Below are 109,610 nucleotides of genomic sequence, written 5' to 3'. Positions count from 1 at the left end.
CCGGAGCGAGCTGTCATAAAGCGAGGGATCGCCCCAGATCAGCAGTGCCACCTTCCGGGGCGCGGGGTGCGTCGCCGCGACGGTCTCGGTCCAGACCCCGGCAATGGCGTCGTGCCAGTCCAGCACGCCCGCGCGATAGTCGCCCGAGGCGTCGCGGACGGGCAGGTCGAACTCGGCGATCCGGCCGCTTGCGTCCTCGCCCAGGACGCGTGCACAGATCTGGCGGCGCAGATCGGCAAGATCGGCCTTGTCCGCCCCCTTGCGCGGGATCAGGATCAGATCGGCGTCCCGGATCGCCTCGGCGGCCTGGAAGGTGACATGGTCGGGATTGCCGGTGCCGATGCCGATCAGGACAAGCTCATGCATCGCGGGCCTCCTCGACCAGCGGCCCGAACAGGATCAGCCCCGGCGCGGCCGAGCCATGGCTTTCGGCCAGGAGCGCCGCCAGCCCCGCGACCGTGGTCCGGGTCAGCGCCTGATCCGGCGTGCCCACGCCCTCGGCCAGCAGCGCCGGCGTGGTTTCCGGCAGGCCTCGCGCGATCAGCGTCGCGGCCAGATCCGGGAAGGTGCGCTTGCCCATGTAGACGACCGTCGTCGCATGTTCGTCGGCCAGTGCGGCGATGTCGATGTCGCGCGGCAGGTGGCCGGTCACGTCATGGCCGGTCACGAACTGCACCCGCCGGGCGGTCAGCCGCCGGGTCAGCGGAATGCCCGCCGCCGCCGCCGCCGCGCAGGCCGAGGTGACGCCGGGGATGACCTCGTAACCGATGCCCGCCGCCCGCAGCGCGGTGATTTCCTCTTCGAGCCGTCCGAACAGCCCCGAATCGCCCGATTTGAGCCGCACCACGCGCTGCCCCGAGGCGGCGTAATCGACCAGCAGGCGGCTGACATGGTCCTGCTTGGGCGAGGCCCGGCCCGCGCGCTTGCCGACGCCGACCAGATCGGCGCCCGGCCGCACGTGGCCCAGGATCGGCCCCGAGGACAGATCGTCGAACAGGACCGCATCGGCCTTTGCCAGCCGGTCGACCGCCTTCAGGGTCAGAAGCTCGGGATCGCCGGGGCCGGAACTCACGAAGCTCACGAAACCGCTCATCTTGGGTCCTCCGCGATCAGGTGAAAGAAGCTGCCCGTGACCGGGCCGCGCCGCGATCCTGTCTCGGCCACATCCGCGCCACTGGCATCGGTGACGCAGGCGAGTGCTGCGTCGGGCTGGGAAAGGATTGTCGAATAATGGAATTCATGGCCCCGCAGCCTTGTGCCGGGGGCGTGGCCGGGCATCGCCGCCAGCAGCTCGGCCCGGCGATAGCCCAGATGCAGGCGGCGCGTCTCGAAGCTGGTGACAAGGCCCAGAAGCCCGGCCATTGCGTGCCGGGTACCGTCCTTGTCGATCAGCGCCTCGCCCAGCACCATGTAGCCGCCGCATTCGCCATGGACGGGGCGGGTTCTGGCATGGGCGCGGAGGCCCTTCAGAAACCGCGCGGCCCCGGCGATCCGGCCGGCATGCAGTTCGGGATAGCCGCCGGGCAGCCAGACCAGATCGGCGTCCTCGTCAGGCGCCTCGTCGGCCAGCGGCGAGAAGGGCAGGATCTCGGCCCCCGCGCGGTGCCAGCCTTCCAGCAGATGCGGATAGGCGAAGGAAAACGCCGCATCCCGCGCAAGCGCGATGCGCTGGGCCGGGGGGACGGGCCAGTTGCCCATGGCGCCCGAGACCCCGGGCCGGGCGGCGGCGCGGAGCGCGTCTAGCTCGACATGCTCGGCGACGAACTGGCCGATGGCGTCGATCCGCGCCTCCAGATCGGCCTGCTCGCCCGCCTGCACGAGGCCCAGATGGCGCTCGGGCAGGGTCAGGTCGGGGCGGCGGGGCAGGGCGCCCAGGACCGCGATGCCGAGCCGGGCCATTTCGGGGCGGATCATCGCCTCGTGCCGCGCGCCCGCGACGCGGTTCAGGATCACGCCCGCGACGGGCGGCGCGTCGGGATGGCAGGCAAAGCCATGGGCGACCGCCGCCGCCGATTGCGCCTGCCCCGAGACGTCGATCACCAGCACCACCGGCCAGCCGAAACGCCGCGCCAGTTCGGCGCTGGTGCCATGACCCGAGATGCCGGGCGCGAGGGTGCCGTCGTAAAGCCCCATCGCGCCCTCGGCGATCACCAGATCGGCGCCCCGGGCCTCGGCCGCCAGCGTCGCCAGCAGGTCCTCGCCCATCGCCCAGGGGTCGAGATTGTAGGAGGCCCGTCCCGAGGCGCGGGCATGGAAGGCCGGGTCGATGTAATCGGGGCCGTTCTTGAAGGGCTGCACGGCAATACCCGCCGCGCGGAAGGCCCGAAGAAGCCCCAGCGTGACGGTGGTCTTGCCGCTGCCCGAGGCGGGCGCCGCGATCACCAGACCCGGCGGCCTTTCAGCCATCGCTGCCCGCCCGGGCCGAGCGCGGCCGGAACCGGCGATCGTATCCGGCGTCATAGAGGCAGCTTTCATCGAAGCCCTCGGCGCCGAGGCTGCGGCCGACAAGGATCAGCGCGGTGCGCTCGATGTCCTCGGGCAGCGCCGCTTCCAGCGTGCCGAGCGTGCCGCGCAGGATCTGCTGGTCGGGCCAGCTGGCGCGGTAGACGATCGCCGCCGGGCAGTCGGTGCCGTAATGGGGCACGAGATCCGCGACCACCTTCGCGAGATTGTGGATCGAGAGATGGATTGCGAGCGTTGCGCCGGTCGCGGCGAAATTGGCAAGGCTCTCGCCCTCGGGCATCGACGAGGCGCGGCCGGGCGTCCGGGTCAGCACTACCGACTGGGCAAGGCCGGGCAGGGTCAGCTCGGTGCCGAGGGCCGCGGCCGCTGCGGCAAAGGAGGGCACGCCGGGGGTCACGCTGACCGGAATGCCCAGGGCCTTCAGCCGCCGGATCTGCTCGCCCATGGCCGACCAGACCGAAAGATCGCCCGAATGCAGCCGCGCCACGTCCTGCCCGGCCTCATGGGTGCGCTTGCACTCGGCGATGATGGCATCGAGATCCATCGGCGCGGTGTTCACGATCCGCGCGCCCTCGGGGCAATGGCCGAGGATCTCTTCGGGGACCAGCGATCCGGCATAGAGACAGACCGGGCAGGCGGCGATCAGGTCGCGGCCGCGCAGGGTCAGAAGATCGGGGGCGCCGGGCCCGGCGCCGATGAAATGGACGGTCATGGCAGGTCTTTCATTGCGATGGCGCAGGTGGACATCCGGTCGTTCGATACCCTGCGCGGGGTCAGAAGGCGAGCCCCCTCGCCACAGGCCGCAAGGGCCGCGGCCTCGGCGACCGATCCGGTGCCGCGATGGGCGAGGCTCTGCGCCGATCGGGTCGGCGTGGCGGGGCGGTGCAGCGCGTCCGCGGTGACCGGGCAGACCGGCAGGGCCAGCCGCGCGGCCAGTGCCGCAAGGCCGGGGGCGGCGGCCTTGTCGGTGGGGGCGGCCAGCGCCGTCAGCCCGTCGGGCCCGCCCGCGCGCGCGAGCGCATCGGCAAGGCTTGCCTCGGTCGCGGCGGCGCGAAAGCCGAAGCCCGCGACCCTCACCGCCGGACGCTCCATTGCACCACCGGGAAGGCGGCGCGCCAGCCGCGCCTGCGGCCCAGCGGGCGGGCCTCGGCCAGCTCGATCCTCAAAAGCTCGCCGCCATGGGCGGCCTGCCACAGGGCCAGCAGCGTTTCCGATTCGAGCGTGACTGCATTGGCGACGATCCGGGAGCCGGGGGCAACGCGCGCCCAGAGCGTTTCCAGCAGCTCTTGCGATAGCCCGCCGCCGACAAAGACCGCATCGGGGGGGGCAAGCCCGTCCAGCGCCTCCGGCGCGTGGCCGGCGACGATGCGGAGACGCTCGACGCCAAGCGCCGCCGCATTGGCCGCGATCCGTTCGGCGCGGACGGGATCGGCCTCGATCACGCTGGCCTGCATTCCCGGATGACGTGCCAGCCATTCGATCGAGATCGAGCCCGAGCCGCCGCCGATATCCCACAGATGCTCGCCCGGCAGCGGCGCCAGGGCCGAAAGCGTCAGCGCGCGGACGGGGCGCTTGGTGATCTGCCCGTCATTCTCGAAGAGGCTGTCGGGCCAGCCCGAGGCGGCGGGGATCGCGGGGCCCTCGCCTGCGGCCTCCAGCGCCACGGCGACGGGATGGGCGATGCCCTCCAGATCCATCGCGCGGGCGGTTGTGACGCGGATGCGCTCGCGCGGCCCGCCAAGGGCCTCGAGCACGTGCAGGCGGCTCTCGCCGAAGCCTGCCCCGGTCAGGAAGGTCGCGAAATCCGCGACCGCCGCGCCGTCCCGCAGGGTGACGAGGGCGGTGAAGCCCGGCGCCAGCAGGGGGCGCAGCCGGGCGAAGGGTGCGGCATGAAGCCCCGCGCAATGGGTGGCCTCCAGCGGCCAGCCAAGCCGCGCGGCCGCCAGCGAAAAGACCGAAGGGCCGGGCAGGGCGCGCCATTCATGGGGCGCGAAGCGCCGCGCGATCACGCTGCCCGCGCCGAACCAGAACGGATCGCCAGAGGCCAGCACCGCGACCCGGCGTCCGCGCAAGCCCTGCAGGATCGGCAGCCCGTCGGCGAAGGGCACCGGCCAGTCGAGGCGCTCGGCCGCGAGACCCGGCAGAAGCGCCAGATGCCGCGCCGGGCCCATGACGATTTCGGCCCGTTCAAGGGCATCGCGGCTTGCAGGCGGCAGCCCCTCCGGGCCATCTTCGCCCAGGCCCACGATGGTCAGCCACGGAGTCTCAGCCATGCGTCCCACCCTTCTGATCCTTGGCGGCACCACCGAGGCGACCGCGCTGGCCGCCCGGCTGGCGGAAACCGGCCTCACCGCGACCCTGTCGCTGGCAGGCCGGGTCGAGACGCCGAAGGCCCAGCCCATTCCGATGCGGGTGGGCGGCTTTGGCGGCGTGCCGGGCCTGATCGCCTATCTGCGCGCCGAGGGCGTGACCCATGTGATCGACGCCACCCATCCCTTTGCCGCCCAGATGAGCCGGAACGCGGCCGAGGCCTGCACGGCCCTCGGCCTGCCGCTGGTCGCGCTGACCCGTCCGGCCTGGGCACCGCAGCCCGGCGACACCTGGCGCCATGTGCCCGATATTGCAGGCGCGGTCGCGGCGCTGTCCGGGCCGCCCCGGCGGGTGTTCCTGGCCGTGGGGCGGATGCATCTTGAGGCCTTCGCGGCCCGGCCCCAGCACCGCTACCTGCTGCGTCTGGTCGATGCGCCCAGGGGACCGCTGCCCCTGCCGCAGGCCGATGTCATCGTCTCGCGCGGGCCGTTCACCGAAGCGGACGACCGGGCGCTGATGGAGGGGCATGGCACCGAGCTCGTGGTGTCGAAGAACGCGGGCGGCACTGGGGCCTGCGCCAAGATCCTCGCGGCCCGGGCGCTGGAGCTGCCGGTTCTGATGATCGACCGGCCCGTCCTGCCCGCGCGGCGGGAACTGGCGCATCCCGACGAGGTTCTGGACTGGCTCGCTCATTCCGGGGCGGATCTGGGGGTGTAGACCAGCGGCCGGTCGCCCGCGCGCAGCACCCGGGTCAGCGAGGAGCCGACCAGCACGACGGTGCGCATGTCTGCCATCTCGGGCCGGGCCTTTGTCAGCGGCACCACGCTCAGCTTTTCCCCGGGGGTCGAGACCGCACGGGCGAAGATCACCGGGCGGTCGTCGCCGCAGACCTCGCGCAGCAGCTCGAGCACCCGGGCAAAGCCCTCGGGGCGCGCCTTCGAGCGCGGGTTGTAGAAGGCCATGGCGAAATCGGCCTCGGCCGCCAGCCTGAGACGCTTCTCGATCAGGGCCCAGGGCTTGAGATTGTCCGACAGGTTGATCGCACAGAAATCATGGCCCAGGGGCGCACCCGCGCGCGCGGCGGCGGCCAGCATCGCGGTGATCCCGGGCAGCACCCGGATGTCGAGATCGCGCCATTCGGGCGCGCCCGCCTCGAGCGCCTCGAAAACGGCGGCCGCCATGGCGAAGACGCCCGGATCGCCCGAGGAGACCACGACGACACGGCGGCCCTCGGCGGCCATCTGCAATGCATGGCGGGCGCGGTCCACCTCGACCCGGTTATCCGAGGCATGCAGCGTCAGCCCCGGACGCTCCGCGATCCGGGCGACATAGGGAATGTAGCCCACGACATCGGTGGCCTCGGCGAGGCTGGCCGAGACCTCGGGCGTGACCAGAGCCTCGGCGCCCGGGCCAAGGCCTGCAATGGCAAGCCAGCCGCTCATGGCCGCCGTCCCTGGCCATGAACGAGGACGATCGAGAAATAGGGGGCGGTCCGGCCGGGATAATCGGCAAGCCGGGTCACGGTCTGGCCCGGCATCGCGGCATATTCGACGATCCAGGCCTCCTCGGCCCGGCCCGCCAGCAAGAGCGCGCGCCTGAGCTTGCCGAGATGACGGCCCATCTTCATCACCACCACCGCATCGGCTGCCTTGATGCCCCGCACCAGCGTTTCCTCGGGCAGGGTGCCGGGCAGCACCGACATCACGTCATCGCCCCAGGTGATCGGCGCGCCGGTGGCGGTCCAGGCCGCCGACATGCCGGTGATTCCGGGCACGACCTCGACCGGGACATCGTCCTTGAGGCGGGTATAGAGATGCATGAACGAGCCGTAGAAGAACGGGTCGCCCTCGCACAGCACGACCACGTCCTCGCCCGCCTCGGCCAGCGCCCTCAGCCGCGCGGTGCTGTCGGCATAGAACTCGGCGAGGATCGTGTTATAGCGCGGATCGTCGAAGGGGATCTCGGTCGTGACCGGGTATTCCATCGCGTGCTCGATCGCGCCCGGGGGGATCAGCTCGGCCACGATCGAGCGGGCCTTCCCTTCGCAGCCGGCCTTGCGGAAGAAGGCCACGTGGCGCGCGCCCCGCAACAGCCGGTCGGCGCGGACGGTCATCAGATCGGGGTCGCCGGGGCCGAGCCCCAGGCCGTAGACGGTGCCCATGGTCACTCCTTGCGGCTTGCGATGGCGTTGATGGCGGCGACGGTGATGGCGCTGCCGCCCAGGCGCCCCTCGACGATGCAGCAGGGCACCGGCTGTTCGGCCCAGAGCGCCTCCTTCGACTCGGCCGCGCCGACAAAGCCCACCGGGCAGCCGATGATGGCGGCGGGCCGCGGGCAGGTGGGGTCCTCGAGCATGTTCAGCAGATGGAAAAGCGCGGTCGGCGCATTGCCGATGGCCACCAGAGCGCCTGCGAGATGCGGCCGCCAGAGTTCCAGCGCGGCGGCCGAGCGGGTATTGCGCATGGCGGCGGCGCGCTCGGCGATGCCCTCGGCCTGCAGGGTGCACAGGACCTCGTTCCCGGCGGGCAGGCGCTTGCGGGTGATCCCTTCGGACACCATCCGCGCATCGCAGAGGATCGGCGCGCCGGCCTCGAGGGCCGCGCGGGCGGTGGCGACCATGCCGGGCGAGAACCGGATATGGGGCGCCAGCTCGACCATGCCCGCGGCGTGGATCATCCTGACGGCCACCTGCTCCTCATCGGCGTCGAACCCCGCCAGATCGGCCTCGGCCCGGATCGTGGCGAAGGATTGCAGGTAGATCGCCGCGCCGTCCTTTTCGTAGTCATGGGGCATTCGGGGTCTCCAGATCTGTCAGCGCGGCCGCGATCGAGTTCCGGCGGGTCTGCCAGAGCCCGTCCCGCGCCAGCGCCGCGAATTCGGCCCGCATCGCCGCGAGCGCCTGCGGGTTGGCCTCTTCGAGGAAGGCCGTCAAGCCCGGATCGGCCAGCGTGGCCTCGAAATAGAGATCGAAAAGGTGGTCGGGCACGACCCCCGCCAGACGGGCGAAGGCCGCCATGTGGTCGAGCGTCGCAGCGATCTCGGCCGCGCCGCGAAAGCCGTGACGCTGCATGCCGGCAAGCCAGGCCGGGTGGGTGGCCCGGGCGCGGACGACGCGGGCGATCTCTTCGCTCAGGGTCCGGGTGCGGGGCCGTGCGGGATCGGTATTGTCCAGATGGTAGAGCGCGGCGCGGCCCCCGGTGACACCCTGCGCCGCGGCAAAGCCCGCCTCGTGCCGGGCATAATCGGCCGCCAGCAGAAGGTCGGTCTCGGGCAGGTCCTGGGCATGGACGAAGGCCTCGGCCCCGGCGACCCGGTCGCGGATGCCCTCGGCGTCGCGTCGCGCCTCGGCCCCGTCCAGCGCCCAGGCACTGGCGGCGAGCCAGGCGGCCCCCGCCGCCTGCCGCCCGGCCTCGGTGGGTTCTGGCGTCTCCATGCCGAGCCCGTAGATCCCCGGCGCGGGGCCGTAGACGCGCGGGGTCTCGGGGCGGCCTGCATATGGGTTCCAGTCGGGGGCCTCGTCGCGCCGGGACAGCGCGCGGATGGCCTGCTGGTACAGGGCCGAGAGCGCGGGGAAGACATCGCGGAACAGCCCCGAGACACGCAAGGTCACGTCGAGCCGCGGCCGCTCGAGCATGGCGACGGGCAGCACCTCGATGCCCGAGACGCGCTCGGTGCCCTCGTCCCAGACCGGCTTCACGCCCAGCAGGTGCAGCGCCATGGCGAAATCCTCGCCCGCCGTGCGCATGGTGGCCGAGCCCCAGAGATCGACGACCAGCTGCCGGGGCCAGTCGCCATGATCCTGCAGGTGGCGGCGCACCAGATCCTCGGCGAGCCGCACGCCCTGGGCATGGGCCGAGCGCGTCGGCACCGCGCGCGGATCGGTGGTGAAGAGGTTGCGCCCCGTCGGCAGCACGTCGCGCCGCCCCCGCCAGGGCGAGCCCGAGGGGCCGGGGGCGACCGGGGCGCCCTGCAGCGCGCCGAGAAGGGCGGCGCTCTCGGCCGCGACAGAGGCGCCGGTGTCGAAGCCGGAGGCGGCCTCGGGCTGTGTTTCCGGCTGTATTTCCGGCGGGCGGCCGAAGACATGCAGCCCGTCGCCGAACTGGCTTTCCTTGACGTCGCAGACGAAGCGGTCGATGCGGGTGATGGCCTCGGCGGGTGAGAGCCCCGGTTCCAGTCCCAGATCGGCCTCGACGCCGAGGGCCTGTGCCTCGGCGCGGATATCGGCCATCAGCCGGTCGCGGCGGCGCGGGTCGAGCCCGTCGGCATTGGAGAACTCGTCGAGCAGCGTCTCGAGCCGGGCCAGCCGTTCGGAACTGCCGGCCTGGCGCTGCGGCGGCGGCAGATGGCCCAGCGTCACCGCGCCGATCCGGCGCTTGGCCTGCGCCGCCTCGCCGGGATCGTTGACGATGAAGGGATAGATCACCGGCAGATCGCCGATCAGCGCCTCGGGCCAGCAGGCCTCGGACAGCGCGACCGCCTTGCCGGGCAGCCATTCCAGCGTGCCATGCGCGCCGATATGGATCAGCGCGTCGCAGCCCATGGCCCGGCGCAGCCAGAGATAGAAGGCGACATAGCCATGGCGGGGTACCCGCGACAGGTCGTGATAATCGCCCTCGCGGCTCTCGGGCGTGCCGCGCTCGGGCTGGAGCGCGACCAGCGCCGCGCCGCGCCGGGTGGCCGCGAAATGAAAGGCGCCGTCGCGGCAGGCCGGATCGGCCCCGGGCGCGCCCCAGGCGTCCGACAGGGCGTCGCGCAAGGCGGCGGGCAGGGCGGCCAACGCGGTCTGGTAATCTGCAAGCGGCCAGCTCAGGGTCTCGCGGCCGAGGGCCCCCGCCAGGTTTTCAGCCAGATCTTTCGCCGGATCGCCCGCAAGATCCCCGGCCGGGGCGCCCGGCAGACCGGCGCGGGTCAGATCCTCCAGCACCGCCTCGGCCGAGGCCAGCGCATCGAGCCCGACGGCATGGGCCATCTGCCAGGGCCGTCCGGGATAGGTCGAGAGAACCAGCGCCGGGCGGCGGTTCGCCAGCGATGTGCGGGCAAGGCCGGTCCAGGCCAAGACGCGGTCGGCGATGGCCGCGATCCGGCCCGGATGGGCGCGGTGGGCGATGCGGGCGAACTGCAGGCCGGGGTCGCGCGTGCCCGCCTCCTTGAAGGACGCAACGCCCGCGAAAATCCGGCCATCGACCTCGGGCAGGACCACATGCATGGCAAGATCGGCCGGAGACAGCCCGCGCTCGGCCTCGGCCCAGGCGGTTTCGGGGGCGGAAGACAGCGCCACCTGAAAGACCGGCACGCCCGGGGCATCGAGCGGCGAGGTCCCGTCCTCGCCCTTGCCGGAAAAGGCGGTGGCATTGACGATGGCGGCGGGGTTCAGCGCGCGCAGATGGTCCGCCAGCCAGCGCGCCGCCTCGGGCGCCTTCAGGGACGGCACGAAGAGGCCGGTGACGGCGCAGCCGCGCGCCCGGAACGCATCGAAAAGCGCCTCGACGGGACCGAGATCGGCGGCGGTGACATAGGCGCGGTAGAAGGTCAGGACGATCCGGGGGGCATCCACCGGCGACAGGTCGGGCGCGGGCACGGCGCCGCCCTCGGGGCTCCAGGCGCCCATTTCGGGCACGGTCTTGGTGCCGATCACGGGCGCGGCGTAAAGCCCCGCGGCCAGAGCCAGTTGCGCCAGCGCCGCCTGCGCCGCGACCGCACCGCCCTCGTCGCAGAGCTCGGACAGGCGCCTGAGTGTCGAGACCGGCAGGGTCGAGGCCGCGTCGAGCCGCGGATCGGGGCGCCCGTCGGCGGGCAGCACGGCCAGCGCGATGCCATGCGCGCGGGCCAGCGCGCCGATCTGGGTCAGCCCGTACTCCCAATAGGCGCGCCCGCCGATCAGCCGGATCAGGATGCCCTTCGCCCCCGAAAGCGTGCGCTCGGCATAGGTATCGACCGAGAGCGGATGGATCAGGGCCGCGAGATTGGCCAGCCTGAGGGTGGGCATCCGGCCTTCGGGGCCGCCGCCGCGATGCCAGCCCGCCGCGAAGGCCCCGAGATCGCTGTCGGAAAAGGACAGCACCGCCAGATCGGCCGGGTCCTGACCCAGATCCGTCGGAACGGCGGTTTCCTCGAGCCCGTGGCTTTCGCGGAAAACGACATGCATGGGGGCGGCCTCAGGCGCTCAGAGCCGCGCGGATCGCGCCTTCGTCGATATCGTCATGCTCGGCGATCACGACAAGCCGGGTGGCGCGGGTCTCGTCCGGCCCCCAGGGCCGGTCGAACTGATGGCGCACCCGCGCGCCCACCGCCTGCACCAGAAGCCGCATCGGCTTGCCCGCGACCGCGACATGGCCCTTGACCCGCAGGATGTTCTGCGTGCGCGCCAGCGCCTCGATCCGGGCCGAGAGCGCCTCGGGGTCGTCCTGTTCGGGCAGATCGATCACCACGCTTTCGAATTCGTCATGGTCATGCTCGGCGCCGCTGTCATGATGGCTGGGCCGGGCGTCGAGATCGTCCTCGGCGGCCGCGCCAAGTCCCAGGATCACGCGCGGATCGACCGCGCCCTCGGTCACCTCGACCACGGGCAGCTTGCGCGGCGCCTCGGCCTCGATCACGGCGCGGGCGGCGGCCAGCCCCTCGGGGCCGGCGAGATCGGGCTTGGTCAGCAGCACGATATCGGCGCAGGCGATCTGGTCCTCGAAGACCTCGGACAGCGGCGTCTCGTGATCGAGGCTGTCATCGGCGGCGCGCTGGGCATCGACGGCGGCGACATTCGGCGCGAAGCGGCCCGCGGCCACGGCCTCGGCATCGGCCACCGCGATCACCCCGTCGACGGTGATGCGCGAGCGGATCGCGGGCCAGTCGAACGCCTTCAGCAGAGGTTTCGGCAGGGCCAGCCCCGAGGTCTCGATCAGGATATGGTCGGGGCGCGGCTCGAGCTGCAAAAGCGCCTCCATCGTCGGGATGAACTCGTCGGCGACGGTGCAGCAGATGCAGCCATTGGCAAGCTCGACCACGTTCTCGGCCGGGCAGTCGGGCAGGGCGCAGCCCTTCAGGATCTCGCCATCGACGCCGACATCGCCGAATTCATTGACCAGGACGGCCAGGCGGCGGCCGCCCGCATTCTGCATCAGGTGGCGGATCAGCGTGGTCTTGCCCGAGCCGAGAAAGCCGGTGACGACGGTGACGGGAAGTTTGGCGAGATCGGTCATTTCAGGGCCTCCATGGGCGGGATACGGGCAATGCAGTTCTTGCGGAAATGCTCGGGGCGCTCGCGCCAGGGCACGAGCCCGTCGGCGGCGTCGCGATAGGCGCGGGCGCCCTCGGCGATGATGGGCGCGCCGGTCGTCTCGTCGAAATTGCCATAGACATATGTCCAGCGGCCCGGTCCCCGCAGCGCGACGGTGCAACCCGAGGCACAGGCCGAGAGGCATTCGACGGGCACAAGGCGCACGCCTTCGGGCAGGCCATGAGCCCGGACGGCCTCGTGAAGCAGGCTGCCCGGGCGGGGGGCATCGGGATCGGCGGGCTGGCGGCGCTTGCAGGTGGTGCAGACCAGAAGCTCGACCGCAGGGGCCTCGGGCGCGCTCATGCCGGGCGGCTCCGGTCGCGGAAGGAGCGGCGGAAGGAAACGGAAACACTCATCGTCGGGCCCCACGGGTCGGAGGACAAGGGCGGGAGCGGGCAGAGCCGAAGCCGGACCCGACACCGGAACACCCCGTCCGGTTCACGTCGTCTGCGCTGGCAGGTCTCCCGGCTTGCGGATCTCGAAGGCAGGGGCCTTCGGCGGCGGCCCTGCCTTCCCGGCCCGTTCGGGTCAGTGGCATGCGGGCGGCCTCTCCGGTCACGGTCGCGGGGGCGGCTGCGCTTGAAGGCCCGATGCATCGAACCCGGCCTCTGGCGCATTCCCTTTTCACCCGTCCGATGACGGGCACCAGCGCGGCGGTTCATGCCCTTCCGGGAGCGCGCTTGTCAAGCGCGATGCTTGGGGACGATGCCTGGGGGGCAGGGTTCGGTAACGGGTCTCAGCGACGGGGCCTTGGCCGGGCCGCGCGTTCGGCGTCATGGCGGATCAGGGCGAGGCCGCGATAGGCCCCGTGCGAGAGCTTGCCGAAGGGCAGCGCCAGCGCGAGCCCCAGGACCGACCCGAGATGGAGCGCCAGCATCAGCCCCATCGCCGGCCCGTCGCGCAGGGCCAGCAGCGCGAGGCCCGAGCCCGCGACAATGCCCAGGGCGCGTCTCAGGTCGCGGTCGGCGGTCTCCATCCGGGCCGAGGCAGGGCGGCGGTCGGCCCGGATGCGCCGATGCGACAGTCCCGCAAGCCCGGCAAGCCCGGCAAGCATGGCGAGACCGCCCAGCGTGCCCAGCCCGACCGGGGCCGAGGCCAGCGGATAGGGCGCGATCTCGCCCCGGGCGTGAAGCAGGGCCCCGGCCAGCGTCGCCAGCCCGGTCAGCACGAAGCCGCCCGCCAGCAGGTGATGGAAGATCCGCCGCGCCGGGCCGGTCGGGCCCCGCGGCCCGTCGCAGCCGCGATCCGCGCCGAGATTGGTAAGCCGCAGCGCCGCGCCAAGCCCCCGGGCCAAAGGGCGGATGCCCGGCCGCGCGGCGGGGCCTCTGGTCTGATGCCAGAACCGTCCGAGCCGGATCGCCAGCACCAGCGCCGCGCCGCCGAAAGCCAGCCCCGCGCCTCCGGCCATGAGCCAATGCGGGATCACCTCGTAAAAGGCGCCGGGCGCGGTGCCGGTGGCAAAGAGCCTCTCGGGCGGGATCGCCAGAAGGGCCAGCAGCGGCAGGCCGAGAAGGCAGAGCAGGAAGATCGCCCCGGGCAGGCGCGCGGGCAGGCCGGCGGCGTAATCGGCTGCGCGCGCCTCGGCCAGGGCCGCGGGCAGGTTCACCGCCAGCGCATGGGGCGGGGCATATTGGCAGTCGTAATGGCAGGAGCGGCAGTCATGGCAAAGATGCGCCAGGTGGCGCAGATCGCCTGCCGCGAGGGCCGGACGGAGCTGGGCCGCCGGAAAGACCGCGCAAAGCCCGGTGCAGAAACCGCAGCTATTGCAGATGTTCAGCGCGCGGGCGGCCTCCTGCCAGGGCCCGGAGGCCGCGGAGGCAGGCTGTGAGAGGGGGGGGGCGGGGTCCGCCGCCGGGAGGGACGGGACGGCGCCGGGCCCGGCCTGGCGGGCGTCGGGGCCCGCGATGCTGGCCGCGCCCGCCCCGGCGATCCGGCCGAAGACCCCGCCAATTGCCAGCGCACTGCCCGAGAGATAGCCCTGGCCCAGCAGCCCGCCCGCCATCGCGGCGCCCGCGGCAAAGACCCGATGCGCGCTGCCGCCGTCCTCGAGCCGCACCCGGGCGGTGCCGTCGACAGCGACCCCGTGGCGGGTGAAGGCAAGCCCCGGCAGCAGCGGGATCGCCGCGAGGGGCGGGCGGAGGGGCGCCGGGAAGGGCAGGCCTTCGGGGCGGCTCCGGGGCGGTTCGAGCGGGGCGCCGCGGTCGAGATGCGCGGCGAGCGCCTCCAGCGTCGCGGCAAGCCCCGTGGGGTCGATGCCGCAAAGCCTTGCCAGATCGGCCGGGTTTCCGGCGCTGAGCGGCGGGTAAGGCAGGGGCGGCAGCCTGGCCGCGCCGTCGGCATCGAGGATCAGCCAGGCGCGCGGATCGGCGCGCCCGGCCAGCGCCCGGCCCCAGACCGAATAGCGGGCCGATCCGACATCCGAGCCCTCGTCGCGGAACCGCTGTCCCCTCGCATCGACGACGAGGCCGAGATGCATGCCGTCGGCGCGGCTGACGATGCCTGCATCCTCACCGGGGGCGCGCGCATCGACAGCGACGAGATGGCCGTCGCCCGGCTTCCCGACCGTGGCCGCACCATGGGCCATCAGCCACAGAAGCGGCGCGCCCTCCTGATACGGGGTGCCGCGATTGGCGAAGGCGGCCGCGCCCGGGCCGAGATGGCGGACAAGCGCGGCCCGGTTGGCGCCATACCCGCCCGTGGCCAGGATCAGAGCCCCGGCCTCGATATGGCAGGTCCCGGTGTCTGTCTCACGGGGGCCTGTCTGCACGCTCAGCCGAAGCGGCCGGTCCTCGGCCCAGTCGGGTGGCAGCGCCTCGATCCGGCCTTCGAGGATGCGGATGCCCAGCCGCTCGGCCGCGCGCCAGAGGGCATTCGTCAGCGCCTGACCGCCGCCCAGAAAGAAGGCGGTGCGGCGCGAGAAGGGCAGGTTGCCCTCGTCCCAGGGCTCGAAGGCGACGCCGCGTGCCGCCAGCCAGGGCCCGAGCTCGGCCGAGCCCCGCGCCAGAACGCCCGCAAGCCCGGTATCGGAAGGCACGAGCCTCGCGATATCGGCCTCGAATTCGGAGGCGGTGTAGCTACCGCGCTGCCAGCGGGTCTCGCCGTCATGGGCAAGGCGGATATTGCGGGAATGGCGGGTATTCCCGCCCAGAAGCGGCCTCGGGGCCGGATCGATCAGCGTCACCTCGGCGCCGCGAAGCCGTGCCTCGATGGCCGCTGTCAGCCCGGCAAAGCCCGCGCCCGCGACCAGCACGCCGGTCGTCCCGGAAGGTGCGGCCGGGTCCGGGTCGGGCAGGGCGGAACGGGGATCGGGCATCGCGGCTCTCCGGCGGACGGGCTCGGCCCGTTGAACCCGTCACGCAGCGCAAGTTCAACCCGGAAGATCGCAAGGCCCCCGGCGCGGAGAGGGACTGGCCAGTAGCCAGCCAGTACCCGCCGGTGCTCTGCCGGTATCCGGAGGGGGCGCGGAAAGGTGCTGAACCGGGGCTGGGGTGCGACCACCGGACCGCGATCCGGCCGGGACCGGTCTCGGGCCCGGGTCCGGGGGCAAAAGGCTCAGTCGGTGGCGATGCGGCCGTCGGTCCCGGGCGCATAGGGCGCGTTACGGGCCAGGTACTCGGCCGTGACATCGGCCAGGTCGGGGCCGAAATCATAGACCTCGCGGGCGTCGAGAAACATGGTGTAGCCGTCGCCGCCGTTCCGGACATAGTTGTTCGACACGAGGCCATAGCTCTTCTCGGGGTCAAGGGGTTCCCACTCTGTGCCCTCCTTCACCTCGATCTTGCGCAGCCGGTGGCCGGGCGCCGCCGCGGGATCCCAGCTGAAGCGCAGGCCTGCGACCTGCGGGAAGCGTCCCGCGCCCTCCTCGGCCTGGCTCAGCCCGTGCTCGAGCGCCGCGCGCACCGTCGCGCCGCTGACATGGAAGGTCGCAAGCGTGTTCCGGAACGGCAGGACCGTCAGCACCTCGCCCATGGTCACCGGCCCCTCGTCGATCGAGGCACGCAGGCCGCCGCCATTCTGGATCGCAATCGAGATGCCCTGGCTGCGCACCCGGTCGAGCATCGCCTCGGCCACCAGATTGCCCATCGCGCATTCGCCCGCGCGGCAGGCGCCGCGATCGCCATCGATCGGGGCCGACGTCTCGGCCACGACCTTCCGGCGGATCTCGTCGAGCGGCCGGGCGAGCTCGGCGATGCGGGCCTTGACGGCTTCGTCCTCGGCGACCGAGGCGTCGAGCAGGATCGGCTCGCCCTCGGCCGACACCAGCTTGCCAGTGTCGTCGAAGACCACGTCCAGGCGGCCGAGATACCGGCCATAGGCATAGGCCTGCACGATGGCGGTATCGCCCACCATGGTCGGGTAGGGGCCCGCGGCGGTCTCGTCGGTGTTCGACAGCAAGCTGTGGCTGTGGCCGCCGACGATGACGTCGAGGCCGGTGGTTTCGGCCGCGATCCGCTTGTCGGTCTCATGGCCGGAATGGCTGAGCAGGACGATCTTGTCGATGCCCTGGGCGGTCAGGCGGTCGATCTCGGCCTGCGCCGCCTCAACCGGATCGGTGAAGACGATATCGGGGCCGGGGCTTGCCAGCTCGGGATTGCTGCGCGGCGTCAGGCCGATCACGCCGATCCGCTCGCCCGCCGCCTCGATCACCACCGATTTCCGGATCGCATCCTTCAGCCGTGGCTCGGCAGAGAGATCGGCATTGGCCATCAAGAGCGGCATCCTCAGCCGGGCGGCGAACTCGGCCAGCCCGCCCGGACCGTCGTCGAATTCGTGATTGCCGACGGCCATCGCATCATAGCCCAGCCGGTTGAGCATCTCTGCCGCGGCCTTGCCCTTGTAGTAGCTGTAGAACAGCGTGCCCTGGAACTGATCGCCGGCATCGAACAGCAGGGTCGGCCGGCCTTCGGCCCGCGCCGCGGCGATGGCGGTGGCCAGCCGCGCGGTGCCGCCGAAACAGGCGCCGGCCAGATTGTCCTCTTCGGAGCAACCCGAATCGTATTCCGAGATCGGCTCGAGTCGGGCATGCACATCATTGGTATGCAGCAGGGTCAGCGCGATATCGGCCTGCGCGGTGCCGGCCAGCAGCGCCAGTGCCGCGGTCGCAGGGAAGATGCGCATGATCATCGGTCCGGGTCTCCATCTGGTCGATTCGCGCAGATTGGCGCGGTTCGCAGAGCCTGTCAAAGCCCGCCGCGCTTGACCCGGGCCGCGGCAGCGGGCATGTCGGGCGCATGCTGATTTACAAGATTTTCCGACGCGCCGAATGGGACGCGCTCCGTGAACGGGGCGCCAGCCGCGGCGCGCCGGTCGATCTGGCCGATGGCTTCATCCATCTCTCGACCGCCGGGCAGGTGGCCGCCACCGCCGAGAAGCATTTCGCCGGGGAAAGCGACCTGGTTCTGGTCGCGGTCGCGGCCGAGCGTCTGGGGGCCGACCTGAAATGGGAGGCCTCGCGCGGCGGCGCGCTCTTTCCGCATCTCTACCGCGAACTCCGGCTTGCGGATCTGGTCTGGGACAAGTCGCTGCCGCTGGGTGCGACGGGGCATATCTTTCCCGAGGGCATGATATGACGCCGTTCGAACGGGTGGGGTTGGCGGTGTTTCACCGGATCGAGCCGGAACGGGCCCATGCGCTGTCGCTGATGGCACTGCGCGGTGGCCTCGTGCCGCTGCCGGGGCAGTTGACCAGCCCGCGGCTCGCCACCGATCTGGCCGGGCTTTCGCTGCCCAACCCGGTCGGGCTCGCCGCCGGCTATGACAAGAACGCGGTGGCGCTGGGCCCGCTGATGCGCGCGGGCTTCGGCTTTCTCGAGGTGGGCGCCGCGACGCCCCGCCCGCAGCCCGGCAATCCGCGCCCGCGGCTCTTTCGTCTGATCGAGGACCGGGCCGCGATCAACCGCTTCGGCTTCAACAACGAGGGCATGGCGGTGATCGGCGCCCGGCTGGCGGCGCGGCCTGCGGGCGTGCCGGTGGGGCTGAACCTCGGGGCCAACAAGGACAGTCCCGACCGGGCGGCCGATTTCGCCACGGTGCTGAGGGCCTGTGGGCCGCATGTCGATTTCGCCACGGTCAATGTCTCCTCGCCCAATACCGAGAAGCTGCGCGATCTGCAGGGCCGCGACGCACTGGCGGCGCTTCTGGCGGGCGTGATGGCGGCGCGGGCGGAACTTTCCCGCCCGGTCCCGGTTTTCCTCAAGATCGCGCCGGATCTGAGCGATGCCGAGATCGACGATATCGCCGCCGTGGCGCTGGAGGCCGGGGTTTCGGGCATCGTCGCCACCAATACCACGCTGGCCCGGAGCGGGCTGAAAAGCGCGGATGCGGGGCAGGCAGGCGGGTTGTCGGGAGCGCCGCTTTTCGCGCGCTCGACCCGGGTTCTGGCGCGGTTGTCGCTCGCGACCGGCGGGCGTCTGCCGCTGATCGGGGTGGGCGGTGTCGGCTCGGCCGAGGAGGCCTATGCCAAGATCCGCGCGGGCGCCTCGGCGCTGCAGCTTTACACCGCGCTCGTCTATGGCGGCATGAGTCTCGTGCGCGACATCGTCGAGGGGCTCGACGGGCTGCTGGCGCGGGACGGGTTCGCCCATGTCTCCGAGGCCGTGGGCACGGGGCGAGAGGACTGGCAATAGGAGGCAGGACATGACGGCGATCGTGATCTGGCACAACCCGCGCTGTTCAAAGTCGCGCGCGGCTCTGGCGCTTCTGCAGGAGCGGGGCGTCGAGCCCCGGGTGCGGCGCTATCTCGAGGTGCCGCCGAACGAGAAGGAGTTGCGCGAGGTTCTCGACATGCTGGGCGGTCCCGCCATCGGCATGATGCGGACCGGCGAGCCGCTCTTTGCCGAGCTGGAACTTACGAAGGAGGCCCCCGACGAGGTGCTGATCGCGGCCATGGCCGCGCATCCGAAGCTGATCGAGCGGCCGCTGGCGATGGCCGATGGCCGCGCCGTCCTGGGCCGCCCGCCCGAACGGGTGCTGGAGCTTCTGGAAGACTGAGCGCCGGCGCGCGGAAGGTTCAGGGGGCAGGGGCCGTAGCCCCCGCCCGTCAGGCCTGCTTGCGGTCTGCCATCGCGGTCACGAAGCGTTCGAACAGATAGTAGCTGTCCTGCGGGCCCGGGCTCGCCTCGGGGTGATACTGCACCGAGAAGACCGGCCGGTCGGTCATGCGGATGCCGCAATTCGACCCGTCGAACAGCGAGACATGGGTTTCCTTGACGCCCTCGGGCAGGGTCTGGCTGTCGACGGTGAAGCCGTGATTCATCGAGGTGATCTCGACCTTGCCGGTTTCGAGATCCTTCACCGGGTGGTTGGCGCCGTGATGGCCGTGATTCATCTTGACGGTCTTCGCGCCAAGGGCGAGGGCCAGCATCTGGTGGCCAAGGCAGATCCCGAACAGCGGCACGTCCTTGTCCAGGATCTTGCGGATCATCGGCACCGCGTATTCACCGGTCGCAGCCGGATCGCCGGGGCCGTTCGACAGGAACACGCCTTCGGGCTCGAGCGCCAGCACATCCTCGGCGCTGGCGCTGGCGGGCAGCACGGTCACGTCGCAGCCGGCCGAGGCCAGGCAGCGCAGGATGTTGCGCTTGGCGCCATAGTCGATGGCCACGACCCGGTGGCCGGGCTCGGTGCGTTTCGCGTGGCCCTCGGGCCAGGCCCAGCGCATCTCGTCCCAGCGATAGCTCTGGGCGCAGGTGACATCCTTGGCCAGGTCGAGCCCGACCAGGCCGGACCAGGCGCGCGCCTTTGCCACCAGCTTCTCGATGTCGAACCGACCCTCGGGATCATGGGCCAGCGCCACATGCGGCGCGCCCTGCTGGCGGATCGCCCGGGTCAGTCGCCGCGTGTCGATGCCGCCGATCCCGATCCGGCCGCGCCGGGCCAGCCAGTCCTTCAGCGCATCGGTGGCGCGCCAGTTCGAGGGCTCGGTGGGGTCCCATTTGACCACCATGCCTGCGGCGACCGGATCGGCGGTTTCGTCATCGTCGCCATTGACGCCGACATTGCCGACATGGGGGAAGGTGAAGGTCACCACCTGACCCGCATAGGAGGGGTCGGTCATGATCTCCTGATAGCCGGTCATGGCGGTGTTGAAACAGAGCTCGGCCACCGTCTCGCCCACGGCGCCGAAGCCCTGGCCATAGAAGACGGTTCCGTCAGCGAGGGTCAGGCAGGCGGTCGGGTGAGGCGTTGCGGCTGGCATCGGGAACTCCTGGGCGCTGGTCGGCCGGACACTAGGTCGAGGCAAAAGAAGAATCAAGGGCCAGCGGCAAAATGTAGAATCGTTTAAATTCAGTATCTTAGCGTCATCTTGCCAGGGTTGTCATGCCTGGGCCCCACCCTTATCTTGCTCAACTTGACCTTGGCAAACGACAAGAGGCAGCCGATGGACCTACGCACCCGCATTTCTGCGGCGCTCAAGGCGGCGATGAAGGACAGGGAGGCGGACCGGCTCGGAACGCTGAGGCTGATCAATGCCGCGATCAAGGACCGCGACATCGCGGCCCGCACCGGGGATGGCGAGGAGGGCGTGAGCGAGGCCGAGGTGCTGGCGATCCTCGCCCGCATGGTCAAGCAGCGACAGGAAAGCGCCCGTGCCTATGAAGAGGGCGGGCGCCTCGATCTGGCCGAACGCGAACGCGCCGAGATCGCGGTGATCGAGGAATATCTGCCGCGCCAGCTGACCGCGGACGAGGTCGACGAGGCCATCGGCACGGCAATCGTCGAGACCGAGGCCAATTCGATCCGCGACATGGGAAAGGTGATGGCGCAGCTGAAGGCCAGATATGCCGGGCGGATGGATTTCGCCGCCGTCGGTCCGATGGTCCGTCAACGGCTGACCTGAGCGCAGGCGGGGCGCCCGCCAGGCGGGCTTTGTGCCCCTTGCGTCGCGGGCGCGCATGGCCATCTGCAAAGCAGCGTCGTAAGGGGTCGGGGAAGGGGGCTTCGTGCCCTTCCGCCCGGGGTTCAGGGCAGATAACGTGATGGCTTACACGGAGGCGGGGATCGGTCCATGCTGAGATATCTGAAGAATGTCAAACCCGAAGACTGGCCGGCGCTGCTTTTGCGCGCCGGTGCGCTGGCGTTGATCACGGTGCATCTGGTCACGTTTCTCTTCATCTACCAGCACCCGCTCTTCATCCTGTCGGCGATCGGGATGGGGCTGTTGCTGGCGCGCGAGATGTATGAAGATCTGTCGCAGCGCTTCTTCCGGCTGAAGGCCGAGGAATTCGAACGCGAATTGCAGGATCTGAAGGGCACTGCCGCGGCCCCGGCCGAGAGCGGCCGCCGCGCGCTCCTGATCGAGGAAACGGCGTCCCTGAAGGATATCTCGGCGCGCGCGTTCAAGTCCTGACGAGGACTGCCAGGGGGCCTCGCTCGCGGCCCTGACCGGCGCCTGTGCCGCGCTGTCCGCGTCCCTCTGGTCCGGCCCGTTCCGCCGGGGGGCGTTTCAGGCGTCGTTCTCGGGCGGAAGCGGCCCGAAGACCCGTGAGAAGCTCTGCCGCAACGCGGTATCGACATCGCCCATCGTCACCGGCAGCCCCAGATCGACCAGGCTGGTGACGCCATGGCCGCGGATGCCGCAGGGCACGATCCCGTCGAAATGCCCGAGATCCGGTTCGACATTGATCGAGAGCCCGTGGAAGCTGACCCAGCGCCGCAGACGCACGCCGATGGCGGCGATCTTGTCCTCGCGCGGCGCGCCCGACGGCCCGGGCGGCAGATCGGGGCGGACCACCCAGACCCCGACCCGGCCCGGACGCCGCTCGCCCCGGACATTGAATTCGGCGAGGGTCTCGATCACCCATTGCTCCAGTTGCCAGACGAAGCGGCGCACGTCATGGCCGCGGCGTCCCACATCGAGCATGACATAGACCACCCTCTGGCCCGGCCCGTGATAGGTGAACTGGCCGCCGCGCCGGGTCTCGTAGACCGGAAACCGGCCCGGATCGGTCAGGTCTTCGGCCCGTGCCGAGGTGCCTGCGGTATAAAGCGGTGGATGTTCGACCAGCCAGATCGCCTCGCGGGCCTGTCCGGCTGCGATCTCTGTCGCTCTGGTCTCCATTGCGGCAACCGTCTCCTCGTAAGGAGAAAGGTCTTTCAGTTCAAGCCATTCCGGCTCCATGCTCAGGTCTTCCTTCTGTCGCGGCCAGCCCCGCCGGGGCAGGCGGTCCTGCCTTCGGGCGGAGGCCGGCGCGTTCGTGGCCGTCAGCACAGACATGTCGGCATGACGGCGAAAGTTGCAATGGGCTGCCTTGCGCTGATGCCCCCGCCCTCCGATCCCTTGTCTCGGGCGATGGCGGCGATGTCGCGGCCAAGGCCGGTCCCGGCGCAGCGGGCAAACCCTGCGCCAGAGGACTTTCGGGGCGGGCCCGGGCGCGAAGGCTGCGCCGGATTTCGGGGGCTTGTGGCGCCCTGTCGCTGCGCCGCACCCGGCGGCGCAAAAAACGCAAAAATGCCCCTTCACATCCCCGATCCGACTCGTTATGAACCGCCGCACTAGCCGACACGTGCGGTCGTGGCGGAATTGGTAGACGCGCAGCGTTGAGGTCGCTGTGGGGTAACTCCCGTGGAAGTTCGAGTCTTCTCGACCGCACCATACTCCAAAGAAAATCAGCTGGTTGGCTGGTTTTCTTTTGTCTGGAACACAACCCGGTTCCTCGTGTGTTCTCCTGATGCGTTGGCCTGTGTAGCAACGATCCCGACATGCGGATTTCATGTTTCGTGCCTTTCTGGCCGGCCTTGAATATCCTCGGATCTCGCGGCCTTACCTTGCCGCGTTTGATGGGGCGCCACTCGTCTCCGGCACGGTTGATCCATCGGTGAAACCTGGATGTGCTGACCCCGAGCAAAGCGGGGGCCTCCTTCGGGCGAAGGTCGATCGGCACTGGTCGAGATGGATGCTCCGGCATCGTTCTCTCCTCCCTTCATGGCGCGGTCGAGCAGCTCGGTGATGGCGGCGCTGAACGCCTTGTCGGCGGGGCTTTGACGAGTTCCGCAAAGGCGCTGGCCGCGTAGCAGATGCCGCCGGCGCATCTGAGGGCGTCGGTTCCGAGATCGCGGCGGGCGGGGCAGATCCGGGGCTCGGCCGGTAGGGGGCTCGATCTCGAAGCTGAGGGGATCCGCGCCATCATCGCCAAGGGGGCCCGGCCGAGCTTGTCCCGGATCTCGTGCGGCGCGAGTCGTTCAGCCTCGGGCGTTTTCGCCCTGCAAGTCCGGCATTCCCTGAGCCGATTGAGCCTGGTGCCGCATGTCCCGCAGGCAGGCCGTTCTCCGGCATGAAATGGCGAGGGCGCGACCTGTCGCTGCCCGAAGGCACCGGCGGCCTGCCCGGTCCGCTGACGCTCCGGGCCCGCTATTCCGTAGATGGCGAGGGCGCGCTCGAGATCCTGCTCGAGGCCGAAAGCGGCGCGCCCACCTTCTGCAATCCCGCCCCGCACAGCGACTGCGGAATATCATCGGGTGAGGTCATCGGGTAACGAGATGCTACGCTTCGCGCGGAGGGGAAATCTGGGCCAGCTCTTTCGGGCCGGGATGGAGCCTGCGGCCTGGGCGCAGAAAAAAGCGACGCCCCATCCGGGGGGGCGCCGCGCGTTCGTGTCGCGGGCGTCGGCCGCGAGGGGGCTCAGAAGCCCGCCTTGATCTTCTCGAAGGCGGCCGCCTGCTTCTCGCGCAGCTCGCCCGGCATCGGCAACTGGGCCAGAACCGGCACGTCGATCGGCCCGAGCCCGACCTCGGTCAGCGCCTCGTCGCCGATCGCCGCCATCGCCCTGGCATTGGCCTGGCCGTAGCCCGCGTCGAGCAGCGCCTGGGTCGAGGAGGGCGCAAGCATGGAATTGAGGAAGTCATAGGCCTTCTGCTCGGAGCCGGGGCCGTCCTTGAGATCGACATAGCCGCAGACCCAGAGCGAGGAGCCTTCCCGGGGCTCGCGCTGGAAGCCGACCGGGAAGCCCTGCTCGACCATGGTCGGCAGCGTCTCGTTCCAGGCCCAGGAGACCAGCACCTCGCCCGAGGCCAGCAACTGGGCCAGTTCGGCCGGGTCGGTCCAGTAGGTGCGCAGATTCGGATGGACCTCGCGCAGCCAGTCGACGGCGGCGTCGAACTGGGCATCGGTGACACTGGTCCAGTCGGTGGTGCCGGTCGCCAGATAGGCCAGGGCGAAGGTGTCGTCGACATTGTCGGGCAACGTCACCCGACCCTCGTATTTGGGATCCTTGAACACGTCGAGCGAGGCCACGTCCCCGGCCGGGACGTCCTCGGTGTTGTAGGCGATGCCGGTCGAGCCGAAATCGGTCGGCACGAAATAGACCTCGGCCCCGGTATCGGCCACGTCGGTGCCCTTGAGATCGGCGTTGATATCGTCCCAGGCGGCGATCTTCGCGGTGTCCCAGGGCTCGAGAATGCCGGATTCGATCCATTTGGTGACAGAGCCCGCGCAGATATGGCTGACATCGGTCCGGAAGCCCGAGCGCAGTTTCTGGAGCGCTTCCTCCTCGTCACCGAAGAAGGTGAAGCTGGGCTCCTGTCCGTATTTTTCGGCATAATCGACATGGAAGGCCGGGTCCTCGAAGCCGGAATAGTCGAAGACCAGCAGATCGGGATCGGCGGCCCAGGCGGCGGACCCGGCGATCAGGGCCGCGGTGCTGACGAGAATCGGGCGGACGGTCATGGGCTTCCCTCGCTTTGGGGTTGGATCGGCTTCACGCTAGCCGTGCGCCGGGCTTCGCTCAAGGGCATTGGCGGGACTCGCCTCTGCCGCGCCGGTCTGCCACAAGGGGGCCAAGACAAGAGGACGGACAGATGGGACAGGCAATGGTCACGGCCGGGTGGTGCCGACTGATGGCGCGGTACAATCGCTGGCAGAACCGCGCGATGATGGAGGCGGTCGCCGGGCTCGACGCGGCCGAGCGCATGGCCGCGCGGGGGGCGCATTGGGGGTCGATCCAGGGCACGATGGCACATCTGCTCTGGGCCGATCACGTCTGGATGTCGCGGCTCGACGGCTGGGAGGCGCCGCATGTCCGTCTCGAGGACAGCGCGGGCTTCGTCGCCGACTGGTCGGAATACCGCTCGAAGCGCCAGATCACCGATGCCCGGATCAGCCGCTGGGCGCAGGGCCTGTCCGAGCCCGGTCTCGCGGGCGATCTGGCCTGGTATTCGGGCGCGGCGGGGCGCGAGATGGTGGTGCCGCGCGCGATCTGCATCGTTCACATGTTCAACCACCAGACTCATCACCGCGGCCAGATCCATGCGATGCTGACGGCGGCCGGGGTGCTGACGGCACCGACCGATCTGTTTCTGATGCCGGATCTCGTCGGTTAGGGAAAACCGGAAAAGAGGGAACACGCATGTTCAAGGCGCTGGTCGTCGAGAAGGACGAAGAGGGAAAAACCCATGCCGCGGTGCAGGATCTTGACGAGGACCGTCTGCCCGAGGGCGATGTCACGGTCGCGGTCGAGTATTCGACGCTGAACTACAAGGACGGCCTGTGCTTGGGGTCGGGCGGCGGGCTGGTGCGGCACTGGCCGCATGTGCCGGGGATCGATTTCGCGGGCGTTGTCCAGCAAAGCGCCGATCCGCGCTACAGGCCCGGCGACCGGGTGGTGCTGACCGGCTGGCGCGTGGGCGAGGTGCATTGGGGCGGCTATGCCCAGCGGGCGCGGGTCAGGGCCGACTGGCTGGTGCCGCTGCCCGACGGGCTGTCGACACATTCGGCGATGGCGGTCGGCACGGCCGGCATGGCCGCGATGCTGGCGGTCCTGGCGCTGGAGGATCACGGGCTGAAGCCCGGCGACGGCCCGGTTCTGGTCACCGGCGCCTCGGGGGGCGTGGGCTCGGTGGCGACGGCGGTTCTGTCGAAGCTGGGCCATGAGGTGGCGGCGGTGACCGGCCGCCCCGGGTCCGAGGATTATCTGCGCTCCCTCGGGGCCAGCCGGATCGTGCCGCGCGAGGAACTGTCCGATGTGACGCGCAAGCCGCTCGAGAGCGAGCTCTGGGCCGGCTGCGTCGATCCGGTGGCGGGCGCAATGCTGGGCCGGGTCCTGAAGCAGATGAAATACGGCGCCTCGGTCGCGGCCGTGGGGCTTGCGGGCGGCGCCGCAATCGAGGGCGCACTGATCACGCCCTTCATCCTCAGGGCGGTCAACCTTCTGGGCATCGACAGCGTGATGCAGCCCTACGAGGCCCGGCTGCGCGCCTGGAAGCGGATCGCGACGGACCTGCCGCTGGACCGGCTCAGGGGCATGATCCGCAACGCGACGCTGGAGGATTTGCCCGGGCTCGGCGAAGACATCCTGAAGGGACAGGTGCAGGGCCGGGTCGTCGTCGACGTGAACGCCTGACCCTTCCGGAACGGGCCGGAAAAGAGGCGCGCCGCGAGGTTGCGCCTCTTTTCGACTCTGGCGATCTGTTGGAATGAAGACGATCTGCTTATCCAGGCTAAGCGTCTCTTGAAAATATTTATCATCTTAAATCAATTAAATAGCGCTAATCCGTTGTGGATTTCGTGGGCGGAACGGGCCGTTCTCGGGCGAAAGCTTGGTCTTTCGAACAAAAACTTCTAATCTGTGTTCCGATACGGAGGCGGGCGGGGCAGGGCTCTGCCCTTCAGGCCGCCGGGGAAGACGGGTCCATGAAGGAGGGTCCATGTTCAAGCAGATACTGGTGCCGGTCGATCTGGCCCATGCCGAAGCGCTCAAGCGCTCCTGCGACGTCGCGGGCGATCTCGCGCGGCATTACGGCATCGGCGTCACCTATGTTGCGGTGACCGCGCCGCAACCGGGCCGGCTGGCGCGCTCGCCCGGGGAATACCGCGAGAAGCTCGAGGCCTTTGCCCGGGCCGAGGCCGAAGCCCATGGTCACCGCGCCACCGCGCGGGTGATCGTCTGTCCGGACCCCGCGGCCGAGCTCGACACGGCGCTGATGCGGGCGCTGGAGGAAGAGGGCGCCGATCTGGTGGTGATGGCAAGTCATCTGCCGGGCGCGGCCGAGCGGATCTGGCCCTCGCATGGCGGTCGGCTGGCCGGGCATGCGCGCGTCTCGGTGCTTCTGGTGCGGCCCGATGACGGGGCCTCGGACAAGCGCCCCTGAGAAATCAAGCAGAAGGAACGAGTATGAGTGACCAGACAACGGAACAGCTCTCGGATCAGGGCATTCCCGCGCCGGAAGGCGATGCGGACCTGATCGAGACGGATTACGAGATCGGTCAGGACAATATCGAAGGCAGTGTGGGACCCTTCGGTTTCGACATCCACAACCCGGTCTTTCTGGTGTCCGGGCTCTGCATCATGGCCTTCGTGTTCTACGCGCTCGCGCTGCCTGCGCAGGCCGGTGCGGTGTTCGGCTGGCTCAGGCCGTTCCTGACCTCGACCTTCGACTGGTTCTTCCTGAGCGCGGCCAATGTTTTCGTGCTGTTCTGTCTGGCGCTGATCGTGCTGCCGGTGGGGCGGGTCAGGCTGGGCGGCGCCGATGCGACGCCCGATTACAGCTATACGGGCTGGTTCGCGATGCTGTTCGCCGCCGGAATGGGCATCGGGCTGATGTTCTTCGGCGTGCTCGAGCCGGTCTATCACATGGCGATCTCGCAGCCGCTGGGCACGCCCTCGCCCTTTGCCGCCGATGGCAGCCTGATCCCCGGCAATGTCGATGCGGCGCGCGAGATGGGGCTGGCCGCCACGATCTATCACTGGGGCCTGCATCCCTGGGCGATCTATGCCATCGTGGCGCTGGCTTTGGCGCTTTTCACCTATAACAAGGGGCTGCCGCTGACGATCCGCTCGGCCTTCTACCCGATCTTCGGCGACAGGATCTGGGGCTGGACCGGCCATGTCATCGACATTCTCGCGGTCTTCGCCACGCTGTTCGGCCTGGCCACCTCGCTGGGCTTCGGGGCGCAGCAGGCCAATGCCGGGCTGAGCCATGTCTTCGGCGTACCCGAGGGTCTGACGGTGCAGATCCTGCTGATCACCGGCATCACCGCGATCGCCCTGATCTCGGTGCTGCGCGGGCTCGATGGCGGCGTCAAGGTGCTGTCGGAAATCAACATGGTCGTGGCGGCGCTGCTGCTGCTCTTCGTGCTGCTGGCCGGGCCGACCGGGACCATCCTGGCCGATTTCGGCGAGGGCATGATGGCCTATGTCAAGGATCTGCCGTCGCTGTCGAACCCGTTCGGTCGCGAAGATACCGATTACCTGCAGGGCTGGACCGCCTTCTACTGGGCCTGGTGGATCTCCTGGTCGCCCTTCGTCGGCATGTTCATCGCCCGTGTAAGCCGGGGCCGGACGGTGCGCGAATTCGTGGTCTGCGTTCTGCTGATCCCCAGCCTCGTCTGCGTGCTGTGGATGGCGGTCTTCGGCGGTGCGGCCATCGACCAGGTGCTGTCCGATCCGGTGAACAGTGCGGTCAAGGCGCAGGTGATCGACACCTACAACCCGCCGATGTCGCTCTTCGCGATGCTCGAGGCGCTGCCCTGGGCCTCGGTCACCTCGGTGATCGGTATCGTGCTGGTGATCGTGTTCTTCGTCACCTCGTCGGATTCGGGATCGCTGGTCATCGACACGATCACCGCGGGCGGCAAGATCGACGCGCCTCTGCCCCAGCGGGTGTTCTGGTGCACCTTCGAGGGCGCGGTGGCCATCGTTCTGCTGGTCGGGGGCGGGCTCTCGGCGCTGCAGGCTATGGTGATCTCGACCGGGCTGCCCTTCACGCTGGTGCTGCTGGTCATGTGCTTCTCGATCTTCCGGGGGCTGCAGACCGAGAGCCGCTAGCCGCGAGTCGTCCGGGTCCTAGTGCGTAGGACCCGGATTTCAAGGCGTTGCGTGGCCGCACTTGGCCTATTAGACAGGTCGGAACGGCCAGGCAGCATCCGGGTGGGGAATGGTTGCGCTCGATACCGAATTTGTTCGTAATCAGTTCCCCGCCTTCGGGTGCAAGGATCTGCGCGACAAGGTGTTCTGCGAGAATGCGGGCGGCTCCTATGCCTGCCGCTACGTGATCTGGCGGCTGCACCGCTTCTACCAGGAACGCAAGGTCCAGCCCCATGGCGCCTTCGGCGTCTCGCGCCTTGCGGGCGAAGAGATGGACGAGGCCCGCACCCGCCTTGCCGCGCATCTGGGCATAGCCAGGGACGAGCTGCATTTCGGCCCCTCGACCAGCGCCAATACCTATGTGCTTTCCCAGGCCTTCGGCGACTGGATGGCGCCCGGCCAGGCCATTGTCGTCACCGATCAGGATCACGAGGCCAATTCCGGCGTCTGGCGGCGTCTGGCGGCGCGCGGCATCGAGGTCCGGGAATGGAAGGTCGATCCCGGGACCGGGCATCTCGACCCCGAGCGGCTCGAGCCGCTGCTGGACGAGACCGTGCGGCTGGTCTGCTTTCCGCATGCCTCCAACATTCTCGGCGAGGTCAACGATGTCGCCCGCATCACCGCCATGGTGCGCCGGGCCGGAGCCTTCACCTGCGTCGACGGGGTCAGCTTCGCGCCGCACGGGCTGCCCGATCTGCCCGCGCTCGGGGCCGATATCTACCTGTTCTCGACCTACAAGACCTTCGGGCCGCATCAGGGGGCGATGCTGGTCCGGCGCGAACTGGCCTATCAGCTTCCCAACCAGGGCCACTGGTTCAACGGCGAGGATGCGGTGCGCCGGTTCGACACGGCCGGGCCGGATCATGCGCAGGTGGCGGCCACGGCCGGGATCTCGGATTATATCGACGCGCTTTACGATCATCATGTCCGGGGCGGGCGCGATGCCCATGCCCGGGCCGGGATCGTGGCCGGTATGATCCGGGCACAGGAGACCCTGTTGCTGGCGCCGCTTCTCGACTATCTCGCGACCCGGCCGGATGTGCGGGTGCTCGGCCCGGGCAGGGCCGGGCCGGCGCGTCTGCCGACGGTGTCGATCGCGCTCGACCGGCCGGCTGCCGAGCTCGCCGGGCGTCTGGCGGCGCGCGGCGTGCTGGCTGCGGGCGGGCATTTCTACGCGCGGCGGCTGCTTGATGCGATGGGGATCGACCCTAAGCTGGGCGTGCTGCGCCTGAGCCTGCTGCACTACACCCTCCCCGAAGAGGTTGACCGGCTGATCGCCGCGCTAGATTCGGAACTCTAGGACTCGCGTCAGGGCGGTCCTTCAAGGGGATATGGCACTACCCGATGTCAGACCAAGCGCCCGTGATCTGGTGGGTCCGTCGCGACCTGCGCCTCGGCGACAACGCCGCGCTTGCCGCGGCAGCGGGCTCTGGCCGGCCCGTGGTGCCGCTCTTCATCCATGACGAGACGGTCGAGACGCTGGGCGCGGCGGCGAAATGGCGGCTGGGCGAAGGCGTTTCCGCGCTTGGCCGGGCGCTGGGCGAGCGTGGCTCGCGGCTGATCCTGCGCCGTGGCGATGCGCTCGGGGTGTTGCGCAGAGTGGTGTCCGAAACGGGTGCCGCCGAGATCATCCGGAGCCGTGCCTACGACCCCGCCGGGCTTGCCCGCGACAAGGCTGTCGAGGCCGGGCTTGACGGGATTGGGATCGAGCTTCGCGCTGTTGCCGGGCATCTGCTGTTCGAGCCCTCGACGGTCGAGACCGGGCAGGGCGGGTTCTACAAGGTCTACACGCCCTACTGGAAGGCGGTGCGCGGCCGTGACGTCCCCGAGCCCGCGCCCGCGCCCGGGCTGATCCCGCGCCCCGATTTCTGGCCCGCCAGCGACGAGATCGAGAGCTGGCGGATGGGGGCCGCGCTTGGCCGGGGGGCCGAGGTGCTGGCGCGGCATGCCTCGGTCGGCGAGGCGGCGGCGCAGGGACGGCTGGGCGCCTTCGTGGCGCACAGGATCGCCGATTACGCCGAGCGGCGCGATTTTCCGGCGGCGGAGGCCACCTCGGGCCTATCCGAGCATCTGAGCTGGGGCGAGATTTCCCCGCGCAGCTGCTGGCATGCGGGGCTGAGGGCGATGGAGGACGGCAAGGCCGGGGCCGAGACCTTTCTCAGGGAACTGGTCTGGCGCGAATTCGCCTGGCATCTCCTGTGGCACAGCCCGCATATCGCCGAGCGGAACTGGCGCGAGGGCTGGGACAATTTTCCCTGGTCGACGGATGGCGACAGCCCCGAGGCAACCGCCTGGAAGCGCGGCCGCACCGGCATTCCCTTCGTCGATGCCGCGATGCGCGAGATGTATGTCACCGGCACCATGCATAACCGCGCCCGGATGGTCGCGGCCTCCTGGCTGACCAAGAACCTGATGACCCATTGGCGGGTGGGCATGGACTGGTTCGCCGATCACCTGACCGACTGGGACCCGGCCTCGAATGCGATGGGCTGGCAATGGGTGGCCGGATCGGGCCCCGATGCCGCGCCCTATTTCCGGATCTTCAATCCCGAGACGCAAGCCGCGAAATTCGATCCCGACGGCGCCTATCGCGACGCCTGGATCGCCGAGGGGCGCGACACCCCCGCCCCCGGCGCGCTGGATTATTTCGACGCGATCCCGCGCGCCTGGGCCCTGTCGCCCGAGGCTGCCTATCCGGAACCGGCGGTCACGCCCGGGGCCGGGCGCCGCCGCGCGCTGGCGGCCTATCAGGCACGGGAGGGCTAGGACGTTGCACGGCCGCGCGCGATCTGCACAATCGCAGCACGCATAATGACAAGAACCATAAGGGAACGAGGGAGCCAGGATGACTGTCCTGACGAGTACGAGAGGGCAGGTCGACCTGCCGCGCTATTTCACACAGGTCTTCGATATTGCCGGGCGCATGGCCCATGGGCGGCTTGATTTCGTGCTGCCGGACGGGCGGCGCTTTCGCGCCGAGGGCTGCGGCCCCGGCCCGGTGGCCCAGCTCGACATCCATGACGGCGACGTCTTCGCCCGGCTGATCCGCGAGGGCGATCTGGGCTTTTGCGAGGCCTATGTCGAGGGCGGCTGGTCGACCCCCGACCTGATGGCCTTCATGGACCTCGTCCATGCCGATAACGACGATCTCTTCGACGGGTTCCCCGGGCTCGGGCTGATCCGCGCCTATGAGCGGCTGCGCTTCTGGCTGCAAAGCAATTCGAAGACCCAGGCGCGCAAGAACATCTCGCATCATTACGACCTCGGCAACGCCTTCTACGGGCTCTGGCTCGACGAGACGATGACCTATTCCTCGGCGCTGTTCCGCACCGGGCAGGAAAGCCTCGAGGCCGCGCAGGAGCTGAAATATGCCGCCATGGTCGACCAGATGGGTGTCGCGCCGGGCGATCACGTGCTCGAGATCGGCTGCGGCTGGGGCGGTTTTGCCGAATATGCCGCCGGACAGCGGGGCCTCAAGGTCACCGGGCTGACCATCAGCCGCGAGCAGCATGACTATGCCGTGGCGCGGATCGCCAAGGCGGGGCTTGCCGACCGGGTCGAGATCAAGCTGCAGGATTACCGCGACGAGACCGGGCGCTATGACGGCATCGCCTCGATCGAGATGTTCGAGGCGGTGGGCGAGAAATACTGGCCGACCTATTTCCGCCAGGTGACGGACTGTCTCAAGCCCGGCGGGCAGGCCACGCTGCAGGTCATCACCGTGCAGGAGCGTCGCTTCGAGATCTATCGCAAGGGCGTCGATTTCATCCAGAAATACATCTTCCCCGGCGGCATGCTGCCCAGCCCCGGCGTGCTGCGCGCCCAGGCCAGCGCGGCCGGGCTCGAGATCCGGCGCTCGATGGAATTCGGCGACAGCTATGCGCTGACGCTCCGGCGCTGGCACGAGACCTTCAACGAGCACTGGGACGAGATCGCGCGGCTGGGCTTCGATACCCGGTTCCGGCGGATGTGGAACCTCTATCTCGCGTCTTGCGCAGCCACCTTTCAGAGCGGAAACTGCGACGTGACCCAGCTGACTGTCGCACGGCCCGCCTGATCCATGCCCTTTGCCGCCAAGCCTGTCGCATGCCCTCATTGCCGGGGGCCGGCGCGGCGCGCGCGTTCCGGTCATGACGGCGGACAAGGCCCTGCGCGCAGGGCGCGGGAGCGCATGACCGCGTTGCGGGCCCTCCCCAGGCTCTCGAGCCCTGCCGGGGACGGGGCGGGGGCTTGTGCGCCTGTCGGGGCGCTTAAGGGCCCGGGCGGGTTTGCGGGCGGCCTGCCCGCAGGCCTCGGGACCCTGCCGGTCGGCGGCGGGCTGGCCGGGCTGACGGCCGGGCCCATCTCACATTTCTGGACCTGAAGGACACCGACATGGAACGCATGTTCCTTTACGGCACGCTGTGCCATCTTCCGCTCTTGGCGCGGGTCCTGGACCGCCCTGCCGAGACGCTCGAAACCTGTCCGGCGCGGCTGCCGGATCATGCCCTGCTTCTGGCCCGGGGCGAGGGCTTTCCGCTGATCCTGCCCGCGCCCGGCGCGCAGGCCTCCGGGCTGCTGCTTTCGGAGCTGACGGCCGGGGATCTTGCCCGGCTCGATTATTATGAGGGGGGCCACGGCTTTCGCCGCGACGAGGTGACGGTCGAGACGGGCCAGGGGCCGGTCGCGGCCGGGATCTATGTCCATGACCGCTCGGGGGCGGCGGAGCTCGGCGCGCCCTGGGAGTTCGGGCTCTGGCGCGCGCGCTGGGCCGATCTGGTGACCGAGGCCGCGGGCGAGGTGATGCTGGGCTATCCTGACCGCCCGCCCGAGCTGAATGCCCGGCGTTACCGGATGATGCTGGCCCGCGCCGGCTCGACGCTGCGCGCGCGCGCGCCGGGGCCCGCAAGCCTGAGAAAACCGACCCGACCGGGCGATATCGTCGAGACCGGCCGCGCCCAGCCCTATGCGAATTTCTTCGCCGTCGAGGAATACACCTTCCGCCATGCCCGTTTCGACGGGGGCATGAGCGACGAGATGGTGCGGGCGGCCTTCCTGACCGGGGATGCCGCGACCGTGCTGCCCTACGATCCGGCCCGCGACGCCGTGCTGCTGATCGAGCAGTTCCGTGCCGGGCCCTATGCGCGCGGCGACAGCCAGCTCTGGTCGGTGGAGGCCATTGCCGGGCTGATCGATCCGGGCGAGAGCCCCGAAGAGACGGTGCGCCGCGAGGCGCTCGAGGAGGCGGGGATCGCGCTTGGCGCGCTGCATCGCTGCTATGGCTATTATCCCTCGCCCGGGGCCAAGGCCGAATACATATATTCCTTTGTCGGCGAGGCCGATCTCGGCGCCGAGGCGGGCGGGCTTGGCGGGCTTGCGACCGAGGGCGAGGATATCCGTGCCCATGTCGTGCCCTTCGCCCGGGCGATGGAGCTGGTCGAGACCGGCGAGATCGGCAATGCCCCGCTCATCCTGTCGCTGCTCTGGCTTGCACGTCACCGTGAGACGACGCTGTGCCCGGCTTGAGTTCGCGGCGGGGCGCCAGTAGCAATGGGGCGATCCGAAGCGAGAGGGAGAGCGACATGGCGGCGATACGGAGCGATCTGGCCGATCTGATCGGCAACACGCCGCTGGTGCGCCTGAAGGGGCCGTCCGAGGCGACCGGCTGCGAGATCCTCGGCAAGGCCGAATTCATGAATCCGGGCCAGTCGGTCAAGGATCGCGCCGCCTTGTCGATCATCCGCGATGCGGTGGCGCGCGGCGTGCTGGCCCCCGGCGGCACCATCGTCGAGGGCACCGCGGGCAATACCGGCATTGGGCTGGCGCTGGTCGGGGCGTCGATGGGCTTTCGTACCGTCATCGTGATCCCCGAGACCCAGAGCCGCGAGAAGAAGGACATGCTGCGCCTCGCCGGGGCCGAACTGGTCGAGGTGCCCGCGAAACCCTATCGCGATCCCGACAATTACGTCCGCTATTCCGGTCGTCTGGCCGAGGCGCTGGCGAAGACCGAGCCCAATGGCGCGATCTGGGCCAACCAGTTCGACAACACCGCCAACCGGCAGGCCCATGCCGAGGGCACCGGCCCCGAGATCTGGGAGCAGACCGGCGGCCGGGTCGACGGATTCATCTGCGCGGTCGGTTCGGGCGGCACGCTGGCGGGCACGGCGATGGCGCTGCAGCCCAGGGGCGTGAAGATCGGGCTGGCCGATCCGCATGGTGCAGCACTTTATAGCCATTACACCAGCGGCGAGATGAAATCCGAGGGCTCCTCGATCACCGAGGGCATCGGGCAGGGCCGGATCACCGCCAATCTCGAGGGGCTGGTGCCCGATTTCTGCTACCGGATCGGCGATGACGAGGCGCTGCCGGTGCTGTTCGACCTGCTGGCGCGCGAGGGGCTTTGCCTCGGCGGCTCGTCGGGGGTGAATGTGGCGGGGGCGATGCGGATGGCGCGCGAGATGGGCCCCGGCCATACCATCGTCACGGTGCTTTGCGATTATGGCACGCGGTACCAGTCGAAGCTGTTCGACCCGGACTTCCTGCGCGGCAAGGACCTGCCGGTCCCGCCCTGGATGGACCGCTCCGGGGGCACGGGACGCAAGGGCGCGCTGCCGGAGGTGTTTGCCGGATGAAAACCCGTTTCCTGGCCGTTCTGCTGCTGGCCATCGCCGCAGCGCTCTTTTCGCATGGCGGCACGGTCCCCGCCTTCGCCGAGACCCAGAGCCAGCAGGAGGAGCTGAACTACGCCCAGTGGGACAAGGCTGCCTCGCGGGCCGAGAAGGTGCTGGCCGAGGGCAAGGCCTCGACCGCCGCCTTCGACACGCTGCGCGGCGAGCTGGTCGACTGGCGGACCCGCTTCCTCGATGCCCAGAACACGAACTCGGCCCGGATCAAGACCCTGCGCGACCAGATCTCGGCCCTGGGCGAGCCGCCCGCCGAGGGCGAGACCGAACCGAGGGAGATCGCCCAGCGCCGGGCCGAGCTGACCAAGCAGCTCAACGAGGCGCAGGCGCCGAGCCTCAAGGCGGTCGAGGCTTACAGCCGGGCCGACGGGCTGATCCGCGAGATCGACCAGATCATTCGCGAGCGTCAGGCCGATCAGCTGCTGCAACTGGGACCCTCGCCGGTGAACCCGGTCAACTGGGGCGAGGGGATTGCCGCGATCCGCGGCACGCTGGTCGAGGTCGGCAACGAGATCGCGGCGAACTGGGACAACCCGAATGCACGCGCCTCCCTGCGCAGTGGCCTTCCGGTCACGCTGCTGTTTCTGACACTGGCCGGGCTTCTGACGGTCCGCGGTCGCCGCTGGATGGAGATGCTGTCGGAGTTCCTGGCCCAGCGCGGCCGGGGCAGGGGGCGGACGCTGTTCTCGGGCATCGCCTCTCTCGGGCAGATCGTGGTGCCGACGCTCGGCGTGGTGCTGCTGGCGGGGGCGCTGAAATCCTCGGCGATGCTGGGCCTGCGCAGCGAGCGGCTGGTGCAGATCCTGCCGATCCTCGGCCTGACGGTCTTCACGGCGGGCTGGCTTGGCGGCCGGGTCTTCGCCCAGATCGGCGTGAGCCGCGAGATCCTGACCCTGCCGCCCGAGCGTCGCTCCGAGGGGCGGCTCAATTCCTGGATCCTCGGGGTGATCCTGGCCCTGGCGATGCTGGCGCGCGAGGTGAGCAAGCTCGACGACTACCCCGCCGAGGCGGTGGCGGTGCTGAGCTTCCCGATCCTGCTTCTGGCCGGGCTGATGCTGTCGCGGATGGGGCAGCTTCTGCTGGTCCATGTCCAGGCGGATGCGGCCGACAGCTCTGAAGAGCGGCCCTATCGCAACCGTGTCGCCGGTTTCTTCGGTCGCGCGGCAATCGTCGCGGGGCTGGTCGGACCCCTGCTGGGGGCGGTGGGCTATGCCGAGGCGGGCGATTTCTGCGTCTATCCCTCGATCATGACGCTTGCGCTGGTCGGCTTCCTGCTGATGCTGCAGCGCTTCGTGACGGATATTTACGCGATCCTGATGGGCCGCGATGTCGAGGATCCCGAGAATGGCGGCGACCTGATCCCGGTGCTGATCGGGATGATGCTGGCACTGCTGGCGATCCCGGTGCTGGCGCTGATATGGGGCGCGCGGGTGGCCGACCTGACCGAGCTCTGGGCACGCTTCACCACCGGTTTCGCGGTTGGCGGCACCCGGATCTCGCCCGCCAGCTTCCTGACCTTCGCCATCGTCTTCGCGCTGGGCTATGCGGGCACCCGGCTGTTGCAGGGCATGCTGCGCTCGACCGTGCTGCCCAAGACCAAGATCGATCCGGGCGGCCAGACTGCGCTGATCTCGGGCCTGGGCTATATCGGGATCTTCCTCGCCGGCGTGGTCTCGGTAACGGCCGCCGGGATCGATCTCAGCTCGCTGGCCATCGTCGCGGGGGCGCTGTCGGTCGGCATCGGCTTCGGGCTGCAGACCATCGTGCAGAACTTCGTCTCGGGCATCATCCTGCTGATCGAACGCCCGGTCAGTCAGGGCGACTGGATCGAGGTCGGCGGCGTGATGGGGACCGTCAAGGACATCTCGGTCCGCTCGACCCGGATCCAGACCTTCGACCGCACCGACGTGATCGTGCCCAATGCCGATCTCATCTCCGGGCAGGTCACCAACTGGACGCGGCAGAACCTGACCGGGCGGGTGATCCTCAAGGTCGGCGTGGCCTATGGCAGCGACACCCGCAAGGTCGAGAAGATCCTGATGGAAATCGGGGAAAGCCACCCGCTGGTCATGGTCAATCCCGCCCCTTCGGTGGTGTTCCAGGGCTTCGGCGCCGATGCGCTGGAATTCGAGCTGAGGGTGATCCTGCGCGACATCAATTACGGGCTGTCGGTGCGCACCGAGCTCAACCACGAGATCGCCCGGCGCTTCGCCGAGGAGGGGCTCGAGATCCCCTTCGCACAGCGCGACATCTGGCTCCGGAACCCCGAAAGCCTGCGCGACCGGCCCGCAGCAGCGCAGGCGCAGGCGCCAGCGCCGTTCCTGCCGCGCCAGAAGGACGATCCCCAGCCCGAACCGCTGGCCGATCTCGATGGCGATGTCGATGGCGCCGACGGCCCCCGATGACCGCCCCGCGCTGCCGCCGCCATCCCTGTCCGGGTGCGTGCGGCTGTCATGGGCACCCATGAGCGGGGCGGCGTGATGCTGTCGCCGCCGCCTGTCTTTCCGCGCGGCGGCGGCCAGCCCGGCCGATAGCGGGCGACTGGTCTGGCTGGGCGGCCGTGACTGATACATCAAAGACGGGGGCAGGGGGGACCTGGGGCCGAGGGCGCGGTGCTGCCGTCGGTCGATACCGGGCTTGTCCAGCAACTCGGCCGGAACCGCCGCTGCGGGCCCTATATCGCGCTGCTTCTTTCGGTGATCGTTCCGCGTCCGGTCTCCGGCGGTGCCATCTGCGCCGAGATCGGCCGGCTCTATTTCTGCAGGCCCGAGGCGCGCGAAGACAAGGACGCAGCCGAGGCGGCGCCGAATGCGTTGATCGCGCGCGATCTTCCGGTGATTGGGCCCCGAGGCCGAGCGCGACGCCGGAAAGGGGCTCGTCAAGACGACCTCGGTGGCGCCCCCGCGCAGCGCGGGACCATCTCCGCCTTGTCCGTATCCGGGCTGGCGCAGCCCTGGTCCAGCTGCACCCTCCCGGCGGCATCTATTTCGCATGCAGCCGATGGCCAAGGTCGCATGACGCGTTGAACGAAATGCCCTCCGGGCAAGTCGGCGCGGTTCATGTTCTCGGTCGCCGTCCGGTTCCAACCGCTGATCATGGTGGGGGAGATCTTACTTCCTGGCCAACCCGGCCGTCATGAGATCCTCGCGGACCGCCTCGTGGGCCAGCTTCGCCTTGAACTCCGCAGAAAGCGCGTTTCCGTATCGTCATCTCCGGGCAGTCTTCGTCAGGCGTTCAAGCTTGCCACTTGGCCCCAAATCCCGCGACGACCTTTCCGACCGAAGTCCTTCTCCGGCACGGTTCCGGCCTCGCTCTGAGCTCTGGTCTGGCCCGGATTCGTGCCCTATCGGAACGTCACGGGCGAGGTTGCGGGGAACGATCAAACTCCTCTTGCATCGCGCCCCCGCCCGAGGGTAGACAACCGATCACGGAGAGGTGGCCGAGTGGTCGAAGGCGCACGCCTGGAACGCGTGTAGGCGGGTAACCGTCTCCAGGGTTCGAATCCCTGTCTCTCCGCCACTTAACCCTATAAGGTATTGGTTTTCTTGACTTTTAGGGGCACTGCAAGGCTGCGCCCTACGTTGCACCCATCATCTCCAAAATGCACTCCCGCGCGGCTCGTCACTGGGGATTTCCCCAGTGAGCCTCGCACCGCGCCTCATGGATCTCGTCGCGGCGCAGGCCGAGGTCGGCGGATGTTGCGGGGGGCATGTTGTCGTCCCCAACATGCCCCATAGAGCCGGGGTTGTTCTCGCGTGTCGCCACCTCGCCCCGCTCCTGTGCCGCGTCGGCGTCTATCTGGCAACCGTTGCCAGATGCGTCACCGTGCCCCTACGCGTGCGGGTCAGCGTCGGCGTCCATCTGCAAACCGTTAGCAGATGCTCAGCACCCCCACGCGCGCGACACCCACCGTCACAAAAAACCGGGTCCAAAACGAACCCGGTTTCGTGCCCCCCACGCGCGCGGGTCAGCCCTTCCGGCGGGCCTCTCGGGCATCCTCACGGAACCGCGCAAGCTGCCGTCCAAGGGAAGCGCGCTCGAAGGGGCTGAGGTCCAGCTCCTCGATCAGGGCATCGGCAAGCGCGGTCGGCTCCAAGTAGGGATCCATTCCGTGCCGGTTCCAGGCGATCATGTCGTGGGGCGCAAGCGCGATGACCTGTGCCTCGATGCCGACGATATCCGCATGATCCGGCAGCGGTACCCAGACGGCCGCACAATGGCGCGCGATGAAAGCGTTGCGCAGGGCCTTGCCCCATCGTGCCGGAAGGAGACGCGTACTACGCAACCGATGTCATCGTCGCGCTCGCTCGGACAATGGCAGGTTCTGGATGATGCCCTTTGATGCGATCGTCTCGGTCACCGGGAAGGTCCGGTTCGGGGAAGGCCACGCGATGCACGGCGGCGGCCTGGAAGGTCCGCTGCCCGCCGATATTGTTGAAAAACACCCGCTGCGCCCGAGAAGCCATCTTGGGTTGGAACGTTGTTCTGCACTCGGGCTGCAAATGACTTTTTACAAGTCAGGGGCACGCACAAGCAGAACCGTTTCCCATGAAATGGCACTCCTTGGATGCTCCAGTGAGTTTTTCAACGGTATCCGCCCAGAGCACCCAGGTGCGCTCGCTGTCGATACTGTTGAAAAACGCGTTTTCGTGGCTGCAGAGTACCGGCTCATTGGAAATCATTCCGATTTTCGGCGATATCGCCTCTTAAGCGGACCTCTTTTTACCCTGTGAAGGATGACGTTCCAAATTCAGGCTGCCTCTTAACCGCTGCCGGAGTTTTTCAACACAATGTGTCTTTAGCGGTCATTGGGCACCCCGGCCCCTGCCGATTGCAAAATCACGAAAGCGGCCGTTCATCCCCGTTGCAGCATGCACTCTGGCCGCCAAGGTCAGGAGGGCGGACGAAGCGGGCATGCGGGCGCTCAACACGCTGCTCCTGGTGTCACGGATCTCGATCCTGTCTCGTCTTGTGAGTATAGACAGAGAACGGAGACAGCGATGACCCCTCGTATGAATTACTACAAGGCCGCGCCCGACACGATGAAGGCGATGATGGCGGCCGAAGAGACGATAAAGGGCCTATCCCTGCCTGAAGCCCTGCGTGAGCTGGTCAAGATGCGCGTGTCGCAGATCAACGGCTGCGCTTTCTGCCTTGACCTGCATGCCCCTGCCGCGCGGCAGGCCGGTGTGTCGCAGCAGAAGCTGGATGTCCTTGCGGCATGGCGAGAAAGCCCGGTCTTCGATGATCGCGAGCGTGCTGCGCTGGCATGGGCCGAGTCCTTGACGCGCATCGAACAGACTGGCGCACCGGATTCCGACTACAGGCTTCTGGCCGCATCCTTCGATGAGCGTGAACGGGTCGAACTGACCTTCGTGATCACGATGATCAACGCATGGAACCGCTTTGCCGTCGGCTTTCGTCAAGTCCACACGCGGCGCGAGGCCCGAGATGCGGCAGGCTGACCGGCATAGTCAGATCTTCGAGGGCGAGCGCCGACGTCTGGCGGGGCTCGCCTACCGCATGACCGGATCGGTGGCCGAGACGGATGATATCCTCCAGGACGCCGCGCTGAAATTCCGTGACGTCGATTTGTCCGGCATCGACCGCCCGGCCCAGTGGCTGTCCACCGTGGTCATGCGACTGTGCCTCGACCATCTGCGCTCGGCACGGGTGCGCAGGGAAACCTATGTCGGGGCATGGCTGCCCGATCCGTTGATCGCCGATCATGCCCCCGGCGCGGAAGAGGAGTGGATCCTGACCGAGGATGTCGGCATCGCGCTGATCCTGACCCTCGACAGCCTGACACCCGAGATGCGGGCCGCGTTCATTCTCCGCGATGCCTTCGACTACAGTTTCGAGGAAATAGGCCTGCTCGTTGACAAGACCCCCACGGCGTGTCGGCAACTCGTCTCCCGGGCGCGGCGCAGGCTGGCCGGGGCCGAACCTGCCGATCCACCGTCGAGCGAAACGGATCATCCGCTCGTCACCGCCTTCTGGGAGGCAAGCCGGCAGGGCGATATGGATCGTCTGCTTGCCCTGTTTGCCGAGGATATCGAGGTTCACACCGATGGTGGCGGCAGGGTGAAAGCGGCCATCAACGTGCTGAACGGGTCTCGCGACGCTGCCCGCCTGTTCGCCGGCCTTGCCAGAAAGCGGACACTTCCGCCCGGACCCTGCCCTCCGCTTCGGTGGATCAACGGCTCGCCCGGCTTTGTGTCCGTTGAAGGGGACGTCCTGCAGACCACCGCCCTCTCGATCCGGCGCGGCCGGATCGAAGCGATCTGGATCATGAGGAATCCCGACAAGCTCAAACATGTGCGCCTGCACATGTAGGCGCAGAGGTTCCGACCAACAGGCGTCGCAGCGTTGGCCGATGCGTTCCTAACCAAAGACATTATATGAGCCGGCTTGAGACAGAAACCTATTGGTATGGAATGTGGTCGTGAAGCTCGAAGCCGACCTGGGGCAACCCGACGCGACGCAAGAGCGCCTTTTCGGAGCAATCTGGCGCGGTGTCGGGTGCTGACATGTATCCGGCCTCGTGATACGGCCATCGTCATGCTGCGGGCCCGCATGGTGTTCGTGGGGCGGACCCAAATCAGAGCCGCGTGTTCGAAGGCACTCTGTTGCGCTCTGGTTTTCCGACCCTGTCTCGCGACCGTTGCGCCAAGCTGCTCTCAGCCCTCCTCCGCTCCGACGACCTCGCGACTGCTGACCGACGTTACGCCGCCATGGCCGGAGCTCGGTAACTCTCTCCGCTCTTCATCAACGCCCATGCCTTTCCGCTCATTTACTTAGATTTGCGATGTAGGACGTTTTCTAAACCTTTTGCGCTATGAAGCGTCGCCATGATCAATTGGAGATAGCTCAAATGCCCGCTTTCCTGTACCGGATCCCGTTTCGGATCTACTCCATTGTCGTTGTGGCACTTGCGCTCTCTGCGCTTCTCTCTGTTCTCTTGCTGTCGCGGGCTGTCGAGAACGCCTATGAGATGCGCGAGACAGAGCTTAAGGGCATGACCGATGCGGCGATTTCGCTCCTGTCGGGGCTGCAGGACAGGGTCGCAGCGGGAGAGATCGACAGGGCCACGGCCGAGGCGAGGGGGCGTGAGCTGCTGGAGGCGCTTCGTTTCGGAGCCTCGGGCTATGTCTTTGCGCTGACAAAGGATCTGGTCGTCACCGCGCATCCGACGATGCCCGACTGGGTCGGGACCGACAAGACCGACTATGCCGATGTCAATGGGCTGAAGCTCTTTCAGGAAATGCACGATGTCGCGCAGCGCGATGGCTCGGGATCGGTCGAATACTGGTTCAAGAAGCCTGGCGAGTCCGATCCCGAGATGAAACTGGGCTATGTGCAGGCATTCAAGCCCTGGGGCTGGATCGTCGGAACCGGGGCCTATGTCTCCGATATCAAAGCCGAACTGGCCAGCATGCGGCGGGCCTCGGCGATCACGCTGATCGCGGGCATGCTGATCCTCGTTGCGGTCTCCTATGTTCTGGTGCGCAGCGTGACCCGGCCGATGTCGAGCTTTGTCGGCTCCATGAGCGATGTTGCCGATGGGCGGTATGAAACCGCCATTCCCGAGGCGCGTCGCCGCGACGAGATCGGCGATCTGGGGCGCAATCTGGCCGCCTTCCGCGACAAGCTTGCCGATGCCGAACGCCAGGCTGCGGCGCGCGATGAGGACCGCCGCGAACAGGAGCGGGTGGTCGCCGATCTGGCCTCGGGGCTGCGGTCCTTGTCGGAGGGCGATCTGACCAGCACCATCGATACCAGGTTTGCCGAGGAATACGAACAGCTCCGCCAGGATTTCAACGCGACGGTCGAGACGCTGAACGCGCTGATGGGCGAGATCGTCGAGAACGCGACAGAGATCACCACCCGCGCCGAGGAAATCTCGGGCGCCTCGGACGACTTGTCGCGCCGCACCGAGAACCAGGCCGCGACGCTGGAGCAGACCGCGGCCGCGATGGACGAGATGACGGCCAGCGTCCGCGCGGCGGCCGATGGCGCGGCGAAGGTCGAGGATGTCGTGCGCGAGGCGCGCGGCAATGCCGAGCAGTCTGGCCTCGTGGTCAAGGAGGCCATCGGGGCGATGGCCGAGATCAAGAAATCCTCGGACGGGATCAACCAGATCATCGGCGTGATCGACGATATCGCGTTCCAGACCAACCTGCTGGCGTTGAATGCGGGCGTCGAGGCGGCCCGCGCCGGCGAGGCCGGGCGCGGCTTTGCCGTCGTGGCCTCCGAGGTCCGGGCCCTCGCCCAGCGCTCCTCCGAGGCCGCCAAGGAGATCAAGACCCTGATCTCGACCAGTTCCGATCAGGTCGAGACCGGCGTCGGGCTGGTCAACCGCACCGGCGAGGCACTGACCGACATCGTCGAACGGGTGGGCAATATCGCCGCGCTGATCGCCGACATCGCGACCGGCGCGCAGGAGCAATCGGTCGGGTTGGGCGAGATCAATGTCGGGGTGAACGAGCTCGACAAGGTGACCCAGCAGAACGCGGCCATGGTCGAGGAGGCGAATGCCGCCGCGGTGACCATGAAGCAGGAGGCGGGCAATCTGCAGACCCTGGTCGCCCGGTTCCGCCTGAAAGGGCCCGCTTCCGCCGTCTCCGTCCGTCCCCGCACGGCAACCGCCATCCCGGCGGCAGCACCGCCCGCCGCCGCAGAGTTCGAGCCGCCGAAACGCGCCGTCAACGACGCGGGATGGCAGGATTTCTAGGCCTCCTGTCCCGGGAAATGGGCGCACGGCGCGGAGATGAGCCGCTCGGGAGCTGGCCTTATCATCGGGCAGATGCCGTGACCGGGCCTGCGCGCATCCCGCGTCCGCCCATGGCACGACAGGCCCCGTGTTCACCACCGCTATCTGCGGTATCGGGGCCTTATCCCCTTTCGGACATGCCCGGACCAGAGATCGCCTGACCTCCCGGCCCGGCTTTGGACAGAGAGCGTCGGGATGGTGGGGCTGGGTGCTTTCGACCAGGGTTGGCTTGACCGAGGCAGCTGTCATGCGCGCTGCCCGCCCTCGCTTTCGGCGACGGGTGTCACTTCTTTGCGGCGGCGGGCCTGCGCCGCCATGTCGCGCCATGCCATTCAGTCAGGCAAGGCGGCACCGGCCATCAGATCGAAGGCTATAGACCAAATCGGATAAAACGGTTCTTGAGGTAGTCTGGAGCGGGTAGCGGGAATCGAACCCGCACTTCAGGCTTGGGAAGCCGGCGCGCTACCACTACACCATACCCGCCACGCCGCCCTCTTAGTCAGCTCGGGCACGGGGCGCAATAGGAATTGTCGAAACCTGCCTTCGGATTTTTGTCCCGGATGCCGGCTGTCAGACCAGGGGTCGAGGCCTCGGATGCGACTGGGGGGTACCTCCGTTCCGGATGCCCCGGAAGCCTAGGAACAGGGCATGCGCTGGATGCGGCCGCGCTTGCCGACCAGATGGGGACAGGTCGGGCGGGGACAAGCGTGGCGGAGGGGCTCGAACGGGACCGGATTGCGTCCCCAAGACAGGCCCTGGGAAATGGAGCGCAGCGGCTTGCAGCCGACGCTCTGGCAAGGGCAGTCTGGGACCGGCAGAGGAGGGCAGGGCATGCTGGACGGGCTCATGCGACGGCTGATCGACCCGCCGCTCGACAGGCTGGGGATCCGGCTTGCGGCGCGCGGGGTGACGGCGGATGCCGTCACGCTGGTGGGGCTGGGGGCCGGGCTTCTGGCGGCGGCGATGGTTGCGCTCGGCGCGCCCGGGCTTGCGCTGGTGCCGCTGCTGACGGGGCGGCTGGCCGACGGGCTTGACGGGGCGGTGGCGCGGGCCGGGCGCAAGACCGATTTCGGTGGCTATCTCGACATCGTGGCCGATTTTCTCGTCTATGGCGCGGTGCCGCTGGGGTTCGTGCTGATGGATCCGGCGGCGAACGGGGCGGCCGGGGCGTTTCTGCTGACGAGCTTTTATGTCAATGGCGCGACGTTTCTCGGCTTCGCGATCCTGGCCGAACGCCGCAGCATGGAAACCCGCGCGCGCGGCACGAAGTCGCTTTATTTCTCCGGCGGGTTGCTGGAAGGGACCGAGACCATCGCGTTTTTCGTGGCGATCTGTCTGTTCCCGTCCTGGTTCGCGCCGCTGGCCTGGGGCTTCGGCGCGCTTTGTTTCGTGACCGCGCTGTCGCGGGTGCTTCTGGCCCGGCGGGTGTTTCCCGGTGGCTGAGGCTCAGGGCGCTTAGGATCAGGGCGCCCAGCCGAGGAAATTGGCGATCAGCCGGAGCCCGGTCGCCTGGCTTTTCTCGGGGTGGAACTGTGTGCCGATGGTGGTGCCGCGCCCGACGATGGCAGTGACCGGCCCGCCATAGTCGCAATGGGCGATCCGGTGGGCGGGGTCGGCGACGCGGAAATGGTAGGAATGGACGAAATAGGCGTGATCGCCGGTCGAGATGCCCGTGAGCACCGGATGCGGGCTGTCGATCACCAGATCGTTCCAGCCCATATGCGGCACTTTCAGATGCGGGTCTTCGGGCGCGATCCGGACCACCTCGCCGCCGATCCAGTCGAAGCCGGGGGTCTCTTCATATTCGAGCCCGCGGCTGGCCATCATCTGCATGCCGATGCAGATGCCCAGAAACGGACGCCCGCCCGAGATCACCGCCTCTTCGATGGCCTCGAACACGCCGCGATGATCGAACAGCGCGCGGTGGCAGGCCGGATAGGCGCCGTCGCCGGGCAGCACGATGCGGTCGGCCCGGCGGATGGTCTCGGGGTCCGAGGTGATCGCGACCTCGCCCGCTCCGGTCTCGCGGGCGACGCGTTCGAAGGCCTTGCGGGCGGAATGCAGGTTGCCCGACTCGTAATCGACAATCGCCGTCAGCATCGGTCTAGAGCGCTCCCTTGGTCGAGGGGATGGCATCGGCCTTGCGCGGATCGGTCTCGACCGCGTCGCGGAGTGCGCGGGCCACGGCCTTGAAGGCGGCCTCTGCGATATGGTGGCTGTTGAGCCCGTGCAGGGCGTCGACATGAAGCGTGATCCCGCCATGGGTGGCGAGCGCCTGGAAGAATTCGCGCACCAACTCGGTATCGAAGCTGCCGATCTTCTGGGTCGGAAAATCGACATTCCAGACCAGATAGGGTCGTCCCGACAGATCGAGCGCCGCGCGCAGCAGCGCATCGTCCATCGGCAACAGGCAGGACCCGTAGCGGCGGATGCCGCGCTTGTCGCCCAAGGCCTCTGCCAGAGCCTGGCCGAGCGCGATGCCCACATCCTCGACGCTGTGATGGTCGTCGATATGGGTATCGCCCTGACAGCGCACGCTCATGTCGATCAGCGAATGGCGCGCGAGCTGGTCGAGCATGTGATCGAAGAAGCCGACCCCGGTGGCCATATCGTAGCGGCCGGTGCCGTCGAGCCCGAGCTCGACCGAGATTTCGGTCTCGGCCGTCTTGCGCGTGATTTTCGCTGTCCGCATGGACGTCTCCGCCAGTTTGTTCCTGCCGCTTATAGGCGCGCCCGGGCGCGGGGCCAAGAGCCAGGCCACGGCTGGGCCCGGGTTGCGGCGGGGCAATTGCGGCTTGAAGGCGGCGGGGGCTCTGGTAGGTTTGGCCCGGATCAGCCGAGAAGGAGCCCCCCATGACCGCCTGCGTCTTCGTGCAACTGCGCTGCCGCCCGGGCAAGACCTATGAGGTGGCCGAGGAAATCTTGCTGCGCGAGTTTCATTCCGAGCTCTATTCCACCAGCGGCGATTTCGACCTGCTGATGAAGCTCTACATTCCGAAGGACCAGGATGTCGGCAAGTTCATCAATGACAATCTGCTCGACATTCCCGGCATCGACCGCTCGCTGACGACGCTGACTTTCAAAGCGTTCTGAACTGGCAAGGCCTTCTGAGCGGGCGTCGCTGCGCCCGCCGCCCGGGGCTCAGCCGGCCTGGATCGGATCGGGCAGGGGACGCGAGTGGCCGTTCTCGTCGATCGCGACGAAGGTGAAGGTGGCCTGAGTCACCTGCTCGCTCCATTCCTGACAGCGGGGGCGGTGCCAGGCGCGGACCTCGATGGTCATCGAGCTGCGCCCGCGCCGGACCAGATCGGCGTAAAGCGTGACCTCGTCGCCGACCTTCACCGGCTTGAGGAACTGCATCCCCTCGACAGCGATGGTGGCCGCCCGCCCGCGCGAGACACGCGCGGCCACGCTGCCCGCGGCAAGGTCCATCTGCGACATCAGCCAGCCGCCGAAGATGTCGCCCGCGGGGTTGGTATCGGCGGGCATGGCGATGGTGCGGATCACGGGCTCGCCGCGTTCGGGGAATAGCTCGGGCATGGCTGGCGGTCTCCTTGTGCCGGGCGGCTATAACGGGTCGTTGCGGGGCTGAGAAGCATTCACTGCGTACGCTTTGCCGCAGGTCTGTCGGTCGCGGCCCGGGCCAAGCAAAACCGACTTTTGTGTCAGGTGACTGACCCTGAAGTCGGTTCAGAGCGGCCGTTCGCGCCTTATGCCGCGAACTACCGGAAAGAGCCCAACGCATGCATCGCCGGGTCACCATCTTAGGTGTTTGATCCCAAGGTTTGATGCTGTGATCCTTTCTCAGGAATGGAAGGAAGGATTATGGGCCAGGTTCGTCACGGGAGCGCCACGACCACGCACGCTGTCAGAGCTGCGAGGCCGTCGCATACGCGACGTTGGAATGGGTCGATTGGTTCAACAACCTCCGCCTGCTCGAACCTATCGGGAACATCCCGCCAGCCGAGGTAGAGGCCAACTTTTACGCGGCTCTGGAAACTGAGAACATGGCCGCGTAACTAACGACAATCAGCCTCCGGCAAACCCGGCGCGATTCATCCACCAAATGCCGGGACTGACCACCTAGAGCGCCCTTGCCAGCGACGAACGGGCAGGAGGATTGCGCGAGTTCGGATCGTATTTCTGCCGTTTCGGGGGCAGCTCGGCGGCCTCGGCCATCGTTGCGGGCTTCGTCTCGCTCGGCCGCTCGCTGGGCGAGATCCCGGATTGCGCCGATGGCCCGGCGGCGCGGAACTGGTTGCTGTCGCGCTGTGTGCGGATCGACACCGACGAGGGCAGTTTTCTGTATCTTTCCTGGAGCGGCAAGGTCAGCTTTCCCGACCTCTATGGGCTCTGAGCCCGCCCGGGGGCCGGGTCTGGGCCCGGGCCTGCGCATGCGCTTGCGCAAGGCCGCTTCGCGCCGTCGAGCCCCTTGCCCCACGGCAGATGCTCGCGTAGAAGGCGCCGGAAGCGTTTCCGGGGGACGAAGCCTGCCGTGCCGAGGCTCGTGGACGCGGAGAAAGCAAGTGGTTGTTTCCGAACGACCGGCGTCGAATTTTGGGGGCTGGCGCCGCAAGGCCCGAGGGGCTTGCCCCGCCGGTTCCAGCTGAAATGGATGAAAAGGACGATACGCAGATGCAGGTCACCGAGACCCTGAAAGACGGCCTGAAGCGGGGCTACACGATCACCGTGACCGCCGCCGAACTGGAGGCGAAGGTCAACGAGAAGCTCGCCGAGGCCCAGCCCCAGATCGAGATGAAGGGCTTCCGCAAGGGCAAGGTGCCGATGCCGCTTCTCAAGAAGCAGTTCGGCGAGCGCCTGATGGGCGAGGCCATGCAGGAAACCATCGACGGCGCCATGAGCAGCCATTTCGAGGAAACCGGTGACCGCCCGGCGATGCAGCCCGAGGTCAAGATGACCAATGAGGACTGGAAGCCCGGCGAGGACGTCACCGTCGAGATGAAGTACGAGGCGCTGCCCGAGATCCCCGAGGCCGATCTCAAGTCGATCAAGCTCGAGAAGCTGGTGGTGGAACCGGCCGAGGCCGAGATCACCGAGGCGCTGGAGAAACTGGCCGGCACCGCCCAGACCTATGCCGATCGCCGCAAGGGCTCGAAGGCCAAGGATGGCGATCAGGTCATCATCGACTTCGTCGGCAAGCTGGGCGACGAGCCCTTCGAGGGCGGCTCGGCCGAGGATTACCCGCTGGTGCTGGGCTCGGAGAGCTTCATTCCCGGTTTCGAGGCGCAGCTGGTCGGGGCCAAGGCCGAGGATGAGGTTACCGTCACCGTCACCTTCCCCGAGAACTACGGCGCCGAGAACCTGAAGGGCAAGGAAGCCACCTTCGACGTCACCGTGAAGGCCGTGAAGGCGCCCAAGCCTGCCGAGATCGACGATGATCTGGCCAAGCAGTTCGGCGCCGAGGATCTCGACGGTCTGAAAGCCCAGGTCGCCGAGCGTCTGAAGACCGAATTCGGCGGGGCCGCCCGCGCGGTGATGAAACGCGCCCTTCTGGATGCGCTCGATACCGCGGTGAGCTTCGAGGTGCCCCCGAGCCTGCTCGAGGCCGAGGCCGGGCAGATCGCCCACCAGCTCTACCATGAAGAGCATCCCGACGATCACGGCCACGACCATGGCGAGATCGAGCCGACCGAAGAGCATCTGAAACTGGCCGAGCGCCGCGTGCGTCTGGGCCTTCTGCTGGCCGAGATCGGCCGCAAGGCCGAGGTGTCGGTCTCGGATAACGAGATGACCCAGGCGGTTCTGGCCCAGGCGCGCCAGTTCCCCGGACAGGAACGTCAGTTCTTCGAATATGTCCGTCAGAACCAGGCGCTGCAGCAGCAGATCCGCGCGCCGCTCTTCGAGGACAAGGTCGTCGACTATGTCTTCGAGCTGGCCGAGGTGACCGAGAAGCCGGTCAGCAAGGACGAGCTGCAGGCGGCGGTCGAGAAGCTCGAGGAAGAATGAGGCACCTCTCCGGCCCCGCGGCCGGAGGCAGGTTCCGGGATGAAGAAGGGCCGCCCCCCGGGGCGGCCTTTTGCATGACTTCGGACGCGTTCTAGCTTTCCTCCGCTGGCCGGGGTCCGGGCGTGCCATGGCGGTGAAGGACGACGTCTTGGGGGCCGTGCCGGGGGCAGTGGCCTTCGGCTTTTTGCGACAAGAGATACCGCATGGACCTTGGCTCGCTCTCGCGACCGTCATGCGCGGCAGAGGCTGCAAAACGGCCGGGCAGGGGCGGCGGAATCCGGTCTGCGAAGGGCCACAGCGAGTTTCGGAGAGGGGCGGGGATGGTCCCCGGTCCCGGCCTGGAAGAGTGACCTTGTGCTGCCGGGCGGGCGCGGGCGTCGCCGTCCCGCAAAGGCGCTTTCGGAGATCGGGAAACCTGTCGGGGAAGTGTCGCTTCGGATCGGGGGATCGAGCCGTCCGCAGATGCATCAGGGCGCGCCAGGGCCGGAGCCGTCCGCCGAAACGGAAAGCGCCGCCCCCGGAGGCGGGGACGGCGCGATGTCTGTGCCGAATGGCGTCGAGCGGGTGATCAGCGCTGCTCGTCGTCCTCGTCGTCGGAGGCTGCCGATCCGATATCGTCGAACAGTTCCTGGATCTCGAATTCGGCCGCGGCTTCTTCCTCGGCGGCGAGGTCCTGGATCGACTTGCCCGAGGCCTGAAGTTCGGCCTCTTCGGTCGAGCGGGCAACATTGACCGACACGGTCACGTCGACCTCGGGGTGCAGCAGCACATGCACGTCGTGCAGGCCCAGATCCTTGATCGGACCGGCCAGCACGACCTGCTTGCGGTCGACCGAGAAGCCGGCCTCGGTCGCGACATCCGCGATGTCGCGGGGCGTGACCGAGCCATAGAGCGCGCCGCCATCCGAGGCGGAACGAATCACGACGAATTGCTGACCGTCGAGTTTCCCGGCGAGCGCTTCGGCTTCTTTCTTGGTCTCGAGGTTGCGCGCCTCGAGCTGGGCCTTGTCGGCCTCGAAGCGGGCGATGTTGGTGTCGTTGGCGCGCAGCGCCTTGCCCTGCGGCAGCAGGAAGTTGCGGGCATAGCCGTCCTTGACGTTGACGACCTCGCCCATCTGGCCGAGCTTGGCCACGCGTTCCAGAAGGATCACTTGCATGGGGTCGTTCCTTACTTCACGGCGTAGGGCAGCAGGGCGAGGAAGCGGGCGCGCTTGATCGCGCGGGCCAGTTCACGCTGCTTCTTGGACGAGACGGCGGTGATCCGCGAGGGCACGATCTTGCCGCGCTCGGAGATGTAGCGCTGCAGCAGGCGGGTGTCCTTGTAGTCGATCTTCGGCGAGTTGTCGCCGGAGAAGGGGCAGACCTTGCGGCGGCGGAAAAACGGTTTTGCGGCCATGTGTTAGGCTCCTTTGCTCAGGCGACGGGTCAACGGCGATCGCGACGATTGTCGCGTTCTTCGCGCTTTTGCATCTGCACCGAAGGGCCTTCTTCATGCGCGTCGACCTTGATGGTCAGAACCCGCATCACGTCATCGTGCAGCCGCATCAGGCGTTCCATTTCCTGCACTGCCGGCGCGGGCGCATCGGTGCGCAGGTAGGCGTAATGGCCCTTGCGGTTCTTGTTGATCTTGTAGGACATCGTCTTGACGCCCCAGTACTCGCTGTCGACGACCTTGCCGCCGTTATCCGCGAGGACGGTGGAGAAATGTTCGACAAGGCCCTCGGCCTGCGCGTTGGACAGGTCCTGGCGCGCGATGAAGACATGCTCGTAAAGCGGCATGCATACTCCAGTTCTGTTGCGGGTGCACTTCATAGGGCGAGGTCTTTCGACACCTTCCGCCCGCCCACGAGAGGTCGCACCGGATACCATTCGGTTGGAAGGACCCGCGCCTTATACAGGGATTGCCATGCGATGCAAGGCGCGCGCGCCGGCAGGGCGGGGCAGAGGGCGGGGCGGGTCTTTGCCGATGCTCTGTTCGGTGCCGAACAGGGCCTGTGATCCCCTTGGCAATTGCGCACAGGCCGGTTGCAGCCGACCTGTTGACCTGTCCGGTCCACTGACGACCAAAGAAACGGAGTATCCGATGAACCTGATCCCCGCCGCGACCGCTGCCGCCCTCATGGCCGCAACCGTGCTGCCCGCTGCCGCCGAGCCGGTCGATTACAGCCTCGATTCCAGCCATAGCCAGGTGCTGTTCTCCTATGAGCATCTCGGCTTCTCGACCACCTGGAACCTGTTCTCGGGCTGGGAAGGCACAGTGTCCTTCGATGCCGAGGATCCGGCGGCCTCGCGGGTGTCGGTCTCGATCCCGACCGAGGCGCTGTTCACCGGCTGGGAAGCGCGGTTCGAGCATTTCATGTCCGACACCTTCTTCAATGCGGCCGAGAACGATCTGGTGACCTTCACCTCGACCGATATCGACGTGACCGGCGAGGACACCGCGAAGATCACCGGCGAGCTGACCCTGAACGGCATCACCAAGCCGGTGGTCCTGGACGCCCGGCTGACCCAGCATGCCGAGCATCCGATGGAAAAGCGCGACTGGCTGGGGTTCTACGCCACGACCACGCTGAGCCGGTCCGAGTTCGGCATGGACGAATACGTCCCCTATGTCAGCGACGAGGTCGAGGTCCAGATCTCGATCGAGGCGGGCAAGGACGCGGACTGACCTGACGGATGGGCGGGCGGCTGGCATCCCGGCCGCCCGGGCGCTAGTGTCGCGCCGTCCAGCCAGACGGAGCGAGCATGCGCGGGCTTTTCAACCGGCCTATCACCAAACTGTCCTTCGCGCCGCCCGCGCCCCGCCCGGGCCGTCGCGGACTTGCCATCGTGCTGATCGTGAAGAACGAGGCACGCCATATCGGCGAATGGGCCCAGTTTCACCGGGCTGCCGGAGTGGCCCATGTCTATGCCTATGACAATGGCTCGACCGACGGCACCGCGGCCGAGCTGGCGGCGGCACTTGGCGACAGGCTGACGCTGCTGCCCTGGGACCAGAAGCTTCACGACGGCCGCTCGGGGCGCGAGATCCACAATCAGGTGCTGGCCTATGCCCATGCGCTTCGGAATTTCGGCGGCGCCCATCGCTGGATGGCCTGCATCGATGCCGATGAATTCCTGGTGCCGAAACAGGCCGACAGCCTCGATGCGGCGCTGGCCCATCTGGGCGACATCCCGTCCGTCACGCTGCCCTGGCATAATTTCGGCCGCAACGGCCATGACGCGCCGCCCGAGGGCGGGATCGTGGCCAATTACACCCGCCGCGCCGCCGAGCCGCTGAGTGGGGCGCGCGGGGTGACCAATTTCAAGACCGTGGTCGACGCGACCCGGGTCACCGCGCTCAAGGTGCACAGCGTCTGGATCGACGGGCAGGCCGTGACCTGGAACGACCGGGGCGAGCAGGGCGATCACAAGGGTCGCAGCGATCCGGCCTTCTATTCGGCCGATCACCTGCAGCTGAACCACTACTACACCCGCTCGGAGCAGGAGCTTGCCGCCAAGATCGCGCGCGGCTCGAACCAGTCGGTCGAGGCCCGCCGCCATGCCGCGCGGGTACGCCGGAACGTGGCCAATATCGAGGCCCGTGAAGTCGAGGACCGCTCGGCGCCCGACTTCCTCGCCCGCCACGGTTGATCGGCGCGGTTGAGCGGCGCGGCCGATCGGCGCGCGGGCGGTCCCGCGGCCCGGCGCGCTTGTGAAGCCGGGACCAAGCCGTTAGATCGACGCCAGACAAGACAGGGCAAGGGGCACTCGATGCGTGCATTCGTATTTCCGGGCCAGGGGGCCCAGACCATCGGCATGGGCAAGGCGCTGGCCGAGGCCTATCCGCAGGCTCGCGCGGTCTTCGAAGAGGTCGACGACGCGCTGGGCGAAAGCCTGTCGGGGCTGATCTGGGCCGGCGACCAGGCCGAGCTGACGCTGACCCGCAATGCGCAACCGGCGCTGATGGCGACCTCGATGGCGGCGATGGCGGCCCTGGGCGCCGAGGGCGTGTCGGTGACGGCGGCGTCCTTCGTGGCGGGCCATTCGCTGGGCGAATATTCCGCGCTGTGCGCGGCTGGCGCGATCAGCCTCGCGGATACCGCGCGGCTTCTGCGGCTGCGCGGCGAGGCGATGCAGGCGGCGGTGCCGGTTGGCGAGGGCGCGATGGCGGCGCTGCTGGGGCTCGATCTGGCTGCGGTGCGCGAGATCGCGGCCGAGGCGGCCTCGGGGCAGGTGGTTCAGGCCGCCAATGACAACGACCCGGCGCAGGTGGTGATTTCGGGCCATGCCGCGGCGGTCGAACGTGCGGTCGAGCTGGCAAAGGCGCGGGGCGCGAAGCGCGCGGTGATGCTGCCCGTCTCGGCGCCCTTCCATTGCGCGCTGATGGCGCCGGCGGCGCGGGCGATGGCCGAGGCGCTTGACGATGTCGAGATCGAGACCCCGCTGGTGCCGGTCGTGGCCAATGTGCGCGCCTGCGGCGAGACCGATCCGGGCATGATCCGGGCGCTGCTGGTCGAGCAGGTGACCGGCGCCGTGCGCTGGCGCGAATCCGTCGCCTGGATGGCCGGTGAGGGTGTCTCGGAGATCTGGGAAATCGGCGCGGGCAAGGCGCTGTCGGGCATGGTCAGGCGCATCGCGCGCGAGGTCGCGACCCGACAGGTCGGCACGCCCGAAGAGGTGACCGCAGCCGTCGACGGCATGAACGCGGCGGCATGAATGGAGGAATGACCACATGTTCGATCTGAGCGGAAAGACCGCGCTGGTGACCGGCGCCTCGGGCGGCATCGGCGGCGCCATCGCGCGCGGGCTGCATGCGCAGGGCGCGACCGTCGGCCTGTCGGGGACCCGCGAGGCGCCGCTGGCCGAACTGGCGGCCGAGCTGGGCGAACGCGCCCATGTGCTGCCCTGCAACCTCTCGGACCCCGAGGCGGTCGAGGCGCTGCCCAGGGCCGCGACCGAGGCCATGGGCGGGCTCGACATCCTCGTGAACAATGCCGGGATCACCCGCGACATGCTGTTCATGCGCCTGAAGGACGAGGACTGGCAGTCGGTTCTGGACGTCAACCTGACGGCGGCGATGCGGCTTTGCCGCGGCGCGATGCGCGGCATGATGAAGGCGCGCTGGGGCCGGATCGTCAACATCACCTCGGTCGTCGGCACCACCGGCAATCCGGGGCAGGCGAATTACTGCGCGGCCAAGGCCGGCCTTGTCGGCCTGTCGAAATCGCTGGCCCATGAGCTCGCCTCGCGCGGGGTCACGGTCAACTGCGTCGCACCGGGCTTCATTGCCACCGCGATGACCGACAAGCTGACAGACGACCAGAAGGGTGGCATCCTCGGCGCCGTGCCGATGGGACGCATGGGCACCCCCGAGGAGATCGCCTCTGCCGTGGTCTATCTGGCCAGTCCCGAGGCGGGTTACGTCACCGGGGCGACGCTCCATGTCAATGGCGGGATGGCGATGGTCTGAGCCTGCCGCCGCCTGCGACGCGAAAGCGTTTGCGTCGTGTAAACGATGTGTTATAGGCGGCGCAGTTTTTGCCCGGGGGGGACCCCGCGCTTTGCATCTCCCGCGCCCGCGCGGGGAAAAGTGGCCTCTCTCGGCCAACAGCATGAAGACGGGCTCGCTGCCTGAGCAAATGTGAGGAATTGAAATGAGCGACATCGCGGATCGCGTGAAAAAGATCGTCGTCGAGCATCTGGGCGTCGAGGAAGACAAGGTGACCGAGAATGCCTCGTTCATCGATGATCTGGGCGCGGACAGCCTCGATACCGTCGAGCTGGTCATGGCTTTCGAAGAGGAATTCGGGATCGAGATCCCGGACGACGCCGCCGAGACCATCCAGACCTTCGGCGATGCGGTGAAGTTCATTCAGGAAGCTGTCTGAGCGACGGCCTTCCTGCTGGAATTGAAGGGCGGTGTCTCTCCGGAGGCGCCGCCTTTTTCTTTGCCGGTTCGGGCGCTGCTGTCGGACCGGCTCTGCCTGTCGGCCTTGCCCCGGGGCCGCGAAAAGAGGGCCATCCGGAGTGTACGGCCACCGCGTGGCGATCCCTCGACAAGGCCAGGGCCCGTATCATCGTCGCGGATGATGCCATGCCGGTGAAGGAGGCGCAGGCCGGGGTTCGGTTCACGCTCGGGGACCCGGATGGCGATCGGCCCCCTTCGCCGAGGCTGTCTGAGCCGAAAGCCACCGGGGGCAGGGCGCCCGTTCCGGAGGTCCTGCTGTTGTCCCGGCTGCCTTCGTGGCCGCTCTGGTCCCGGCACGCCTCGGGGCCGCACCGCAGGTTGCGGACCCATCGCTCTCGCCTCGCGATCCACGAGTGAGGCGGCCTCGCCGTCATTCCCATCCGCAAGACGTCACGCCGTTGGCAGGAGGTTCCCCCGTCGCGAGCGCCCGCGATGACCGATATCGGCGCGCCGACGTTTCGGGGCGGCGAAGGCCGATGCTGCCGATAAGCTGTCCTCATGGACCGCATTCCGCAGGGCCATGCCGGTGTGGCGGCAAGATGCCCAACAATCAGGCAGACCCATTGGCCCCCGACCGTGAGGCCACCGGTCGACGCGGAAGTGCCCTTGACCCTGCTGCTTTGCGCATCGCTATATATGCTGGCAATATAGCGAATGCCGGACCGCGCCGTCGAAAAGACGCTCCCGCCCGGACCGGCAGAAAAGATGGCAGGAGAGCGAAGGACGATGACGCCGAAAGAACGTGACGGAACGGGGTGGGGCGTCTCGCATCCTGCAGGGCCTTCAGACCGCCGGGTCCACGGGACGCGCCCACTGGCACAAGCGGGGCGACGCTCATGACCCTGGCCGCCCCCGATAGCCTGCGTCCGCATGAGGAATGCGTGGCCGTACCCGACGCCTTCGACGCCGGTCTGTGGTTCATCGGCCGGATCCGCACGCCCTGGACTCAGCGTGCCGACTGCCCGAGGCGCGGCGATCCGGTGGGCGGCCCCGATTGCCGGATCGAACTGGACGCCCGCTGGCATTCGGTGCTCGAGGGCGTCGCGGGCAAGGACCGGATGCAGGTCCTGTACTGGATGCATCTGTCGCGGCGCGATATCGTGCGGCAGAACCCCTCCTTCGGCGACGGCTCGCGGGGAACCTTCGCCCTGCGCTCGCCGCTTCGCCCGAACCCCATTGCCTCGTCGCTTGTCCGGCTGTTGCATGTCGAGGGAAATGTCCTGACGGTGCGCGGGCTCGACTGCATCGACGGCACGCCGCTGGTCGATCTCAAGCCCGAATTCGGCATCCTGCCATGATGCGCCTTCGCCTGGCCGCGCTGATGGCCGGGGCGCTTGCCCTGGGGGTGGCGGCGGCGTTGGCCGCCGAAACCCGCACGATCACCGACGCCACCGGCCGCCAGATCGAGGTGCCGGCCGACCCAAGGCGGGTCTTCGCGGCGGGTCCGCCGGCGGCCACGCTGCTTTACACGCTGAAACCCGATGCCATGGTCGGCTGGCTGCTATGGGTGTAGTCGTCATAGGCCGACAGCACATTGTCGAACTGATGGTGGAAGAGCTTGGTCTTCAGCCAGGCGCCGCCCCCCAGATCGGTGGTCGAATAGAAGGTCAGCCCCTCGAGATCCCATTCCGGCCATTCCCAGTCGCGCTGATAGCTGGCGCCGGTGGGCAGCGGCGCGGGCGTGATACCCCGCACCGGCTGATCGACATTATAGGGCGCCTTCTTCGACCACTCCTGCCGGGTATAGCTCAGGACGTATTCGTCGGTCGCGTTGGGGGTGAAGCCGAATTTCAGGTTCAGGCGGCTGTCCTCGCTGTCGGAATAGTCGCGGCGTCCCGCCCCCCTGAACCTCGGTCGGCGTGTAGTCGTGCGACAGGTAATACCCGTCATTGTCGCGCGTGAGGTAGCTGCCCTGGACAAAGAACCGCTCCATCCGGCTGCCCAGCGACAAATAGCCGGTGCGCGTCGTCAGGCCGCCGCGGTTACCCGCCTCCAGTCCGAGCCGTGCCTCGCCCTCGAAAGCTTCGGTCGGCTGCCGGGTCACCAGGTTGATCGCGCCTCCCATGCCACCCGGCCCGTTCAGCACCGAGACATAGCCCTTCTGGATCTGGGTTTCCGAAAGGTCCGGCGTCAGGAAGCGCCCGAAGTCGAGCCGGTTGTCCGCGGGCAGGTAGACGCGGATCCCGTCCACGTAGAGCGGCACCTGATAGCGGTCGAACCCGCGCACGAAGATCAGGCGCTCGTTCCGCGAGCCGCCGGTATTGCCGACCGAGATACCGGGCAGGCTGCGCAGCGCGTCATCCAGTGTGGCGCGGTTGGTGCGCCTGATCTCTTCGGCGCCGATCGTGCTGCTGGTGCCGCCCTGCGCGGCCTCGTCGGACGACCGGACGACGATCTCGCCAAGCGCGAAGACCTCGTCCGGCCCGTCCGGGGACTGCTGGGCAAGGGCCGGAAGGCCGAAGCCGCACGACACGAGACAGCCGGTTCGCACCAGCCGTAGAAGCACTGACATGTCTGTCCCCCATTCTTGCAGACGCCGTCGCGCGGCGGCGGCGATTCGTTATATTGTCAAGCTATATAGCGTTAATGATTGTGGCAGCCCGGAACCGCATGCGGAGGAACGAAACGGGTAGGATGACCGATGCCAGGGCAGATGCGCCCCGCATTGCCCATCCGCAGGGCGCCTTGCTCACGACCCCTTCACCATCACCGGGGCGCTGCTGGCCCAGATCGCCGTCTCAGAGCATTCCGAGTACATGTCGCTGAACCGGCAGGCCGTGGTGATGGCGCGGCATGGGGTGTCGATCGACCGCTCGGTGCTGGCCGACTGGATGGGTCGGACCGGGGCGGATCGCCGCCATGGTCGACCATATGGCCAGGCGGCTGATGGCGGACAGCTCCCGACCCTACGTTGACGAAACCATCGCCCCGAGGCTGGATCCGGGCAAAGGAAAGACGAAGACCGGCTATCTCCGGGCCGCGCGGCGCGAGCAGGGAGCCAATGGCCACCGGAGCGACGCGGGCAGCCTTCGCCAGCGGATCGGCGCTTCCGGCTTCCGCAGCGGCCCATGCGGCAATGAAATCCGGGTGTGTTTCCGGCTGGCGGGAAGGCGACTTCCTGTCGCGCGATGATATTTCACGACGCGATCATCACGTTTTTGGCGCCTGCCCCCCTTCAACTGGACGCCCCAAACAGGCTGTCGCATTCCGCATCTCCTGAAAGGTCACCTTCAGTTGAGAGCCCGGAGCCAAATGCGTCAAGGACAAGGCTGTCATATAGGCGCTTCGCACCAAGCTGGTGGCGCGGGATGTTCAGGCTGCGCAGTGTGCTGGTGCTGACCCCGTCGGGACCATCGCGCCAGCCGAAGCAGAGGCCAACTTCTTTACGGCGCTGGAAACTGAAGACATGGTCGCGCGATTAACCGCAACCAGCCTCCGCCAAACCCCTGGGGTGGTGCAATCGCCTCACAGCTTCCGTTCGGTAGTCGGGTCATTCAGATCGGCCAGAGAAGACCTGTGGCGGGTAATGGAATTGATGTTGAATTCCGGGACGGCGCATTGATGGGGTTTGTGTGAGCCGCTGCTGCCATGCTCCAAAGGCAGGCTCACGATCATGCTCAGCCCTCCGCCAGGCCGATTGGTCGCCGTGATCTGGCCGCCATGCAGGGCAACGGCCCGGTAAGCTATGGCGAGGCCGAGCCCGACGCCCGCGGTCTCGTTCTGCAGTCCGACGCGAACGAATGGCGTGAACAGGTGGGGAAGATCTTCGTGGGCCACGCCGTGCCCCTCATCCTCGACCCTGATCGTGGCAATGCAGGTCGTGCGGGCCGCCCGGACAACGACACGACTGTCCCTGGGCGAATACTTGATCGCATTCCGGATGATGTTCTCGAATGTCCTGTGGAGGAGCTCTGCGTCGCCTCTGAGGGGAAGCGTCTCGGGAGCCTCGAATTCGACGCGCACGTTTCGATCCTGGCCCTCGAAGGCGGCATCGGCAATGATCGGCTCGATCAGCTCCACAAGATCGAGCGCCTCGATCCGCAGCGGAACCTCGGTTCTCTCGTATCGGGCGAGGATCAGTATCTCCTCTATGAGCTGGTCGAGCCGCCGGATGTCGGTTTCCATCTGTCCAAGCATGGAGGAATAGCGGCGCGGATCCGATTCCATGAGCTCCACGGCGGCACGGAGCCGGGCGAGCGGCGAACGTATCTCGTGCGAGATGTCGTGGAACAGCCGCTGCCGTCCGACCGACAGCTCCTGTAGCTGTTCGGCGGCGTGATCGAAGGCGGCCCCGAGTTCGAGAAGTTCCCTGTTGGAAGTTTGCAGGTCCTGACCGAGCCGCGCGCCCAGATCCCCACCGGCGAGCGTCTTGAGGCCACGGCTCACGATGCGGATCGGACGAGCCAGCCATTGCGACAGCAGGATGGCTGCGATGGAGGAGATCACCGCTCCAAGGACGAGCGGGGTCAGCATCGGTTCGAACTTTGCCAGGCCCGTGAAGGTGCGGGAGGCACGTTCGTCGCGGATGAAGAGACAGTCGCCCGCCTCGTCCCGGATGTCCCCGCTGACCAGACAGGACGGATCGGCTGCGACCTTGAAATCCTCGTGCGCCGGTGCCAGCATGGCCCAGATGGCGAGTGCGTTTTCGACCCCGCCGATCTCTGCCAGGTGGGTCATCTGTTGCGAGAGGATGCGCTGTTCGAATTCACGCTGCGCTTCCTCGGGGGGCTGCCAGTCGAGCGTGGCGATGACCAGCCCGAAGAGCACGAGGGTCAGCAGCAGCACCCCCCAGATCGCGGCAAAGAAGCGAAGCGTCACGGGCCTATTCCTCCACGAAAAGGTAGCCGACGCCCCTGACGTTCATGATCGGGGAGCGGCCGTCTTCGAAAGTGCCGAGCTTCTGGCGGATCGAAGAGATATGCACGTCGATGGACCTGTCGTAGCGTGCCAGCGGTCTGCCAAGCCCGCGAAGCGACAGATCTGCGCGCGAGACCGGGCGCCCGTGTTCTCCGGCCAGCACCTCGAGAAGGGTGAACTCGATCCCTGTAAGCTTCAGTTCCTCGCCGCGCCAGGACGCGGTACGGCGCGTCCCGTCCATCTGGAGCGGGCCCCGCGACACCCCGGCTTCAACCTTCGAGCGCGTTCCCCGGGCCCGGCGAAGGATCGCGCGAAGCCGTGCCGCGAGCTCTCGGGGAGAGCAGGGCTTGGCGAGGTAATCATCGGCGCCCAGATCAAGCCCCGAAACCCGGTCGACCTCGTCGCCGCGCGCGGTGAGCATCAGGACCGGGATCGCGCTTTCCTTGCGGATGCGGCGCAGCACCTCGAGGCCGTCGATCTTCGGCATCATGATGTCGAGCACGACGATCTCGGCCCGCGCCCCCACGATGCGCCCGAGCGCCCGCTCGCCGTCATGGGCCACGGAGACCTCGAAGCCCTCCTGCTCCAGATATTGCGCCAGCAGGGCGGTCAGCTCCACGTCGTCATCAATCAAAAGGACCGAAGTCATCTGGGCCTCCAGTGTCTCACTGCTGGAGCCATACCGCCTCCTGCGCCTCATGTGGCGGATTTTACCCTTCTTATCCAAATCTTAACACAACTTTACAAAGCGAAGGCGCAGAAGGGGGCAGCAGCTACCGAGAATTTTCATGCGTTTCACCCTACTCATTCCGACTGTCACGCTCGCGGCCTGCAGCGTGGCGACAATCGAGCCGGATGCGCGGGTTGCGCTGGCCGAGCGCTATGGCACGGCTGCGCCGGAGGCCTCCGAGACGCTCGACCTGGAATGGTGGTCGCAGGTGGGCGATCCGCAATTGACCCGCCTTCTGGCGAAGGCCCGCGACTCGAGCCCCGATCTCAGAACGGCGGCGGCCAACGTGCTGGCGGCGCGGGCGACGGTCGCCCAGACCGGCGCCGACCTCTATCCCGGCGTGACCGGCGAGGTTTCGACGACCGTGAGCGACGGCCAGGGGACGGCGCGCAGCACATCGAACGCCGGTCTCGTCGATGCAAGCTGGGAGCTCGATCTGTTCGGCAGGACCCGCGCCGCAACCGGCGCCGACGCCCTGCGCGCCCGGTCCGAGGAAGTGTCCTTCGCGGGGGCCTATGTCTCGCTCGCGGCAGAGATCGCGGACGGCTATGTCCGGTATCGTGCCTGCCGGATGGTCGAGGCGGTGTATCGCGATGCGGTCTCGTCCCAGGCCCAGACGCTCAGGTCGACGGAAGACCTTGTCGCGGCGGGCATCAGCGCCGCAGCGGACCTGTCGCTCGCGCGGGCGAATGTCGCCAGTTCGCGGATCTCGCTCGAGACGCAGAAGGCCGACTGCAACGTCATCGCGCAGACCATTGCGACGGCGGCTGGCATGCCGCAATCCGAGGTGCGGTCAATCCTGAGCTCGGGGGGCGGCCTGCCGACGGCACGGGCGTTTAAAGTGTCATCGGTGCCCGCCGACCTGCTGCGGCAGCGTCCGGATGTGGTGGCGGCCGAGCTCGACTTCTCGGCGACGCTTCTCGATGTAGATGTCGCCAAGGCAGATCTTTATCCCTCGCTGACCCTGGGCGGGACGGTGACGGCAACGGACCCCTCGAGCTGGAGCTTCGGGCCAGCCTTGTCGCTGCCGATCTTCGATGGCGGCCGGCGCCGCGCCGCGGTACGAACGGCGAACGAACAGGCACTGGCTTCGGCGGAAAGCTATCGCTCCACGGTATTCACCGCCGTTGGCGAGGTGGAAGAGGCTCTGACCCGGCTCTCCACCGCCTCGAAAAATCTCTCGAATGCCGCCACACTCGTGTCCGAATACCAGGCCTATTTCGACGCGATCGACGACGACTGGGAGGCTGGCGGCGCATCGCTGCTCGACCGGGAGGAGGCGCGGCGGCAAGTGCAATCCGCGATGATTACCCGCATCACCCAGCGCGAAAGCCTGCTTCGGCAGCGGATCGCTCTCTACAAGGCCGTCGGGGGCGGCTGGTCCCGCCGCACACAGACAACGAATGGAGCCTGAGATGCCGAAACCCAGAAAATTCCTTGTCTTCGGCCTCCTCCTTGTCGCCCTGCTGGTGATCGGCGCGGCACTGGCGCTCACGGGCAAGCCGAATGCTGCGTCGTCGGATGGCGATGGCGGTGCGATCGCCTCGCCGGAAAGCGCTGGCACCACCGCCCTGACGGTGGAGATCGTGTCCCCCGAACAGGCCACCTGGCCGGTGGAAGTCCAGGCCAGCGGCTGGCTTGCAGCCTGGCGCGAGGCCCTGATCTCGGCCGAGGTCGGTGGCCAGAGGATCGAGGAGGTGACGGTCGATGTCGGCGATACCGTCAGGAAGGGCGATCTGCTGGTCTCGCTGTCCCGCAAGACGCTGGAGAACGACATCGAGCAGCTTGCTGCCTCGCTCGACAGCGCCAAGGCGCAGCTCGAGCAGGCCTCTGCGGATGCCGATCGGGCGCGGCGACTGGAAGGCGGTGGATCGATCTCGCAGCAACAGATCTCGGAATACCTGATCACCGAGCGAAAGGCGAAGGCCGACGTCGCCTCGGCCGAGGCGGCGCTGTCGTCAGCGAGGCTGGACCTCGAACGGACACGGATCGTCGCGGTGAGCGACGGTGTGATATCGCAGGCCGATGCGGCAATCGGCGATGTGGTGTCCGCCGGGCAGGAATTGTTCCGGATGATCCGGGACGGTCGGGTCGAATGGCAGGCCGAGGTTCCGGTAACAAAATTGCGCAACATTGAGATCGGCGGTCAGGTCCGCATTCCGGCCCCGATCGGCAACATTCACGGCACGGTTCGCCAGATTGCGCCCTCGGCCTCGGAAACCAACGGCCGCGTCATCGTCTATGTGGCCCTGGACACGCCCGAAGGTGGCCCCGAACCTAAGACCGGGATCATGGTCAGCGGCATCTTCGAGACAGGGAAGCGCGAGGCGTTGAGCGTCCCGTCCTCATCCGTCGTGCTGCAGGACGGCTTTTCTTACGTCTTCATCCTCAACGAGGGCGATCCGGCGACCGTGTCGCGGCGGCGGGTCGAGACCGGCCGTCGGCAGGAGGATCGCGTCGAGATCATCGGTCAGTTCCCCACCGACGCCAAGGTCGTCCGCTCGGGGGGCGCCTTCCTGTCCGACGGATCGAAGGTCCGCGTGGTGACGCGGGAAGCGAATAACATCTCAGGCAATTCAGAGGCCGCACAATGAACTTCTCGGCCTGGGCGATCCGAAACCCGGTTCCGCCGATCCTGGCGTTCCTCCTTCTGACCGTGACCGGGCTGATGGCCTTCCAGCGTCTCGATGTGCAGAACTTTCCCGACATGGACCTGCCGACGATTTCGGTCTCGGCGTCCCTCGAAGGGGCAGCGGCGGCGCAGCTCGAGACCGAGGTCGCCCGCAAGATCGAGGATCAACTCACGGGGCTCGACAGGCTCGACTCGGTGACGACCACCATCACCGACGGCTCCGTGGATATCTCGGTCAGTTTCCAGGTCGGCAAGGACGTGCAGGTGGCCCTTGATGAGGTCCAGAACGCGGTCGATCAGGCCGAGAGCGATTTGCCGACCGAAATGGACGCGCCCACCGTGTCCAAGAGCAACATCGGCAGTTCGCCACTTGTCACCTACGTCGTGAGTTCAGACCGGCTCGACGATGCGGAACTATCGTGGTTCATCGACAACGATTTCGAGCGTGCGTTGATGGCGGTCGAGGGCGTCGGCGAAGTCGGCCGGCTCGGCGGCATCGACCGCGAGATCCGGGTCGAACTGAACCCCGATCTGCTGAACGGCCTCGGCCTCAGCGCCTCCGACGTAAACGCGCGCCTGCAAGAGGTCCAGCGCGACCTCTCGGGCGGTCAGGCCGATGTGGGCGCGTCCTCGCAATCCGTCCGCCTGCTCGCCGCCGCTGCCGATGTGGAGGAGCTGCGTGCGATGCCGATCCCCTTGCCGACCGGAAGCTGGGTCCGGCTGGACGAACTCGGCACCGTGACGGACACGCATTCAGACCTGTCCTCGCTTGCCTATCAGAACGGCAAGTCTGTCATCGCGGCGCAAATCAAGCGTCTGAAGGGATATTCCGATCTGGCAGTAACCGAGAACGTGGCCGAAGCGGTCGAAGCGTTCGCCGCCGACAATCCTCAGGTCAAGATCGAACAGGCGTATACCACCATCCTGCCGACCGAGCAGAACTACCACGCGTCAATGGACATGCTTTACGAGGGCGCGGCCATCGCGGTTCTGGTGGTCTTCCTTTTCCTGCTCGACTGGCGTGCGACACTTCTCGCCGCGGTCGCGTTGCCGCTGTCGGTGATCCCGACATTTCTTGTCATGGATCTGGTCGGATATTCGCTGAATACCGTCACGCTGCTCGCCATGTCGCTGGTGGTCGGCATCCTCGTCGATGACGCAATCGTCGAGGTCGAGAACATCGAGCGTCACATGCACATGGGCAAACCGGCCTATCAGGCATCGATGGAGGCCGCCGACGAAATCGGCCTCGCGGTTATCGCAACAACCTTCACCCTGATTGCGGTGTTCCTGCCGACGGCGTTCATGGGCGGGGTCGTGGGCATCATCTTCAAGCAGTTCGGTATCACCGCTTCGGTCGCGGTGTTCTGCTCGCTGCTCGTGGCGCGTTTCGTAACGCCGATGATGGCGGCCTACATGATGAAGACCAAGGCACGGGCGAAGCGGAAGGACGGCTGGATCATGCGTCGTTATCTGGGCGTGATCCGGGGGGCCTTGAAACGACGGTGGGTTCCGGTCCTCGGCGTGATCGCGTTCTTTGCCGTTACCATCCTGCTGCTTGGCCAGTTGTCCACCGGTTTCTTCCCGGCCTCGGACGACAGCCAGACGCAAGTCAGCATCACCATGCCACCGGGGACCAAGATCCATGAAACCGACGCCCTCGCTCGTCAGGTCGCGGCAATGGTCTCAGGGATCGATCACGTTACCGGTGTGTTCCAGGTGACGGGAACCGCATCCACCGAAAACGACCCGGGCGGCGGGGGAAACACGAGTTCCGTCACCTCTGCAACCATCGTCGTGAATCTCACGAACATCGATGATCGCGATGTCGGCCAGACCGAAATCGAGGCCCGACTTCGCGAGGCGGCCGCGGGCATACCGGGTGCAAGGATCGAGGTCGGTTCGGGAGGCAACGGCACAGAACTTCAACTGACGCTGGCAGGCGAGAACTCCGAACGCCTGCAAGAGGCCGCGTCCGCACTCGAGGAAGACATCCGCGCCAACATCAAGGGCATTGGCAACGTCATCTCCTCGGCCGCGCTTCAGGCGCCCGAGATCGTCATCACGCCAGATCTGACGCGCGCCGCATCCTACGGCGTGACATCGACGGCGATCTCCGACGCGATCCGCGTCGCCACGGCGGGCGCCTACGATTCCGCCTTGTCAAAGCTGAACCTGCCCGAGCGCCAGGTCCCGATCCGGATACTGCTTGACCGGTCCGTCCGCCAGTCGATCGAGGACATTGAAATGATCCCTGTTGCGGGAACGGCTGGCAATGTCACGCTGGGCGCCATCGCCGACGTCTCGATCGGATCATCTCCGTCGGAGATCAATCGCCTCGACCGATCGCGGAACGTCACCGTGACGCTGGAACTGAATGGGAGGAGCCTTTCGGAGGTCATGGCCGAAGCGGGCCAGCTTGATGCGTACCGGAGCCTGCCCGACGGCGTAAGGTTCATCGAACAAGGCGACCTGAAGCGGCAATCCGAACTCTTCGCCAGCTTCGGGACGGCGATGGCGATCGGGATCTTTTGCGTCTACGCGGTACTCGTACTGCTGTTCCATGACTTTCTGCAGCCGGTCACCATTCTCATGGCCTTGCCGTTGGCCCTTGGCGGCGCGCTCTTCCCGCTCGTCGTGACCGGCACCAGCTTCTCGATGCCGGCCGTCATCGGCCTGCTCCTTCTGATGGGCATCGTGTCGAAGAATTCGATCCTGCTGGTCGAATATGCCATCGAGATCAGGCGCAGCGGCATGAGCCGGTTCGAGGCGCTGGTGGATGCGTGCCATAAGCGCGCGCGCCCCATCATCATGACCACGGTCGCAATGTCGGCCGGCATGCTGCCCGCGGCACTCAGTCTTGTCGAAGGGGACCCGAGTTTCCGACAGCCCATGGCCACGGTCGTGATAGGCGGCCTCGTTACCTCCACGTTGCTCAGCCTGCTCGTGATCCCGGTAATGTACACCTTCGTGGATGACGTGGAAGACGCGATACTCCGCCTGGTCGGCGGCAGGTCCCGCCATGACGTTTCCCGGAAAGCGCCAGCGGAGTGACTTCGAACGACGCAGGCATCCGGAGATCGAAGTCCTCGCGCGGAACGTCACCGCCGGCACCGCGCCCAGCCGGTTCATTACAGCGGAAGCCGTGTGAGTATGGCGTAAGGTCCGGTCTCGGTGACGCGGTAACCCTCCCCATGGTTAAGGGGATGCGAAGGTAGAATTTTCTCGGCAAGATGAACGAGGAGATTCCGATGAAGAAGAGGCGGTACGTTTCACCCTTGACACCCCTTGCGCAGACTTATGCTTCCGTTTGCGCATTCATTTGCTTTCTCTGACTCCTCGCCAAAGCGATCGGCCTCTCAGTTCAGTGGCGTCAACAAGCGCAGGTTGCGTGCGGTCTAAGCGGACCCATCCGAGATTTTATGGCCGGTCCGAGCGCCTCACTGGACCTGCTGACTGGAGAAATGACTAAAAAGCCGAGTGAAGGTGGGATGCATCCCAGCCCTTCGAAACAGACCGTGGCTGCCGCATGTGGTCTCGTCATCCGAAATTTGGCCCGATCGATACGAGAGGGTGCAAAATCAACATATGGAGAAAGCGCCCAGCGGGCGCCCTACATCTTGCTCGAAGCTTGGCTTCGCGGAATCCTTGCCCCGAATTCGAGACAACTTTGCCCCGATTTACAAATTCAGTGAGTCCAGGCGCCGCGGCGGGTGACGGAGAAATTCTCGGCATAGCCCATCGGGCGGATGTTCGGGGCGCGTTTCTTCGGGCGCAACACCACCGCGTCGATGCCGTGGCGGCGGGCGTAATCCTCGGCTGCTTCGCGGGTCTCGAACCGCAGCCGCACCTGCGACTGGGTGTCGTCCGAACTGGTCCAGCCCATCAGCGGATCAAGCTCGCGCGCACTTTGCGGGCCGAAATCCAGCACCCAGTGATGGGTCTTGGCCTGTCCCGACTGCATCGCGGTCCTGGCGGGCTGATAGATACGGGCGCGCATGGCTTGTCTCCGTTCCGGGGTCTGGCGTTGGTGATGTTATGGGGGCTTGCGACGCCGCGCGCAAGGGCCGCATACCGCAGGATACCGCCGCGCCCCCTTGAACGCGGCCTGTGGCGGGACAAGTCTGGGGCAGGAAAGCCTTCCGGGAATCGCCACCATGCCCCATACGACCGAGCCCCATGCGCCAGATGCCGCTGGCGCCCTCCGCCCGCGCGAGAAGCTGGAAGGCGGCAAGCGCTTCGTGATGCATTCGGATTTCGCCCCTGCGGGCGATCAGCCGACCGCCATCGCCGAGCTGTCCGCCGGGGTCCGGCAGGGCGACCGCGACCAGGTGCTTCTGGGCGCGACCGGCACCGGCAAGACCTTCACCATGGCCAAGGTGATCGAGGAAACCCAGCGCCCGGCGATCATCCTCGCCCCCAACAAGACGCTGGCGGCGCAGCTTTACGGCGAGTTCAAGGGCTTCTTCCCCGAGAATGCCGTCGAGTATTTCGTCAGCTATTACGACTACTACCAGCCCGAAGCTTATGTGCCGCGCTCGGATACCTATATCGAGAAGGAAAGCCAGATCAACGAGCAGATCGACCGGATGCGCCACTCGGCCACCCGGGCGCTGCTGGAACGCGACGACGTCATCATCGTGGCCTCGGTCTCCTGCATCTACGGTCTCGGCTCGCCCGAGCTCTACATGGCCATGACCCTCGATCTGGAGGCGGGCAAGAGCTATGACCAGCGCCGGATCATGGCCGATCTGGTGCAGCAGCAATATCGCCGCAACGATGCCGCCTTCGACCGCGGGTCGTTCCGGGTGCGGGGCGACAGCCTTGAAATCTGGCCCGCCCACCTTGAGGATCGCGCCTGGAAGCTGTCGTTTTTCGGCGAGGAGCTGGAAAGCATCACCGAATTCGACCCGCTGACCGGCAAGAAGACGGACAGCTTCGACAAGGTCCGGGTCTACGCCAATTCCCACTATGTCACGCCCAAGCCGACGATCCGGCAGGCCATCACCGGGATCAGGAAAGAGCTGAAGCAGCGGCTGGCCCAGCTGACCGACGAGGGCAAGCTGCTCGAGGCGCAGCGGCTGGAACAGCGCACGCAGTTCGATCTCGAGATGCTGGAGGCCTCGGGCTTCTGCAACGGGATCGAGAACTATTCGCGTTACCTCACGGGGCGCGCGCCGGGCGAGCCGCCGCCGACGCTGTTCGAGTTCATTCCCGACAATGCCATCGTCTTCGCCGATGAATCCCACGTCTCGGTGCCGCAGATCGGCGGCATGTACCGGGGCGACTACCGGCGCAAGTTCACACTGGCGGAACATGGCTTCCGGCTGCCTTCCTGCATGGACAACCGCCCGCTGAAATTCGAGGAATGGGACGCGATGCGGCCGCAATCGGTCTTCGTCTCGGCCACGCCCAGCGCCTGGGAGCTGGAACAGACCGGTGGCGTTTTCACCGAACAGGTGATCCGGCCGACCGGGCTTCTGGACCCCGTGGTCGAGATCCGGCCCGTCGAGATGCAGGTCGACGATCTGCTGGACGAGGTCAGGCGGGTCGCGGCCAAGGGCTTCCGCACGCTCTGCACCACGCTGACCAAGCGGATGGCCGAGGATCTGACCGAATACCTGCACGAACAGGGCATCCGGGTGCGCTACATGCATTCCGACATCGACACCATCGAGCGGATCGAGATCCTGCGCGACCTGCGCCTTGGCGCCTTCGACGTGCTGGTCGGCATCAACCTTCTGCGCGAGGGGCTCGATATTCCCGAATGCGGCCTCGTCGCGATCCTCGATGCCGACAAGGAAGGGTTCCTGCGCTCCGAGACCTCGCTGATCCAGACCATCGGCCGGGCGGCGCGGAATGCCGAGGGCCGTGTTATCATGTATGCCGACCGCATCACCGGCTCGATGGAACGGGCGCTGCGCGAGACCGAGCGGCGGCGCGAGAAGCAGATCGCCTATAACGAGGAACACGGCATCACGCCCGAGACGGTGAAGAAGAATGTCGAGGACATTCTGGCCGGGCTCTATCAGGGCGATACCGACATGTCCCGCGTCACCGCGACGGTCGAGAAGCCGATGCATGGCGGCAATCTCGAGGCCCATCTGGACGGGCTTCGGGCCAGCATGCGCAAGGCGGCCGAGAACCTTGAATTCGAGGAGGCGGCGCGGCTGCGCGACGAGATCAAGCGGCTCGAGGCGGTCGATCTGGCGATTGCCGACGACCCGCTGGCGCGGCAATCGGCCGTCGAAGAGGCGGTCGAGGCCTCGGCCCGGTCCAAGGGCCGCTCGACCGCGGGGCGCCCGGGGCAGCGGGGCGGAACGCGTCGCCGCCATTCGTGAGGTCCGACATGCCGGAGCGGCAGGCTCCGGAGGGCACCTGATGATCATGTACCAGGTCGATGCCTTCGCCGACGAGGTCTTGTCCGGAAAACCCGGCGGCCGTGCTGCTCTTGCCGGACTGGTTGGACGAGGCGCTGATGCGGGTGATCGCGCGCGAGAACAATCTGGCCGAGACCGCCTTTGCGGTCGGCCGCGCCGAAGGCGGCTGGGAGCTGAGATGGTTCACGCCTACGCAGGGAGGTCGATTTCTGCGGCCATGCCACGCTTGCGGCCGCGCATGTGCTGATCGCCCATGAGGGCCAGGCGCCGCCCCCGAGCTTTCACACCCGGACCGGCGTTCTGCATGTAGGCGCGGACCCGTCCGGCTATCGCCTCGATCTGCTCCGTCTCGATCCGGAGTCGCTGGAGGCATTGTCCGCAGAGATCGCGCCACAGCTCGCCGACGGGGCGATTGCGATCTTCCGGACTTTCGAGAACATCTTCGTGGAGCTGGAGGGGGCGGACCGGGTTCGCGACTTCGTTCCCGATCTGGCGGCGATTGCCGGGCTCGGGCCGGTCGGTCTGGTGATCACCGCGCGCGAAAGGCCGGGAGGCCGCGCCGATTTCGTGTCGCGCTGTTTCGTTCCGGGGGCCGGTATTCCCGAAGATCCGGTTACCGGCTCCATTCATGCCACCCTAATGCCCTATTGGGCGGACCGGCTGGACCGCACCAGACTGACGGCCTGTCAGGCCTCGGCGCGTGGCGGATGGCTGGGTTGCGAACTGGCCGGTAGCCGCGTGATGGCAGGCGGGGCCTGCCGTCACCTTCATGAAGGCCAAGATCTCCCTTCCCGGGGCCGAGCGCTTCGGCGCGTGACCGGGGCGGGCAGGGCGGGCGTCCTACAACCGGGGGTGTTCACTTGTGGCAAGGCGCAAACACGTTCCGTTCGCCCGGCGAGGGTCGGATCGCAGGCTCCTGACGCGCACGATCACCCCGCCCGGCCTGTAGAGGTTGGTCGGGCCGGGCCCGGACCGGTCCGCGCCTCTACAGCCGAACCGCCGGAGCCGGTCGTCCGCGCCCCGTCCGCGCCTTCCCCGCCCGGCGGAACGCCTGAAGGCCGCGTCAGACGACAGGGGGCCGGTGATCGGACCAGAGCGCGTGGAAGTGATGCACCGGCCCGTGGCCATGGCCGACATCGAGGGCCTCGCTCGCTGCCAGCGCGTCGTGAAGATATGTCTTGGCCGTGCCCACGGCCTCGACCATGTCGCGGCCGGGCAAGAGCGCGGCAATCGCCGAGGACAGCGTGCAGCCGGTGCCATGGTCATTCGTCGTGACCAGGCGTGGGGCGGCGAAGCGGGTGATGCCCTCGGGGCCCGCCAGCAGGTCAGTGCTTTCGGCGCTGTCTGCGAGATGGCCGCCCTTGAGCAGCACCCATTCCGGCCCCATGGCCAACAGGTCGGGCAGGGCGGCCTGCATGGCCTCTGCCGTCCAGTCGTCTTCGCGTCCGAGCAGCACCGCCGCCTCGGGCAGGTTCGGGGTCATGATCCTTGCCAGCGGCAGGAGCCGCTCGCGCACCGCCGCGACCGCCTCGGGCGCAAGCAGCGCGTGACCGCTCTTGGCCACCATGACCGGGTCGAGCACGATATTCCCGACCGCGTGATGGCTCAGCCGGTCCGCCACGGCTTCGGCGATCGCGGCATTCGCGATCATGCCGATCTTGACCGCGTCGATGCGCACATCGTCGAGCACGGCGTCGATCTGCTCGGCCACGAAGCCCGGATCGAGCGCGACGAAGGATCTCACGCCCTGGGTGTTCTGCGCGACGACGGCGGTGATGGCAGAGCAGGAATAGGCGCCAAGTGCCGAGAAAGTCTTGATGTCTGCCTGGATGCCGGCGCCTCCGGACGGATCGGTGCCGGCGATTGTTAGGATGTTGGCGATCATGATTGCATCTCCTGCATCAACATGGCGGCCTGCGCCGCGACCTCGGCGACATCGAGGCTCAGCGCAAGCTCGGTATCGGCAAATGTGTCCAGGTCGACCCAGCGCGCCTCGAGCGCATCGTCGCCCGCGACAGGCTCGCCGGCCGTCCAGCGGCACAAGAGGGCGATCAGGATGAAATGGCTGCGCAGGGCGCCCGAGGCGTCGCGATCGAAGGCATCCAGCGCGGTGAGGACGCGCAGCGGTTCGGCACGAATGCCGGTCTCTTCGGCCAGCTCCCGCAGGGCCGCCTCCGTCACGGTCTCGCCGCGGTCGATTTTTCCGCCGGGAAAGCCCCAGCGGCCGGCATCGGGCGGATTGGCCCGGCGGACCAGAAGGACCTGCCTGGCGCGGATCACCACCGCGATGGCCGCGGGGATGGGGCGTTCGGGGATGCTGGGGAAGGGCAAGGCCGCCTCATATGCTGCGGCCGGCAAGGGCAAGAGAGCGTTCCTGTCCTGTCCCTTCGCCGGCATGATCCGGATCAGGTTCGAAGGGTCACTGCGCTGCGCCGGGCCATGGCCGTGCCTGCAGACTCTCAGCCCCATGCCGGGGCTCCCCTAGGTGTCGGCGAGACTATCAGGATAAGCGGCGAGTTCAACGCGTCTGTTGCGATGCGCGCGCCGTTCCCGGGCCTTTTCTCTCGGCGGGGCCTTCGCCGACAGAGGGCTGCGCAACTGGCCCGCTTGCTCAGGTACGGATCGCGTTCAGTGAATTATAAATATTAAATATCAGGCTAATATAGTCCAATATTAATGTTTTGGGTTAACATGATGCCGGTCGGTGTGTCCGGGCGGGATGGAACCGTTTTTGCCGGCACTGCCGACCGATGGGGCTGTCCTGTGACTGGCCGGCGAGCCTCCGTGCAATTCGTTTCGCCGCCATGCGATCAGGCGGTCCATGGCGGCGTAAGTCGAGCCTCTGGTTCCGCTCAAGACGGAAATCTCATCGGTCCTGTCGACCGTGAGGCCGCAGGCGGGCGTCGGCTCGGTATCGTCGATCAGGCTGCTGAGCGTTCTTTTCCAGCCGAGCGCGCGGCGTGCCGACGATCCTGCAGCGCGGTCTCGACGCGCTGTTGCCGGTGATCGCCCTGCCTTTTCTGGCAGGGGGCTCCATGTGCTCGTCGCGGTCATTCCCCGGTGCCACCGCCGGGATGGATGGGGGCCGATCTCCAGGACGTTGAGCCTCGCCCTCGTGCGCGTCCGGGCAGAAGGAGCGCATCCGGCGGTGCCTCCTTGGCTGGGGCGGGGTGGGGCCGGGATGTCTGATGTCGGTCCGGCCGGGGTTGGACGCGCGCGGCAGGGCCCTGCTGACGGGGCTGTTCGACAAAGATACCGTGTCTTCGCCCTGGTCACATGCGTCTCGGTGCCGGGCGTGCCGCCCGATCTCGTTGACCTTCCGGGCCTCGTCCCACATGGCTGCGGCGCGCTTTCCCGTCGCGACGACCGCCCGGTTCTGCCGGTGATGCGCGGGCGCCGCGCCGCGCCGCGCTCTGCCCCGGCGCCTTTGCAGGCCAGAGGTGTCTGAAAGGCATGGGAGGAAAGGGCGGGGGCGGTCTGCGGGTCGGCCTGCCTGTCATGACCGCCGGGGGCGGGAGCGGCGGTGTCGCGGCAAGGGGCGCGGTCAGTTCCGGCGCCGCTCGGCAATCGCCATGCCCGCCGCCCGGCCCGAGGACCAGGCCCATTGGAAATTGTAGCCGCCAAGCCAGCCGGTGACATCGACGGCCTCGCCGATCACATGCAGGCCGGGCACGGCCTTCGCTTCCATCGTGCGCGAGGACAGCGCTTCGGTCGAGATCCCACCCGCCGTGACCTCTGCCTTGGCATAGCCCTCGGTGCCGGTGGGGTGGAATGTCAGCCGGGTAAGCGGGGCTGCCGCGCGCTCCAGATCGGCGTCCGAACAGTTCGCAAGCTGTTTCTCCAGGCCGATCTGAGTGGCCAGAAGCTCGGCCAGACGGTTCGGAAGCTGCTCGCTCAGGGCGGCGCGCAGCCGGGCACGCGGCATCTGCCGCCGTGCCTCGCGCAGCATGTCGAGGGCGTTCTCGATCAGCGTCAGTTCGACCGCTGCGCCGGGGGTCCAGTAGGACGAGACCTGCAGGATCGCGGGACCCGACAGCCCGCGATGGGTGAACAGCGCGGCTTCTCGGAAGCTGGCCGACCCGACCCGCGCGATCACCGGGCAGGACAGGCCGGCAATGGCCCGGAAGGCCGCGTCGTGCGGGCCCAGCGTCAGCGGAACCAGCGCGGGGCGCGGCGGCACGACGGCAAGCCCGAAGCGCTCGGCGATCTGGTAGGCAAGGCCGGTCGCGCCCATCTTCGGGATCGAGGGGCCGCCGGTCGCGATGACGAGGTTCGCGGCGCTGGCGCCAGCCACCCGGTAGCGTCCGTCGCCATGGCCGATCTCGCCGATCTTCGTCCCGAGCCGGATATCGACCCCGCCCCGGGCGCATTCGTCGAGCAACATGGCCAGGATCTGCCGGGAGGAGCCGTCGCAGAACAGCTGTCCCAGCGTCTTTTCATGCCAGGCGATGCCATGGCGTTCGACCAAAGCGAGGAAATCCCACTGGGTATAGCGGGCGAGGGCGGATTTCGGGAAATGCGGGTTCCCGGACAGAAAGCACGCCGCCTCGGCACCGGTATTGGTGAAGTTGCAGCGGCCGCCGCCGGAAATCAGGATCTTCTTCCCGGCCTTGTCGGCATGGTCGAGTACAAGCACCCGCGCTCCGGCCTGTCCGGCCGTTGCCGCGGCCATCAGCCCGGCTGCTCCGGCGCCCAGCACGATCGCATCATAATCCATGCACGCCCTCTACGCCGACGGACATCCCGGCAAAAGGGGCCATCGCATCTGCCGAAGGTTTCGGGAGAGCTCGGAGCTTGGCGGTTCCTCACCGGGGAGCGGCCGTCTGCCAGAGCCTGCGCCTTTCGGCGGTTCTGGCGGGAAACGGGGCGCGGCCTGAGCAGGCCAGGTCGCGCCCGCGCGCGTTCAGGGTTTCTTGCGGACGGTTTTCCGGCCGGTGATCATGGGCTTGACGAGGTTCTCGCCCTTCCACTTGCTGTAGAAGAGGATGGCCGCGACATGCAGCCCGACCAGCCCCAGCACCACCCAGCCAAGCTGGACATGGAAGCTGAGCGCCGCGCGGGTGGTCTCGGAGCCCACATATTTCGCCAGCGGCCCGACATTGATGTAATCGTCGGGGTCGACGAACAGGCCCGATCCTGCCTGAAGCAGCAGCACCGCCAGCAGCACGAAGACGAAAAGCCCGCCAAGTGGGTTATGCCCGGGCCAGTAGGACGGCTTCCTGCTGAACATCCCGAAGACGTATTTCAGGATCGCGACCGGGCCATAGGCGAAGTTTGCGAACCGGGCATGCTCGGGGCCCCAGAGGCCCCAGAGCAGCCGGAAGGCCAGAAGGCCGAGCACCGTGTAACCGAACCAGAAATGCAGGGTCATGACATCGGGCCCGAACATGCCCAGCCCCCAGGCCGCCACGACCGAAATCGTCAGCGCCCATTTGAACAGGCGCAGGAACGGGTCCCAGATCGGAACGGTCTGCAGCGTCTCGGCACCCGGACGGGCGCCGCCGGCCTCCTCGATGCGCGTATCCTTCATCGCTCCATCCTCGCTTTTGCTCAGTGCTTGGCGCGGTAGTTGTCGTGGCAGCCCTTGCACGAGCCGCCGACCTGCTGGATGCCCTTGGCCAGCTCGCCCTTGTCGAGCCCGGCGACCTCCTGCAGGTTTTCGACCGCCTTCACGAAGGCCATGCCTTTTTCCTGCACGCCGCCCATGTCGCTCCAGATCTTGGGCAGGGCAGCGGTCTTGCCGGGCATGTCCTCGGACGAGGTTCCGGGCATGTAAAGATGGCCGATATTGTATTTGGTGAGGGTCAGAAGGTTGTCGGCCGCGGTTTGCGCCTTGGCCCCGTCATACTCGGTTTCGCCTTTGACCATCGACACGAGGGTGCCCATGTTGGCGCCGAGCAGGGAATAGTAGCCTTGGCGGGCCTCGACGACGTCATCCTTCACGTCGGCAGCCGAAGCCGCCAGCGGCAGCGCGGCGAGAGCGGCGGTCAGAAGAACTTTACGCATTACAGGTCTCCGTCCTGGGTTTGCAGGTTTTGGCTCAGGTTCGCGCGTGTTTCCGTAACGTGGGGGTCGCGGTTTTCCGTCGCCAAGTCCATGGCATTTTTCACAGAGGACCTGTGCCCCGATCGGGGGTTGCGCTGCGTTCTTCTGAACATATCTTAAAGAGTCGTCTTTTCCAGCATGGCGTCGATGGCGCGCAGCTGTCCATGCGCGCGCCGCCCGGCGGCTGCGGCGGCGACCAGCGCGGCGAAGATCGCGCGCTGGCGCCGGGCATAGAACAGATGCTCGGGATGCCATTGCACCCCCAGCGCAAAGGGATCGCGGCGACGCTCGACCGCCTGCACCATACCGCCCCGGTCGCGGGCGGCAACCTCGAGATCGGAACCGAGCCGGGCCACCGCCTGGGAATGCAGCGCATTGACCCGCATCGGATCCGGACCGGCGATCTCGGCCAGCCGGGTGCCGGGGCAGACCGTCACCGCCTTGCGCGGCAGGATGGTCCAGACCCGTTTCGAGGCGGTATAGGTGCCATAGGCGTCCTGATCGAGCGTGCCGCCAAGCGCCACGTTCAGCATCTGCGCACCGCGGCAGATGCCCAGCACCGGCTTGCCGCGGGCGATGGCGGCCTCGACGAGGCGGCGCTCCAGCGCGTCGCGCGCGGGATCGAGCCGGGCCGAGGTCACCAGCTGCATGCCGTAGAGATCGGGCGAGATGTCGTCGCCGCCGCCGATGATCAGCCCGTCGACCCCGTCGATATCGGCGCTGCGCCCGGTGCCCCAGCGCACGCCGCGCCCGCCCGCAAGCCAGAGGCTGAACGCCACCAGCGGAAAGACCCGCCAGCCCGAGCGGGCCGAGGTCGTCACCGCGATCAGGGGCCGGTCTTGCCGTCTTTGCCACATGAGCCGTCCCAGAGTTCCAGTTTGCACAGAACCCGGTCGAGATGCGCGAACCAGTCCGACCGGGTGGTGGTCAGCGCGGCGCGGTACTCGAGCCAGTCCGCGGCCAGCTCTTCCAGCGCGGCGGTATCGGCGGCCAGCCGCTCGACCATGACCCAGCGGTTCCATTCATAGGCCAGCCGCCAGCCCGGTTCGTCGATGCGGCAGTCGGGCAGGCGGTAATGGAAGGTGGGCCTGGCGCCGATCGCGGCCGCGCCCGGCCCGAGCGCCTGCGCCACCCGGTCCTGCGCCAGATGCGCGAGGCAGGGCAGCATGTCGAGCCCGCGATTGCGGGTCGGGGTCTCGCCCAGATAGGCGTCGAGCAAGGCCTCCAGCGTCCAGTCTCCCCCGGCGGCGGCCAGCCGGTCGACGAAGCTGCGCGGATAGGGATCGACGAAGGGCAGGACCCGCCGCGACGGATCGATGGGATCGGCCTTCCGGAGCCAGTCCTCGATCAGCGCGAAGGCGCGGATCACGGGCAGCAGATCGGCCGCGTCCTGCCCCGGGATCTCGGGGTTGAGATGCAGCCCGAAGCCCAGAAAGACGCCTTCGCGGCTGCCCCGGGCCCCGGCGGCGCGCAGCGCCCCGCGCAGGCGCTCGGCCTCGGGCAGCTGATCGGGACGCAGCGGCGGGGTCACCACCTCGACCGGCACCACGGCGCGGCCGAGCTGCAGTCCCAGATCGGTCAGGGCGCTGCCGGCCTTGTCGCGGAAGGAGGTGTCGAGGCAGATCGAGACCCGGCCGAGACCGGGCGTCTCGACCTCGAAATCATGGGCGGCGATCTCGCGGGGCGTACCGCCCAGCGTCCGGGCCACGACATCGGCGGCCTCTGCCTCCGTCAGCTCGCCGAATTCGATCTCTATCCCCGCGCGGCGCCTCTCGCCCGCGCGGGTTTCGCATGGGCAGAGCGGCAGGAACCGGTCGCGCGGCACGAGCTGGGTGATGCCGTCCATATCCGCCTTTCGGGGCCTCCGGCGCGGCCGGAGGTCAGATCGAGAACGAGGTGCCGCAGCCGCAGGAGCTGGTGGCGTTCGGATTGTCTATAACGAATTTGGCGCCGATCAGTTCCTTGCTGAAGTCGATGGTCGCGTTTTGCAGGAAGGGCAGCGAGACCGAATCGACCACCACCTTCTCGCCCGCGCCTTCCAGCACGAGATCGTCCTCGGCGGGGTCGTCCAGCGTGATCGCGTACTGAAATCCCGAACAGCCGCCCCCCTCGACGGCGACCCTGAGCGCCTTGCCCTGTTTCGCGGCGCCGATTTCGGACAGGCGCGCATAGGCGCGCTCGGTGACTCTGGGCGGAAGCGTCAGGTCCATCTTAAGTGAAATCCCTCATGTCAATTCCGGTCCCCCTTGAATATATGGGCAGATGTGACGGGAACAAGCGACGGAGCGGCAATGCTGGCGCCTTATGCATGCAAACCTTCGGAAAGCCGCGGGCGGCTCTACCCCGAGCAGGAAAGCGCCTTCCGGTCCTGTTTCCAGCGCGACCGCGACCGGATCATCCATTGTTCCGCCTTCCGGCGGCTGATGCACAAGACCCAGGTCTTCGTCGTCCATGAGGGCGACAGCTTCCGCACCCGGCTGACCCATACGATCGAGGTCGGGCAGGTGGCGCGGACCATGGCCAATGCGCTGGGGCTGAACGTGGAACTGGCCGAGGCGGTGGCGCTCGCGCATGATCTGGGCCATACGCCTTTCGGCCATACCGGCGAGGATGCGCTGGCCGAGCTGATGGCGCCTTTCGGCGGCTTCGATCACAATGCCCAGGCGATCCGGATCGTCACCCGGCTGGAGCGGCATTACGCCGATTTCGACGGGCTGAACCTGACCTGGGAGACGCTGGAGGGCATCGCCAAGCATAACGGCCCGGTGCCGCGCCCGCTGCCCTATGCGCTGGCCGAGTACGATGCCCGCCACGATCTGGAACTGCACACCCATGCCGGCGCCGAGGCCCAGGTCGCGGCCATTGCCGACGATGTCGCCTACAACAATCACGACCTGCATGACGGGCTTCGGGCCGGGCTCTTCACCGAGTCCGAGCTGGCCGAACTGCCGCTGCTGGGCGCCTGCTTTGCCGAGGTCGATGCGGTCGCGCCCGGGATCGACGCCAAGCGCCGCCGCCACGAGGCGCTCCGGCGTTTCTTCGGGGTGATGGTCAGCGATGTCATCGACGGTGCCCGCGTCGCGCTGGCCGAGGCGGCCCCGTCGAGCGCGGCCGGGGTCCGGGCGCTGGGCCGCCCGGTGATCGGTTTCTCGCCCGCGCTTTACGACGGCCTGCGCGAGATCCGCTCGTTCCTGTTCCATCGCATGTATCGCGCGCCCTCGGTGGTGAAGATGCGCACCGAGGTGACGGAAATCGTGCGCGAGCTCTTCCCGCTCTATCTGGCCCATCCCGAATACCTGCCCGCGAAGTGGCGCGAGGATGTCGCCGCGGCAAAGGGCGAGACCGCGCTGGCCAGGATCGTGGCCGATTACATCGCGGGCATGACCGACCGCTTCGCGATGGAGGAACATGCCCGGCTGACCGGTGCCGCCCTGCCTGCACGCCGGGTCTGATCGCGGGCGGCCCCACGCCCGTTGACCCCGCGCGCCGCCATGATAAACCGCAGGCCAGCCGAAAGGGACCGACCATGAACCTCTTCAACGATCTGCGCGCGCTGGTGATCGACTGTCTCGACGCGATGGTGGCCGATGGCGCGCTGCCTGCGGGCCTCGATCTCTCGAATGTCGCCGTCGAGCCGCCGCGCGATGCCGCCCATGGCGACATGGCCACCAATGCCGCGATGGTGCTGGCCAGGCCCGCCGGGCGGAAGCCGCGCGACATCGCCGAGGCGCTGGCCGCCCGGCTGGCCGCCGATTCGCGCATCGCCAGTGCCGAAGTGGCTGGCCCCGGTTTCCTGAACCTGCGGCTTGCTCCCGGGGTCTGGCAGGGACTGGTGGCGAAGGTGCTGGGGCAGGGGGGCGATTTCGGCCGCTCGGCCCTCGGTGCCGGGCAGAAGGTCAATATCGAATTCGTCTCGGCCAACCCGACGGGGCCGATGCATGTGGGCCATGTCCGCGGTGCGGTGGTGGGCGATGCGCTGGCCAGCCTGCTGGATTTTGCCGGCTGGGACGTGACGCGCGAATATTACATCAACGATGGGGGCGCGCAGGTCGATGTGCTGGCGCGCTCGGCCTATGAGCGCTACCGCGAGGCCAACGGGCTCGAGCCCGAGATCCGCGAGGGGCTTTACCCGGGCGATTACCTGATCCCCGTCGGCGCGGCGCTGAAGGAGAAATACGGCGACAGCCTTCTGGACAAGGGCGAAGAGGACTGGCTGGCCGATATCCGCGTTTTTGCCACCGAGATGATGATGCAGATGATCCGCGAGGATCTGGCGGCGCTTGGCGTCACGATGGACGTCTTCTCGTCGGAAAAGGCGCTTTACGGCACCGGCAAGATCGAGGCGGCGCTGGACCGGCTGAAAGGCATGGGGCTGATCTACGAGGGCGTGCTCGAACCGCCGAAGGGCAAGACCCCGGACGACTGGGAACCGCGCGAGCAGACCCTGTTCCGCTCGACCGCGCATGGCGACGACGTCGACCGGCCGGTGATGAAGTCGGACGGGTCCTGGACCTATTTCGCCCCCGACATCGCCTATCACTATGACAAGGTGGGGCGCGGCTTCGACCAGCTGATCGATATTCTCGGCGCCGATCATGGCGGCTATGTCAAGCGGATGAAGGCCGCCGTCGCGGCGCTGTCCGAGGGCCGGGTGCCGCTCGACATCAAGCTGATCCAGCTGGTGAAGCTCTGGAAGAACGGCGAGCCCTTCAAGATGTCGAAACGCGCGGGCACCTATGTGACGCTGCGCGACGTGGTCGAGCAGGTCGGCCGCGACGTGACCCGTTTCGTCATGCTGACCCGCAAGAATGACGCGCCTCTGGATTTCGATTTCGACAAGGTGCTGGAGCAGTCGAAGGACAACCCGGTCTTCTATGTGCAATATGCCCATGCCCGCGTCTGTTCGGTGCTGCGCAAGGCCGCCGAGGCGGGCATTGCCGCCGATGATGCGACGCTGGCTGCGGCCGATCTGACGAAGCTCGACCACGAGGCCGAGATCGCGGTGGCGAAGAAGCTCGCTGAATGGCCGCGCCTGATCGAGATCGCGGCCCGCACCAACGAGCCGCACCGGGTCGCCTTCTATCTTTACGAACTGGCCTCCGAGCTGCACGCGCTCTGGAACCGCGGCAACGAATTGCCCGAATTGCGCTTCCTGCAGGAGGGCGACACGGCCACAAGTCAGGCCAAAATCGCCCTGGCCCGGTCCGTGGCCGTTGTCATTTCCGCCGGTCTTGGTATTCTCGGCGTCACTCCGGTCGATGAAATGCGCTGAAAAACAAGGCGCAATCAGGCCAGAGCGGCACAGGCAAGAACCATACCGGGCGATTTCGCACGCCCGGAAACGAGGCGGCAATGGCAGAAATCGATTTCGACGCGATGCGCGGGGCGGGCGGGCATGACCCCGCACCTTCCCTCAGGACGATGGTGAACTGGGCCGGTGGCCTGGTCTCGCTGACCCTCGTGGCCGGGCTGTTCGTCTGGGGCTATCAGATCGTGGTCCGCGATGTCAGCGGTGTGCCGGTGATCCGCGCGCTTGAAGGGCCGATGCGGATCGCGCCCGACGATCCCGGCGGGCGTCAGGCCGAGCATCAGGGGCTTGCGGTCAACCGCGTGGCCGCCGAGGGCGAGGCCGCGCCGCCGCCCGACATGCTGCGCCTCGCGCCCGCGCCGGTCGATCTGGCCGGGGATGACCGGCCGGTGATCGTGCCGCAGCCCGCTGCCGCCCTGTCCTCGGATCTGGCCGCAGATCCGGGTGCGGATGCGTCCGAGCCGGTTCTGGCCGCGCTCAACCTTTCCGATATGCCCGCATCCGATGCCGCTGGCGGGGCGGTGTTCGATGCCGCCGATGCCGATCTGGCCGCTGGCGCGGCAGAGGCAGAGGCGGAACCGGGCACGGCCGAAGCCGAAACCGAGGCCCTGCCGCTGCCTCAGGGTGCGCTGCGCCAGTCGCCGCGCCCGGCGGCCCGGCCGCAGGAAGACCTGGCGACCCGCGCCGCCATTGCCTCGGCCCGAGCCGCGATGGATGCCCCCGCACCCACCGAGGTCGCGGCCGCCAGCATCCCGCCCGGGACCGCGCTTGTGCAGCTTGGCGCCTTCGACAGCGGCGACGAGGCCCGCGGGGTCTGGGACAGCCTGTCGGGTCAGCGCAGCTTTGCCGGTTTCTTCTCTGACAAGACCCGTGTGATCCAGACCGTCGACCGCGGCGGCAGGACCTTCTTCCGGCTGCGTGCCTCGGGCTTTGCCGACATGGCGGCGGCGCGGCGGTTCTGCGCGGCGGTCTCGGCCGAGGGTGCGGACTGCATTCCGGTGGTGGCGCGGTGAGCGACGGTCTCGGGGCTTTCATCGCCGGTTGTTCCGGTCTGGCCCTGACACCGGCCGAACAGGCCTTCTTCGCCGAGACCCGACCCTTCGGCTTCATCCTCTTCGCCCGCAATGTCGCCGATCCCGACCAGCTTCGCCGCCTGACCCGGGATCTGCGGCAGACCGTGGGCCGCGACGCGCCGATCCTGATCGATCAGGAGGGCGGCCGCGTCCAGCGCCTGCGCCCGCCGCATTGGCGCAGCTGGGCGCCTGCGTTCGACCAGATCGCGGCCGCGGGGCCGGAGGGCGCCGCGCGCTCGATGTATCTGCGCGCCCGGCTGATCGCCTGCGAACTGTCTGTGCTCGGCATCGATGTCGATTGCGCGCCTGTGGCCGATATCGCGCGCCCCGAGACCCATGAGATCCTGAAGAACCGCTGTTACGGGACCGATCCCTCCCTGGTGATCGCCTGTGCCCGGGCCACGGCCGAGGGGCTGCTTGCGGGCGGCGTTCTGCCGGTGATCAAGCATATCCCGGGCCATGGCCGGGCCAGCGCCGACAGCCATCTGCATCTGCCCCGGGTCAAGACCGGAGCGCAGGAGCTGCAGGCCACCGATTTCTCGGTCTTCCGCGCGCTCTCGGACCAGCCGATGGCGATGACGGCCCATGTCGTCTATGACGCGCTCGATCCCGACCGCCCTGCCACCGTCTCGCCTGCGGCCATCGCGGCGATCCGCGACGAGATCGGGTTCGGCGGCTTCCTGATGTCGGATGATGTCTCGATGCAGGCGCTGAGCGGCGGCATCGCCGAACGCAGCCGGGCTTCGATAGCGGCGGGCTGCGACGCGGTTCTGCATTGCAATGGCGATATGGATGAGATGGCCGAGGTTGCCGGGGCCTGCGGCACGCTGACCGGGCCGGCCGCAGAGCGCGCCGCCCGGGCGCTGGCCTGCCGTCGTCCGCCAGAGCCGTTCGATCCGGCCGTTGCCCTGGCCGAGCTTCACGGGCTGCTGGGGACGGCCGCCCATGGCTGAGCCTCCCGTCTGTCCGACGGATGGTGCCGCCGAGGCCGAGGATGTCGCCGCGCGGCAGGCGGCCGAGGCGCTGATTGTCGATGTCGACGGTTTCGAGGGGCCGCTCGACATGCTGCTGACGCTGGCCCGGACCCAGAAGGTCGATCTGCGCAGGATCTCGGTTCTGCATCTGGCCGAGCAGTATCTGGCCTTCGTCGAGACCGCCAAGAGCCTCCGGATCGAGCTGGCCGCTGATTACCTGGTGATGGCGGCCTGGCTGGCCTTCCTGAAATCGCGGCTGCTGCTGCCGCCCGACCCGACCGAGGACGGCCCCTCGGCCGAGGATCTGGCCGCGCATCTGGCCTTCCAGCTGGAACGGCTCGAGGCGATGCGGGGCGTCGCGGCACGGTTGATGGGGCGCGATCAGAAGGGCCGCGACTTCTTCGTGCGCGGCCTGCCCGAAGGCGTCGAGCGGGTGCGCCGGGTACAATATACCGCGACGTTGCTCGATCTGATGCAGGCTTATGCCCGGATCCGCACCCGCGACGATTTCCGGCCCTATGCGCTGGATCGCGAGGCGGTCTATACCATGGAAGAGGCTTTGGAGCGGATGCGCGGGCTGATCGGCTATGCCGGGGACTGGATCGACCTTTCGAGCTGGCTGCCCGAGGGCTGGCAGGCCGATCCCGTCCGTCGCCGCTCGGCCACCGCCGCGCATTTCGCGGCCTCGCTCGAGCTCGTCAAGCAGGGCCAGCTCGAACTGCGCCAGTCCGAGACCTTCGCCCCGATCCAGATCCGCCGGAAGCCGCATTGATGAGCCGCCCGCCCGAGACCGAAGAGGACGCCGAGGCCAGCCTGTTCGAGGCGCCGCCCGCGGCCGAGCAGGAGCGCATGGTCGAGGCCATTCTCTTTGCCTCGGCCGAGCCGGTGCGGGTGGCCGAGATGAACGCCCGCATGCCGCATGGCTGCGATGCCGCGCGTGCGCTCGAGACGCTTGCACGCCGCTATGAGGGGCGGGGAGTGCATCTGGTGCGGGTGGGCGAGGCCTGGGCCTTCCGCACCGCCCCCGATCTGGGCTTCCTGATGCAGAAGGAAACCGTCGAGATGCGCAAGCTCTCGCGGGCCGCGATCGAGACGCTGGCGATCATCGCCTATCACCAGCCGGTGACGCGGGCCGAGATCGAGGAGATCCGCGGCGTCTCGGTCAGCCGCGGCACCGTCGATCAGCTGCTGGATCTGGAATGGATCCGTTTCGGCCGGCGCCGGATGACCCCCGGCCGGCCCGTGACCTATGTCGTGACCGAGGCCTTTCTCGATCATTTCGGGCTGGAAAGCGCCCGCGATCTGCCGGGCCTGCGCGAATTGCGCGCTGCGGGTCTGCTCGACAGCCGCCCGATGCCCGGTTCGGAAGACGAGGACGGAACCGACAGCCAGGGCGACATGTTCGAGGACGAAAGCTGAGGCTCAGCCTCTCCGGCGCGCCGCCCGCCGCCGCCAGGCCTGCCACAGCGCCAGCACCAGAAGCCCCGCCGTCGCCAGCACGAAACCGGCCGCGATGGGGCGTTCGAGAAAGATCATCGGATCGCCCCGGCCGATCAGCATCGCGCGCCGCAGATTGGTCTCGATCAGCGGGCCGAGCACGAAGCCCAGCAGCAGAAGCGCCGGGCTGAACCGCGCCAGAGCCAGCAGATAGCCTGCCAGGCCGATGGCCGCGACCGCGAGGATGTCGAATGTCAGCCCGCGGACCGAATAGACCCCAAGGCAGAGGAAGACGAGGATCGCCGGGTAGAGCCAGCGGAACGGGATGCGCAGCATCGAGACCCAGATCCCGATCAGCGGCAGGTTCAGGATCAGAAGCAGCAGGTTGCCGATCCCGAAACTGGCCACCAGCCCCCAGAACATCTCGGGCCGGGCCTCGAGCATCAGGGGCCCCGGCTGGATCCCGTGAATGACCAGCGCGCCCAGCATCAGCGCCATGATCGGATCGCCCGGAATGCCAAGCGTCAGCGTCGGCACGAAGGCCGAGATCGCGGCGGCATTGTTGGCGGCCTCGGGTGCCGAGACACCCTCGATCGCGCCCTTGCCGAACCGCTCGGGGCGGCGCGAGACGCGGCGTTCCAGCGCATAGGCCAGGAAGGAGGACAGCGTCGAGCCGGTGCCCGGCAGCGCGCCGAAGAAGCTGCCAAGCGCGCCGCCACGCAGGATCGGGCCGGGCAGGCGCCGCAGATCGTCGCGCCGGGGCATCAGCCCGCGCAGCCCGATCCTTTCGGTCACGCCCTGCCGGTCGGGGTCGCGGACATTGGCGATCAGCTCGGCCACGCCGAACAGCCCCATCGCCAGCGCCACGAGGTTGATGCCGTCCAGCAGCTCGGTCCGGCCGAAGGTGAAGCGCTGGACGCCGGAATTGACATCGGTGCCGACACAGCCCAGCAAAAGCCCCAGCACGACCATGGCGAAGCTCTTGACCGGGCTTGTCGAGCCGATGGTCGAGGCGGCGACCAGCCCGAGGATCATCATCGCGGCGTAATCGGCCGCCCCGAAGGCCGTGGCCGCGCGCGACAGCCAGCCCGCCAGCGTCACCAGCACCGCGATGCCGATCAGCGAGCCCGCGAAGGACGAGGCCATGGCGGTGAAGAGGGCCACGCCCGCGCGGCCCTCGCGCGCCAGCGGATAGCCGTCGAGCGAGGTCACCGCCGATTGCGGCGTGCCTGGCAGGCGCATCAGGATCGAGGCGACCGAGCCGCCGTACTGTGCGCCGTAATAGACGCCCGCCAGCATGATAAGCGCGGCTTCGGGGGTGATGTAATATGTGATCGGCAGCAGAAGCGAGATCGCCGCCATCGCGCCGATGCCGGGCAGCACGCCGACAAAGGTGCCCAGCACCACGCCGAGGACGCAATAGACCAGCACCCCGGGCTGAAGCGCAAAGCCGATGCCGTGCATAAGGCCCTCCCAGGTGGTCATGAGAGGCGCGGCCAGAGCGGGATGTTCATCCGAAGCCCGAGGCCGAAGACAAGCACGGTCAGGGCCGAGATCGCCAGGGCCAGCACCAGGCGCCAGACACGGCCGGGATGGGGGGCGGGCAGCGTGGCGATCAGAACCGCCGCCGCGGTCGCGCCGACAAGGCCGATCCGGAACAGCCCGAGGCCGAAGACGAGGATCGCGGCCAGCACCGCCAGCACCGCGCAGGGCTCGAAGCCGGGCCGGGGGCCTGCCTGCCGTCCGAGCGCGGGCAGGGCGATGGCCAGCCCGAGCCCGGTCAGAAGCGTGCCGAGCGCCACCGGGAAGAAGCCCGGCCCCATCCGGCGCAGGCTGCCGATATCGTAATGCGCAAGGGCCCAGCCCGCCGCCGCCGCGCCAAGCGCGGCCAGCGTGAGGCCGCCGAGGATGTCGGGCCAGTCCTTCTGCATCGGGGCGGCCTCAGGGCTGGGCTTCGACCCGGTCGATCACCGCGCCCCACATCGCGGTATCGGCCGAGATCCGCTCGGCCAGATCCGCGGGCGTGCCCGGCGCGGCCTGCCAGCCGATGGCCAGGAGTTTCTGCTGCACCTCGGGATCGGCGAGGATCTCCCCGATCTCGGTATTCAGCCGCGCGATCACCGCCGGGTCGGTCCCGGCAGGCGCGATGAAGGCGTTCCAGAGCTCGGCCCGGAAATCGGCGGGCAGCCCGGCCCGCCCGGCCAGGACGGGCACGTCGGGCGCTTGCGGGAAGGGTTCGGCCGAGGTGATGCCCAGCAGGCGCATCCGGCCCGCCTCGACCTGCGGCAGCGCGGCCGAAGGCGCCATGAAGCCTGCATCGATCTCGCCGCCGACGATCGAGGTGGTGATCTCGGCATAGCTGGCGAAGGGGATGTGCAGCAGGCTGACGCCCGCGGCATCGGCAAAGAGCTCGGCGGTCAGATGCGCGCCCGATCCCTGGCCGACCGAGCCGTAGCTGAGAAACTCGGGCTCGGTTCCGGCCGCGGCGACGAAGCTTTCGAGATCGGTGAAATCCGAGCTGGCCGAAACCGCCAGGACCAGCGGCGAGGTCGCGATCAGCGTCACCGGCGCGATATCGGTGGTTGCGTCATAGCCCGTCGATGGCATCAGCCGGGCGGCGGTGGTCAGCGGGCCGTTGATGGTGGTGGCAAAGCTGAGGCCATCGCCGGCATTGGCCAGCATCTGCTGCACCCCGATCACGCCGCCCGCGCCGGGCTTGTTCTCTACCACGACCGGCTGGCCGAGCCGCTCTGCCAGCGGCTCGGTGATGATCCGGGTCAGCGTGTCGGGCGAGGACCCGGCCGGGAAACCGACATAGACATGAATCGGCGCGGTGGGCCAGGCCTCCTGGGCCGCGGCGGGCAGGGCGGTGAGGGCAAGGGCCCCGGCAAGTGCGGCGCGGCGCGTCATCGGGATGGTCACGTCTGGTCTCCTTTTCGCTCGGCGCCAAAGGACACGATCGCGGCGGCCTTTTCAACCGGCTTCCTGCGGGCCCGATCCGGGGCGGAAGACGGCGCGGACGGAACGCCGGCCGGGTGGGCGCGAAGGCCGCGGAACGCGCCGCGCGGCGGGGGTGGGGCACGCGGAACGATCACTCGGCCGGTCACCGCGGAACGGGACGGGGTTTTTAATTGGCCGCTATCGGCTCTGCGGGGTTGCACCCGGCCCGGCTTTGGGGCACCCGACGGCCGATGAAAAGACAGTGAAACGGAACGCCATGACCGGGGCGACGATCAGTTTTGAGAATGTCGGCAAGTTCTTTGCCGGCGGGGCCAAGGGCCGGGTGACGGCGTTGCAGGATGTGTCCCTGACGGTGGCCCCGGGCGAGATCTGCGGCATCATCGGTCGCTCGGGCGCGGGCAAGTCGACGCTTCTGCGCATGGTCAACGGGCTTGAGCGGCCAAGCGAGGGCGTGGTCAGCGTGGGCGGCAAGGATGTCGGCCGGGCGCGCGGCTCCGCGCTGCGGGCGATCCGCCGCGATGTCGGGATGATCTTCCAGCATTTCAACCTGCTGGCCTCGCGCACGGTCCATGGCAATATCGCGATGCCGCTGGAAATCGCGGGCGTGGCCTCGGCCGAGATCCGGAGCCGGGTCGGGGATCTGATCGCCCGGGTCGGGCTCGAGGCGCAGGCCGACCGCTATCCGGCCGAGCTGTCGGGCGGGCAGAAACAGCGGGTGGGCATCGCCCGGGCGCTGGCCACCCGGCCCAAGGTGCTGCTCTCGGACGAGGCGACCTCGGCGCTCGATCCCGAGACCACGCAGACTGTGCTTGCGCTGCTGCGCGACATCAACCGCGATCTGGGCCTGACGATCCTGCTGATCACCCATGAAATGGCCGTGGTGCGCGACATCGCCAGCCATGTGGCGGTGATCGATCAGGGCCGGATCGTCGAGGCAGGCCCGACCTATGACGTCTTCGTCGCGCCGCAGCATCCGACGACGCGCTCCTTCCTGTCGGGGGTGACCGGCATCACGCTGCCGCGCTTCGTCTCGGGCCGTCTGCTCGGGACCCGGCCGGGCGGCGAGGCCGAAGAGGTTCTGCGGGTGACCTTCGCGGGCGCCCATGCGACCGATCCGATGCTGGCCCGGATGACGGCCGAGCGCGGGATCTCGGTCAATATCCTCGCCGGCGCCATCGAGGAGATCGGCCCGCATCCCTTCGGCAACCTGCTGATCTCGGTCGATGCCGCGCGCGGGGCCGAGGCGCGCGACTATCTCAACCGCCACGGCCTGTCGACGGAGGTGCTTGGCTATGTCCGCTAACCTGATCGCGCTTCTGATCGAGGCCACGCTGCAGACGCTTTACATGGTCTCGGCCGCAGCCGTTCTGGGCACGCTGTTCGGGCTGCCGCTGGGGGTGTTCCTGGCCACGTCGCAACGTGGCGAGCTGTTGTCCGCACCCTTGGTGAACAAGGTGCTGGGGCTTGTCGTCAATGCCGCGCGCTCGGTGCCCTTCATCATCCTCGTGGTCGCGATCATCCCCTTCACCCGGGCGCTGGTCGGCACCTCGATCGGCACCGATGCCGCCATCGTGCCCCTGACCATCGCCGCCACGCCCTTCATCGCGCGGCTTGTCGAGAATGCCATCCGCGAGGTCGATGCCGGGCTGATCGAGGCTGCGCGCGCGATGGGGGCGACGCCGTTGCAGATCATCCGCAAGGTGCTGCTGCGCGAGTCGCTGCCGGGCATCGTCCTGGGTCTCACGCTCGCCGTTGTCAGCCTGATCGGCTATTCCGCCATGGTCGGTGCGGTCGGCGGCGAGGGCTTGGGCGATCTGGGCATCCGCTACGGCTATCAGCGCTTCATGCCCGACGTTATGCTGGCCGTCGTCGTGATCCTGATCGTGATGGTCCAGCTCGTGCAATCTTTCGGCGAATGGATCGCCGCGCGGGTCGATCGCCGCGCGCCGCGCAATCGCGGCCACTGATTTTCCGAAGAGCTCCCGCAGACAAGAAAGGACCCTTCCGATGCTGCGTCTGATCCCACTCGTTTCCGCCCTCGCGCTGTCCGCCGGTACAGCCTTTGCCGATGACATCCGTGTCGGCGTCTCGCCCGGCGAGCATGCCGAGATCATGGAAGAGGTCGCCAAGGTCGCCGCGACTGCCGGCCTGACCGTCGATATCGTCGAATTCTCGGACTATGTGGTGCCGAACCAGGCGCTGGCCGATGGCGATCTCGACGCCAACAGCTTCCAGCACCGTCCCTATCTCGAGAACCAGATCAAGGATCGCGGTTTCGATCTGGTCGAGATCGCGACCACCATCACCACGCCGATGGGGATCTATTCCGACAAGATCGAGGATCTGGCCGATCTGCCCGAAAAGGCCCGGGTCGCGATCCCGAACGACCCGACCAATGGCGGACGGGCGCTGTTGCTCCTGCAGGAGCTCGGGCTGGTCAAGCTGGCCGAGGGCACGGGGCTCGTGCCGAGCCCGCTCGACATCGAGGACAACCCCAAGGGACTGAAATTCCTCGAACTCGACGCGGCGCAACTGCCGCGCGCGCTTGCCGATGCCGAGATCGCGGTGATCAACACCAATTACGCCATCGCGGCCGGGCTCAGCCCGAAAACCGACGCCATCGCGATGGAATCCGCCGACAACCCCTATGTGAACATCATCGTGGTGCGCGACGGCGATCAGGACAAGCCCTGGGTCGAGGCTCTGGTGGAGGCCTATCACAGCCCCGAGGTGAAGGCTTTCATCGACGAGAAATACGACGGCGCCGTGCTGACCAGCTGGTAAGCCTTTCCGGGCAGGCCGCTTGCGTCGCGGCCTGCCCATCCCCTGGCCGTCCGGACAAACCCGGGGGCCGGCGCTGACCGACGATGCGACTGCTTGCCTGTTTTTTGGGCGCAGATCTTTCCGGCGGCCAAAACGATCGTCACAACGACGTTACGAAGCCGCTGTAGTCAGCCGCCATCGGGCCACCGCATCTGCGGGGCTTGTCAGGTGGCGAACGCCATATATAGTCAAAAGCATGGCAAGGGACGGGCTCGTCCCGTCCCGTGGCCGGGCAGGCGGACGGGGCAGAGGCTGACGATCAGGATGGACGGCGATTTCAGGACTTCATTCGTACGGGAGCCGGGCTCCCTCAGGCAGCATCCGGCGCTTGTTCTGAACGCCGATTACCGGCCACTCTCCTACTATCCGCTGTCGCTCTGGCCCTGGCAGGAGGCGGTCAAGGCGGCCTTCCTTCACCGGGTCGATATCGTGGCCGAATATGACCAGGTGGTCCGAAGTCCGACCAGGACGATCCGAATACCCTCCGTTGTCGTTCTCAAAGACTATGTCAAACCGCAGAGGCGCGTGGCTTTCACGCGCTTCAATCTTTTTCTGAGGGACGAATTCACCTGCCAGTATTGCGGCTCGCGGGGCGATCTGACCTTCGACCATGTGGTGCCGCGCGCGCGCGGCGGCATCACCAGCTGGGAGAATGTGGTCGCGGCCTGTTCGCGCTGCAATCTGCGCAAGGGCTCGAAAAGCCTGCGTCAGGCGGGCATGACGCTGCGCCGCGCGCCCCGGCGTCCGGGGGCGGGCGACCTGCGCGATATCGGCCGCAAGTTCCCGCCGAACTATCTTCATGCGAGCTGGCTCGATTTCCTCTACTGGGATGCCGAGCTGGAAGCCTGAGCGCGCCTTCCCCGTGCCGTCGGCTGGGCGGTTCCTCCGGACGGGGCGGCTAGATGTCGACCTCCTGCACGAAGCGGGCATTCTCCTGGATATACTGGAAGCGCAGCTCGGGTTTCTTGCCCATCAACCGCTCGACCAGATCGGCGGTCTCTCCGGGCTCGTCCTCGTCGATCGAGACCCGGATCAGCTTGCGCGAGGCCGGATCCATGGTGGTTTCCTTCAGGTCCTTGGCATCCATCTCGCCAAGCCCCTTGAACCGGCTGACGTCGATCTTGCCCTTGCCGCCCAGACCCTTGGCCAGCCACATCTCCTTTTCGGCCTCGTCAAGCGCATAGATCCGTTTCGGCCCCTGTGTCAGGCGGAACAGCGGTGGGCAGGCGAGGTAAAGGTGGCCCTGGTCGATCAGCGGGCGCATCTGGGTGAAGAAGAAGGTCATCAGGAGCGACGCGATATGGGCGCCGTCGACATCGGCATCGGTCATGATGATGACCTTGTCATAGCGCAGATCGTCGATGTTGAAGCGCGTGCCGAGCCCGGTCCCCAGCGCCTGGGTCAGATCGTTGATCTCGGCATTCGAGCCGAGCTTGGACGAGGCCGCGCCCAGCACGTTCAGGATCTTGCCCCTGAGCGGCAACAACGCCTGGGTCTTGCGGTCGCGCGCCATCTTGGCCGAGCCGCCGGCCGAGTCGCCCTCGACGATGAAGAGTTCCGTGCCGCTGCGATTGGTGGCCGAACAGTCGACCAGCTTTCCCGGCAGCCTGAGCCGCTTGGTGGCTGATTTGCGCTGGGTTTCCTTTTCGGCGCGGCGGCGCAGCCGCTCCTCGGCGCGCAGCACGAGGAAATCGAGGATCGCGCCCGCGGCCTTGGTATCCGAGGCCAGCCAGTTGTCGAAATGGTCGCGCACCGCGCCCTCGACCATGCGCTGGGCCTCGGTGGTGGCGAGGCGGTCCTTGGTCTGGCCGACGAATTCGGGTTCGCGGATGAAGGTTGAGACGATGGCGCAGCCGCCGGTCATCAGGTCGTCGCGGGTGATCTGGGCGGCCTTGCGGTTGTTGGTGAGCTCGCCATAGGCCCGCAGCCCCTTCAGGATCGCCGACCAGAAGCCCGCCTCATGGGTGCCGCCCTCGGGGGTGGGGATGGTGTTGCAATAGGACTGGATGAAGCCGTCGCGCGAGGGCGTCCAGTTCACCGCCCATTCGACCGAGCCGGGCTGGCCGAACTTCTCCTGAAAGCCGACCTTGCCCGAGAACGGGCGCTCGGCATAGGTCGAGGCCCCTTCGAGGGTCTCGCTGAGGTAGTCGGCCAGCCCGCCGGGGAAGTGGAACACCGCTTCCATCGGCGTGTCGCCATCGGCAATGGCGGTCTTCCAGCGGATCTCGACGCCCGAGAACAGATAGGCCTTCGAGCGGACCATCTTCAGAAGCCGCCCCGGCCGGAAGCGGTGATGGCCGAAGATCTGTTCGTCGGCATGGAAGGTGACGGTGGTGCCCCGGCGGTTCGGCGCGGCGCCGAGCTTCTCGACCGGACCCTGCGGCACCCCGCGCGAGAAATCCTGGGCGAACAGCTCGCGGTTGCGCGCCACCTCGACCCGAAGCCGGTCCGAGAGCGCGTTCACCACCGAGACGCCGACGCCATGCAGACCGCCCGAGGTCTCATAGGCCTTGCCCGAGAACTTGCCGCCCGCATGCAGCGTGCAGAGGATCACCTCGAGCGCGGACTTGTCGGGAAATTTCGGATGCGGATCGACCGGGATGCCGCGGCCATTGTCGCGGATCGTCACCGAATGATCGCCATGCAGCTCGACCTCGATCCGGGTGGCATGGCCCGCGACCGCCTCGTCCATGGCATTGTCGAGAACCTCGGCCACCAGATGGTGCAACGCCCGCTCATCGGTGCCGCCGATATACATGCCGGGGCGCTTGCGGACGGGCTCGAGCCCCTCCAGCACCTCGATCGAGGAGGCGTCATAGGTGTCACGGCTGGCGCCGGAGAGCAGATCGTCGGCCATTCTTCGCTCTATCTTGTGGATGCTCGCGGGCATCTTCGCAGGTTTGGGGGGCGGGGGAAAGGCCCGCCTGCCGTCTTGCGGCAGGTTCTCGGTTCCCGACGGGCCCCGGCGGCCGCCGGCGGGTGCCAGCGTCCCGGGCCGGGGCGCGCATCGCGAAACCGGGCAGGGGCCGGGCAGGGCGCTCAATCGGGCGGCAACCGCGGAGGCATTGGGGAAGGCATTGCGGTCGTCGTAACCGATTCCCGAGTTTCTCCGGGGCCGACTCGCCCGCGTCGGGGTAGACTTGACCCCGTTCTCGCCGGGAAGGAGATATGCATGGATCCGCTCACCCCGCCATCCGGGGCGCAGAAATCTGCGACCTCGCCCGACACGGAGCAAACCGAGACGGAGCAAACCGAGACGGAGCAGACCGAGACAGACGAGACCGAGACAGCGTCGGCGGCGCGGCCGGGCGCCGCTGCGCCTGCCGCCCCGGTGCCGGGCCCTCGGGCATCCGCTCCGAAGACGGAGGCGCCGCCTGTCTCCGCCGCCGATATCGTCCATGGCTTCGAAACCGGCGAATATCCCTATCGCTCGAAGATGTCGCGCCGCAGCTACGAGGCGCAGAAGGCCAGGCTGCAGGCCGAATTGCTGAAGGTCCAGATCTGGGCGCAGGAGAGCGGCCAGAAATTCGTGATCCTGTTCGAGGGCCGCGATGCCGCCGGCAAGGGCGGCACGATCAAGCGCTTCATGGAGCATCTCAACCCGCGCAGTGCCCGGGTCGTGGCGCTGAACAAGCCCAGCGAGGACGAGCGCGGCCAGTGGTTCTTTCAGCGCTATGTGCGCGAGCTGCCGACAGCGGGCGAAATGGTGTTCTACGACCGCTCCTGGTACAACCGGGCGGGGGTCGAGCGGGTGATGGGGTTCTGCACCCCGAACGAGTATCTCGAATTCATGCGCCAGACGCCCGATCTTGAACGCATGCTGGTGCGCTCGGGGCTGCGGTTGTTCAAGTACTGGTTCTCGGTGACCCGGGAAGAACAGCGCCGGCGGTTTCTTGCACGCGAGACAGACCCGCTGAAACGCTGGAAACTGTCTCCCATCGACAAGGCCAGCCTCGACAAGTGGGACGACTATACCGACGCCAAGGAGGCGATGTTCTTCTATACCGACACCGCCGACGCGCCCTGGACGATCATCAAGTCGAATGACAAGAAGCGCGCGCGGCTGAACTGCATGCGCCATTTCCTGCACGGGCTCGACTACCCCGGCAAGGATCCCAAGCTGGCCCATGCGCCCGACCCGCTGATCGTCGGAAGGGCCGAACATGTGATCCACAAGGCCGAGCATATCCTCGGCACCTCTCTGCCTCCCGACCTGCGCCGGGGCCGCGAGGACTGAGCGCGCCCGCCCGGCTTGCACCGGCCGTTTCGAAGGCCATATCGGCGGGCAGGAGGATCTGCCGATGTGGAATGAGCGTTACGCCGGAGACGACTATCTGTTCGGGACCGAGCCTTCGGCCTTTCTGACGCGCGAGGCGGCGCGGCTGCCGCCCGGCGCGCAGGTGCTGTCGGTCGCCGAGGGCGAGGGACGGAACGCGGTCTGGCTGGCGGGGCAGGGGCACAAGGTGACCGCGGTCGAGGCCGCGCCCAATGCGCTTGCCAAGGCGCGACGGCTGGCCGGGGCGCGTGGCGTGAGCGTCACGTTTTGCGAGGCCGATATCGAGCGCTGGGACTGGGCGCCCGGCGCCTATGATGCGGTTCTGGGCATCTTCATCCAGTTCGGCGACCGCGCCGCGCAGGACCGGATCTTCGCGGGGATGCGGCGGACGCTCAGGCCGGGCGGGCTGGTCCTGTTGCAGGGCTATGCGCCGCGGCAGGTCGAATACGGCACCGGCGGGCCGGGCGATCCGGCGAAGATGTATACCGAGCCGCTCCTGCGCGAGCGCTTCGCCGGGTTCGAGATCCTGATGCTGCGCGATTACGACACCGAGCTGGCCGACGGGCCGGGCCATTCCGGCCGTTCGGCGCTGGTCGAGATGGTGGCCCGAAAGCCGCGTCCCGAGGCATGACGCACCCCCGCAAGGCGGGGCTCTTGCCGCCGCCCCGGGGCGGGGCTATGCCCCGGGCATGACGTCCGCACAATCCCCTTCATTGTCCGCGCATCTGCGCGCGACACTCGCCCTCGGGCTGCCGCTTGTCGGCAGCCACCTGGCGCAATTCGGCATTTCGCTGACCGATGCGATCATGCTCGGCTGGTACGATGTCGGCGCGCTGGCGGCCGAGGTGCTGGCGACGTCGCTGTTCTTCGTGCTGTTCGTGGTGATTTCGGGCTTTGCCTGGGCGGTGATGCCGATGATCGCGACCGCCGCGGCAGCGGGCGACGAGACCCAGGTCCGGCGCGTGACCCGGATGGCGCTGTGGATCTGCCTCGGCTTCGGGCTGCTGACCGTGCCCGTCTTCTTCATGTCCGAGCGCTTCTTCCTCGCATTGGGCCAGACCGCCGGTCTGTCGGCCATGGCGCAGGACTATCTGGTCGTCGGCGGTCCGGGCCTGTTGCCGGCGCTGGTGGTGATGGTGCTGAAAAGCTATCTCGCGGCGCTGGAACGCGCCCGGGTGGTGCTGTGGATCACGCTTGGCGCGGTCGCGGTCAACGCCTTTGGCAACTACATGCTGATCTTCGGCAAGTTCGGCCTGCCCGAGCTGGGTCTGCAGGGTGCGGCGCTGTCCTCGCTGATCGTGAACCTGGTGTCGATGGTTGCGGTCATGGTCTACGTCCTCTGGGCCACGCCCGAGCACGCGCTGTTCCGCAGGATCTGGCGTCCGGACTGGGAGGCGTTCTGGCGGGTGTTCCGGCTGGGCTGGCCGATCGGGCTGACAAACCTCGCCGAGGTCGGGCTTTTCGCGGCCTCGTCGGTGATGATGGGCTGGATCGGCGAGGTCACGCTGGCCGCGCATGGCATTGCGCTGCAGATCACCTCGGCGATCTTCATGGTTCATCTGGGGCTGTCGAACGCTGCGACGATCCGGGCGGGTGCGGCGCTTGGCCGGCGCGACCGGACCGGACTTTATCGGGGCGCGGTGGCGGCCTTCGGGGTGTCGGGGGTTGCGGTGGCGGTTTCGGTCGTGGCCTTCCTGGTCTGGCCCGAGCCGCTGATCGGGCTGTTCCTCGACCCCGGCTCGTCCGACCGGGCGGCGGTCATGGCCGTCGGCACCGGGCTTCTGGCGGCGGCAGCTCTGTTCCAGCTGGTCGATGCGGCGCAGGTGATGGCGCTGGGCCTTCTGCGCGGGGTTCAGGATACCCGGGTGCCGATGGTGATGGCGGGGATCAGCTACTGGCTGGTGGGAATGCCGGTCGGATACGCGCTGGGATTCGGGCTCGGCTGGGGCGGCGTCGGGATCTGGCTGGGGCTCGCCTCGGGGCTGGCGCTGGCGGGCGTTCTGATGATGAGCCGGTTCTGGTCGCGCGACTGGGTGCCCGCCGTCTGATGGCGGGCCTCCTGTCTGGAGTGCGCCCGATATGGCTTGATGGCCGTGAGGCTGGCGCCCGCGCTTGCCCCTGAGGGGGGCCGGCGGGCGCCGCGATTTCAGCTCAGGCCGGCACAGAAGTCCTGGATGCGGGTGCAGGCCTCTTTCAGCGCCTCATCCGAGGTCGCGTAGCTGACCCGGAAGTTGGGCGACAGCCCGAAGGCCGCGCCGAAGACCACGGCCACGCCCTTTTCCTCCAGCAGCGCGGTCGCGAAGACCTCGTCATTCTCGATCTTCACCCCGGCGGGCGTCGTCTTGCCGATGCAGCCCGCGATCGAGGGATAGACGTAGAAGGCGCCCTCGGGCACCGGGCAGTCGATGCCCTCGGCCTGGTTCAGCATCTCGACCACCATGTCGCGGCGGCGCTGGAACACCGCGTTGTTCGACGCGATGAAATCCTGCGGGCCGGTCAGCGCCTCGAGTGCGGCCCATTGCGAGATCGAGCAGGGGTTCGAGGTCGATTGCGACTGGATCTTGCCCATCGCCTTGATCAGGGCGGCGGGGCCCGCGGCATAGCCGATCCGCCAGCCGGTCATGGCATAGGCCTTCGAGACGCCGTTGCAGGTCAGGGTGCGGTCGTAAAGCCCGGGCTCGACTTCGGCGGGAGTGCAGAATTCGAAATCGCCATAGGTCAGCTTTTCATACATGTCATCGGACATGATATGCACATGCGGATGGCGCATCAGAACCTCGGTCAGCGCCTTCAGCTGATCGCGCGTATAGCCTGCGCCGGTCGGGTTCGAGGGCGAGTTGAAGATGAACCACTTGGTCTTCGGCGTGATCGCCGCTTCCAGAGCCTCGGGCGTGATCCGGAAACCGGTCTCCATCTTGCCTTCGACGATGACCGGCTCGCCGCCCGCCAGCAGCACCATGTCGGGATAGCTGACCCAGTAGGGCGCGGGGATGATCACCTCGTCGCCGGGGTTGAGCGTCGCCATCAGCGCGTTGTAGAGGATCTGCTTGCCGCCGGTCCCGACGCTGACCTGGGCCGGTTCGTAATCGAGATTGTTGTCGGCCTTGAACTTGGCGCAGATCGCCTTTTTCAGCTCGGGCAGGCCATCGACGGCGGTGTATTTCGTCTCGCCCCGGTCGATGGCGGCCTTGGCCGCGTCCTTGACGTTCTGGGGCGTGTCGAAATCGGGCTCGCCCGCGCCAAGACCGATCACGTCCTTGCCCGCGGCCTTGAGTTCCCGAGCCTTGGTGCTTACCGCGATGGTCGGCGAGGGTTTCACACGCGCGAGTGTCGCAGACAGGAAGGACATGGTCGTCTCCGGTTTGAAGTTGGGGTCACTTTCTCATAGGGTGCCTTAGGAAACCGTTCAAGCGGCTTTGCCGAAAGGAGCTTGCACCGATGGGCACTTCCGAACCCGACGCAGCCGACTGGTATTCCGAGGATGCGGCCACTTTCGGCGACCGGGTGATCGCCGCGCGCGAGGCGCTGAGCATGACCCAGACCGAACTGGCCAAGCGGCTGGGCGTCCGGCTCGATACCGTGAAGGACTGGGAAGACGATCTGAGCGAGCCGCGCTCGAACAAGCTGCAGACGCTGGCGGGCGTTCTCAACGTGTCCATCATGTGGCTTCTGAACGGGCATGGCGACGGGCTCGAGGGGCCGGCCGACGAGGCGGTCATTCCCGGCGATGTGCGCAGCATCCTGGGCGAGATCCGCGCGGTGCGGGCCGACATGACGCGGCTTGCCAACCGGCTTGGGGTGCTGGAAAAGCGGCTTCGTCAGGCGTTGAAGGAGCATGGCTGAGATGACCGAGTCGACCGAGTCCCGCCGCAAGCGGATGCATATCCGGGCCTGGCGGCGCGGCACCAAGGAAATGGACCTGATCCTCGGCGGCTATGCCGATGCCCGACTGGCGGCCATGGACGAGACCGAGCTTGAGGCTTTCGACGCTTTGCTCGCCCAGGACGACCACGCCCTCTATCAATGGGTTACGGGGCAGGCGGCGGCGCCCGAAGCCTTCGCGCCTCTGGTCGCCGAACTGGCTGCGCGACCGGCCCAGGGCTAGGAGTTTCCCGCCTTTTCCGCGTTTTAACCGAATATTCGCGACTCATTTCATATTCCTGTCCCGGCACTGCGAACAGCGGAGACTGAAATGAGCATCCATTCCCCCATCCCGGAGGGCGATCATCGGGAAGTCATGACCGACTATCTCGAGGCGCTTTCCCTGGTCGAGCGGCTGCACCGCCTGCTGCTGGACGTGATCAAGGACGAGTTCGAGCGCCTCGGCGTGCTGGAACTGAACTCGGTCCAGGCCCTTCTGCTGTTCAATATCGGCGAGAACGAGGTGACCGCGGGCGAACTGAAATCCCGGGGCTACTATCAGGGTTCGAACGTGTCCTACAATCTCAAGAAACTCGTCGAGAAAGGCTATATGCACCATCAGCGCTGCGAGATCGACCGCCGTGCCGTGCGTGTGCGTCTGACGCCCAAGGGCCGCGAGATCCGCGAAATCGTGGGTCGGCTGTTCTCGCGCCATGCCGAGGGGCTGGTGGCGCGCGATGTCATCGACGATGACGGCCTGCGCGACATCACCGCGGCGCTGAAGCGCATGGAGCGCTACTGGTCGGATCAGATCCGCTACATCTACTGAGGCCTGCGGGGCAGGGGCGGGGTCTGTCCGGCGGTCATGCTCGGCAGCTCGCGTAGAAGCTTGCGCGCCACCGCCGCTGCGAGGTGGGAAAAGCCGCTGGCGATCCCGGCGCAGGCAGCGGGGCCGCCGGGCCCGGAATGATCGACCCGCTCGTCGCAATCGGCCCTGGCAGGATCGACCGCGTATCGCGGCGCCGATACCCATCGCCTGCGCATCGGCTCTGACCTCGCTGATCGCAACCTGCCACGGCCGTTCGTTGAGGGACTGTCGCCGGTCAGACCGAGCGTCTCCAGCCAGAGGTCGCTGCGTTCTGTCGGCAGCATGCCGCCCCGGCCAAGTGCCGCCTTCATGGCCATGATCCGCTCCGGCGAGGGTCTGCCGGTCCGGCGCAGCCTCTCGGCCGCCCGTGCCAATGTCGCCGGGCTGGCGATTTCCGTCTCGGACAGGACCAGCCTCTGATCGGGCAGGCCGCTCCCTTCGAAGATTGTCAGCGCGACCGGTGCCGGGGGATCTGCCGGAACGCGGCCTGCATCTCGGGCCGCAGCAGCGCCGGGGCCAGCCCGTCGCGCTGGAGCAGATCGTTCCCGGCATCGACGCAGCCCGAGACATCCAGCCCGGTGGCCGGCGGCAGCCGGCGGCCCTGGGGCGGGCAGCATACGGGGCGGGTCAGAAGAGCTGTTCCTGCGCGCGCGACCCCGGCCCCCGGCCGCATCGGCTCAGCCACCGCCCGGCGGCAGGGCGAGGCGCCCGCCATAGACCCGCGCCGAGACCTCGCGCATCAGCTTGCGCCGGATCGCGCGCTCGAAATCGGCAAAGTCGCGCGCGGTCTCGACGAAGGCGCCGGGCCCCCGGATCACCCGGTCGCGGTAGAAGGCGAAGACCTCGGAATCGCTGGGGCTGCCGCCGCCGATTGCCAGACCGTTGACCGTGATGCCCTGGAAGGGAAAGCTGCGATAGGCCAGCTCGGGGCCGAAGCCGTCATTGTTGATGCCGTCGCCCGAGATGTCGAGGGTCCGCGCCGCGCAATCGGGCGCGCTGTCGAACAGCCGCGCCCCGAAGCCGAGCCCGAAGCCCATCGCGGTGGGGAAGGCTGCATAGGAGCGGCGCGATCCGGCAATCGTCTCGGCCGCGCCGAGCATCGCCTCGGGGCTGTCCATCATCCTCCAGCCCAGCACCACGCGCTGCTGATAGCGTCCGCTCCATTCATAGACGGCCAGGGCCACCGGCAGTTCGGGCACCGACAGGAACTCGGCCTGGATCTCGGGCGCGGCCAGCGCCGCGGCCAGTCCGGCCCGCTGCAGCGCGTCCTCGCCCGGATCGACCGAGGACGAGATGTCGAGAGCAAGAAGCAGGGCCAGCCGACAGCCGGCCTCTGCCTTGAAGGGCGCAAGCGCCAGGAAGGCGGCGAACCTTACCAATGCCCCGTATTGGGCATGCTGGCCCAGGGTTCGGCCGGGGCCAGCGCCTCGCCGATCTGCAACAGCTCGATCGAGATATTGTCGGGGCTGCGCACGAAGGCCATATGCCCGTCGCGCGGCGGACGGTTGATGGTCACGCCGGCCTCCTGCAGGCGCGCGCAGATGTCGTAGATATTCTCGACCCCGTAGGCGAGATGGCCGAAATGACGGCTGTCCGAGGGCAGCCCCTCGTCGCCGTCCCAGTTATAGGTCAGCTCGACCGGGCAGTCTTCCTGTCCGGGAGGGGCGAGGAAGATCAGGGTGAAGCGGCCCTTGTCATTCTCGACCCGCCGGGTCTCGGTCAGTCCGAGCAGGCGGTAGAACGCCAGGGATGCCTCGAGGTCCTTCACCCGGACCATGGTGTGCAGGTAACGAATTTTCATGCATGCCTCCGTCTTCTGCGCTGCCATCTAGGACGGATCGGCAGCTCGGCGAGGGGGCAGAGGACCACGCCCTGATGGATGCGGGCGTCGGCGCAGGCACCAAGAGGGGCAGGCACGACGGGGCTGTGCCCGGCGCCCGTTCCGTTCGAAGCCTGCTGGCCGCGGCATCTGCCTGTTTTCATCAAAGCGCAGGTTCCTCGTCCGGGCGCGTGTCGCAGAGCGCGGGCCGTTGCAGGAAAACATCGCCGGGCCTTGCTGCACGAGCCACAGGATGTCGCCGTTTTTCTTGGCGTCCGGCATATATATAGTCCGCCGCGACTCACATGCTTGCCGGAAAGGACGCCCGATGCCCGTGACTGAGGATCAGCTAGCCGAGATCGAGGCCCAGCGCGCCGAGACCGCGCCGACCCGTCGGGTGGTGGCCGAGGGCATGGAGGCCCGGCTTTACACCCTCCATCCGGTGCTCGACCACGGTTTCGTGCGGGTGGTCGACTACATGGGCGACGATGCCGCGATCTGTCAGGCGGCACGGGTCAGCTACGGGCGCGGCACCAAGGCGGTCTCGAATGACGAGGGGCTGATCCGCTACCTGATGCGGCACTGGCATTCGACGCCCTTCGAGATGTGCGAGGTCAAGTTCCACGTCAAGCTGCCGGTTTTCGTCGCCCGGCAATGGATCCGTCACCGCACGGCGAATGTGAACGAATATTCGGCGCGTTATTCGATCCTCGACCGTGAATTCTACATTCCCGCCCCCGACGCGCTGGCCGCGCAATCGACGGTGAACAACCAGGGCCGCGGCGAGCTTCTGGAAGGCGAGGAAGCGGCGCGGGTGCTGGAGATCCTCAAAGCCGATGCCGGACGCTGCTATGACAATTACGAGGCGATGCTGGGACAGGACGGCCAGAAGGGGCTGGCGCGCGAATTGGCGCGGATGAACCTGCCCGCGAATATCTACACGCAATGGTACTGGAAATGCGATCTGCACAATCTGTTCCATTTCCTGCGCCTGCGCGCCGACAGCCATGCGCAATACGAGATCCGGGTCTATGCGCAGACCATCTGCGAAATCGTGGCCGATTGGGTGCCGGTGGCCTACAAGGCCTTCGAGGATTACCGCATCGGCGGGGTCAACCTCTCGGGACCGGCGATGGACTGCATCCGTCGCATGCTGAAGGGCGAGGCCGTGACGCAGGAAACCTCGGGCATGTCGAAGGGGGAATGGCGTGAATTCGAGGGCGTCCTGAAGCGGGACTGAGCGGCGGCCATGTCGGATGCTGCGGCCATGGTCGCCAGTTGCCGGTTGCGCTGAGAAGGCTGGCCGAGGGGAAGTCGTTGATCCGACATCCCCGGGGGGCGCGGCTTTCGTCGGGCCAGCGGTCTTGCAAGGCATTGGCAGGACAAAGTGCAAGGACGGGAGTCCCGAAACGCCATCGTGCCGCGGAATTGAAACCCGCCTTGCCCCGACCATGCGGGGCAAGCGGTTCTCTGCGGTAAGCTAGCCTCCTCTCGGCTGGGGACCGGACGGGGGATGGCCGGTCGGAACAGGGCGGCCAGCCCGCCGACAAGGCGCAGAGCGCAACCGGCGCGCCCAGCCGCACCTTGTCAGGCCCCATGGCCCGGTTTCCGATCTCGGCGGTCGTGCCTGCCTCACGGCTTCGGGCAAGGTCCGGGGAACCTGCACCGCACTCCGGACGTTGGCCGCCCGTAAGGGAAAAGCCATGAAGGAGCGGCAATGTCCGTCATCATCGCCATCATTCTATATCTGGTCACGGTGCTGGTATTTCTGGCGCTCGATGCCTTGATGCTGCGCCATGTCATGCAGCCGCTTTTCGCGCGCTATCTCGGCGACTGGATGCGCGACCGGCCACGCATGGGGGCGGCGGCGGTGTTCTACATGGCCTATGTTCTTGGGCTTGTCTGGCTGGTGTCCTGGCCCGCGCTGGTGCGAGGCAATCCGGGACAGGCGCTGATCGAGGGCATGGTGGTCGGCGCAATGGCCTATGGGACCTATGAATTCACCAATTTCGCGACGCTGAAACGCTGGTCGCCGCTGCAGGTGGCGCTCGATACCTGCTGGGGGACCATTCTGACCGGGGTCTCGGCCTGTATCGGGGTCTTCGTCGCGCGGATCTTCGTCTGACGCGCGACATCCGGTGAACAGTGGCAGCAGGCGCTGCCACCGTCCGCGTCTGCGTCTGCGATCAGATAGCCCGGAGATCCCCGGCCGACTTGCGACCGTCGCGGCCCTCGATCATTTCATAGGCGACCTTCTGATTATCGCTCAACCCGGTCATGCCAGCGCGCTCGACGGCGGAAATGTGCACGAACACGTCCTTGCCGCCATCGTCGGGGGCGATGAAGCCGTAGCCCTTGGTGGTGTTGAACCATTTCACGGTGCCGGTGGGCATCGTCTGTCTCTCCTCGGTCTTTTCCGCGCCCGCGGGATTGCGGCGCGGTAGGTCACAGCCAGGTCTTCCAGTCTTCCGGCTGCCCCTGAAGGAGGAGCGGTCGTCCAGGTCGTCTGCCGTCACATGAGAAACAATGCAGTAAGATTCGTGAAAAAATCAAGACCCCTGTAGATTGTACCGTAAACTCGGCTAGGTTGTGCTGGGAAACAATCGAGGTTTGGAATGGTTATTTACGGTTTAAAAACATGCGATTCCTGTCGAAAGGCAAAGTCGGCGCTGTTGGGCATGGGCAAGGAGGTCCAATTGCACGACCTGCGCGACGATCCGCTGAGCCGGGATGAGCTGGCCCGATTCCTCGCGGCGCTGGGGCCGGATCTGGTGAATCGGCGGTCGACCACATGGCGCGGGCTCGACGAGGCGGCGCGGGCGGGCGATCCGCTCGATCTGCTCGAGGCCCATCCGACGCTGATGAAACGCCCGGTCATCGAGGCCGGGGGGCAGCTTTACCTGGGCTGGAACACCAGGACCGAAGCCGCGCTGAACGGCTGAGCCACCGGGGGCTTGCAGGCCTGCAGACAGATCGAAGGCGCCGGATCACCCGGCGCCTTTTCGTTTCGTGCAGCTCTTCGGCTCAGGCCAGATCGGGGGCCTTTGCATCCGCCGTCAGCGTGGCGACGATGGCATCGAGCGCCAGGGTCTCGGTGCGGTTTTCGCCCAGACGGCGGACAGAGACCGTACGCTCCTCGACTTCGCGCGGACCGATGGCGAGGATTACCGGCACCTTGGACAGCGAATGTTCGCGGACCTTGTAGTTGATCTTCTCGTTGCGAATATCGGCCTCGGCGCGGACGCCCGCAGCCTTCAGCGTCGCGACGATCTCGGCCACGTAATCGTCGGCCTCCGACACGATCGACGCCACCACGACCTGGCGCGGCGCCAGCCAGAACGGCAGCTTGCCTGCGTAATTCTCGATCAATATGCCGATGAACCGTTCGAACGAGCCCACGACCGCACGGTGCAGCATGATCGGGCGGTGCTTGTCGCCATCGGCGCCGATATAGGTCGCGTCCAGCCGTTCGGGCAGGTTCGGGTCGACCTGCAGCGTACCGCATTGCCAGTCGCGCCCGATGGCATCGCGCAGCACGAATTCGAGCTTGGGCCCGTAGAACGCGCCTTCGCCCTCGTTGATCTCGTACTCGTAGCCGGCGGCACGGCAGGCCGCTCCCAGCGCCTCTTCGGTGCGGTCCCAGCTTTCCTCGCTGCCGATGCGTTTCTCGGGGCGGGTCGAGAGCTTGACCGACCAGTCCGTGAAGCCGAGATCGGCATAGATCTTCGCCAGGAAGTCGATGAATTTCTTGGCTTCGGCCTCGATCTGATCCTCGGTGCAGAAGATATGCGCGTCATCCTGGGTAAAGCCGCGCACCCGCATGATGCCATGCAGCGCGCCCGAGGGTTCATAGCGGTTGCAGGACCCGAATTCGGCCATTCGCAAGGGCAGGTCGCGATAGGATTTGAGGCCCTGATTGAAGATCTGCACATGGCAGGGGCAGTTCATCGGCTTGAGCGCGTTGACGGCTTTCTGGCGGGCATGCTCCTCGTCGACTTCGACGATGAACATGTTTTCCTGGTAATTGTCCCAGTGGCCCGATTTCTCCCAGAGCTTGCGCTCGACGACCTGCGGGGTGTTCACCTCGACATAGCCGTCGCGCTCCTGCTGGCGGCGCATGTAATCCTGCAGCGTGGTGTAGATCTTCCAGCCATTCGGGTGCCAGAAGATCTGGCCCGGGGCCTCTTCCTGCAGGTGGAACAGATCCATCTCGCGGCCCAGCTTGCGATGGTCGCGCTTCTCGGCCTCTTCGAGGAAGGTCAGGTAATCCTTCAGCTCCTGCCGGCTGCGGAAGCCCACGCCATAGATCCGCTGCAGCATCGGCCGGTCCGAGTCGCCGCGCCAATAGGCGCCCGCGACCTTCATCAGCTTGAAGGCGTCGGCGGGCACCTGGCCGGTATGCTGAAGATGCGGACCGCGGCAGAGATCCTGCCAGTCGCCATGCCAGTACATCCGGATCTGCTGATCCTCGGGGATCATGCCGACGAGTTCCACCTTGTAGGGCTCGTCATTGTCCTCGTAATGCTTCACGGCGCGGGCACGGTCCCAGATCTCGGTGCGGACCGGGTCGCGGGCATTGATGATCTCTTTCATCTTCGCCTCGATCTGGCCCAGATCCTCGGGGGTGAAGGGCTCGGCACGGTCGAAATCGTAATACCAGCCGTTTTCGATGACCGGGCCGATGGTGACCTTCACATCGGGCCAGAGCGCCTGCACCGCCCGCGCCATGATATGCGCGAGGTCATGCCGGATCAGTTCCAGCGCCGGGGCGTCGTCCTTCATGGTGTTGATGGCGATCGAGGCATCTTCCGTGATCGGCCATTGCAGGTCGAAATGGCGGCCATTGACCTGGGCCGAAATCGCCTTCTTGGCCAGCGAGTTGGAGATGCCGGCCGCGATCTCGGCGGGGGTGATCCCGGCCTCGAAATCGCGCTGATTGCCATCGGGGAAGGTGAGAGTGATCTGGCCCATATCTGGCCTCCTCGTCGGTTTGGCGCCCACGGAACGCCCGGTTGCGGGTTATGTCGGTTGGTCTAGTGAACCCGCCGGAACAGCGAGTCAAGACGCCCGGGCTGCGGCAAGGCTGCCCGGGCGGTCCTGAAGGCGGCCTTCCGGCTCAGCCGAGTTCGGCCAGTCTTTCGAGCGCGATGCGCAGCTTCGTGGCCTCGCCGGTCTTGGCCTCGACCAGCTCCCTGGTTTCCTCGACCACGTCCTCGGGGGCGCTTTCGACGAATTTCGGGTTCTTCAGGCGGCCTTCGAGCCCCTTGAGATCCTTCTCGAGCTTCGAGAGCGTCTTTTCCAGCCGCGCCCGTTCGGCCGCGACATCGATGATGCCTTCAAGCGGCAGCGCGAAATTGCCGCCCTCGACCGCGATGGTGACGCAGCCCTTGGGCAGGGTCCCGGCCGCGATCAGGCTGTCGATCCGGGCCATGCGCCGGATCAGCGCCTCGTTGCGTTCCCAGGCGGCTTTGCCCGCGTCGTCGAGCTCGGTGTACAGCATCGGGATCCTGGCGCCTGCGGGCACGTTCATCTGGGCGCGGGCCGAGCGGATCTCCTCGATCAGCGCGATCACCCAGTTCATCTCGCTGTCGGCCTCTGCGTCGATCAGATCGGCGCCATAGGCGGGCCAGTCGGCATGGACCAGCATCTTCGCCCGTTCGGCGGTCGTGCCCCAGAGTTCCTCGGTGATATAGGGCATGATCGGGTGCAGCAGGATCAGGCACTGGTCGATCACCCAGGCCATGGTGGCGCGGGTCTCGGCCTTCTGGGCCTCGGTGCCATCCATGAGCAGGGGCTTCGAGAACTCGACATACCAGTCGCAGACCTTGCCCCAGACGAAGGCGTAAAGCGCATTGGCCGCGTCGTTGAAACGGTAATGGCTCAGCGCCTCGTCGACCGCTTCGCGCACGCGGGCGGTCTCGCCGACGATCCATGTGTTCACGGTTTCCGCAGGGGCGGGGATCTCGCCGGTGGGCGCGTAGCCCTCGAAGACGCCGTTCATCTCGGCAAAGCGGGTGGCGTTCCAGAGCTTGGTGCCGAAATTGCGGTAGCCCGCGATCCGGCTGGTCGAGAGCTTCAGATCGCGCCCCATGGCGGCCATGGCGGTCAGGGTGAAGCGCACCGCATCGGCGCCGTATTCGTCGATCAGCTCCAGCGGGTCGAGCACGTTGCCCAGGGACTTCGACATCTTCTTGCCCTTCTCGTCGCGGACGAGGGCATGGACATAGACGGTGTGGAACGGGATCTGCTCGACCACGGCCAGCTGCATCATCATCATCCGGGCGACCCAGAAGAAGATGATGTCGAAGCCGGTGATCAGCACATCGGTCGGGAAGTATTTCGCCAGTTCCGGCGTGGCCTCGGGCCAGCCCAGCGTGCCGATGGGCCAGAGCCCCGACGAGAACCAGGTGTCGAGGACGTCGGGGTCGCGCCAGATCGGATAGATCAGCCTGGTCGGGTCCTGGCTGAGATTGTAATCCGCAAGGCTCTCTGCCAGCGCCTCCTCGGCGGCGGCGCGGCCCGAGACCTCGATCACCCGCATCGCGTGCAGCGGCGCCGGCAGACCGGCGAGCACGTCCTGGAACTGCGCCGTGACCGTCTCGAAATCGGCGGCACAGTGATGGCGCGCGCCGCGCTGGACGAAGCCCTCGTTGAGCAGGCGGTAGAGCTCCACATCGTCAAGCGCGTTGTCGCCCTCATCGTCGGTGAAATGGGACCCGTCGAGGTTGAGCCCGTACCAGACCGGGATCTGATGGCCCCACCAGAGCTGGCGGCTGATGCACCAGGGCTCGATATTCTCCAGCCAGTGGAAATAGGTCTTGGCGTCGCGTTCGGGCAGGATACGGGTATAACCGGCCTTCTCGTCGAATGCGCCCGCCTCCTGTGCCGCCATGCCCTTGCGGACGGCGTCGAGCGCGGGGTCCACGATCTTGCGGGTGTCGACGAACCACTGGTCGGTCAGATAGGGCTCGATGGCGGTTTTCGAGCGGTCGCCATGGGGCACCATGTGCCGGTCGCTGTCGATGCCGTCGAGCCAGCCCTGCGCCTCGGCCTCGGCGACGATGGCCTTGCGCGCCTCGTAGCGGTCGAGCCCGTCGAACCGCGCGATGCAATCGTCAACCAGCGCCTCGTCGCAGCCTTCGGCGAAATCGGCATTGTCCTTCAGGAACATCGCGGCGCGGGTCGACATGATGTTGATGGCCCGAAGCCCGGTGCGCTGACCGACGCCCCAGTCGTTGAAATCATGCGCGGGCGTGATCTTGACGGCCCCGGTGCCCTTGGTCGGGTCGGCATAGTCATCGGCCACGATCGGGATCGACCGGCCGCAAAGCGGCAGCCGCACGGTCTTGCCGATCAGGTGCCGGTAGCGCGCGT

The 109,610-nt window shown here is 67.5% G+C and carries 106 protein-coding genes, 3 tRNA genes, 3 pseudogenes and 2 riboswitches (2 of these 114 running past the window's edge); of the genes and pseudogenes, 62 read left to right on the top strand and 50 right to left on the bottom strand.

Features of this window, described 5'->3' with window-relative positions:
- The 6 genes in view from cobF to cbiE are tightly spaced (each overlapping or abutting the next) and all read right to left on the bottom strand, a layout consistent with a single transcriptional unit that may run on beyond the window.
- Positions 1 to 366, bottom strand: the 5' portion of a protein-coding gene (gene cobF / locus B5V46_RS10795; RefSeq protein WP_080616605.1) for a precorrin-6A synthase (deacetylating). The gene continues 381 nt to the left of window position 1, outside the view; the window shows 366 of its 747 coding nt (coding positions 1-366); it begins with the start codon at positions 364 to 366; its stop codon lies off the left edge, out of view.
- Positions 359 to 1,093 (bottom strand): uroporphyrinogen-III C-methyltransferase, encoded by a 735-nt coding sequence (gene cobA, locus B5V46_RS10790; RefSeq protein ID WP_080616604.1) that lies wholly within the window; start codon positions 1,091 to 1,093, stop codon positions 359 to 361. The genes cobF and cobA overlap by 8 nt, the downstream gene beginning before the upstream one ends.
- Positions 1,090 to 2,406, bottom strand: a complete 1,317-nt coding sequence (locus tag B5V46_RS10785; protein ID WP_080618021.1) for a cobyrinate a,c-diamide synthase — start codon at positions 2,404 to 2,406, stop codon at positions 1,090 to 1,092. The genes cobA and B5V46_RS10785 overlap by 4 nt, the downstream gene beginning before the upstream one ends.
- Complete coding sequence (gene cobM / locus B5V46_RS10780) at positions 2,399 to 3,175, bottom strand: precorrin-4 C(11)-methyltransferase (RefSeq protein ID WP_080616603.1); 777 nt, start codon at positions 3,173 to 3,175, stop codon at positions 2,399 to 2,401. The genes B5V46_RS10785 and cobM overlap by 8 nt, the downstream gene beginning before the upstream one ends.
- A complete protein-coding gene (locus B5V46_RS10775; protein WP_369822777.1) occupies positions 3,172 to 3,555 on the bottom strand; it encodes a cobalamin biosynthesis protein in 384 nt (127 codons plus the stop codon). Before B5V46_RS10775 ends, cobM begins: the two co-directional genes overlap by 4 nt.
- Positions 3,537 to 4,736 carry a precorrin-6y C5,15-methyltransferase (decarboxylating) subunit CbiE gene (cbiE, locus tag B5V46_RS10770; protein ID WP_080616602.1) on the bottom strand — a complete coding sequence of 400 codons (1,200 nt, stop codon included), beginning with the start codon at positions 4,734 to 4,736 and terminating at the stop codon, positions 3,537 to 3,539. The genes B5V46_RS10775 and cbiE overlap by 19 nt, the downstream gene beginning before the upstream one ends.
- On the opposite strand from cbiE, the gene B5V46_RS10765 reads away from it, so the two are divergent.
- The gene (locus B5V46_RS10765; RefSeq protein ID WP_080616601.1) at positions 4,735 to 5,490 is read left to right on the top strand and encodes a cobalt-precorrin-6A reductase; all 756 of its coding nucleotides are present in this window, start codon (positions 4,735 to 4,737) and stop codon (positions 5,488 to 5,490) included. The genes cbiE and B5V46_RS10765 overlap by 2 nt on opposite strands.
- On the opposite strand, the gene cobJ is transcribed toward B5V46_RS10765, so the two are convergent.
- The 8 genes from cobJ to B5V46_RS10725 all read right to left on the bottom strand — a co-directional run bounded on the left by cobJ (position 5,463) and on the right by B5V46_RS10725 (position 17,167).
- Positions 5,463 to 6,215, bottom strand: coding sequence for a precorrin-3B C(17)-methyltransferase (cobJ, locus tag B5V46_RS10760; RefSeq protein WP_080616600.1), 753 nt, complete (start codon positions 6,213 to 6,215; stop codon positions 5,463 to 5,465). The two genes, B5V46_RS10765 and cobJ, sit on opposite strands and share 28 nt — an antisense overlap.
- Positions 6,212 to 6,934, bottom strand: coding sequence for a precorrin-2 C(20)-methyltransferase (gene cobI / locus B5V46_RS10755; RefSeq protein WP_080616599.1), 723 nt, complete (start codon positions 6,932 to 6,934; stop codon positions 6,212 to 6,214). The genes cobJ and cobI overlap by 4 nt, the downstream gene beginning before the upstream one ends.
- A 2-nt stretch (positions 6,935 to 6,936) precedes the next feature.
- Entirely contained in the window at positions 6,937 to 7,566 is a 630-nt protein-coding gene (locus tag B5V46_RS10750) for a precorrin-8X methylmutase (RefSeq protein WP_080616598.1), read from the bottom strand.
- Positions 7,556 to 10,918 (bottom strand): cobaltochelatase subunit CobN, encoded by a 3,363-nt coding sequence (gene cobN, locus B5V46_RS10745; protein WP_080616597.1) that lies wholly within the window; start codon positions 10,916 to 10,918, stop codon positions 7,556 to 7,558. Before cobN ends, B5V46_RS10750 begins: the two co-directional genes overlap by 11 nt.
- A gap of 10 nt (positions 10,919 to 10,928) precedes the next feature.
- Positions 10,929 to 11,966, bottom strand: coding sequence for a cobalamin biosynthesis protein CobW (gene cobW, locus B5V46_RS10740; RefSeq protein WP_080616596.1), 1,038 nt, complete (start codon positions 11,964 to 11,966; stop codon positions 10,929 to 10,931).
- A complete protein-coding gene (locus tag B5V46_RS10735; protein WP_080616595.1) occupies positions 11,963 to 12,346 on the bottom strand; it encodes a DUF1636 domain-containing protein in 384 nt (127 codons plus the stop codon). The genes cobW and B5V46_RS10735 overlap by 4 nt, the downstream gene beginning before the upstream one ends.
- Before the next feature lie 133 nt (positions 12,347 to 12,479).
- Positions 12,480 to 12,708, bottom strand: a riboswitch (cobalamin riboswitch).
- A 71-nt stretch (positions 12,709 to 12,779) separates the two neighbouring features.
- A complete protein-coding gene (gene tcuA / locus B5V46_RS19790; RefSeq protein WP_155774026.1) occupies positions 12,780 to 15,356 on the bottom strand; it encodes an FAD-dependent tricarballylate dehydrogenase TcuA in 2,577 nt (858 codons plus the stop codon).
- A gap of 239 nt (positions 15,357 to 15,595) precedes the next feature.
- Positions 15,596 to 17,167, bottom strand: coding sequence for a bifunctional UDP-sugar hydrolase/5'-nucleotidase (locus B5V46_RS10725; protein WP_080616594.1), 1,572 nt, complete (start codon positions 17,165 to 17,167; stop codon positions 15,596 to 15,598).
- Between the two features lie 107 nt (positions 17,168 to 17,274).
- On the opposite strand from B5V46_RS10725, the gene B5V46_RS10720 reads away from it, so the two are divergent.
- From B5V46_RS10720 to arsC, 3 genes are read left to right on the top strand one after another with little or no spacing between them, the layout of a single operon-like run.
- Entirely contained in the window at positions 17,275 to 17,613 is a 339-nt protein-coding gene (locus tag B5V46_RS10720) for a DUF952 domain-containing protein (RefSeq protein WP_080616593.1), read from the top strand.
- The gene (locus tag B5V46_RS10715; RefSeq protein ID WP_080616592.1) at positions 17,610 to 18,668 is read left to right on the top strand and encodes a quinone-dependent dihydroorotate dehydrogenase; all 1,059 of its coding nucleotides are present in this window, start codon (positions 17,610 to 17,612) and stop codon (positions 18,666 to 18,668) included. The genes B5V46_RS10720 and B5V46_RS10715 overlap by 4 nt, the downstream gene beginning before the upstream one ends.
- 10 nt (positions 18,669 to 18,678) lie before the next feature.
- A complete protein-coding gene (gene arsC / locus B5V46_RS10710) occupies positions 18,679 to 19,032 on the top strand; it encodes an arsenate reductase (glutaredoxin) (protein ID WP_080616591.1) in 354 nt (117 codons plus the stop codon).
- Positions 19,033 to 19,081: 49 nt separating this feature from the next.
- On the opposite strand, the gene carA is transcribed toward arsC, so the two are convergent.
- Entirely contained in the window at positions 19,082 to 20,239 is a 1,158-nt protein-coding gene (gene carA / locus B5V46_RS10705; protein ID WP_080616590.1) for a glutamine-hydrolyzing carbamoyl-phosphate synthase small subunit, read from the bottom strand.
- A gap of 183 nt (positions 20,240 to 20,422) precedes the next feature.
- Here carA and B5V46_RS10700 point away from each other — a divergent pair, with 183 nt between their 5' ends.
- Together B5V46_RS10700 and B5V46_RS10695 are read left to right on the top strand one after the other, a co-directional pair.
- Positions 20,423 to 20,881, top strand: coding sequence for a GatB/YqeY domain-containing protein (locus B5V46_RS10700; protein ID WP_080616589.1), 459 nt, complete (start codon positions 20,423 to 20,425; stop codon positions 20,879 to 20,881).
- Between the two features lie 168 nt (positions 20,882 to 21,049).
- Positions 21,050 to 21,391 carry a hypothetical protein gene (locus B5V46_RS10695; protein ID WP_080616588.1) on the top strand — a complete coding sequence of 114 codons (342 nt, stop codon included), beginning with the start codon at positions 21,050 to 21,052 and terminating at the stop codon, positions 21,389 to 21,391.
- Between the two features lie 96 nt (positions 21,392 to 21,487).
- On the opposite strand, the gene lipB is transcribed toward B5V46_RS10695, so the two are convergent.
- The gene (lipB, locus tag B5V46_RS10690) at positions 21,488 to 22,162 is read right to left on the bottom strand and encodes a lipoyl(octanoyl) transferase LipB (protein ID WP_155774025.1); all 675 of its coding nucleotides are present in this window, start codon (positions 22,160 to 22,162) and stop codon (positions 21,488 to 21,490) included.
- A 387-nt stretch (positions 22,163 to 22,549) separates the two neighbouring features.
- On the opposite strand from lipB, the gene B5V46_RS10685 reads away from it, so the two are divergent.
- Both B5V46_RS10685 and B5V46_RS10680 read left to right on the top strand, forming a co-directional pair.
- Positions 22,550 to 22,636: transfer RNA gene (locus B5V46_RS10685), tRNA-Leu, on the top strand.
- Between the two features lie 679 nt (positions 22,637 to 23,315).
- Positions 23,316 to 23,516 (top strand): hypothetical protein, encoded by a 201-nt coding sequence (locus B5V46_RS10680; RefSeq protein WP_080616586.1) that lies wholly within the window; start codon positions 23,316 to 23,318, stop codon positions 23,514 to 23,516.
- 146 nt (positions 23,517 to 23,662) lie between these two features.
- Here B5V46_RS10680 and B5V46_RS10675 read toward each other — a convergent pair whose 3' ends face one another.
- Positions 23,663 to 24,706 carry an extracellular solute-binding protein gene (locus tag B5V46_RS10675; protein ID WP_080616585.1) on the bottom strand — a complete coding sequence of 348 codons (1,044 nt, stop codon included), beginning with the start codon at positions 24,704 to 24,706 and terminating at the stop codon, positions 23,663 to 23,665.
- 131 nt (positions 24,707 to 24,837) lie between these two features.
- Here B5V46_RS10675 and B5V46_RS10670 point away from each other — a divergent pair, with 131 nt between their 5' ends.
- From B5V46_RS10670 to B5V46_RS10610, 12 genes are all read left to right on the top strand, one after another.
- Positions 24,838 to 25,359, top strand: a complete 522-nt coding sequence (locus tag B5V46_RS10670; RefSeq protein WP_231119090.1) for a DinB family protein — start codon at positions 24,838 to 24,840, stop codon at positions 25,357 to 25,359.
- A 26-nt stretch (positions 25,360 to 25,385) separates the two neighbouring features.
- Positions 25,386 to 26,378, top strand: a complete 993-nt coding sequence (locus tag B5V46_RS10665; protein ID WP_080616584.1) for an MDR family oxidoreductase — start codon at positions 25,386 to 25,388, stop codon at positions 26,376 to 26,378.
- Between the two features lie 304 nt (positions 26,379 to 26,682).
- Positions 26,683 to 27,126 carry a universal stress protein gene (locus B5V46_RS10660; protein ID WP_080616583.1) on the top strand — a complete coding sequence of 148 codons (444 nt, stop codon included), beginning with the start codon at positions 26,683 to 26,685 and terminating at the stop codon, positions 27,124 to 27,126.
- 23 nt (positions 27,127 to 27,149) lie between these two features.
- A complete protein-coding gene (locus B5V46_RS10655) occupies positions 27,150 to 28,802 on the top strand; it encodes a BCCT family transporter (protein WP_080616582.1) in 1,653 nt (550 codons plus the stop codon).
- A gap of 109 nt (positions 28,803 to 28,911) precedes the next feature.
- Entirely contained in the window at positions 28,912 to 30,141 is a 1,230-nt protein-coding gene (locus B5V46_RS10650; RefSeq protein WP_080616581.1) for an aminotransferase class V-fold PLP-dependent enzyme, read from the top strand.
- Positions 30,142 to 30,185: 44 nt separating this feature from the next.
- Positions 30,186 to 31,607, top strand: a complete 1,422-nt coding sequence (locus B5V46_RS10645) for a deoxyribodipyrimidine photo-lyase (protein ID WP_080616580.1) — start codon at positions 30,186 to 30,188, stop codon at positions 31,605 to 31,607.
- 79 nt (positions 31,608 to 31,686) lie between these two features.
- On the top strand, positions 31,687 to 32,898 hold the full coding sequence (locus B5V46_RS10640) for a cyclopropane-fatty-acyl-phospholipid synthase family protein (RefSeq protein WP_080616579.1): 1,212 nt from the start codon (positions 31,687 to 31,689) through the stop codon (positions 32,896 to 32,898).
- Positions 32,899 to 33,215: 317 nt separating this feature from the next.
- Positions 33,216 to 34,346 carry an NUDIX domain-containing protein gene (locus tag B5V46_RS10630; RefSeq protein WP_080616577.1) on the top strand — a complete coding sequence of 377 codons (1,131 nt, stop codon included), beginning with the start codon at positions 33,216 to 33,218 and terminating at the stop codon, positions 34,344 to 34,346.
- Between the two features lie 56 nt (positions 34,347 to 34,402).
- Positions 34,403 to 35,452, top strand: a complete 1,050-nt coding sequence (locus B5V46_RS10625; protein WP_080616576.1) for a cysteine synthase A — start codon at positions 34,403 to 34,405, stop codon at positions 35,450 to 35,452.
- Complete coding sequence (locus tag B5V46_RS10620) at positions 35,449 to 37,908, top strand: DUF3772 domain-containing protein (RefSeq protein WP_155774024.1); 2,460 nt, start codon at positions 35,449 to 35,451, stop codon at positions 37,906 to 37,908. The genes B5V46_RS10625 and B5V46_RS10620 overlap by 4 nt, the downstream gene beginning before the upstream one ends.
- Before the next feature lie 207 nt (positions 37,909 to 38,115).
- Entirely contained in the window at positions 38,116 to 38,529 is a 414-nt protein-coding gene (locus B5V46_RS10615; protein ID WP_080616575.1) for a hypothetical protein, read from the top strand.
- A 403-nt stretch (positions 38,530 to 38,932) separates the two neighbouring features.
- Positions 38,933 to 39,022 (top strand) — tRNA-Ser (locus B5V46_RS10610).
- A 448-nt stretch (positions 39,023 to 39,470) separates the two neighbouring features.
- Here B5V46_RS10610 and B5V46_RS10605 read toward each other — a convergent pair.
- The gene (locus B5V46_RS10605; protein ID WP_080616574.1) at positions 39,471 to 39,788 is read right to left on the bottom strand and encodes a hypothetical protein; all 318 of its coding nucleotides are present in this window, start codon (positions 39,786 to 39,788) and stop codon (positions 39,471 to 39,473) included.
- 43 nt (positions 39,789 to 39,831) lie between these two features.
- Here B5V46_RS10605 and B5V46_RS19785 point away from each other — a divergent pair, with 43 nt between their 5' ends.
- From B5V46_RS19785 to B5V46_RS10590, 4 genes are all read left to right on the top strand, one after another.
- Entirely contained in the window at positions 39,832 to 40,236 is a 405-nt protein-coding gene (locus B5V46_RS19785) for a hypothetical protein (RefSeq protein WP_155774023.1), read from the top strand.
- 279 nt (positions 40,237 to 40,515) lie between these two features.
- Positions 40,516 to 40,968: a carboxymuconolactone decarboxylase family protein gene (locus B5V46_RS10600; RefSeq protein WP_231119089.1), complete on the top strand. Its 453-nt coding sequence runs from the start codon at positions 40,516 to 40,518 to the stop codon at positions 40,966 to 40,968.
- Positions 40,955 to 41,839 (top strand): RNA polymerase sigma factor SigJ, encoded by an 885-nt coding sequence (gene sigJ, locus B5V46_RS10595; RefSeq protein ID WP_080616572.1) that lies wholly within the window; start codon positions 40,955 to 40,957, stop codon positions 41,837 to 41,839. The genes B5V46_RS10600 and sigJ overlap by 14 nt, the downstream gene beginning before the upstream one ends.
- Positions 41,840 to 42,377: 538 nt before the next feature.
- On the top strand, positions 42,378 to 44,237 hold the full coding sequence (locus B5V46_RS10590; RefSeq protein ID WP_080616571.1) for a methyl-accepting chemotaxis protein: 1,860 nt from the start codon (positions 42,378 to 42,380) through the stop codon (positions 44,235 to 44,237).
- 448 nt (positions 44,238 to 44,685) lie between these two features.
- On the opposite strand, the gene B5V46_RS10585 is transcribed toward B5V46_RS10590, so the two are convergent.
- Positions 44,686 to 44,759, bottom strand: a tRNA-Gly gene (locus tag B5V46_RS10585).
- A 348-nt stretch (positions 44,760 to 45,107) separates the two neighbouring features.
- Here B5V46_RS10585 and B5V46_RS10580 point away from each other — a divergent pair.
- On the top strand, positions 45,108 to 45,719 hold the full coding sequence (locus B5V46_RS10580) for a CDP-alcohol phosphatidyltransferase family protein (RefSeq protein ID WP_080616570.1): 612 nt from the start codon (positions 45,108 to 45,110) through the stop codon (positions 45,717 to 45,719).
- 18 nt (positions 45,720 to 45,737) lie between these two features.
- Here B5V46_RS10580 and hisH read toward each other — a convergent pair whose 3' ends face one another.
- Positions 45,738 to 46,376 (bottom strand): imidazole glycerol phosphate synthase subunit HisH, encoded by a 639-nt coding sequence (hisH, locus tag B5V46_RS10575; RefSeq protein ID WP_080616569.1) that lies wholly within the window; start codon positions 46,374 to 46,376, stop codon positions 45,738 to 45,740.
- A 4-nt stretch (positions 46,377 to 46,380) separates the two neighbouring features.
- A complete protein-coding gene (hisB, locus tag B5V46_RS10570) occupies positions 46,381 to 46,968 on the bottom strand; it encodes an imidazoleglycerol-phosphate dehydratase HisB (RefSeq protein ID WP_080616568.1) in 588 nt (195 codons plus the stop codon).
- A 161-nt stretch (positions 46,969 to 47,129) separates the two neighbouring features.
- Here hisB and B5V46_RS10565 point away from each other — a divergent pair, with 161 nt between their 5' ends.
- A complete protein-coding gene (locus tag B5V46_RS10565; protein ID WP_080616567.1) occupies positions 47,130 to 47,369 on the top strand; it encodes an Lrp/AsnC ligand binding domain-containing protein in 240 nt (79 codons plus the stop codon).
- A gap of 48 nt (positions 47,370 to 47,417) precedes the next feature.
- Here the strand turns inward: B5V46_RS10565 and B5V46_RS10560 are convergent, their stop codons facing one another.
- Positions 47,418 to 47,816 carry an acyl-CoA thioesterase gene (locus tag B5V46_RS10560; protein ID WP_080616566.1) on the bottom strand — a complete coding sequence of 133 codons (399 nt, stop codon included), beginning with the start codon at positions 47,814 to 47,816 and terminating at the stop codon, positions 47,418 to 47,420.
- 335 nt (positions 47,817 to 48,151) lie between these two features.
- Here B5V46_RS10560 and B5V46_RS19780 point away from each other — a divergent pair.
- The 3 genes and pseudogenes from B5V46_RS19780 to tig form a co-directional block, all read left to right on the top strand.
- Positions 48,152 to 48,295 (top strand): annotated as a pseudogene (locus B5V46_RS19780) (IS3 family transposase); the annotation flags it as partial.
- A gap of 101 nt (positions 48,296 to 48,396) precedes the next feature.
- On the top strand, positions 48,397 to 48,633 hold the full coding sequence (locus B5V46_RS10555) for a hypothetical protein (protein ID WP_080616565.1): 237 nt from the start codon (positions 48,397 to 48,399) through the stop codon (positions 48,631 to 48,633).
- A 278-nt stretch (positions 48,634 to 48,911) separates the two neighbouring features.
- Positions 48,912 to 50,243, top strand: a complete 1,332-nt coding sequence (gene tig / locus B5V46_RS10550) for a trigger factor (protein WP_080618017.1) — start codon at positions 48,912 to 48,914, stop codon at positions 50,241 to 50,243.
- 568 nt (positions 50,244 to 50,811) lie between these two features.
- Here the strand turns inward: tig and rplI are convergent.
- Genes rplI through rpsF form a run of 3 tightly spaced genes read right to left on the bottom strand, consistent with a single transcriptional unit; the run spans position 50,812 to position 52,021 of the window.
- The gene (gene rplI, locus B5V46_RS10545; RefSeq protein WP_080616564.1) at positions 50,812 to 51,399 is read right to left on the bottom strand and encodes a 50S ribosomal protein L9; all 588 of its coding nucleotides are present in this window, start codon (positions 51,397 to 51,399) and stop codon (positions 50,812 to 50,814) included.
- A gap of 11 nt (positions 51,400 to 51,410) precedes the next feature.
- A complete protein-coding gene (gene rpsR / locus B5V46_RS10540; RefSeq protein ID WP_042461615.1) occupies positions 51,411 to 51,638 on the bottom strand; it encodes a 30S ribosomal protein S18 in 228 nt (75 codons plus the stop codon).
- Between the two features lie 29 nt (positions 51,639 to 51,667).
- Positions 51,668 to 52,021, bottom strand: coding sequence for a 30S ribosomal protein S6 (gene rpsF / locus B5V46_RS10535; protein ID WP_080616563.1), 354 nt, complete (start codon positions 52,019 to 52,021; stop codon positions 51,668 to 51,670).
- 304 nt (positions 52,022 to 52,325) lie between these two features.
- Here rpsF and B5V46_RS10530 point away from each other — a divergent pair, with 304 nt between their 5' ends.
- From B5V46_RS10530 to B5V46_RS10495, 7 genes are all read left to right on the top strand, one after another.
- Complete coding sequence (locus B5V46_RS10530) at positions 52,326 to 52,910, top strand: YceI family protein (RefSeq protein WP_080616562.1); 585 nt, start codon at positions 52,326 to 52,328, stop codon at positions 52,908 to 52,910.
- A gap of 77 nt (positions 52,911 to 52,987) precedes the next feature.
- On the top strand, positions 52,988 to 53,875 hold the full coding sequence (locus tag B5V46_RS10525) for a glycosyltransferase family 92 protein (RefSeq protein ID WP_080616561.1): 888 nt from the start codon (positions 52,988 to 52,990) through the stop codon (positions 53,873 to 53,875).
- A 120-nt stretch (positions 53,876 to 53,995) separates the two neighbouring features.
- Positions 53,996 to 54,940 (top strand): ACP S-malonyltransferase, encoded by a 945-nt coding sequence (fabD, locus tag B5V46_RS10520; protein ID WP_080616560.1) that lies wholly within the window; start codon positions 53,996 to 53,998, stop codon positions 54,938 to 54,940.
- 16 nt (positions 54,941 to 54,956) lie between these two features.
- On the top strand, positions 54,957 to 55,694 hold the full coding sequence (gene fabG / locus B5V46_RS10515) for a 3-oxoacyl-[acyl-carrier-protein] reductase (RefSeq protein ID WP_080616559.1): 738 nt from the start codon (positions 54,957 to 54,959) through the stop codon (positions 55,692 to 55,694).
- A 184-nt stretch (positions 55,695 to 55,878) separates the two neighbouring features.
- A complete protein-coding gene (locus B5V46_RS10510) occupies positions 55,879 to 56,112 on the top strand; it encodes an acyl carrier protein (RefSeq protein ID WP_042461627.1) in 234 nt (77 codons plus the stop codon).
- 916 nt (positions 56,113 to 57,028) lie between these two features.
- Positions 57,029 to 57,490, top strand: a complete 462-nt coding sequence (locus tag B5V46_RS10500) for an SAM-dependent methyltransferase (RefSeq protein WP_080616557.1) — start codon at positions 57,029 to 57,031, stop codon at positions 57,488 to 57,490.
- Positions 57,487 to 57,705, top strand: a complete 219-nt coding sequence (locus B5V46_RS10495) for a hypothetical protein (RefSeq protein WP_080616556.1) — start codon at positions 57,487 to 57,489, stop codon at positions 57,703 to 57,705. The genes B5V46_RS10500 and B5V46_RS10495 overlap by 4 nt, the downstream gene beginning before the upstream one ends.
- Here the strand turns inward: B5V46_RS10495 and B5V46_RS20515 are convergent.
- Positions 57,657 to 57,887, bottom strand: coding sequence for a hypothetical protein (locus B5V46_RS20515; protein WP_231119088.1), 231 nt, complete (start codon positions 57,885 to 57,887; stop codon positions 57,657 to 57,659). The two genes, B5V46_RS10495 and B5V46_RS20515, sit on opposite strands and share 49 nt — an antisense overlap.
- A 13-nt stretch (positions 57,888 to 57,900) precedes the next feature.
- Complete coding sequence (locus B5V46_RS10490) at positions 57,901 to 58,704, bottom strand: TonB-dependent siderophore receptor (RefSeq protein ID WP_231119087.1); 804 nt, start codon at positions 58,702 to 58,704, stop codon at positions 57,901 to 57,903.
- 196 nt (positions 58,705 to 58,900) lie between these two features.
- Between B5V46_RS10490 and B5V46_RS10485 the strand changes: the two are divergent.
- Positions 58,901 to 59,174, top strand: a pseudogene (locus B5V46_RS10485) (transposase); the annotation flags it as partial.
- A gap of 483 nt (positions 59,175 to 59,657) precedes the next feature.
- Here the strand turns inward: B5V46_RS10485 and B5V46_RS10480 are convergent.
- Both B5V46_RS10480 and B5V46_RS10475 read right to left on the bottom strand, forming a co-directional pair.
- Positions 59,658 to 61,010 carry an ATP-binding protein gene (locus B5V46_RS10480; RefSeq protein WP_080616555.1) on the bottom strand — a complete coding sequence of 451 codons (1,353 nt, stop codon included), beginning with the start codon at positions 61,008 to 61,010 and terminating at the stop codon, positions 59,658 to 59,660.
- A gap of 4 nt (positions 61,011 to 61,014) precedes the next feature.
- Positions 61,015 to 61,698, bottom strand: coding sequence for a response regulator transcription factor (locus B5V46_RS10475; protein WP_080616554.1), 684 nt, complete (start codon positions 61,696 to 61,698; stop codon positions 61,015 to 61,017).
- A gap of 139 nt (positions 61,699 to 61,837) precedes the next feature.
- On the opposite strand from B5V46_RS10475, the gene B5V46_RS10470 reads away from it, so the two are divergent.
- From B5V46_RS10470 to B5V46_RS10460, 3 genes are read left to right on the top strand one after another with little or no spacing between them, the layout of a single operon-like run.
- The gene (locus B5V46_RS10470) at positions 61,838 to 63,193 is read left to right on the top strand and encodes an efflux transporter outer membrane subunit (RefSeq protein WP_080616553.1); all 1,356 of its coding nucleotides are present in this window, start codon (positions 61,838 to 61,840) and stop codon (positions 63,191 to 63,193) included.
- A 1-nt stretch (position 63,194) separates the two neighbouring features.
- Complete coding sequence (locus B5V46_RS10465) at positions 63,195 to 64,373, top strand: efflux RND transporter periplasmic adaptor subunit (protein WP_080616552.1); 1,179 nt, start codon at positions 63,195 to 63,197, stop codon at positions 64,371 to 64,373.
- Positions 64,370 to 67,465 carry an efflux RND transporter permease subunit gene (locus B5V46_RS10460; RefSeq protein WP_080616551.1) on the top strand — a complete coding sequence of 1,032 codons (3,096 nt, stop codon included), beginning with the start codon at positions 64,370 to 64,372 and terminating at the stop codon, positions 67,463 to 67,465. The genes B5V46_RS10465 and B5V46_RS10460 overlap by 4 nt, the downstream gene beginning before the upstream one ends.
- A gap of 634 nt (positions 67,466 to 68,099) precedes the next feature.
- Here B5V46_RS10460 and B5V46_RS10455 read toward each other — a convergent pair.
- The gene (locus B5V46_RS10455; RefSeq protein ID WP_080616550.1) at positions 68,100 to 68,411 is read right to left on the bottom strand and encodes an ETC complex I subunit; all 312 of its coding nucleotides are present in this window, start codon (positions 68,409 to 68,411) and stop codon (positions 68,100 to 68,102) included.
- Between the two features lie 157 nt (positions 68,412 to 68,568).
- Here B5V46_RS10455 and uvrB point away from each other — a divergent pair, with 157 nt between their 5' ends.
- From uvrB to B5V46_RS20860, 3 genes and pseudogenes are all read left to right on the top strand, one after another.
- Positions 68,569 to 70,752 (top strand): excinuclease ABC subunit UvrB, encoded by a 2,184-nt coding sequence (gene uvrB, locus B5V46_RS10450; RefSeq protein WP_080616549.1) that lies wholly within the window; start codon positions 68,569 to 68,571, stop codon positions 70,750 to 70,752.
- Positions 70,753 to 70,811: 59 nt separating this feature from the next.
- Entirely contained in the window at positions 70,812 to 71,048 is a 237-nt protein-coding gene (locus tag B5V46_RS20865) for a PhzF family phenazine biosynthesis protein (RefSeq protein ID WP_369822776.1), read from the top strand.
- A pseudogene (locus tag B5V46_RS20860) lies at positions 71,032 to 71,454 on the top strand (PhzF family phenazine biosynthesis protein); the annotation flags it as partial. The gene B5V46_RS20865 and the pseudogene B5V46_RS20860, both read left to right, overlap by 17 nt.
- A 400-nt stretch (positions 71,455 to 71,854) precedes the next feature.
- On the opposite strand, the gene thiD reads toward B5V46_RS20860, so the two are convergent.
- The 8 genes from thiD to B5V46_RS10405 all read right to left on the bottom strand — a co-directional run bounded on the left by thiD (position 71,855) and on the right by B5V46_RS10405 (position 79,040).
- Positions 71,855 to 72,676, bottom strand: a complete 822-nt coding sequence (gene thiD, locus B5V46_RS10440) for a bifunctional hydroxymethylpyrimidine kinase/phosphomethylpyrimidine kinase (RefSeq protein ID WP_080616548.1) — start codon at positions 72,674 to 72,676, stop codon at positions 71,855 to 71,857.
- Complete coding sequence (locus B5V46_RS10435) at positions 72,673 to 73,155, bottom strand: NUDIX hydrolase (protein WP_231119085.1); 483 nt, start codon at positions 73,153 to 73,155, stop codon at positions 72,673 to 72,675. Before B5V46_RS10435 ends, thiD begins: the two co-directional genes overlap by 4 nt.
- Positions 73,156 to 73,284: riboswitch (TPP riboswitch) on the bottom strand.
- A gap of 1,051 nt (positions 73,285 to 74,335) precedes the next feature.
- Positions 74,336 to 75,508: an NAD(P)/FAD-dependent oxidoreductase gene (locus B5V46_RS10430; RefSeq protein ID WP_080616547.1), complete on the bottom strand. Its 1,173-nt coding sequence runs from the start codon at positions 75,506 to 75,508 to the stop codon at positions 74,336 to 74,338.
- Between the two features lie 186 nt (positions 75,509 to 75,694).
- Positions 75,695 to 76,321: a cytochrome b/b6 domain-containing protein gene (locus B5V46_RS10425; protein ID WP_080616546.1), complete on the bottom strand. Its 627-nt coding sequence runs from the start codon at positions 76,319 to 76,321 to the stop codon at positions 75,695 to 75,697.
- Between the two features lie 20 nt (positions 76,322 to 76,341).
- Complete coding sequence (locus tag B5V46_RS10420) at positions 76,342 to 76,797, bottom strand: cytochrome c (RefSeq protein WP_080616545.1); 456 nt, start codon at positions 76,795 to 76,797, stop codon at positions 76,342 to 76,344.
- A gap of 155 nt (positions 76,798 to 76,952) precedes the next feature.
- On the bottom strand, positions 76,953 to 77,693 hold the full coding sequence (locus tag B5V46_RS10415; protein WP_080616544.1) for a gamma-glutamyl-gamma-aminobutyrate hydrolase family protein: 741 nt from the start codon (positions 77,691 to 77,693) through the stop codon (positions 76,953 to 76,955).
- The gene (locus tag B5V46_RS10410; protein ID WP_080616543.1) at positions 77,663 to 78,682 is read right to left on the bottom strand and encodes an amidoligase family protein; all 1,020 of its coding nucleotides are present in this window, start codon (positions 78,680 to 78,682) and stop codon (positions 77,663 to 77,665) included. The genes B5V46_RS10415 and B5V46_RS10410 overlap by 31 nt, the downstream gene beginning before the upstream one ends.
- A 34-nt stretch (positions 78,683 to 78,716) precedes the next feature.
- Positions 78,717 to 79,040, bottom strand: a complete 324-nt coding sequence (locus tag B5V46_RS10405; RefSeq protein ID WP_080618015.1) for an iron-sulfur cluster assembly accessory protein — start codon at positions 79,038 to 79,040, stop codon at positions 78,717 to 78,719.
- A gap of 87 nt (positions 79,041 to 79,127) precedes the next feature.
- Between B5V46_RS10405 and B5V46_RS10400 the strand changes: the two genes are divergently transcribed.
- The 6 genes from B5V46_RS10400 to scpB all read left to right on the top strand — a co-directional run bounded on the left by B5V46_RS10400 (position 79,128) and on the right by scpB (position 85,610).
- The gene (locus tag B5V46_RS10400; protein WP_080616542.1) at positions 79,128 to 80,288 is read left to right on the top strand and encodes a deoxyguanosinetriphosphate triphosphohydrolase; all 1,161 of its coding nucleotides are present in this window, start codon (positions 79,128 to 79,130) and stop codon (positions 80,286 to 80,288) included.
- Between the two features lie 74 nt (positions 80,289 to 80,362).
- A complete protein-coding gene (argS, locus tag B5V46_RS10395) occupies positions 80,363 to 82,108 on the top strand; it encodes an arginine--tRNA ligase (RefSeq protein WP_080616541.1) in 1,746 nt (581 codons plus the stop codon).
- 80 nt (positions 82,109 to 82,188) lie between these two features.
- Positions 82,189 to 83,157, top strand: coding sequence for an SPOR domain-containing protein (locus tag B5V46_RS10390; RefSeq protein ID WP_080616540.1), 969 nt, complete (start codon positions 82,189 to 82,191; stop codon positions 83,155 to 83,157).
- Positions 83,154 to 84,170, top strand: coding sequence for a beta-N-acetylhexosaminidase (gene nagZ, locus B5V46_RS10385; protein ID WP_080616539.1), 1,017 nt, complete (start codon positions 83,154 to 83,156; stop codon positions 84,168 to 84,170). Before B5V46_RS10390 ends, nagZ begins: the two co-directional genes overlap by 4 nt.
- Complete coding sequence (locus tag B5V46_RS10380; RefSeq protein WP_080616538.1) at positions 84,163 to 84,963, top strand: ScpA family protein; 801 nt, start codon at positions 84,163 to 84,165, stop codon at positions 84,961 to 84,963. Before nagZ ends, B5V46_RS10380 begins: the two co-directional genes overlap by 8 nt.
- Positions 84,963 to 85,610, top strand: coding sequence for an SMC-Scp complex subunit ScpB (gene scpB, locus B5V46_RS10375; protein ID WP_080616537.1), 648 nt, complete (start codon positions 84,963 to 84,965; stop codon positions 85,608 to 85,610). Before B5V46_RS10380 ends, scpB begins: the two co-directional genes overlap by 1 nt.
- A gap of 3 nt (positions 85,611 to 85,613) precedes the next feature.
- Here scpB and B5V46_RS10370 read toward each other — a convergent pair whose 3' ends face one another.
- From B5V46_RS10370 to B5V46_RS10360, 3 genes are read right to left on the bottom strand one after another with little or no spacing between them, the layout of a single operon-like run.
- Entirely contained in the window at positions 85,614 to 87,113 is a 1,500-nt protein-coding gene (locus tag B5V46_RS10370) for a tripartite tricarboxylate transporter permease (RefSeq protein ID WP_080616536.1), read from the bottom strand.
- The gene (locus B5V46_RS10365) at positions 87,110 to 87,559 is read right to left on the bottom strand and encodes a tripartite tricarboxylate transporter TctB family protein (protein ID WP_080616535.1); all 450 of its coding nucleotides are present in this window, start codon (positions 87,557 to 87,559) and stop codon (positions 87,110 to 87,112) included. Before B5V46_RS10365 ends, B5V46_RS10370 begins: the two co-directional genes overlap by 4 nt.
- A 10-nt stretch (positions 87,560 to 87,569) precedes the next feature.
- On the bottom strand, positions 87,570 to 88,550 hold the full coding sequence (locus tag B5V46_RS10360; RefSeq protein WP_080616534.1) for a tripartite tricarboxylate transporter substrate binding protein: 981 nt from the start codon (positions 88,548 to 88,550) through the stop codon (positions 87,570 to 87,572).
- Between the two features lie 295 nt (positions 88,551 to 88,845).
- Between B5V46_RS10360 and B5V46_RS10355 the strand changes: the two genes are divergently transcribed.
- From B5V46_RS10355 to B5V46_RS10340, 4 genes are all read left to right on the top strand, one after another.
- Positions 88,846 to 89,892, top strand: coding sequence for a methionine ABC transporter ATP-binding protein (locus B5V46_RS10355; protein ID WP_080616533.1), 1,047 nt, complete (start codon positions 88,846 to 88,848; stop codon positions 89,890 to 89,892).
- Positions 89,882 to 90,556 carry a methionine ABC transporter permease gene (locus B5V46_RS10350; protein ID WP_080616532.1) on the top strand — a complete coding sequence of 225 codons (675 nt, stop codon included), beginning with the start codon at positions 89,882 to 89,884 and terminating at the stop codon, positions 90,554 to 90,556. Before B5V46_RS10355 ends, B5V46_RS10350 begins: the two co-directional genes overlap by 11 nt.
- 40 nt (positions 90,557 to 90,596) lie before the next feature.
- A complete protein-coding gene (locus tag B5V46_RS10345) occupies positions 90,597 to 91,373 on the top strand; it encodes a MetQ/NlpA family ABC transporter substrate-binding protein (RefSeq protein ID WP_080616531.1) in 777 nt (258 codons plus the stop codon).
- Positions 91,374 to 91,676: 303 nt separating this feature from the next.
- Positions 91,677 to 92,261: an HNH endonuclease gene (locus B5V46_RS10340; protein ID WP_080616530.1), complete on the top strand. Its 585-nt coding sequence runs from the start codon at positions 91,677 to 91,679 to the stop codon at positions 92,259 to 92,261.
- Between the two features lie 49 nt (positions 92,262 to 92,310).
- Here B5V46_RS10340 and parE read toward each other — a convergent pair whose 3' ends face one another.
- Entirely contained in the window at positions 92,311 to 94,269 is a 1,959-nt protein-coding gene (gene parE / locus B5V46_RS10335; protein WP_080616529.1) for a DNA topoisomerase IV subunit B, read from the bottom strand.
- A 315-nt stretch (positions 94,270 to 94,584) separates the two neighbouring features.
- On the opposite strand from parE, the gene ppk2 reads away from it, so the two are divergent.
- The 3 genes from ppk2 to B5V46_RS10320 all read left to right on the top strand — a co-directional run bounded on the left by ppk2 (position 94,585) and on the right by B5V46_RS10320 (position 97,736).
- The gene (gene ppk2, locus B5V46_RS10330) at positions 94,585 to 95,649 is read left to right on the top strand and encodes a polyphosphate kinase 2 (protein WP_231119084.1); all 1,065 of its coding nucleotides are present in this window, start codon (positions 94,585 to 94,587) and stop codon (positions 95,647 to 95,649) included.
- A gap of 64 nt (positions 95,650 to 95,713) precedes the next feature.
- The gene (locus B5V46_RS10325; protein WP_080616528.1) at positions 95,714 to 96,319 is read left to right on the top strand and encodes a cyclopropane-fatty-acyl-phospholipid synthase family protein; all 606 of its coding nucleotides are present in this window, start codon (positions 95,714 to 95,716) and stop codon (positions 96,317 to 96,319) included.
- Between the two features lie 58 nt (positions 96,320 to 96,377).
- Positions 96,378 to 97,736: an MATE family efflux transporter gene (locus B5V46_RS10320; protein ID WP_080616527.1), complete on the top strand. Its 1,359-nt coding sequence runs from the start codon at positions 96,378 to 96,380 to the stop codon at positions 97,734 to 97,736.
- 98 nt (positions 97,737 to 97,834) lie between these two features.
- Here the strand turns inward: B5V46_RS10320 and B5V46_RS10315 are convergent, their stop codons facing one another.
- The gene (locus B5V46_RS10315; protein WP_080616526.1) at positions 97,835 to 99,037 is read right to left on the bottom strand and encodes a pyridoxal phosphate-dependent aminotransferase; all 1,203 of its coding nucleotides are present in this window, start codon (positions 99,035 to 99,037) and stop codon (positions 97,835 to 97,837) included.
- 89 nt (positions 99,038 to 99,126) lie between these two features.
- Here B5V46_RS10315 and B5V46_RS10310 point away from each other — a divergent pair, with 89 nt between their 5' ends.
- The 3 genes from B5V46_RS10310 (at position 99,127) to B5V46_RS10300 (ending at position 100,378) form a co-directional block, all read left to right on the top strand.
- Positions 99,127 to 99,531 carry a helix-turn-helix domain-containing protein gene (locus B5V46_RS10310; protein WP_080616525.1) on the top strand — a complete coding sequence of 135 codons (405 nt, stop codon included), beginning with the start codon at positions 99,127 to 99,129 and terminating at the stop codon, positions 99,529 to 99,531.
- A 1-nt stretch (position 99,532) separates the two neighbouring features.
- On the top strand, positions 99,533 to 99,793 hold the full coding sequence (locus B5V46_RS10305; RefSeq protein ID WP_080616524.1) for a succinate dehydrogenase assembly factor 2: 261 nt from the start codon (positions 99,533 to 99,535) through the stop codon (positions 99,791 to 99,793).
- A gap of 87 nt (positions 99,794 to 99,880) precedes the next feature.
- Positions 99,881 to 100,378: a MarR family winged helix-turn-helix transcriptional regulator gene (locus B5V46_RS10300; RefSeq protein ID WP_080616523.1), complete on the top strand. Its 498-nt coding sequence runs from the start codon at positions 99,881 to 99,883 to the stop codon at positions 100,376 to 100,378.
- On the opposite strand, the gene B5V46_RS20855 is transcribed toward B5V46_RS10300, so the two are convergent.
- From B5V46_RS20855 to B5V46_RS10285, 4 genes are read right to left on the bottom strand one after another with little or no spacing between them, the layout of a single operon-like run.
- Positions 100,372 to 100,824 (bottom strand): hypothetical protein, encoded by a 453-nt coding sequence (locus B5V46_RS20855; RefSeq protein WP_369822839.1) that lies wholly within the window; start codon positions 100,822 to 100,824, stop codon positions 100,372 to 100,374. The two genes, B5V46_RS10300 and B5V46_RS20855, sit on opposite strands and share 7 nt — an antisense overlap.
- A gap of 41 nt (positions 100,825 to 100,865) precedes the next feature.
- A complete protein-coding gene (locus B5V46_RS20850; protein WP_369822853.1) occupies positions 100,866 to 101,102 on the bottom strand; it encodes a hypothetical protein in 237 nt (78 codons plus the stop codon).
- Positions 101,095 to 101,796, bottom strand: a complete 702-nt coding sequence (locus tag B5V46_RS10290) for a DUF1194 domain-containing protein (RefSeq protein WP_080616521.1) — start codon at positions 101,794 to 101,796, stop codon at positions 101,095 to 101,097. The genes B5V46_RS20850 and B5V46_RS10290 overlap by 8 nt, the downstream gene beginning before the upstream one ends.
- On the bottom strand, positions 101,790 to 102,218 hold the full coding sequence (locus tag B5V46_RS10285; RefSeq protein ID WP_080616520.1) for a VOC family protein: 429 nt from the start codon (positions 102,216 to 102,218) through the stop codon (positions 101,790 to 101,792). The genes B5V46_RS10290 and B5V46_RS10285 overlap by 7 nt, the downstream gene beginning before the upstream one ends.
- A 346-nt stretch (positions 102,219 to 102,564) precedes the next feature.
- Here B5V46_RS10285 and thyX point away from each other — a divergent pair, with 346 nt between their 5' ends.
- Positions 102,565 to 103,476 carry an FAD-dependent thymidylate synthase gene (gene thyX / locus B5V46_RS10280; protein WP_080616519.1) on the top strand — a complete coding sequence of 304 codons (912 nt, stop codon included), beginning with the start codon at positions 102,565 to 102,567 and terminating at the stop codon, positions 103,474 to 103,476.
- Positions 103,477 to 103,962: 486 nt separating this feature from the next.
- Positions 103,963 to 104,361, top strand: coding sequence for a DUF2177 family protein (locus tag B5V46_RS10275; protein ID WP_155774168.1), 399 nt, complete (start codon positions 103,963 to 103,965; stop codon positions 104,359 to 104,361).
- A 61-nt stretch (positions 104,362 to 104,422) separates the two neighbouring features.
- On the opposite strand, the gene B5V46_RS10270 is transcribed toward B5V46_RS10275, so the two are convergent.
- Positions 104,423 to 104,629 carry a cold-shock protein gene (locus tag B5V46_RS10270; RefSeq protein WP_042461564.1) on the bottom strand — a complete coding sequence of 69 codons (207 nt, stop codon included), beginning with the start codon at positions 104,627 to 104,629 and terminating at the stop codon, positions 104,423 to 104,425.
- Between the two features lie 222 nt (positions 104,630 to 104,851).
- On the opposite strand from B5V46_RS10270, the gene B5V46_RS10265 reads away from it, so the two are divergent.
- Positions 104,852 to 105,178, top strand: coding sequence for an arsenate reductase family protein (locus tag B5V46_RS10265; protein WP_080616517.1), 327 nt, complete (start codon positions 104,852 to 104,854; stop codon positions 105,176 to 105,178).
- Between the two features lie 82 nt (positions 105,179 to 105,260).
- Here B5V46_RS10265 and thrS read toward each other — a convergent pair whose 3' ends face one another.
- The gene (gene thrS / locus B5V46_RS10260; protein ID WP_080616516.1) at positions 105,261 to 107,207 is read right to left on the bottom strand and encodes a threonine--tRNA ligase; all 1,947 of its coding nucleotides are present in this window, start codon (positions 107,205 to 107,207) and stop codon (positions 105,261 to 105,263) included.
- Between the two features lie 145 nt (positions 107,208 to 107,352).
- Positions 107,353 to 109,610: the 3' portion of a valine--tRNA ligase gene (locus B5V46_RS10255; protein ID WP_080616515.1), read on the bottom strand. It continues 796 nt past the right edge of the window; the window shows 2,258 of its 3,054 coding nt (coding positions 797-3,054); the start codon falls outside the window, past its right edge — the gene reads right to left on this strand; its stop codon occupies positions 107,353 to 107,355.

Origin of the sequence: Rhodovulum sp. MB263 (assembly GCF_002073975.1) — a bacterium.
Lineage (GTDB): Bacteria > Pseudomonadota > Alphaproteobacteria > Rhodobacterales > Rhodobacteraceae > Rhodovulum.
The sequence above is the reverse complement of the archived record's forward strand: the minus strand, read 5'-3'. Positions and strand labels throughout refer to the sequence as shown.

Excerpts from the sequence above, each read along its gene's own strand:
- cobA (WP_080616604.1), bottom strand. The coding sequence starts at position 1,093 with ATGAGCGGTTTCGTGAGCTTCGTGAGTTCCGGCCCCGGCGATCCCGAG.
- B5V46_RS10785 (WP_080618021.1), bottom strand. The coding sequence starts at position 2,406 with ATGGCTGAAAGGCCGCCGGGTCTGGTGATCGCGGCGCCCGCCTCGGGC.
- cobM (WP_080616603.1), bottom strand. The coding sequence starts at position 3,175 with ATGACCGTCCATTTCATCGGCGCCGGGCCCGGCGCCCCCGATCTTCTG.
- B5V46_RS10775 (WP_369822777.1), bottom strand. The coding sequence starts at position 3,555 with ATGGAGCGTCCGGCGGTGAGGGTCGCGGGCTTCGGCTTTCGCGCCGCC.
- B5V46_RS10765 (WP_080616601.1), top strand. The coding sequence starts at position 4,735 with ATGCGTCCCACCCTTCTGATCCTTGGCGGCACCACCGAGGCGACCGCG.
- cbiE (WP_080616602.1), bottom strand. The coding sequence starts at position 4,736 with ATGGCTGAGACTCCGTGGCTGACCATCGTGGGCCTGGGCGAAGATGGC.
- cobJ (WP_080616600.1), bottom strand. The coding sequence starts at position 6,215 with ATGAGCGGCTGGCTTGCCATTGCAGGCCTTGGCCCGGGCGCCGAGGCT.
- cobI (WP_080616599.1), bottom strand. The coding sequence starts at position 6,934 with ATGGGCACCGTCTACGGCCTGGGGCTCGGCCCCGGCGACCCCGATCTG.
- B5V46_RS10750 (WP_080616598.1), bottom strand. The coding sequence starts at position 7,566 with ATGCCCCATGACTACGAAAAGGACGGCGCGGCGATCTACCTGCAATCC.
- cobN (WP_080616597.1), bottom strand. The coding sequence starts at position 10,918 with ATGCATGTCGTTTTCCGCGAAAGCCACGGGCTCGAGGAAACCGCCGTT.
- cobW (WP_080616596.1), bottom strand. The coding sequence starts at position 11,966 with ATGACCGATCTCGCCAAACTTCCCGTCACCGTCGTCACCGGCTTTCTC.
- B5V46_RS10735 (WP_080616595.1), bottom strand. The coding sequence starts at position 12,346 with ATGAGCGCGCCCGAGGCCCCTGCGGTCGAGCTTCTGGTCTGCACCACC.
- tcuA (WP_155774026.1), bottom strand. The coding sequence starts at position 15,356 with ATGCCCGATCCCCGTTCCGCCCTGCCCGACCCGGACCCGGCCGCACCT.
- B5V46_RS10725 (WP_080616594.1), bottom strand. The coding sequence starts at position 17,167 with ATGATCATGCGCATCTTCCCTGCGACCGCGGCACTGGCGCTGCTGGCC.
- B5V46_RS10720 (WP_080616593.1), top strand. The coding sequence starts at position 17,275 with ATGCTGATTTACAAGATTTTCCGACGCGCCGAATGGGACGCGCTCCGT.
- B5V46_RS10715 (WP_080616592.1), top strand. The coding sequence starts at position 17,610 with ATGACGCCGTTCGAACGGGTGGGGTTGGCGGTGTTTCACCGGATCGAG.
- arsC (WP_080616591.1), top strand. The coding sequence starts at position 18,679 with ATGACGGCGATCGTGATCTGGCACAACCCGCGCTGTTCAAAGTCGCGC.
- carA (WP_080616590.1), bottom strand. The coding sequence starts at position 20,239 with ATGCCAGCCGCAACGCCTCACCCGACCGCCTGCCTGACCCTCGCTGAC.
- B5V46_RS10700 (WP_080616589.1), top strand. The coding sequence starts at position 20,423 with ATGGACCTACGCACCCGCATTTCTGCGGCGCTCAAGGCGGCGATGAAG.
- B5V46_RS10695 (WP_080616588.1), top strand. The coding sequence starts at position 21,050 with ATGCTGAGATATCTGAAGAATGTCAAACCCGAAGACTGGCCGGCGCTG.
- lipB (WP_155774025.1), bottom strand. The coding sequence starts at position 22,162 with ATGGAGCCGGAATGGCTTGAACTGAAAGACCTTTCTCCTTACGAGGAG.
- B5V46_RS10680 (WP_080616586.1), top strand. The coding sequence starts at position 23,316 with ATGAAATGGCGAGGGCGCGACCTGTCGCTGCCCGAAGGCACCGGCGGC.
- B5V46_RS10675 (WP_080616585.1), bottom strand. The coding sequence starts at position 24,706 with ATGACCGTCCGCCCGATTCTCGTCAGCACCGCGGCCCTGATCGCCGGG.
- B5V46_RS10670 (WP_231119090.1), top strand. The coding sequence starts at position 24,838 with ATGGGACAGGCAATGGTCACGGCCGGGTGGTGCCGACTGATGGCGCGG.
- B5V46_RS10665 (WP_080616584.1), top strand. The coding sequence starts at position 25,386 with ATGTTCAAGGCGCTGGTCGTCGAGAAGGACGAAGAGGGAAAAACCCAT.
- B5V46_RS10660 (WP_080616583.1), top strand. The coding sequence starts at position 26,683 with ATGTTCAAGCAGATACTGGTGCCGGTCGATCTGGCCCATGCCGAAGCG.
- B5V46_RS10655 (WP_080616582.1), top strand. The coding sequence starts at position 27,150 with ATGAGTGACCAGACAACGGAACAGCTCTCGGATCAGGGCATTCCCGCG.
- B5V46_RS10650 (WP_080616581.1), top strand. The coding sequence starts at position 28,912 with ATGGTTGCGCTCGATACCGAATTTGTTCGTAATCAGTTCCCCGCCTTC.
- B5V46_RS10645 (WP_080616580.1), top strand. The coding sequence starts at position 30,186 with ATGTCAGACCAAGCGCCCGTGATCTGGTGGGTCCGTCGCGACCTGCGC.
- B5V46_RS10640 (WP_080616579.1), top strand. The coding sequence starts at position 31,687 with ATGACTGTCCTGACGAGTACGAGAGGGCAGGTCGACCTGCCGCGCTAT.
- B5V46_RS10630 (WP_080616577.1), top strand. The coding sequence starts at position 33,216 with ATGGAACGCATGTTCCTTTACGGCACGCTGTGCCATCTTCCGCTCTTG.
- B5V46_RS10625 (WP_080616576.1), top strand. The coding sequence starts at position 34,403 with ATGGCGGCGATACGGAGCGATCTGGCCGATCTGATCGGCAACACGCCG.
- B5V46_RS10620 (WP_155774024.1), top strand. The coding sequence starts at position 35,449 with ATGAAAACCCGTTTCCTGGCCGTTCTGCTGCTGGCCATCGCCGCAGCG.
- B5V46_RS19785 (WP_155774023.1), top strand. The coding sequence starts at position 39,832 with ATGATGCCCTTTGATGCGATCGTCTCGGTCACCGGGAAGGTCCGGTTC.
- B5V46_RS10600 (WP_231119089.1), top strand. The coding sequence starts at position 40,516 with ATGAATTACTACAAGGCCGCGCCCGACACGATGAAGGCGATGATGGCG.
- sigJ (WP_080616572.1), top strand. The coding sequence starts at position 40,955 with ATGCGGCAGGCTGACCGGCATAGTCAGATCTTCGAGGGCGAGCGCCGA.
- B5V46_RS10590 (WP_080616571.1), top strand. The coding sequence starts at position 42,378 with ATGCCCGCTTTCCTGTACCGGATCCCGTTTCGGATCTACTCCATTGTC.
- B5V46_RS10580 (WP_080616570.1), top strand. The coding sequence starts at position 45,108 with ATGCTGGACGGGCTCATGCGACGGCTGATCGACCCGCCGCTCGACAGG.
- hisH (WP_080616569.1), bottom strand. The coding sequence starts at position 46,376 with ATGCTGACGGCGATTGTCGATTACGAGTCGGGCAACCTGCATTCCGCC.
- hisB (WP_080616568.1), bottom strand. The coding sequence starts at position 46,968 with ATGCGGACAGCGAAAATCACGCGCAAGACGGCCGAGACCGAAATCTCG.
- B5V46_RS10565 (WP_080616567.1), top strand. The coding sequence starts at position 47,130 with ATGACCGCCTGCGTCTTCGTGCAACTGCGCTGCCGCCCGGGCAAGACC.
- B5V46_RS10560 (WP_080616566.1), bottom strand. The coding sequence starts at position 47,816 with ATGCCCGAGCTATTCCCCGAACGCGGCGAGCCCGTGATCCGCACCATC.
- tig (WP_080618017.1), top strand. The coding sequence starts at position 48,912 with ATGCAGGTCACCGAGACCCTGAAAGACGGCCTGAAGCGGGGCTACACG.
- rplI (WP_080616564.1), bottom strand. The coding sequence starts at position 51,399 with ATGCAAGTGATCCTTCTGGAACGCGTGGCCAAGCTCGGCCAGATGGGC.
- rpsR (WP_042461615.1), bottom strand. The coding sequence starts at position 51,638 with ATGGCCGCAAAACCGTTTTTCCGCCGCCGCAAGGTCTGCCCCTTCTCC.
- rpsF (WP_080616563.1), bottom strand. The coding sequence starts at position 52,021 with ATGCCGCTTTACGAGCATGTCTTCATCGCGCGCCAGGACCTGTCCAAC.
- B5V46_RS10530 (WP_080616562.1), top strand. The coding sequence starts at position 52,326 with ATGAACCTGATCCCCGCCGCGACCGCTGCCGCCCTCATGGCCGCAACC.
- B5V46_RS10525 (WP_080616561.1), top strand. The coding sequence starts at position 52,988 with ATGCGCGGGCTTTTCAACCGGCCTATCACCAAACTGTCCTTCGCGCCG.
- fabD (WP_080616560.1), top strand. The coding sequence starts at position 53,996 with ATGCGTGCATTCGTATTTCCGGGCCAGGGGGCCCAGACCATCGGCATG.
- fabG (WP_080616559.1), top strand. The coding sequence starts at position 54,957 with ATGTTCGATCTGAGCGGAAAGACCGCGCTGGTGACCGGCGCCTCGGGC.
- B5V46_RS10510 (WP_042461627.1), top strand. The coding sequence starts at position 55,879 with ATGAGCGACATCGCGGATCGCGTGAAAAAGATCGTCGTCGAGCATCTG.
- B5V46_RS10500 (WP_080616557.1), top strand. The coding sequence starts at position 57,029 with ATGACCCTGGCCGCCCCCGATAGCCTGCGTCCGCATGAGGAATGCGTG.
- B5V46_RS10495 (WP_080616556.1), top strand. The coding sequence starts at position 57,487 with ATGATGCGCCTTCGCCTGGCCGCGCTGATGGCCGGGGCGCTTGCCCTG.
- B5V46_RS10490 (WP_231119087.1), bottom strand. The coding sequence starts at position 58,704 with ATGTCAGTGCTTCTACGGCTGGTGCGAACCGGCTGTCTCGTGTCGTGC.
- B5V46_RS10475 (WP_080616554.1), bottom strand. The coding sequence starts at position 61,698 with ATGACTTCGGTCCTTTTGATTGATGACGACGTGGAGCTGACCGCCCTG.
- B5V46_RS10470 (WP_080616553.1), top strand. The coding sequence starts at position 61,838 with ATGCGTTTCACCCTACTCATTCCGACTGTCACGCTCGCGGCCTGCAGC.
- B5V46_RS10465 (WP_080616552.1), top strand. The coding sequence starts at position 63,195 with ATGCCGAAACCCAGAAAATTCCTTGTCTTCGGCCTCCTCCTTGTCGCC.
- B5V46_RS10460 (WP_080616551.1), top strand. The coding sequence starts at position 64,370 with ATGAACTTCTCGGCCTGGGCGATCCGAAACCCGGTTCCGCCGATCCTG.
- B5V46_RS10455 (WP_080616550.1), bottom strand. The coding sequence starts at position 68,411 with ATGCGCGCCCGTATCTATCAGCCCGCCAGGACCGCGATGCAGTCGGGA.
- uvrB (WP_080616549.1), top strand. The coding sequence starts at position 68,569 with ATGCCCCATACGACCGAGCCCCATGCGCCAGATGCCGCTGGCGCCCTC.
- B5V46_RS20865 (WP_369822776.1), top strand. The coding sequence starts at position 70,812 with ATGCCTTCGCCGACGAGGTCTTGTCCGGAAAACCCGGCGGCCGTGCTG.
- thiD (WP_080616548.1), bottom strand. The coding sequence starts at position 72,676 with ATGATCGCCAACATCCTAACAATCGCCGGCACCGATCCGTCCGGAGGC.
- B5V46_RS10430 (WP_080616547.1), bottom strand. The coding sequence starts at position 75,508 with ATGGATTATGATGCGATCGTGCTGGGCGCCGGAGCAGCCGGGCTGATG.
- B5V46_RS10425 (WP_080616546.1), bottom strand. The coding sequence starts at position 76,321 with ATGAAGGATACGCGCATCGAGGAGGCCGGCGGCGCCCGTCCGGGTGCC.
- B5V46_RS10420 (WP_080616545.1), bottom strand. The coding sequence starts at position 76,797 with ATGCGTAAAGTTCTTCTGACCGCCGCTCTCGCCGCGCTGCCGCTGGCG.
- B5V46_RS10415 (WP_080616544.1), bottom strand. The coding sequence starts at position 77,693 with ATGTGGCAAAGACGGCAAGACCGGCCCCTGATCGCGGTGACGACCTCG.
- B5V46_RS10410 (WP_080616543.1), bottom strand. The coding sequence starts at position 78,682 with ATGGACGGCATCACCCAGCTCGTGCCGCGCGACCGGTTCCTGCCGCTC.
- B5V46_RS10400 (WP_080616542.1), top strand. The coding sequence starts at position 79,128 with ATGCTGGCGCCTTATGCATGCAAACCTTCGGAAAGCCGCGGGCGGCTC.
- argS (WP_080616541.1), top strand. The coding sequence starts at position 80,363 with ATGAACCTCTTCAACGATCTGCGCGCGCTGGTGATCGACTGTCTCGAC.
- B5V46_RS10390 (WP_080616540.1), top strand. The coding sequence starts at position 82,189 with ATGGCAGAAATCGATTTCGACGCGATGCGCGGGGCGGGCGGGCATGAC.
- B5V46_RS10380 (WP_080616538.1), top strand. The coding sequence starts at position 84,163 with ATGGCTGAGCCTCCCGTCTGTCCGACGGATGGTGCCGCCGAGGCCGAG.
- scpB (WP_080616537.1), top strand. The coding sequence starts at position 84,963 with ATGAGCCGCCCGCCCGAGACCGAAGAGGACGCCGAGGCCAGCCTGTTC.
- B5V46_RS10370 (WP_080616536.1), bottom strand. The coding sequence starts at position 87,113 with ATGACCACCTGGGAGGGCCTTATGCACGGCATCGGCTTTGCGCTTCAG.
- B5V46_RS10365 (WP_080616535.1), bottom strand. The coding sequence starts at position 87,559 with ATGCAGAAGGACTGGCCCGACATCCTCGGCGGCCTCACGCTGGCCGCG.
- B5V46_RS10355 (WP_080616533.1), top strand. The coding sequence starts at position 88,846 with ATGACCGGGGCGACGATCAGTTTTGAGAATGTCGGCAAGTTCTTTGCC.
- B5V46_RS10350 (WP_080616532.1), top strand. The coding sequence starts at position 89,882 with ATGTCCGCTAACCTGATCGCGCTTCTGATCGAGGCCACGCTGCAGACG.
- B5V46_RS10345 (WP_080616531.1), top strand. The coding sequence starts at position 90,597 with ATGCTGCGTCTGATCCCACTCGTTTCCGCCCTCGCGCTGTCCGCCGGT.
- B5V46_RS10340 (WP_080616530.1), top strand. The coding sequence starts at position 91,677 with ATGGACGGCGATTTCAGGACTTCATTCGTACGGGAGCCGGGCTCCCTC.
- parE (WP_080616529.1), bottom strand. The coding sequence starts at position 94,269 with ATGGCCGACGATCTGCTCTCCGGCGCCAGCCGTGACACCTATGACGCC.
- ppk2 (WP_231119084.1), top strand. The coding sequence starts at position 94,585 with ATGGATCCGCTCACCCCGCCATCCGGGGCGCAGAAATCTGCGACCTCG.
- B5V46_RS10325 (WP_080616528.1), top strand. The coding sequence starts at position 95,714 with ATGTGGAATGAGCGTTACGCCGGAGACGACTATCTGTTCGGGACCGAG.
- B5V46_RS10320 (WP_080616527.1), top strand. The coding sequence starts at position 96,378 with ATGACGTCCGCACAATCCCCTTCATTGTCCGCGCATCTGCGCGCGACA.
- B5V46_RS10315 (WP_080616526.1), bottom strand. The coding sequence starts at position 99,037 with ATGTCCTTCCTGTCTGCGACACTCGCGCGTGTGAAACCCTCGCCGACC.
- B5V46_RS10310 (WP_080616525.1), top strand. The coding sequence starts at position 99,127 with ATGGGCACTTCCGAACCCGACGCAGCCGACTGGTATTCCGAGGATGCG.
- B5V46_RS10305 (WP_080616524.1), top strand. The coding sequence starts at position 99,533 with ATGACCGAGTCGACCGAGTCCCGCCGCAAGCGGATGCATATCCGGGCC.
- B5V46_RS10300 (WP_080616523.1), top strand. The coding sequence starts at position 99,881 with ATGAGCATCCATTCCCCCATCCCGGAGGGCGATCATCGGGAAGTCATG.
- B5V46_RS10285 (WP_080616520.1), bottom strand. The coding sequence starts at position 102,218 with ATGAAAATTCGTTACCTGCACACCATGGTCCGGGTGAAGGACCTCGAG.
- thyX (WP_080616519.1), top strand. The coding sequence starts at position 102,565 with ATGCCCGTGACTGAGGATCAGCTAGCCGAGATCGAGGCCCAGCGCGCC.
- B5V46_RS10270 (WP_042461564.1), bottom strand. The coding sequence starts at position 104,629 with ATGCCCACCGGCACCGTGAAATGGTTCAACACCACCAAGGGCTACGGC.
- B5V46_RS10265 (WP_080616517.1), top strand. The coding sequence starts at position 104,852 with ATGGTTATTTACGGTTTAAAAACATGCGATTCCTGTCGAAAGGCAAAG.
- thrS (WP_080616516.1), bottom strand. The coding sequence starts at position 107,207 with ATGGGCCAGATCACTCTCACCTTCCCCGATGGCAATCAGCGCGATTTC.